This window comes from Streptomyces sp. RB17 (genome assembly GCF_009604455.1).
Lineage (GTDB): Bacteria > Actinomycetota > Actinomycetes > Streptomycetales > Streptomycetaceae > Streptomyces.
Genome location: NZ_WEGL01000005.1, coordinates 619,948 through 734,353, shown reverse-complemented (window position 1 = coordinate 734,353; position 114,406 = coordinate 619,948). Strand labels below are relative to the sequence as shown.

The following is a 114,406-nucleotide window of genomic DNA, read 5'->3' as shown; positions in this document are numbered from 1 at the left end:
GCGGGCGTAGGTGAAGAGGTCGGTGACGAGGTGGTCGAGCGTGTCGGCGCTGCGGCGGCAGACCTGGAGGTAGCGGTCGGTTCGCTCGGGTGTGGTGGCCAGGCCGTCGTGGAGGCCGTCGAGGTAGGAGCGCAGCTTGAAGGCTCCCCTCCCTGAAGGGAGGGGGATTCGTCACCCTCCAGGGCTGAGCGGGGATTTACGGCTCAGGCCGCCACCGGAGCCAGCGGCTCGGGTGGTCTTACGCCCTCGACACCGTCCGGGTTCCAACCTGCCCGGACCAGCATCACGCGGGCGGAGTTCTTGTCCCTGGGGGACACGGCTCCACACGCGGTGCAGGCATACGTTCTCATCGAGAGAGGTAGTGCGTGCTTGGTTCTCGCTCCGCACTTGGCACAGTCCATCGTGGTGTGCGCCGGGTGCACCAGACGGACGTCCCGCCCGTGCTTGCGGCCCATCTCGCACAGGGCACGCTTCGTCGCGGCGATGGCGGCATCGGCCGCCTTGCGGGCCATGGTGGTCTTCGCCAGGAACTTCGGCCTAAAGTCCTCCACCGCAACCCCGTCATGGCCGCGCATCACGGACTTGGCCCACTTACGGCCGGTGTCCTCACGCTGCCTCGCGATCTTCTTGTGCAGCTTCGCCGCCTGCGCCTGCGCGGCCCGGTAGCCGGCGGATGCGGGCTGTCCCTTCGGACGCCGACGCCGGGCCATCATCCGCTGATACCTCGCCAGCCGCTGCGCGGCCCGCTTGCCGTGCTCGCCATGCGGCAGATCGTAGGCGTCGTCGGTGGTCGTGGCGGCCTCCTTCACACCCCAGTCCACCCCGAGCACACGCCCCGTGCGGGCGAGCGGTTCGCTCTGCGCGGCAACGACGAAGGACACATACCAATGTCCGAGCGTGTCCTGATACACGCGCACACTCGACGGATCGGCCGGAAGGGGCCGCGACCACACCACCCTCAGCACGATCTGGCCCGCAAGGTGCAGGCGGCCGTCCTTGAGGCGGAAACCGCGCTTCGTGTAGTTGAGGCTGCACCGCACCTCCCGCTTCTTCTTGAAGCGGGGCATCTGGGCCCGGCGGTGCATCGGCAACCGGTCCTTGATGTCCTTCAGCGCTTTGGCACGGGACTTGGCAAAGTCGCGTATCACCTGCTGCTGCGGCACCGACGCGCCCTCAGCCAGCCATGGCGTCACCCCGCGGGCCTCGGTCAGCATCTTGTCCAACTACGCCGGACCACAGGTCACCTTCTCGCCGGTCGCCCGGCTCTGCACGTGGACCTGCTTGGACTTCGCGACGCACTCATTCCAGAGCCACCGGCAGCGCGCCCACTCCGCTTCAAGTGCGCGCCGCGCAGCAGCCGACAGGCGCACACGGAAGGTGTACCGGGCATGCCCGGTGTCCTTCGTGGTCGCCTCTGTCGTCATGCATCCGAACCTACCCGAGGGGACTGACAGTTGAGAGTTCTTGATCAATTGTGGGCGCGACATCACCGCCGTGCGGGATGGACGCCGGATCACCCTGACGGCGACCCGGCTATCCCTGCCCTGCTCCGCAGGACTCCGATTCCTCCCCGGCCTGAAGGCCAGGGCATCCTCGGAGGAACCCGGTGAACAGGGGGGTGCGCAGGTCGTGGGCGATGGCGCCGATGAACAGACGGCGTTGGTCTTCCAGTTCGGCGCGTTGGGCGCGGGCCTCGTGGAGCTGGCCGGCGGCGGTGTTCAGGGCGGAGGCGACGTCGGCGACCTCGCGGACGCGCGCCGTGGGCAGGGGCGTTGGACCTTCCTGGACGGCGAGGTTACGTGCGGCCTGGCTCATCGCCGCCAGGGGGCGGACGACGTGGCGGCCGAGGAGGATGCCGGTGGCCGACACGGTGAGCACGAGGACCCTCGCTCTGGCAGTGAACGGCAGGATCCAGCCGGTGCGAGTGGTGGGGTGCGGGATGACCCAGCCACTGCCCAGGTCGGCCTGTCTGCCGGGGCCGGGCACGGTGAATCTCTCGGCCGGGGCGATGCGGGCCGGTTGGCTTCCGGCGGCCAGTGTGGTGAACCAGGGGCCGTGGGCGGGGCGCAGTTCGGCGTCGACCTGCTTGGCTGCGAAATAGGTTCGGGCGGCGGTCTGCCAGGCGTGGTCGTTCCACCGGTTCACGCCGTCGATCACGAAGGTACGAGCGGCGGCGAAGACCACCGACGAACCGGCGGAGGTGCCGGCGTTCTACGGCTCCCCCGCCGAGCACCGGGTCCACCTGCGCACCACGAATCCGAGTCGACCTTCAGCTCCGTCAAGTTCCGGGGCCGGGTCACCCACGGCGCGGGCAGCCCGGCCGCCGCGCCGGCGATGGTCTTCAAGCTCGTCGCATCCCCCCAACGCAGGCGCGGCATCACCGGTGCCTCCCTGATGTTCCTGCTCCGCGCCGGAGCCCGGTTCGAGAACGGCGTCCTGGTCGAGCGCTCCGAGGTCGCAGCGGCCTAAGGGCTGTCCCGTAAGCCGTGCTTCAGCTGAGGGTGGCAGGGCGCAGGTGGAGAAGTCGGTGGCAGGCTGACCGCCGATAAGGGACGATCACGACGTGCACGGCCATGCTCCTGCCGGACGCGCCCGAACGCTTTGAGCGGTGTGATGCCATGCTCTGACGTCGGATCGATGCTCGGCCTGGTGCTTTCCACGCCGGGCCGGAGAGGACTCGTGTGTCGCTCGCTCTTGAAGATCGCTTGGCCATCATCGAACTGGTCTCGTTGCACGGTCACCTCGTTGACGACGGAAGCCTTGACCAGTTGGAGGAGTTGTTCACCGCCGATGTGGTCTACGACCTCACCGACTTCGGCCAGGAGCCGCTGTCCGGGGTGGCGGCCATCCGGGAAGCGGCATGGGCGCTGGGAGCGGCCAACCCCGTCGCGCACCACGTCACCAACGTCGTCGTAACCGCATGGGCGGACGGTCGGGTGCAGGTCCGCTCCAAGGGGCTGGGTATCAAAGCGGACGGTTCCTGCGGTTCCGTCTCCTACGACGACACTGTCGTGCGCACCGCTGACGGCTGGCGGATCAGCTATCGCAGACTCTCGCCACGCCGAACTCCCCTGGGTGGGATGACAAAGCCCGGCTGACCAGGCACGTCCCCCCTGGTCCTAACCGGTGAGAACGACTTTGTGCAGGCGGGCGATACCGAGCATGGCGTGGTGGACACCGTCGCCTTTGAGGCGGCAGTCGCGCAGGATTTTCCAGCTCTTCATGCGGGCGAAGACGTGCTCGACGCGGGCTCGGACCTTGCGATGGGAGGCGTTGTGCTCCTCCTTCCAAGGGGGAAGGTCGTCATGTCCGCGCTCGCGGCGGTGCGGGATGACCAGGCCCGTTCCCCGGTATCCACCGTCGGCGATGACAACGGCCCTCCCGACAGCGGTCTTGGCTCCGGACAGTTCCCATGCCTTGCAGTCGTTCCGGTTGCCGGGCAGAGGCCGGCCGACGGCGGCGACGAGCCGAGTGTCGGCGTCGATGACGACCTGATGGTTGGTGGAGTAACGATAGTTCTTCGACTGCTCGGCGACCATGTGGTCGCAGGTGGGGACCAGAGTGCCGTCCACGATCAGCACGGTCTCCTTGCGGAACCGCTTGCGCTGCCGCAGGGCGAGTAGCGGCCCGAGATGACCGATGATCCGTGCGGCAGCCGATTTGGACACGCCGAACAGTGGGCCGAGCTGCCGCAGCGTCAGGTTCGTCCGCCAATACGCGGTGACCAGCAAGACCCGGTCATGCAGCGGCAGACTCCACGGCCGACCCTTGCAGGCCGAGTCCGCGCCTTCGCGCCGATGGGCAGTGACCAGCTTGCCGAACTGCCGCGGGCTCATCCCGGCGAACGGGGCTATCCAGGACGGCTCCGACGCCGTGATCAGACCAGGCATAGACAAGATCATGTCGTAAAGATCAGCCGTTACGGGACAGCCCTTAGTCGTGGCGGCTGATCAGTTGGTGCACTGCGTTCCCGTCCCGCGCCCGTTCACCTGGTCATTTCGGTGAGGATCCGGGTGACGGCGGTCGGATCGTCGGGAGTGATCGTGGGGCGCACACGGCGTCCCAGGTCTATCACGAGTGCGACGTTCTTCTTCGGCCGCCGCGGATCGAGGTTCCACCAGTGGATGAAATCTCCCGAGCCCCAGATTCGCCACTTCCGCACCCTGTTCGGTCCGGTTAGAGGGAGAGTTTCAACGCCACTGATCGAGGTGTAGCGGATCCGCTTCGCCCCCCATGGGTAGCAGCGGCGAATGGTGAGGCCTTGATCGTCGCAGACGATTCCGCCGTCGTCATAGGCGGCCGTGTTCGTGTTCATCTGCATCCCCTGATGTTCAACCTGTCGGCGTGCGGAGCGGCGGTTCAGGGAGTCTCGGGGGCGAGGATGAAGATTCCGGCGACCTTCTCGTCCGCGTCGAACGCGACCCGGGCCTTCATGTCGCCGGCCTCGTAGCGCAGCGGGATGTCGACGACCGTGTGGTCGCCGATGCGTCGGACGAACGGCTCGCCCTCGCCGAAGCCTTCGAACGCGCCGACGAGGCCGGTGACCGTGGCCAGGCCGTTGGCCCGGACCTCGTCGGTAAATGCCTCCAGGACCTGTGCGTTGAAGGACTGCCGGGCTTCGTCCATGCGGCCGTCGAGGACGGCGGTGGCGATCGTGATCGCGCGTTCTGCAGCGTCGGGCATGCGGACGGTCTTGTCCATGGGTTCTCCCGTTCGGGGATCGATGGGTTTGCCGAACCGCTGAAAGGCGGCCTGGCGGGTGACTCCGAGCAGGTCGCCGAGCTCCTGCCAGGTATGGCCGGCGTCCCGGGACTGCTGTACGCACAGCTTGAGCACCTGCTCGGCCAGGTCGTCGACGTGCCGGGCGCGACGGACGACATCGAGGTAGGCGGGTGACGCCAACGGGTTGCCTACCTCTTGAGCCAGGCCGGTGGCCTGCTCGGCCAGCAAGCGGCTCAGGGCGGTGAGGCTCTGGGAGGAATCGACCATGCGTAAAGAATATCTTTACACCTCAGGATGTCAAGGAATCCTTTACGGCTGCCCAGCCAGCCGATGAGCTCGCATCCGGGCTTCAAGCCGGTCGATGCGATCCACACCTCTAGACGAAGGAGACCCGATGCGAGCAAGTACGACGGGCACCAGTACGTCGGCGCCTGAGCCCGAGTTGCACGGTGCGAGTCAGGCCACGGGTGGGTCCCGGGCACGGACGGCATCGCCGTCGGTGGTGCTCTTGGGAATACGGATCCGCGCTTGATCTTTGAATGCGGTGGCACGGTAGGCGTCGGCTCTCTAGCGCGCAGCCGGCCAAGCCTTGTCCGGTATTGGGCTTCACCCACAGGCGGGCCAGCCATGCGCAGTTCGTCGTGGTCGACGACGTGAATCTGGTCTCCCGTCCGGCGGGGTTGGCCTGGGACGTGGCCGGGGCGCTGTACGTGGCCGGCACGACCGCCTACGCCACCGTGTTCGCGGTGGACCCCGGCCCGGACGACACGGTCGTCGTCTCCGGTGCGGCGGGCGGCGTCGGGTCGCTTACCGTGCAGCTCGCACGGCGGCGCGACGCCACGGTGATCGGGCTGGCGAGCGAGCGGAACCACGCCTGGTTGAAGGATCGCGGTGTTCCCCCGGTCGAGTACGGGCCAGGTGTGGCCGAGCGGATCCGTCAGGCGTCCGGCGGCAGGGTCGACGCGTTCATCGACACCTTCGGCGACGGCTACGTGGCCCTGGCAGTGGAGCTGGGCGTGCGGCCCGAGCGAATCAACACGATCCGCGACTGGCAGGCCGCGGCCGAGGTCGGCGCGCGGACCTATGGAGAAGGTGCGGCGGCGTGCGCGGTCGTACTCGGCGAGTTGGCCCGGCTTGCCGCGCGCGGCCAGCTGGAGGTGCCGATCGCCCGCACCTACCCGCTGGAACGGGTGCGGGACGCCTTCCGCGAACTGGAACAGCAACACACCCACGGCAAGATCGTGCTCCGGCCCTAGGGCTGCAGAGCGCCTGCCGAATTCGACATGGGGCCGAGCTGTAAGCAGAGCGTGTCAAGTGACGATGCTCTCCAGACGCTCTTCGATGATCTCGCTCATCTGGCCCCGCTGGTGGGGGGCTGCCGAACAAAGCGGCCACATACCAGTGGTCGTGCATGACCTCGTCCAGAGCCCTCAGGCCCTTCGCCATCGCCTCCTGCTCCTTCTCCCTGAATCGATCCACGTCGAGGGTGCCAAGAAGCTGCATCTCCGCAAGGGCATCGTCTAGTACCAATTGCCACGCACGCAGCGTCGATCGGACGTCAACGAGCCGTCCTATCTCTGCCTGAAAAACGACCGCAGCGGTTACCAGCGACCCTCCAAGCGCCCCGACCAGTCCGTACACGGCATCTGACATGCGCACCAATGTGGCATAGCCATCTGCGGGCCCGTACCTGCGGTGGCCAACTACAGAGCTCAGATTGGCCAACTGAGATGCTCAGTCACAACCTGGCGACTGAAACCGTCGGCTGAGTGGCGTGTCTGAGCAGACACCCCATGGACGGTGTCTTCATCGGCCTGCACCAGCTTCGCGATCACCGGCACCCGGTTCCCGCCGGCCGAGGCAGGCCAGCAGCGTCATCGCCCGCCGATTGCGCACCGAACTCGTGCTGCCCTGGCGCACGATCTGCTACAGCCTCTGCCCTCCTGGTCGGTCAACATCCGCACACGGACAGGCTCAGCCACCACACCCCCAGCCGGACGGAGGTCACCGCACATCCAACCGCCTCGACCAACAACCCGGCCAACCCATGCGGTCAGAGCACTACACACACCCAATCCCGCGCGGCGTGGGACATGGTGGCGAGATTCCCGGTGAGTGTGGGGCCTTTCCGGGGCACGGTGCCACGAGGCTTGGCGCGTGTCACACCCCCCGGGCAAGCCGATCGTCAGCGTTCGGCTTGGGGCTCTCCTGTGGTCCAGTCCCAGTCGGTGATCGTGGTGCGCATCAGCCGGGCGGCGGTGGACAGGTGGTTGTCGGCGGCCCAGTAGAGGGTGACCGTGCGGCGGCAGTCGGGGCTGTCGACGGGGATCCACGCGACGGGGGCGCGTGTGACGCTGCGGCGGGCGAAGGCGGGGGCGAGGCCGATGCCCAGTCCCGCGCTGATCAGGTCGGCGATGGCACTGTGTTCGTCGCTTTCACAGACGATCTTCGGGGTGAGGTCGCGGGCGGCGAAGAGTCGGTCGAGCAGCCGGCGTAGCCAGTGTCCCTCGCGGGCCGTGACGAAGGGCTGGTCGGCGAGTTCGTCGATGGTCACAGACGTGCGGCCCGCCAGCGGATGGTCGAGCGGCGTGCCCACTCCCACCGCCTCCTCGAAGAGCTGCACGGACTCCAGGCCCTCGACATGGATCGGCTGCGAGGCGACGCACAGGTCGACCTCCCGGGCGCGCAAGCGGCGCGCCATGTCCTCGGGCGGCGACCAGTGGAGCTCGATCTCAACGGCGGGATGAGCACGCTTGTAGACAGCCAGCGGACCAGTGAGCGTGAGGAAGGTTTCCGACGCCAGCCTCACGGTGCCCAGGCCCTCGCCGGTGGCCTCGGCGACAGCGCGCCGCCCCGCGTCGAGCTCGCCCAGGGCACGTTCGACGTGGTCCCGGAAGACCCTGCCGCTGTCGTTGAGCCGGAGCCGGCCGCCCCGATCGAACAGCGGCACGCCCAGTTCGCTCTCCAACCGGGCGATGGTCCGGCTCAGCGACGGCTGGGCGACGTGCAGTTCGTCGGCGGCCCGGCTGAGGTGCTCCAGCCGCGCGACCACCAGGAAGTGCCTGAGCGAGCTCAGCTCCATCATGCCTCCGGACACATAACGCCATAGCAATATTCATCTTAGACACGATAACTCCCAAGTCATAGTGTCGAGTTCGCGAGAAGCGAGGAGTTCCACCGAGAAGGAACGGATCGGGGTAGCGATGACCACGCAGCACGAAGCAGATGAGGCCAGGATCCGCCGGCTCGTCCACGAGCTCGTCGAAGGAGTCCAGGGCAAGGACCCCGACGGCCTGCGGCGGCTCTACGCAACGGACATCGTGTCCTTCGACGTCCAACCGCCGCTCCAGCACGTGGGGATCGAGGCCAAGCTCAGGAACTGGGCGCCCGTCTTCACATCCTTCGAGACGGTCACCTACGAGGTTCGCGACCTGACGCTCACCGTGGGCGACGACCTGGCATTCGGCCACGCCTTCGCTCGTCTCGGCGGCACGTTCAAGGACGGGACGGCGACCAGCGGCATGTGGGTCAGGGTCACGTACTGCCTCCGGAAGATCGACGGCACGTGGTTGATCGTGCATGACCAGGTCTCGGTGCCGCTCGACGTCCGGACCGGCACCGGAGCAGTCGACCTCGAGCCCTGACCCACCGAGCCCACCGCCCCCGCCGCGTCGACGCGGCATCACAACCGTGGAGGAAAAACATGAGTTCCGCCCCCGCGACCATCGAGATCCCGGGCTACCGATCCGGCACGTGGAAGGCCGACCCGGTGCACTCCGAGATCGCCTTCTCCGTCCGCCACCTCATGATCAACAAGTTGCGTGGCCGATTCACCGCCTACGACGTCACGATCGTCACCAGCGAGGACCTCCTGGCCTCGTCGGTCGCCGTGACCATCGACCTCGCGTCCATCGACACCGGAAATGAGCTGCGTGACAACCACCTTCGCGCCGCCGACTACCTCAAGGTCGAGAAGTACCCCACGATGAGCTACCGCTCGACCGGCATCCGCCGGACCGGCGACGGCTGGGCCATCGACGGTGAGCTGACGTTGCACGGCGTCACCCGGCAGGTGCCGCTGGCCGTCGAGGTGAACGGGTTCAGCCCGGACCAGTGGGGTGGACAGCGGGCCGGCTTCTCCGCGACCGCGGAGATCAACCGGCGCGACTTCGGCATTGACATCAGCGTCCCGCTCGACGCCGGCGGCGTCGCGGTCGGCGACAAGGTGTCGATCAGCCTCGAGATCCAGGCCGTTCTCCAGAAGTGACCCGGACGGGCAGTTGGCAAGGCCCGAGAAAGGCAACTCATGGTCACCATCGGCAGATTCCGTCGGGCCGCACCGGTCCGATCGGACGCGGCGCACCGGAAGTGGTCCTGCGAGTGGATGCTGCGCGCGGTCGTCAGCGTGCACACGGTTGCGATCTTCGGTCAGCCCGTGTTCGCCGGCGTCTATCTGAGCGGCGACTACGACGCGCTGCGCTGGCACGCGACCGGCGCCGACGTCGTCACCTCCCTCGGCGGTGTGCAGTTGATCGCGGCAGTCGTCGTCTGGGTCCGGCTGCGCCGGGCCTGGCCGTTCGTCGCCACCCTGGCGTTGGTGGCGGCGGAGACGGTGCAGTACTTCGCCGGGATGGACGGAGCGCTGTGGCTGCACCTCCCCCTGGGCGTGCTGACCATCGTCGCGCTCGCCGTGCTGTTCATCGCCGTATGGCGGCAGCCCCTTCGGCGTCCGCAGCCTGGCGGGAAAGCGGGGCGGACCGTGCAGGAGCCGCATCGACTGGAGGCCGACCATGCGTGACGAGGTGAGGGACATGCCGGCCGACGACCGGTCCGGCCGTGCTCGCGGACTGGCCAGGCGCCAGGTCTTGGGCATCGGTGGGGCGCTCGGGCTGATGGCGGCCACCGGGCTGTCGACCGCCGCTGTGCTGTCGCGCCGCCCGGCGGCGACGGGTGCCGAGTTGCGCAGCGCCATGCCGCTGCCACCTGCGTTCCAGGTGCCGCTGCCGCTGCCGTCCGTGCTGAAGCCGGCGGGCACCGGTGGAGGCGCCGACCGCTACGAGATCGTGCAGCGCGAAGCCCAGGTGGAGATCCTTCCCGGCGTCCGGACGCCGATGTGGACGTATGGGGGAACCTTCCCGGGGCCGACGATCGAGTCGCGCCGCGGCCGACCCGTCATGGTGACGCACTGCAACGAGCTGCCCGTGCCGACCGTGGTGCACTTGCACGGCGGCCGGACCCGGCCGGACTCCGACGGATACCCGACCGACCTTGTCCTGCCCGGGAGTTGGCCGACCGACGGCCACGCCATGGGCGGCATGCAGGGCGTGATGGACATGGGGGCCATGCCCGGCATGCCCGCCACGGCCGGTGATGCACGGGCGCTGACCACCCGACTGACGCGGGAGTACACCTACCCCCTGGACCAGCGTCCGACGCTGCTCTGGTACCACGACCACCGCATGGACTTCACCGCTCCCGCGATCTGGCGGGGCCTTGCTGGGCTGCACATCGTCCGCGACGATGCGGAAGAGGCGCTCGGTCTGCCTGCCGGGGACCGCGAACTGCCCCTGATGATCGCGGACCGCGCCTTCGACGCCGACGGCTCACTCGCCTATCCCGCCCTGGACCCCACGCTCCGGGAGAGGCCGGGTGTCCGGGAACCGTACCTGGCCGGGGTCCTCGGCGACGTCATCCTCGTCAACGGTGCTCCCTGGCCGGTCCACGAGGTCGGCGCGGCCCGCTACCGGCTGCGCATCCTCAATGCTTCCAACGCCCGCCACTACGCCCTGGAAGCGATCGGGGAGGACGGGCGCCGGCTCGATCTCGTCCAAGTCGGCGCTGACCAAGGCCTATTGGCGACGCCGGTCACGCACCGGAGACTGCCGATCGCGCCGGCCGAACGCTACGACGTGGTCATCGACTTCGGCGCGGTGCCGGTGGGCGGTCGCGTCAGGATCGTCAACCGGCTGGGCTCCGGACGCAGCCGCGATGTGATGGCCTTTCAGGTCGTTCGCAGGGCGACCGACGACAGCCGTGTCCCCCGTGTCCTGTCCGAGGACCTGCCGGTGTGGCGCCGTCAGGACGCCACCCGGGTCCGCGAGTTCGCCTTCCGCGCGGGCCGCAAGGACGGCCGCCATGTCTGGCTGATCGGCGGACGTCCCTTCGACCCCTCCCGCACGGACGTCACCACAGGCTTCGGGGACATCGAGGTCTGGCGACTGGTCGCCGATGTCCACCACCCCGTCCACCTGCACCTCGTCGGATTCCGCATCCTCTCGCGCGGCGGCCGGGCCCCGCTTCCGCACGACGCGGGCCTCAAGGACACCGTCTCCCTGCGGCCGGGCGAGTCGGCGGAGATCATCACCCGATTCGACGGCTACCGCGGCCGTTACCTCTTCCACTGCCACAACGCCGAACACGAGGACATGGGAATGATGGCCAACCTCGAAATCACCTGACACCCGCCGTATCACGGAACGGCCGTCTACCAAGCCTTGCCGATCTCTCGAAGGAGCAGGCCATGACCACCGACGACTCCCAAATCAGGACGCTTCTGGAGCGTCGCACCGACGCCCAGCGGTCGAAGGACATCGACCGGCTCATGGAGCACTATGCTCCCGACATCGTCTACTACGACGCCGTCGCCCCGCTTCGGTTCACGGGAACCGAAGAAGTCTGCCGCAATTTCGTGCGCTGGTTCGACGGCTACGAGGGCCCCATCAGCCTGGAAACGCATGAGCTGACCATCGTGGCAGATGGGGACGCGGCGTTCGCCAACATGCTTCACCTGGATTCGGGAGAGCGCAGGGGCGGGCTCCAAGCCTCGATATGGGTGCGCGAGACGGTCTGCCTGCGACGGTCGAACGGCAAGTGGTTGATCACCCACGAGCATGTCTCGATTCCCATCGACCCGACAAACCTTCAAGCCTGGCTGGCGACGGACAAGGACCAGCATGCCTGATCCCGGCCTCGACGGCGTCCTCCACGAGTACCCGCAGCACGGCCCGGGGCAGGCCTCTTCGCCGGCCACTCGCCGTCGCCGGACTGACGATCAGTCATGCGCGACCGAGGTCAGCGTAGAAACCCGCCGCCCAGGTCATCGTCACCGGCTACAAGGCCACCCGCGCCCGCAAGCTCACCCCGGGCCAGAAGCAGGCCAACAGCGTCCCGGCCGCCGGACGCGCTCCCGTCGACCACGGCTTCGCCCACCTGAAAAAGAGCAGCGAGCACGGGGCCGTCGCCGAGGGGCGCGGCTCCCCGGCCAGGTTCTTCGTCCTCGGCTCCCCCGCCATCAGCTCCACTTCCAGCGGCCGACTGTTGACCGCGCCAACTGGTGACGAACTTCGTATGCAGTCGGGCCGCAGCGACTCAACGCGCTTCGGTCCGACTGCGCGCCGATGCCTCCTGCCGGGGCAACAGTCGGCCCGATGAACGTCGCGCCCTGGACAGTGGCGGGGCCTGCGGTCGACCGCAGACAACTCGCCCGCCGAACCCGGAGTGCTTCCACCCGATGCGGCGAGGGCGTGGTGGCTCGGCCGGCATGTCCAGGTGTGCCACTGGGCGAGCCGTACGCCTTCACGGCCCGGCACCTCGATGGACTCGCGCACGGCGCTGCACGAGTCCTCCGAGCGGACCGGTGCCTCGCCGAGCAGTACCACGCCGGCTCCCCAACCACGGCACTCCGCGGCATCCTTGGGGCCCGTCACTCCTGATTCCGCGACCGGACCGTGCCTTCGGGGATGCCCATCACGAGGTCGGCGAGCACGGTGCGATCCACGTCCAGCGTTGTCGGATCCCTCGCAGCTGCGTGCCCCTTCGCGCTCCGTCGGCAGGGACTGAGCGCCCAGCAGTCAGAAGCAGAGCGCTGTCAGGCGCTGGAGCGGGTGACCAGACGGGTGGGCAGGATCAGCGGGGTGGGGTCCTGCCCGTTGATGAGCGCGACGAGCATGCGCGCCATCTCCCGCCCCAAAGCCGTTATGGGCTGATGGACGGTGGTGAGCGGCGGATCGGCGATCCGGGCGACGGTCAGGTCGTCGAAGCCGACGACAGCGACGTCGGCGGGGACCGCCCGGCCGGCCTCACGCAAGGCGCGCAGCGCACCCGCCCCCATGTTGTCGTTGGCGGCGAACACCCCGGTCACCTCAGGGTGGTTCGCCAGCAGTGCGGCCATGGCGGCGGCTCCGCCGGGCTCGGTGAAGTCGCCTTCCCGCGGCGGGTACGGGGTCAGGCCGGCTGCCAGCATCGCGTCCTGGTAGCCGCGGTACCGGGCGCGCCCGACCTCGGTGTCCAGCCGCCCGCAGATCGTGGCCACATGGGTCCGGCCACGCGAGAGCAGGTACTCGGTGGCCTCGCGCGCTCCGCCGGCGTTGTCGACGTCCACGTACCACCGGGGAGCCGCACCGACCGGGCGTCCGCCGAACACGACGGGCATCTCCGCCTCCTCGGCCGTACGGACCAGCGGATCGCTCTCACGCAGCGCCATCAGCATGACGCCGTCGGCGCCCTTCGAGCGAAGGAGCTCCTCCACCCGCTTGCGACCCCGGTCGGAGGCGGCCAGACACAGCATCAGATGCAGGTCGGCCTCCTCCAGGGCGGCCGACGCCCCCACGATCACCTGGGCGAAGAAGGGGTCCGCGAAAATCGACGGATCCTCTCCCGCGACGACCAGGGCGGCCGCTCCCGTCTGGCGGGTGGCCAGCGCGCGTGCGGTCGGATTGCGCACGTAACCGAGCTGCTGGACGGCCCGTTCGACCGCCTCGCGTTTGGCGCGGCTGACGTGCGGGGCGTTGTTGAGGACGCGGGAGGCCACCGAACGGGAGACGCCGGCGCGTTCGGCAACCTCGTCGAGCGTCGACTGCCGACGTGGCACATCCTCTGCCATGAACTGTGAGCCTTTCCCTCCCGGCCTCGCCGAAGGCGTCTCGTCCGGCCCCGATCCGGTTCGGCTGGAAGCGCTTCCGGTTTTCAGGGACTGTAGAGCCTTGTTTCCGCCCTGTGAAGTGCGGGGTGCGCAGCAGCTCTTGACAGGTTCATCAGGGCGCCACAGGATACCGGCCACACCCCAAGGATTCTCAGCACCGTTGGGAGCGCTTCCAATTGGGAGCGCTCCCACCTCGCACGTCGTACCACCCCACTTCCTCAGTGCGTCGCACGCTCGGGACGAGAGCGCGCGACGCATCCCCACCAGGAAACCGAGGTACTGTCATGCGCCGCAGACTCCGCGCCCTCGTGGCAGCGTTCTTCGCTCTGCCGCTGGCGCTCGCCGTCGCACCGTCCGCCCACGCCGCCGACCCGACCGGCATGACCAGCGGGTTCTACGTGGACCCCGACTCCAGCGCGAAGCGGTGGGTGGCCGCCAACCCCGGAGACGGCCGGGCGACCGCGATCAACTCCTTCATCGCCAACACCCCGATGGCCCACTGGTTCGGCTCCTGGAGCGGCACCATCGGCACCGCCACAGGTGCCTACGTCGGCGCGGCGGACGGCCAGGACAAGCTGCCCATCCTCGTCGCGTACGACATCTACAACCGCGACTACTGCGGCGGACACTCCGCCGGCGGAGCCGCATCGCCGTCCGCTTACGCGAGCTGGATCGCCCAGTTCGCCGGCGGTATCGCCAACCGCCCGGCCATCGTCCTGCTCGAACCGGACTCCCTCGCGGACTACGGCTGCATGACCCAGGCTCAGATCGACGAACGCAAGAGCATGATCACCGGCGCCCTCACGCAGTTCAACCGTCAGGCGCCCAACACCTGGGTCTACCTCGACGCCGGCAACCCGGGCTGGGCGAGCCCGGCGACCATGGCCCAGCGCCTCCACGAAGCCGGCCTGCGACAGGCCCACGGCTTCTCGCTCAACATCTCGAACTACTACACCACGGCCGAGAACATCGCCTACGGCAACGCCGTCAACAGCGAACTCAACGCCCGCTACGGCTACACCAAGCCGTTCGTCGTGGACACCAGCCGCAATGGCAACGGCTCCAACGGCCAGTGGTGCAACCCCTCGGGCCGCCGCACCGGCACCCCGACCCAGACGGGCGGAGGCGCCGAGATGCTCCTGTGGATCAAGACCCCGGGCGAGTCCGACGGCAACTGCGGCGTAGGAACGGGCTCCTCGGCCGGACAGTTCCTCCCCGAGGTCGCCTACAAGATGATCTACGGCTACTGAACCCGGGTCCCCGTGGCCCGGTACGCCCCTGCCCCGCCACCGGGCCACGAGCACCACCCGCCGCAGCCCCGCCCGGTCCACAGCTCACCGCCTTCCGCACAGGCGGCCGGCGGACCGCCCTGGGGCAGACACCCCCTCACCCATCCACCGTCCAGGAGCAGTCATGAATCCACGCAGCCTCCGGCGCCGCGCGGCCGCCGTCATCGCGGCGCTCACCGTCTGCGGCGCCCTCACCGCGACACAAGCCCAGGCCACGCCCACGCCCGCGCAGGACGTGGTCACCCCCGCCACGAAGTTCTATGTGGACCCGCACAGCAAGGCGGCGAAGCAGGCCCTCGTCGACTTCAGGAACGGCGACATCGAGGACGCCACGAACATGGCCAGACTCGCAAGCTGGCCGCAGGCCGAATGGTTCACCGAGGGCACGCCCGACGAGGTGCACGTCAAGGTGAACAACCTCGTCCGCCGGGCCCGGGCCGTCGACCGGACCCCCGTCCTGGTCGCCTACGACATACCGGGCCGGGACTGCTCCCAGTACTCCAGCGGCGGAGCCGCATCCTCCGCCGCCTACCGCCAGTGGATCGACGCCTTCGCCGCCGGCATCGGCGACGACAAAGCGGTGGTCGTCGTCGAACCCGACGGCCTGGCCAACCTTCCCAGCGACTGCGGGCCCACCACCGACCCGACCGGCGAACTCACCGCCGCCCGCATCGCCGACCTCGAATACGCCGTCAAGACCCTGAAGGCCCAGCCCCGCACCGCGGTCTACCTGGATGCCGGCAACGTACAGTGGCGGGCCGTCGGCGACATCGCACAGCGACTGCAGGACGCCGGGGTCCAGTACGGCGACGGCTTCACCCTGAACGTCTCCAACAACCACCCCACCGACCACAACGCCAGATACGGCACATGGATCGCCAAGTGCCTCTGGTTCGCCACCAAAGGCCCCGAGCAGGCACGCGGCCACACCGACTGGTGCGCCAGCCAGTACTACTCGTCCGCCGCCCCCAACGACGGCGCCCCCGGCGACGCCGTCTCCCCCACGGACCCCGCCACCTGGCGGTGGACCGACGCCTGGTTCGACCAGAACGTGGGCACCCCGCCGGCCGACGAGCTGCGTCACTTCGTGATCGACACCAGCCGCGACGGCCGGGGCGCCTGGACCCCGGCGCCGGGCAAGTACAGCGGGGACCCGGAGAGCTGGTGCAACGCGCCCGGGCGCGGTCTCGGCCCACGCCCCACCACCGACACCGGCGTCCCGCTCGTCGACGCCTACCTGTGGATCAAGACCCCCGGTGAGTCCGACGGCAGCTGCACGCGCAACACCGGCGGCACGATCGACCCCGAGTACGGCATCGTCGACCCACCCGCCGGCGCCTGGTGGCCCGACCAGGCCCACGCACTGGCCCGGAACGCGGTACCGCGCCTGACGTTCAACCGGTCAACTTGACCCGGCCCTGAAGGGACCGGGTTTGGAGGTAGCGTCCAACTGGCTGCTGGGTGGGCTCCTCCGTCCAGACACCCCGTTATGGGGTGGCAGGGACGCGTGACTCACGCCCCGCGGTCCACACGTTCTCGCCCCTGCGGGCGAGGACGTGGGAAGCGTTCCGGTCGGCGTGCGCAACGACGCCGCACGACCGGCATACGAAGGTGGCTTGGGAGGTCCGGTTGAGCCGGTCCACGTGGCCGCAGTGCGCGCACTCCCGTGAGGAGTAGGCGGGATCGACGTACACCACGGGCACACCGGCCCGGCGTGCCTTGTAGACGATGAACTCCCCAAGCTGGGCGAAGGCCCAGGAGTGGAGTGCGACCCGTTGGGGCTTGCGGAGCCGTACCCTCTGCCGGATTCCCTTGAGTTCTTCCAGACAGAGTCCGGCAAAGGTGCGTTCAGCCTCGGTCACGATCGTCTTGGCGATGATGTGGTTGGTGTTCTTCACGTGCCGCTGCTCGCGGCGGGAGCGCTCCTTGAGCCTGCGCTTGGCGCTCTTGGTGCGCTTCTTCTGGAGCTTGGCCCGCAGGGCGAGCTGACGCTTGCGGTACCGGTTCAGCTGCCGTCCGGCGGCCTGGTAGCCGGTGGACGTGGTGGCGATGTTCACGATCCCGAGATCCACGCCGATGAAGTGGTCAGGCTCGTACTGCTCAGCCTCGGGAATCTCGCACGTGGCGATCAGGTAGAAGGCGCCGTCACGCTCGATCAGGTCGGACTCGCCCTTGCGGTATTCCCGGAGCGTCTTGAGGGCGTGAGTGGAGCAGGCGAAGCGGACGTTTTTGATCCGGCCTGCGGTCGTCCAGATGGACACCGTCTGTGCGTCCATCTGCCACGACAGGCACCGGTCGTCATATGGCTGCGCCGATTCGGGCCGGAACATGATCGGCTTGGACTCTGCCCTGAGCCGGCGCTTCGAACCCGACTTCCCCAGATTCCCAGCACGGATGTTCGCGTGCAGCGTGGTGTACGCGTCGCGCACCTTCTTGATCACGTGCTGCGCCGCCTGCGCCCCCAGCCCCTGTTCCTTGAGATGAGCGTAGGTGTGCTTGCGCAGCTCGTACTCACGCGGCACATCGTTGGCGAACGCCACCTCGGAGACCCAGCACGCCAGGTCGTTGACCGTGCGCACAGTCGCCGACAGCGCGGCGGCCTGGTCGGCCTCCGGCATCAGCTTCACCGGCACGACGATCTTCACGGGTGTGATCATATCGTTGATCTGTGTCACCTCGATGAAAAGCCCAAACCCCAATATCCGTAGGGGTCGTACGGTCGTCTACACCCTCCATGCTCACTTGGTCTTCACGCCCAAGTACCGGCCAAGTACCGGCGCGGACCGTTCACCGACGAGCTCCTTCGACGCTGCGAAGAGATCATGCGCGCCGTGTGCGCCAACTTCGAAACCGAGCCGGTGGAGTTCAACGGCGAGCACGATCACGTCCACCTACTGGTGCACCACCCGCCGAAGGTCACCACCTCCAGACTCATCGGCAGCCTCAACGGCGTCTCGGCTCGACGCCTGCGGCAGGAGTTCCCCGGCCACATCGCAAATGCCTGTGGGGCGATCACTTCGTCAACAGTGCAGACCCGTGCGCCTGTGCAGGTCGCCCCTATCTTGAGAAGCGATTGCTCCCGGCCGTGAACGGTCGGGGTTCGTCGCTAGATCATGCTGAACCGGTCGGACACCTCCGTACGCGTCCGGCCACCGAGCCGTTTCATCTCGTTGTCGCCGGTGACCGGGCTGGAGCCCGGGCGACGGTGTCATGGTGGTAGCGATGAACACGCCCGACCATGAGACGTCCAGGGCATGCGGTGCGTGCGTCCTCGTGTGAGCGGCGAACGGCGCCTCCTCACGGTGCTGAGCGGTGAAGGTCCAGAGCAGGTTGGTGCTGCCGTTGCACGACCACCTATTGGTGACCGAGCCGGAGGCGACGCTGCCCCCGCCGTCGAGGACCAGGCCGGTGGCGCGGCCGGCGACCGAGTAGCGGCCGTCGCCCCGGTGGGTGATGGTCCACTGCTGGTTCGTGCCACCGTTCCACGCGGCCTGCCGGGCTGGGGCGCCGTCGGCCGTGGCGCCCCAGCCGTCGGCGGCCGCTCGCTCCCCACCCTCCCCCTGGTGAATGTTGCTGAGCGCGTCAACGAGTCGGTAGGTCCTGCCCTTGCTCGGGATGCGTCGCGGTCGTGAGCATCGGCGGTTCTCCAAGATCCTTGAACGAGGCCAGGCCGGTCTCGATGAGCTTGGCTGCACGGCGGACGTCGGCGGTCACCGCCTCATGCACCTGCTCAGGTGTGCGGACGCCGTCCAGGTGCTTCCCCAGGCTCCGGAACTGGATGGGCCACAGCCCGAGCAGAGCCGTTGCCGCGATCTGCGGCTCCGGGTCCTCCGGGCTCATTCCGGTGCGATGGGCCAGCGCCTCGGCTGCAGCGCCGACGAGCCGGTCGGTCATGTCGCGGTGATAGGCCCGCAGCGAGGGCGTGGACCGGATCAGCTCGCGGAATCGCCGGATCGTGGCGGCAGCTTGGACAGGGTCGTCTTGCGCAGCGATCCACGACGTCATGCCATGCAGTTCGTCGGACAGGATCCGCAACACTGCGTCGACCGGGCAGCGGCCAGGGGCGGCCAGGCCGGCGCGCAGGGCGGTCATCGTCGTCTCGCCGAGGTCCAGGATCAGCGATTCCTTGGTGGGGAAGTAGTTGAAGACCGTCTTCTCCGAGACCCCGCACGCGTGGGCGATCTCTGACACGCGGACGCCGTCGAAGCCGCGCTCCAAGAACATCTCGGTGGCCGTGTCCGACAGGCGTTGCCGCATCAGGCGCTTCTTGCGTTCCCGCAGTCCCTCGGTCTCCGGCTCCCCGACCTGCCTGCGCCATCCCGTCCAGTCCACCGTGCTCACGAAGGCAGCGTACCTCCAGGGACACGATTAGTACTGCTGCTGTAGATTTACAGTCACTGTAATTTGGTGCCTGAGACTTCACTACAGCGTTGGGAGCTCCCATGAGCGTCATCCACATCGTCTGCGACTACCCGCACTCCCCCACGAACGTTTGGCGCGCTGTAACCGACCCGGCGCTCATCCCCCTATGGACCGCAACGGGTGCCGGCGCACGCCCGGAAGGGTTTGCCACCACTGTCGGCACCGAGTTCCAGTTCATCGCGAAGCCGAAGCCCGGATGGAGCGGCATCGTCGACTGCGTCGTGCTGGAGGTGGACGAACCCCGACTGCTCCGCTACTCGTGGACCGACCACGGCGGCGGAGAGACCACCGAGGTCGCCTACCGGATCGAGCCCCATGCCGCAGGAACTCGCTTCACCTACCATCACACGGGCTTCACAGGAACCGGCGGGTTCTTCATGGCCCAGATCCTGGGCCATGTCCGGCGCAAGATGCTACGCGTCGGTTTGCCCGCGGTACTCAACGATCTCGACGAGGCCGGCAGGCTCGGCCCCGGCAGCAGCCTCAAGCGCAAGATCTGACGACTGCCGACTACGGGGCGCACAACTGGCGAGGCACCTGCTGGGGCGTCGCAGGCCAATTGGTCAGCGGGAAGGCTACGCCAGACACCCATCTCACCCATCTCCCTCCTACGACATCCAGCTGTACACAGGCTGCGCCGACTTCTCGTGATGCCGGATCTCGACGCGTGATGACGCGAGGTCGGGTTACTCGCCGACGGCACCGTCGATGGCTTCACGGAGGATGTCCGCGTGGCCGACGTGGCGGGCGTACTCCTCGATCACGTGCTCGAGCACGAACCGGACATCGGTGTCGCCGAATTCCGGGTTCGGCACGAGGCGTGCAGGATCGCCGGTCACCCGTGCGAACACCTGCCGCGACTCCTGGCACGCCTTCAGATAGTCCTCGTACACGTCCCTGGCCGGCGTAGGGTCCGACTCGTCGTACCACTCGTCACCGGCAACGGTGACGTAGGTCTGATAGGGATAGAAGTGAGGGGTTGTGGCCGCCAGCGTCCGCTGGAACCAAGCCCGCTCGACCCCCTGCAGATGGCGCATGAGCCCCAGCAGCGTCAACGCCGATGACTGCACGGGCGGTTGCCGCAGTTGGGCCTCCGACAGGCCCTCACACTTCCACAGGAAGGTCGCACGGTGGTACTCGAGGTTCGAAGCGATCACCCTCAGCCACGGGCCCGACACCACGCGCTCGGGACGAATGATCTTCTGCACCACGATGTCGTCCACGCTGGGGTCTCCTCACTCGTCAACAGGCTTGGGCAAGTGCAGGCGCACGATTCCGGGACTGGGTGGCTGGCGCCCTACTGCCACGCCGAGTGCGTCCGCCCAAAAGGACCCCCGTTCGCATCGAAACTCATCGCCTGGTCGACCGAAATGCTCGTGATCGGGTCTCCGCGAAGCGTCGCCCCTTTGAGGCGGGGCCGGATCACACCTCAGCCGTGGCCATCACGCAACCGCTGGTCAGAACGAATCCCGGTTCCCGGAAGGTCCTATGGACCGGCACGCCTGGACCCTCGCGCACGCGGAAGCCTTCCACTTCATGGGCGGCGTCCCGCGACGCCTGGTGCCGGACAACGTCACGACCGGGGTGGACAAGCCGGACCTCTATGACCCGCAGATCAACAAGTCGTACGCCGAACTCGACGCCCACGACGACATGTTGGTGGATCCAGCTCGCGCTTCGAAGCCGAAGGACAAGCCCAGAGTGGAGCGGCCCGTGCCTATGTCCGTGACTCGTTCTGGAGCGGACGGGCGTTCACCTCGCTTGAGCACATGCAGGCCGAGGCCCGGCTCTGGGGCAGGGAACGTCGCCGGTCAGCGGCAGTGCCGCCCGAGCCGTTCGTGCTGGCCGAATGGTCGAATGGTCGACGGCGATGGTCGGCCCGGATGTCCACGTCAAGATCGGCCACACCCTCTACTCGGAGCAGATCGCCGAGGAAGGTCAGGGTGGCCTTGGACAGCTGCAGACTGGACTGGTAGACAACCGTCTCAGTGCCCCCGGCGGGGTTGCTCTTGTTTCGCATACGACATCAACTGCCGCCGGGGCCAGAGGCGTTACAGCCCGATCCGCATGCCGGGTGGGCGGTAGAACGAGCTCACAGGGTGGTGGTGAATTCCCCGTCGGCCAGCTAGCGGAGCCAGCCCCGGTCGGCCGGCCGGTTCAGCTTCGCGCGCAGCGCCTTCGCCCTGGCTGGCTCGATGGACATTCCCAGCTCACCACAGACCTGCTTGACCATGATTGGCGTATCCGCCCCTCGCATCACATCAATGGTCCGCTGGTAGTCCTCTGCCAGTACCGTCTCGTCGGTGTCGCGCTCGCGCCGCGGCACCAGCAGCACCGCGCGGCCCGCGACCTGGCGGTCACCCCCCGGCGGCGTCGTTTCCTGCTCGGTCACGACGTGCAGTTGTTCGGCCAGCCGGCGCGCGACCCGCTCGGCGACAGTGAGCTCCTCGAGCTCATCGCGCACCTCTTGGAGCTGTCGGATCAACTTCTCTGCCTGCATTTCCAGTTCGGTCCTGCGGGCCGTGGTCGGCTCGCGAAGGTCCGGTTCCGCGTCCATGGCCGCCTGATGCACCTCCTGCCCGGATGTACGGATCAGGCGCCTTGCGCACGCCGGGGAATCCGTGGATCGCTGATCACCGAAGCGGCAGACGATGCGCGAGTTCAGCGCGGCGTTCGCCGGACTTGATCAGCGGTTGGAAGACCGGGTGTACGGGAGGGCCAGAGGTTCCTTCAGGCCGGACGGCGAGTACGACGTCCTGTTGAGACATGGGCGGGCCGGCCCAGAGCGTCTACTCCGGGCCGGCCCGCCCCTGCGAGGTCAGCTTGCGGCGGGCACGGGGTCGCGGGTTGGTGTGGGCGTCTCCTTCGGATCGGGCTCGGCCGGCACCGCAGAAGGGGCGGGAGCAGGGGCGTAGGGAATCTCGCCGCGCAGGACGGCCTTGGCGCGGTCCTCGTCCAGCTCGCCCTCCCAGCGGGCGACGGCCAGGGTGGCGACGCCGTTGCCGACCAGGCTGGTCAGGGCGCGGGCTTCGGACATGAACCGGTCGACGCCGAAGATCAGCGCGAGAGCGGCGACCGGAACGTGTGGGACGGCGCTGAGAGTGGCGGCCAGGGCGATGAAGCCGGAGCCGGTGACGCCTGCGGCGCCCTTGGAGGTGAGCAGCATGACGGCGAGCATGGCCAGCTGCTGGGTGAGGCTGAGGTCGATACCGAGGGCCTGGGCGAGGAAGACCGAGCCCATGGTCAGGTAGATGGCGGTGCCGTCGAGGTTGAAGGAGTACCCGGCGGGCAGCGTGATGCCGACGACCGGTTTCGAGGCGCCCACGTGCTGGAGCTTGGCCATCATGCGCGGCAGTACGGGCTCGGTGGAGGAGGTGCCCAGGACGATCAGCAGCTCTTCCTTGATGTAGCGCAAGAAGGGCAGCAGCCGCAGTCCGTTCAGGCGCATCACGGTCCCGAGGACGACCAGGACGAAAAGGAGGGAGGTCAGCCAGAACGAGCCGACCAGCAGGGCCAGGTGGCGCAGGGTGCCCAGACCGTAGTGGCCGATGGTGAAGGCCATTGAGCCGAACGCGCCGATGGGAGCCAGCCGCATGATCCAGCGGATGAGCGTGAACAGCACCGTGGAGAACTTCTCGACGCCCCGGGCGATGCTCAGGCCGGCCTCTCCGCTGGCGTGCAGGCCGAAGCCGAACAGCACCGACACCAGCAGCACCGGCAGGATCTCGTTGCCGGTCAGGGCGCTGACCAGGGTGGCCGGGATCATGGCGAGGAAGAACTCGGCGAAGCCCGCATGGGCCGTGGTCGACTCCGGCGGCAGGCCCTTGGCGGACAGGGTCGAGACATCAACGTGCAGCCCACTGCCCGGCTTGACGACGTTGACGACGACCAGGCCGATCACCATGGCCACGGTGGTCAGTACCTCGAAGTAGACCAGAGCCTTCAGGCTCACGCGGCCGACCGCGCGGGCGTTGCCCATGGAGGCGATGCCGTGGACGACCGTGCAGAAGATGATCGGCGCGATGAACATCTTCACCAGCGCGATGAAGCCGTCGCCGAGCGGCTTCAGGTCAGCGCCGACGGACGGCCACAGCCCGCCCACGGCGGCGCCGAGAAGGACGGCGATCAGGCACTGGACGTACAGGTGGGACAGCATCCGGCGGATGCGGCCCGGTGGTGCGGTGACGGTACCCGGGGCAGCGTCGTTGCGGCTCATGCGGGGCGTCCTTCCAGGACGGGAACGAGGAGTTCGGCTCGGGCGATACGCCGGGCGGCGCGGTGCAGCAGCACCGTGGGGGACGCGCCGTCCGGTGCGGGGACGGCTTGGGTGGTGATCACGCCGGCGGGGGTGCCCAGGCGCAGCGTGCCGTCGGCGGTCTGCCGGGCGACGCGGTGGGCGAGGGTGCCGGGGGTGGCGGCGGCCGTGGCCAGGGCCACGGCGGAGGTCAGGCCGATCGCCGGGTGCGGGGCGTGCATGGAGACCATGCGCACGGCCAGGTCGTACTCGTCCTGGTTGACGAGTATGCCCTGTGTGGTGCGATAGAGCGCGGGTCGGGCGACGATGCCCACTTTCGGCACCGCGTGGCTGACCGGACCGTCCTCGCGGGCCAGGCCCATGGCCAGCGCTGCCTGGCGGCGCAGCAGTGTCAGCGCGGGCACTGCGGTGGCGAACGCGGTGAGGGATTCCGTGCCGTCGAGGCCGAACGCCTTGGCCTCGAAGAGCGCGGCCGGCGCGCCGGCGTCCACCAGGGATGCCTCGACGGGACCGTCCGGGCCGGTCAGCTCGTCCAGTGCCCGGCCGGTCGGCAGTGCGCGGCCGGTCGTCGAGCCCGCCGGATCCTGGAACCCGAGCAGGACCGGCACGCCCGGCGCCGAGGTACCCGGGACCACGGCCGTGCCCTCCTCCGGGGCCACGCCCGCGGGAGTGGGGATCGTGCCGGTGAGGCGGGCCCCGGTGTTGACGTTGAGCATGCGGACGGTGGTGGTGTCCGATGCGATCGGCACGAGATCGTGGTGGACGGCGTACAGGGCCACGGCGGTGGCGCAGTTGCCGCAGTTGCTGGCCCACTCCACGCGCTCGTCGCCGATTCCGACCTGTGCGAAGGCGTACTCGACATCCACGCCGTGTTCGGCCGACGCCCGTACGACGGCGGCCTTGGAGGTGGTGGAGGAGGCGCCGCCCACGCCGTCGATCTGACGGGGGTCGGCGGCGTTGAAGGCGGCGAGCAGGAGGGCGTCGACGTCCACGCCCGTGGCGGCCACGTCGCGGTGGTCGAAGATCCAGCACTTGCTGGTTCCTCCGCGGATCATCTCGCCCTGCAGACGCAGCACAACTGACTCCTCACAGACATGGAAGGGGAAGCCCACCGACGGTCTCGCCGTGCGTGGTGTCCTCCACGGTGGGTTACGGCAGCGTGAAGTACAATCTCGGAAATCTGCATAGCTATTAAGGTGAAGTGAACGCTGGAGGTGGCGGCATGCTCGACGTCCGGCGCATTTTGCTGTTCACGGAGGTCGCCCGGCGCGGCTCGGTGACCGCGACAGCCCGCGCCCTCAACTACACACCGTCAGCGGTATCGCAGCAGATCAGCCGCCTGGAAACGGAGGCAGGCCAGCCCCTGCTGGAACGCCACGCCCGGGGCGTCACCCTCACCGACGCCGGACGGGCGCTGGCCGAACGAGGGCAACGGATCGAACGCGAACTGCAGGCCGCGGAAAACGAACTCGCCGACTACGCCGGCCTGCGCGCGGGCACACTGCGCATCGGCACCTTCCCCACCGTCGGCGCCTCGCTCCTCCCGCAGGCCGTGATCGCCTTCCGGGACGCCCACCCCGACGTACGGCTGACCGTCCGCAGCGCCCGCATCGCCGGGCTCTGGACGATGCTGGAGAACCGGGAGATCGAAATGTCGCTGATGTGGGACTACGACTGGAGCCGAATCGACCGGGAGGACATCGTCGTCACCCCACTCCTCGATGACCCGCCGGCCCTTCTCGTCAGCGACCACCATCCACTCGCCGGCCGCGACGCCGCCTCACTCGCCGACTTCGCGCACGACCCCTGGATCACCCGCGCCGACCATCACCCGGTGGCCGAAGCCCTCGTCCGCGGCTGCCGCGCCGTCGGCTTCGAGCCCCACATCGCCTACGAGGCCCACGACTACCAGGAAGCCCAGGCCATGGTCGCCGCCGGCATCGGCGTCGCCCTCGCCCCCACCCTGGCCCTGGAAGGCATCCGACCCGGCGTCAACGTCCTGCCCCTCCAGCCGCCGGCCCCCATCCGCCGCATCCTCCTCGTTCGCATGGCCGACCACTCGCTCACCCCCGCCGCCCTGACCTTCGCCGGACTCCTCCGCGATGCCGCTGCGACCCGAACACCCTGACGCTGACACCGAACCATGCCCACCGGTCATGGCACCATCGCACTCACCGCTGAGAATCCATGCCGCGCACTTCGGTGTCGGACGTGGGCAACCGGCGACGGCCAGCAACCCTGGCCATACGTCGGGTTCGTGATCCGGAAGGAGCACCGGGTCCGAGGTGGGCGTGGCGAGCGTCGGCTCCGGCAGTGACAGGCCGAGGGGATGGTCGACGTCTTCCACTGCGGGGTGATGGCAGTGGGCGGTTCGCCTGGTCAGCGGATCCGCGGCAGCGCGCTGTCCGGATGCGCGGCTTGCACGTGCTTGACGGCGATCTCGAGGTGGCCCACCTGAAGAACCGGCGCATCCTCACCAAGCGCCGCCTGCACGTCCGTCACGCCACCACGCTCCTTCGCGCCCTGCGATTTCTGACCGCCATCGAGATCGCGCGCTGACAGACGATCTTGGTGCCGGACAACCGCCCCCGGCCGGCACGCGTGCACAACCCACCGCCCACACCAAACCCGTGACCAGCGAATTCAAGGTGGTGTCTCTTCAATGCACCTGCCCTGCCTTGGGGCGCGCTCCGGCGCGGTTCCAGGCGGGCTGAGCGCGCGGCCGGACGGGCCCATTACGCTTGGGCGTTCCGAGGGCGGTCGCCCGCCGCCCGGCGGAGGGACGGCCCTCGTGCGGCTGCCCCGGACCACCGCACCCAAGGACGGCAACCGAGTGTCTTTCTTCACCATCGGCCACCGCGGTGTCATGGCCGCCGAGCCGGAGAACACCCTGCGCTCCTTCCTGCGGGCCGAACGCGAGGGGCTGGACGGCATCGAACTGGACCTGCACCTGAGCAGGGACGGCGAGCTGGTCGTCATGCACGACGAGACCCTGGACCGCACCACGGACGGCTCCGGGCCCATCGCCGACCAGGAGTTGCGGCAGCTCAAGAAGCTCGACGCCGGCCTCGGCGAGCCCATCCCCACGTTCGGGGAGGTGCTGGACGCCGTCGGGCCGACGCTGCCGATCCAGGCGGAGATCAAGGACGTGGCCGCCGCCCGGTCGCTGGCCAGGGTGCTCACCGACCGCGGCCTGCTGGACCGGGTCTCGGTGCTGTCGTTCCACGACGTCGCACTGATCGAGATCCACAACCTGCTGCCGCAGGCCCGCACCGTGCTGGTGGCAGGCCCCAGCGCGCACCGCGACACCTTCGTCGGCCGCGCCCAGAAGGTCGGTGCCACGCTGGTCAGCGTGGAGTTGCGCCAGCTGAACCGGGCCATCGTGGACAAGTGCGGCGCCGCCGGCATCGACGTGATGGCCTGGACCGTCAACGACGAGCGCGACCTGGCGCTGGCCCGGACCCTCGGCCTGGTGGGCTGCGTGACCGACCAGCCCGGCATGAAGCGACTGGTCGAGGCCACGGCCTGACCCCACGGGTCCGGGACGAACTGTTCGGCGCCATCTGCGCGGCCTCGTACCTGACCGTGAGCGGCGACGTGGTGACAGTCGACTACAAGGAGGCCGGCGACCTGAACGACCCGTCCGTGGCCCCGCGCGACGTGTGAAGACACGGGGCCACGCTCGTCCTGTCAGGAGCTGGGCATGCCACTGGAAACGGTAGAGGCCGCGCGGCCGCGGTGCGCCGGAGAGCTTGAGCGTCTACATCTCCATCAGTGGGCCATCGGGGAACCGGGCAAGGTCGGCCGGTGCACATCGCCGGCTCCTCTGCCTTGCTGGTTCCCCGCAAGCCGGCGCAGCGTTCAGTACTGCTCGGTCTCCATGAAACCCGAGTTCCCGTCGTCGTCCGAGCCGAAGGCGTCCACGGCGGCGGTCGGGTCGAATCCGGGCGGGCTGTCCTTGAGGGCCAGGCCCATGCCGGCCAGCTTCGCCTTGACCTCGTCGATCGACTTCGCACCGAAGTTGCGGATGTCCAGCAGGTCGGCCTCCGAGCGCGCCAAGAGCTCACCGACGGAGTGGACGCCCTCACGCTTGAGGCAGTTGTAGGAGCGGACCGTGAGCTCCAGCTCCTCGATCGGCAGCGCCAGGTCGGCGGCAAGGGCGGCGTCCGTCGGGGACGGGCCCATGTCGATGCCCTCGGCGTCGATGTTCAGCTCGCGGGCGAGACCGAACAGCTCGACCAGGGTCTTGCCGGCGGAGGCCATGGCGTCACGCGGACGCATCGCCTGCTTGGTCTCGACGTCGACGATCAGCTTGTCGAAGTCGGTGCGCTGCTCGACACGCGTGGCCTCGACCTTGTACGTGACCTTCAGAACCGGCGAGTAGATCGAGTCGACCGGGACACGGCCGATCTCCTGGCCCACCTGCTTGTTCTGCACGGCGGAGACGTAACCGCGGCCACGCTCGACCGTCAGCTCCATCTCCAGCTTGCCCTTGCCGTTCAGCGTGGCGAGGACGAGGTCGGGGTTGTGCACCTCGACACCGGCCGGGGGCGCGATGTCGGCGGCGGTGACCAGACCCGGGCCCTGCTTGCGCAGGTACATCACGACCGGCTCGTCCTGCTCCGAGGAGACGACCAGCTGCTTGATGTTGAGGATCAGGTCGGTGACGTCCTCCTTGACGCCCGGCACGGTGGTGAACTCGTGCAGGACACCGTCGATGCGGATGCTGGTGACAGCAGTGCCGGGGATCGACGACAGGAGGGTACGGCGAAGGGAGTTGCCGAGGGTGTAGCCGAAGCCCGGCTCCAGCGGCTCGATCACGAACCGGGAGCGGAACTCGTCGACGACCTCTTCGGTCAACGAAGGACGCTGAGCAATCAGCACGAGGTATTGCCTCCAGGGTTTGGCGCCCGCTATCTGACGCCGTAGACACCTCAAGGGTACGGGCCGTACGACCTCCTGTGACTCCGCCACCCCGTAAACGGGGTGACTTCTCGCTGAACCGGTTGAACTTCGCGACGGACCAGCCCGGCCCGTAGTACGTTGAGAGCACCCACTGTGTCAGCGTGCGCTTGGTGGCCGCGCTCCTGACAGTGGAACTTCTCCTGTGTGGTCCGGTTTTCCTTGGCGTTGAGGATCGCGAGGAACACCCTCCCCATCCGGCATCAGCTGTCGAGCGGTTCAGCCCGGCCCTCGGTGCGGCCCCGTTGGGCAGGAAGCCGCCCGGCTTGTCGGGGTCGGGTCTGGGCTCCGGTGCCCGGCTCATGTTGCGGATCTTGAGACCTTCGTGCGCGATGAAGTCGTGCTGCCGCACGAGGCCGAGCGCGGTCTTGTGCGCGTGGTCCAGCCACTGACGCCGCACCTTGCCGTGGAGCCGGGTAACGGTCTCCACAGCCTGTCGGCGGCGCTTGCTGCCGCGCTTGCACCGGCTCAGAGCCTGTTGTGCGCTTTCCAGCTTCTTTGCGGACTTCAGGCGTGACGCGGGTTCTCGACAATTCCGCCGTTGGAATCGGCGAGGAAATTGGCTATGCCCAGGTCGCTGCCGACCACGCTGCCCGTGGGCGGCAGCGGTTCCGGAGAGGCTGCCCGGCGGTCAGGATCACGTATCAGCGTTTGCCTTCGCGGGATGGAGTCCCAGCGGCACCCGTCACCGTCCTTGGGGAAGCGCACGGTGTCGAACCGGTTCACTCCCCGAAAGCGCCGGTATCCGGGCTTCTCACCGGCCTTGATTCGGCGGAAGAACGCGGCGGAGGCCTTGTCCAGACGGCGAAGCGTGGCCTGCTGGGAGGAGAAGGACCGGCGTCCCTTTCGCTCCGGGCCGAAAGCGCGGACCGCCGTGAGCTGGGCGGACCGCGGCCCGTAGCGGACCGTTGTCCTGGAGACGTGCCGGTAGGCGTCACGTCGTTCCTGCAACGTGCCGTTGTAGAGCGAGCAGTGATCACGCAGCATCTCGCGCAGGGCTTAGCCCACCCCCTCCGGTTCTGCACCGCCGGTTCTGGTCCGGCTCCTACTTCGCGGAGCGCGGGGCCAGTGGTCGGAGCATTCCGAGGCGATGCTTGGCGCTCCGCGCCGCAGGGTTCAGGGATCGGATTCCTTCCCTGCCTGAAGGCGGGGATTCCCCCGAAGAAAGGGGATGGCACTTCGTCAATTTTCGCGCGATTTACTGAGGTTGCGTCATCTCAACGCGTCAGCGCCGACCTGGTGCTATGCCCGGTTCGGTCCTTCGGCTGCGCGTCACCTTGAGATGCGGGCTTCGATGCCGTCGAGCAGGAAGTCGAGGCCGACCCGGAAGGTGTGGTCGGCGTCCAGGTGGGCGGCATCGCGCACCACCGCGCCCAGCGCGGGGAATCGGCCAGTGGCGAAGGTTCGCTCCAGATAGGGCCCGAGTGAGGCCTGCCAACGCTTCTCGTCCATCCCGGTGGCCCGCTCGGCACGCCGCTCGGCGATCTCCCGACGCACCGCGCCGATCACGTACGCGCTGACTGCGGCGACCACCGGCATGACGGCGTCCACGTCGACGTCGCCCAGTGCGGCCACCACTGTCTCCCCAGTGGCCAGCGCGTGCGGCCCGAGCTGGGGTCGGCCACCCAGTAGATCGGCGAGCCATTCGTGCTCGTGAGCGGCGTGCCGGGTGGCTTCGGCAAGAGACCGGAGCACCTCCCGCCAGCCGTCTCCGACCGGCCGGATCTCGGCGTGGGCGGCGTCGACCATCAGGTCGAGCAACTCCTCCTTGCCGGCGATGTAGCCGTACAGCCGCATCGGACGGACGTCCAGCGCGGTGGCGACCTTGCGCAGGGACACCGCATCCAGGCCGTCCGCGTCGGCCAGCTGGATCGCCGCTCGCACGATCCGTTCCCGGCTCAACGGGGCCGGCACGGGTCGATTCGGTGGCTCCGGCCTCTCCCACACCAACATGGTCGCTAACAATACACCGCATCGGGCGATACGGTGTATCGACCTGTACGGCGTATCGGCTCTATCGAAGGAGAGGCAACCATGACCATCGCCATAGTCGGAGCCGGCCTGGGCGGCTTGGTCCTTGCCCGGGTGCTGCACATGAACGGCATCGAGGCCGTCGTGTATGAACGTGAATCGTCGCGCGGTGCGCGCGGTCAGGGCGGCATGCTCGACATCCACTCCGGCCAGCGGGCCCTGCGCGAGGCCGGTCTGATCGACCAGTTCCACACGATTGCCCGTGGCGAAGGCCAGGACATGCGCCTTCTCGAGCCGGATGGCACTCTGCTGCTCCAGGAGGACACGCCCGACGACGCCCCGCTCGAGCGACCCGAGGTCGACCGCGCCGATCTGCGCAACCTGCTGCTGGATTCCCTCCCCGAAGACATGGTGCGCTGGGGGCACGCGTTCACGTCCGCCGACGACGGCCTGCTGCACTTCGCCGACGGCGGAAGTGGGGCCTACGACCTGCTGGTCGGCGCGGACGGCGCGAACTCCCGGGTCCGCGCGCTGCTCACCGACGCACGCCCGACGCACATCGGCCAGAACGTCGTCGAGGTCGGCATTCCCGACATCGACCGCGCGCACCCCGACCTCGCGGCGATGGTGGGGCGCGGCAACTTCTGGGTGCTCGGCAACGGACTGTCCCTGGCGGCGCAGCGCAACGGCGACGGCCGCGTTCGCATCGGGATCAGCTTCTACAACACCCCCGAGGACTGGTTCGCCACCAGCGGGATCCCGTTCGACGACCCGGCCGCCGCCCGGGCGCGGCTGATCGACCTGCTCCCCGGGTGGGACTCACGGTTCACCGCGCTGATCGCGGCCTGCGACGACACGGTCGTGCCGCGGTCGATCACCACTCTCCCGGTCGGTCTGACCTGGCCGTCGAGGCCGGACGTCACGCTGCTCGGCGATGCCGCGCACCTGATGCCGCCGGTGGGAGAGGGCGCCAACATGGCGCTGCTCGACGGCGCCCTGCTCGGTCTCGCGCTGGCCGCGCACCCGGACGACTTTCCCACTGCCGTCAAAGAATACGAACGCGAGATGTTCGAACGCACCGGCGCTGCCGCCCGGATGTCCGCAAACATGCAGGAATTGCTGACCTCGCCGGACGCAGCCCAGAAAATGCTCGCATTCTTCCAACCTCGCTGAAGGTGACCAAATACGACCAGGAAGCCGGTCGTCCAGCCAACTGGCAGCATCCCGTGCGCCGTGACGATCCAGCTCAGCTACGCGCCCGGCCGCCAGGGACTCCGATCTCGGGCACGCTCTGAGGGCATCGCCGCCCGTGTCTTGCTGTCGGCGGGAAGGCGTGGGACAGCATGTTGCGGCAGTTCCCCGCCCTCGCACGATCGCGACTGTTTCGTCAGTCGAGCAGGACGCCGGGGTTGAGGATGTGGTGGGGGTCCAGGGCGCTCTTGGCGGCGCGCAGTGCCAGCGCGAAGGGTTGTGGGCGCTGGAGGTCGTAGCCGGGGCGGTGGTCGCGGCCGACGGCGTGGTGGTGGGTGATGGTGGCGCGGTGGCGGTGCAGGACGTCGGTCGCGGCGGCTTTGATGTCGTCCCAGACCTCGACCTCGCCGCCGGGCCGGCCGGCGAGAGCCACGGTGAAGTAGGGGGCGGCGCCGTCGGGGTAGACGTGGGTGAGGCGGCAGTTGATGGTGGCCGGGTGTCCGGTGGCCTTGGAGGCGGCGGCGCCGACCTCGGTGCGCACGGCGTCGATCAGGGCGGGAATCTTCTCCCAGGTGGCGGCGGTCTCGAAGGTTTCGACGACAGCGCCCATCCGGGCCAGGCCGTCGCGCAGGTAGGGCATGCGCAGGAACGCCGAGCGCCAGGCGCTCACGGCCGCGTCGGCCGGGGCGTCGCTGTCTGCCGCGTGTGTGTGGCCGCGGCCGCCGTGGCTGCGGGCCAGGTCCACGGCGGCCGTGAGGCGGTTGTCGACGGGAGTGGTGGCGGACTCGAAGCCAAGGACCAGGACGCTGGAGCCGTCGTGGGAGGCGCCGGACAGCAAAGCCTCGCCCGGGTCGAGCAGGCGGCAGTTGGCCGGGGCGAGGTCGGACTGGGCGATGGCCCGTACGGCGTCCAGCGCGTGGTGGAAGTCGGCGAAGGCCACCGACGCGGAGGCTTTGTGGCGGGGGCGTTCTTGCAAGCGCATCCATGCCTCGGTGATGACGCCGAGCGTGCCCTCGGAGCCGAGGAAGAGCCGGTCGGGTGACGGTCCGGCGCCGGATGCGGGCAGCCGCCAGGAGGTGTGCGCACCGGCCGGTGTGATCACGCGCAGGGATTGGACGAAGTCGTCGATGTGGGTGTGGACGGTGGCGTAGTGGCCGCCGGCCCGGGTGGCGAGCCAGCCGCCGAGGGTGGAGAACTCGAAGCTCTGGGGGAAGTGGCGCAGGGTCAGGCCGTGGGGCCGCAACTGGTCTTCCAGCACGGGGCCGAGGGCCCCGGCCTGGATGCGGGCAGAGCGACTGGTGGTGTCGATCTCCAGAACGCGGTCCATCGCGGTCAGGTCGAGCGAGAGGACGGCGTGGTGGGTGTCGCCGCGGTACTCCACGCCGCCGACCACCGAGGAGCCGCCACCGAAGGGGATGACGGCCACGCCGTGCTCGCCGGCCCAGTCCAGCAGGTCGGCCACGTCCTGGTCGCCGGCCGGGTGGCCGACGAGGTCGGGGATCCGGCCGGGCCGGCCGCGCAGGGCCCGGATGACGTCGCGGTATGCCTTGCCCATGGCGTGGGCGGCGCGCGCCTGCGGGTCGTCGGTGACCAGGTGGGCCAGAGCGGACGGGGGCGTAGCGGCGGGGCGGCTGATGGACAGGTCGGCGATGCGGGGTATCGGCAGCGGGCGGGCCAGGGTGCCCGGCAGCAGGGCGCCCAGCGCGGCGCATGCGGCGTCGTCGGGGTGGGCGTCGGCGTAGCCCCAGCCCCACCAGGAGCGGGTGCGGGAGGTGCGGGGGTCGGTCGCGGTGGCAGGCATGGGTGCGCTCCAGCGGTCCAAGGAATTTACCCGTCGGTAAATTACCCTAGGGTAAGATCTGGTTGCATGACAACGCTCTCCTCCCGGGCCGGTACCAAGGGCGTGCCGAGGGCCGCGCGCGAACGACAGGTCCTGGCCGCGGCCACCGAGGAGTTCGGCCACCACGGCTACGAGGCCACCACCATGGCCGCCATCGCCACCCGCGTCGGCGTCACCAAACCACTCCTGCACCACTACTTCGGCAGCAAGCAGGATCTCTACCTCGCCTGTCTCAGCCCCGTCGGCGACCGGCTGCTGGCCGCCATCCGCGCGGCGATGGCCGAACAGGGTGCCGACTCGCCGCCCACGCCCCTGCGCGTACTGCACGCCCTGTTCACCGCCCTCGACGGCCGGCGCGAGGCATGGTTCGTCCTCTACGACCCCACGCTGCCGCCCGACAGCGAAGCCGCCCACCGGGCGGCCTTCTACCGCGACGCCATCGACGACCTCGCCGCCACCGGCACCGCCGACCTCCTGCACACCGCCGGATCCACCGACCCGCTCGACGCCGACGCCCTCAAACACGCATGGCGCGGCCTGTGCACGGCCCTGGTCCGCTGGTGGATCAACCACCCCGACCAGTCACCCGACGCCATGACCCGACGCTGCGCACGTCTCGCCGAAGCCAGCCAGATCATCCTCACCGCCGGCAACGACACCACGTGAACCGGACGGACACCCCACAAGCGCCGGCCCGATCCCACCCCCATGCGAATGCGCCGGCAGCAATCCGGCCCAGCACTCCGGCAGGGCCAGGCGGGCCTGCCCGCGTTCCGCCCGGCACTCCCGCGGGGTCACCTCACTGGGAGAGCCTCATCGGCGCCGCAACAAAAGCGGCCCCACGAAAGAGTCTCGACGGGGCCGAGGCCGTCCATCAGACAGTCGTGCGCGAGCCATGGGAGCAATGGTCAACTCCTGTGGACCAGTTGAGGGCGCACGGTCGATTCAGGAACGGGCGCCCGCCACGGCCACAGCCGCGAGGTGCAGCCAAAGAGCGGCCGTACAACCACTACGGCGCGAGAGCCGAACGAGGAGAGGCAGTCCTTGCTCTCGACGATCGCGGGCCCAGATCTCCTGACCGTCGGCCGACCGGAAGAAGCAGTTCAGTCTCTCCACCGTCGCACCACCCCGGCGTAAGCACTCCTCGCGGACGGCAAAGGCGTCCACGCCCCGCGTTCCGAGCCGCCGCGCACGCAATTGTTCCGGCATGAAAAGGCGTGACGTCACACTGGATGGCCTCGCACCCGGCCTCCGCTCGGAGACCGAGCGCTGGACCCGCGGCCTTCCCGACGGCGGTCCACGCAGCCTCCCACGACGGGAGGGCACGGTATGGCTCTACCTCAACCGAGTCCGCACGGCTCTGCTGGAATGGTCGCACCGCTGCGACCATCTGCGGGAAGTGACCCGCGACGACATCCTCACCTACATCAAGACACTGCACGGCCACCATCGGCATGACCAACTCGTCGCCTTGCTTGCACTGTTCACCTGGGCCACGCGGAACGGGCTGATCTTCCGCAACCCCGCCTGCCGAATCAAGATCGGGCAATACGAGTACGCCGTGCTGCAACCGCTCGTCCCCGAGCAGCTCGAACACTCCGTCGCCGCGGCCACCACGCTGGCGACACGGCTCATCCTCGCCCTCGTGGCGGTCCACGCCGCCCGGGTCGCCCAGATCGCCACCCGCATGCTCGACGACGTCGACCTCGGCAACCGCCGGCTGACCATCGCCGGACGTGTCCGCCCGCTGGACGAACCCACCTTGCAGCTGCTGCTGGACTGGCTGGAGCACCGGCACCGACGATGGCCGAACACCGCGAACCTCCACTTGCTGATCAACAACCTGACCGCCAACACCACCAGCCGGGCCGGCAACCACTGGATCAGTGCTGCGATGCGCGGGCAGGACGCGACCCTGGAGAGGCTCCGCGTCGACCGGCAGCTCGAAGAAGCCATGGTCAAAGGCGCCGACCCGCTCCACCTCACGGAGGTGTTCGGGCTCGACGAGAAGACCGCGATGCGCTACGCGGACTCCGCACGGGCCCTCCTGTAACAGCCAGCCGAGCACCCGGCTTACCCCTCAGAAAACAACTTTGCCCGGATTGACAGGACTTGAAGAATGAGGCCATGCAGATTCGACAGGCATGGCCTGATGACGCATCAGCGGTCGCCGGCGTCTACGTTCGCTCCTGGCAGGCGGCCTTTGCCGGTCTTGTTCCCCAGCACTACCTCGACGCCATGGAGCCAAGCCGCGAAGAGTCCGAGTGGAAGACACGCATCGCGGAGACACGATGGCCATCGTCGGGAGTGCTGGTGGCCGAAACCGAGGCGGGGATCGTCGGATTTGCAGGTTTCGGCCCATCTCAGGAGACCCCTGCCGTCGCGGAGATCGGCACGCTTTACGCGATGCCCGAGGCCTGGGGCACTGGGATCGGGAAGCAGTTGATGCTGGCCACATTGACGGCTCTCGGACAGGCCGACTACACGCAAGCCACCTTGTGGGTCCTGGAAGACAATGAACGCGCCCGGCGCTTCTACGAAGCCGCCGGCTGGCACGCTGACGGCACAGCCGTGCAGGACACCACCGGTGGTGCCTCTCTCAACAAGCTGCGCTACCGCCGCCCTGTGGGCTAGGGCCCCTCAGCGTCGGTGGGGTAGTTGGGCGTTGGCGTCCGCCCTTCGGACCAGGGGTGGCCTGCGGGAACGCATTCTTGCCATGATCGCCTGGTGGACGATGACCCGCGCATACACCCCTCGAAGGTGGCCGACGACCGTGCATCGCTCACCTCGTTCCTCGACTACCAGCGGGCCACCCTGGCCATGAAGTGCGCGGGTCTGACCGGCGAACAGCTGAAGCAGAAGGCGATCCCGACCTCAGGACTCACGCTCCTGGGCCTGGTGCGCCACGCGGCCTCCGTCGAGCGGAGCTGGTTCCGCTTCATCGTGAACGCGGAGGACGTCAAGACGCCTTGGCCCGGCGAGGTCGACGGCACGTTCGCCGAGTTCCATGTCGAGGACGCCGACGTTGGCGAGGCGTTCGGAGTCTGGCGCGAGGAGTGCGCCTGTGCCCGCGCCGTCGCTTCTTCCTTCGATTCCCTCGACGACACCGTCAACTTCCGCGGCGAGACCATCTCACTCCGCTACGTCCTCACCCACATGATCGAGGAGTATGCGCGTCACAACGGCCACGCCGACCTACTGCGCGAAGCGATCGACGGAGCCGTCGGCGAGTAGATAGGGGAGCGTTACAGGTCGGCGAGCACCACGAGATGATCACATCATGGTTGCTGTGATCACTGTGTCGGAGCCCTCTTGGATAGCCCCCGTTCACTGGGGTGAGCCCGCGCTGCTTCTCCAAGTTGGTGACTGCACTGCGGCGCGAGGGAGCCGACTCGGTGCGGCGGGGCCGGCCCTGGAGCCTGCCGCTGGAGGACCGGGAGCTGCTGGTCGCGGCGTACTGGCGCACGAACTTGACGCTGCGCCAGCTCGCTCCGCTGTTCGGTATCTCTAAGTCGGCGGCCGACCGGATCATCGACCAGCTTGGGCCCGTGCTTGCGTTCCAGCCGCGTAAGCGGTTCCGCAAGGACACCGTGCTCATCGTGGACGGCACCCTGGTGCCCACCCAGGACCATTCGATCGCTGAACAGTCCAAGAACTACCGCTACTCCACCAACCACCAGGTGGTCATCGACGCCGACACCCGGCTGGTCGTGGTGGTCGGCCGGCCCCTGCCCGGCAACCGTAACGACTGCAAGGCATGGGAACTGTCCGGCGCGAAAGACACCGTCGGACGGACCACGGTGATAGCGGACGGCGGCTACCGGGGCACCGGCCTCGTCATCCCGCACCGACGCGAACCCGGCCAGACCGAACTGCCAGCCTGGAAAGAGGAACACAACACCTACCACCGCAAAGTCCGTGCACGCGTCGAACACGCCTTCGCCCGCATGAAGAGCTGGAAGATCCTCCGCGACTGCCGGCTCAAAGGCGACGGCGTCCACCACGCGATGCTCGGCATCGCCCGCCTGCACAACCTCCGCCTCGCCGATTGAGTGAACACGCCGCGCTGTACGCGGCCATGTCCAGGCCGACTCAGACCATCCACGGACACCTAGGCGGCGTCGAGCTCGGCGAACTCCGCTTCGGTCAGCTTCAGATCGGCCGCTGCAGCCGAGTCACGGATGGTCGTCGGCCGGGACGACCCAGGGATCGGGACGACGACCGGAGACTTGGCCAACTCCCAGGCCAGGCAGATCTGTTGTGGGCTGACCCCATGCTCCTCGGCGATCCGAGCGAACGCGGCGTGCGATGCACCCAGGCCGCCCGCCCTGGAAATACCGCCCAGCGGGCTGTACGGCAGGAAGGCGATCCCCAGCTCGGTGCACAACCGCAACTGCGGCTCACTGTCGCGGACCGCCGGCGAGAAGTTGTTCTGTACGGACACCAGCCGCTCGCCGAGGATCGCATGGGCATCGCGCAGCTGGTCGAGGTTCACATTCGAGATGCCGACCGCACGGATCTTGCCAGCGTCGTACAGGTCGCGCAGCGCGCCCACCGAGTCGGCGTAGGGCACGTTCGGGTCAGGCACGTGTAGCTGGTAGAGGCCGATGGAGTCCCCGCCCAACCGCTTGAGCGAGTCCTCGCACGCCTTCCGCAGGGTCGCGGGATCCCCGTTAAAGGACCACGATCCGTCGGCTCCGCGCGCCGCCCCGCCCTTCGTGCCGACCAGCACCTCGGAGATGTCACCGGCGTACGCTGCGAGTGCACGGGCGATCAGCGACTCGTTGTGGCCGGTCTCGGAGGAGTTCAGGCAGTACGACATGGCCGTGTCGATGAACGAGATCCCGGCGTCGAGCGCGGCATGGATGGTCGCGACCGCACGCTCCTCATCCGGCCGGCCCTCGATGGAGAGCGGCATCCCACCGAGCCCGATGGCGCTGACCGTAGCGCTGCCGATGCGGCGATTATGCATTTTCATACCCCCTGGAGTGACGCGCTGCGACGCCCGCGACTTTACGCCTCAAGGCTCGTGTCCACGGCTGTTCCCCGAATACGCCCGGCGGTGGGCGTGGGGCGCCATGCCGGGACGAGCGCACACAGCGGCTCAGAATGGGCAATCGGCCGATCACTGATCGTTATACGGGACAGCCCTTAGATGGTGTTTCGAAGTGACGGAGTCACTTGCTGTGGGGACGTCAGCTGGCACCACGGCAGGTTCTCGGCGTGTTCGTGGTGAGGACAGCGACGACGTGGTGGGAGCACTGTCGCGCGGAGCGCGTCCATGGGGGGTGGTGGTCGGGCCGGCGGGTGGGAGCGCTGAGGTTCTGCCACCCGCACCGCTACGCACATCACTTTGAGACAGTCCCTAGCGCGTGGGGTGCTGCTGCTCAGCGCCTCGTCTCGTACCTGGTCAGGACCACGCCGCCGGGAAACGTCCGCGTCTCCACCAGGTTCAGGTTCACCCAGCTGTCCAGCGCGGTGAAGAACGGCGTGCCGCCACCCACCAGGACCGGGTGGGTGGCGATCGTGTACTCGTCGACCAGCCCGGCGCGCATGGCCGCCCCGGCGAGCGTTGCGCCGCCGATGTTCATCGGGCCGCCGTCCTCGGCCTTGAGCCGGGTGATCTCGGCGATCGCGTCGCCGGTGACCAGGCGGGTGTTCCAGTCCACCTTGTCGATCGTCGAGGAGAACACCACCTTCGGCGTGTCCCGCCAGTTCCGCGCGAACTCGATCTCCGCCGGGGTGGCGTTGGGCTGCTGGTCGCCGGTCGGCCAGTAGGAGCTCATCGTCTCCCATAGCTTGCGCCCATACAGCGACAGGCCACTCGCCTGCTCGTGGTCGAGCCACCACTGGAACAGCTCGTGGCTCGGCGGTCCGCTCCAGCCGATGTCGTCGCCGGCCGCGGCGATGTAGCCGTCCAGGGTCAGGTTCATGCCGTAGATCAGTTTCCGCATGGTCCAGCCTTCCGTCCGTGGGTGTCCGGCGTACAGACCAGCGCGGCGCGGGAAACTCATCGGTGCGCGATCTGGGCTCGCCGGTAGTCCTCGTGCTCGGGGCTCAGCGTGGTGTACTCGGCTGACACGGGCAAGCCGCCTGATCTCGACCTCGCCCTCGCCCTCGCCCTCTCGAGGAAATGCCACGGATTTGAGACTGATCATGAGTGACAAGGCCGTGAGACAGTCAAGAACGCCCAGGTCACGCAAGATCGGCATGTCGCGAGCAGCGAGACCCCACATCTATCGGGTTGCGGACCCGTGCGGGTTCGGGGCCCGGTAGAACTGTGGGTGTGACGCGTGCGCAACCGACTGATGCTGATTGGGAGTTCATTGCTCCGTTCCTGACGATCGGGGAGTTCTGTCCGTATCCGGAGAATCTTCCGGCCCAGTTCCAAGGTGTGGTGTGGAAGTTCCGGTCGGGTGCCCAGTGGCGGAGATGCCCGGCCGGTTCGGGCCGTGGCAGACGGTGTATGACCGGTTCCGGTACTGGCGGAAGGCCGGCGCGTTCACGACCCTCCTCGATGGTGTGATCGCCGAGGCCGCAAGACAGGGCGGGACGGACTTGTCGCCGGTCAGCGTGGGCTCGACCACGGCCCGCGCGCATCACGATGCAGCCGGACTACCCGTCGACGCCGAAGTCCTGGAGGCACTGGAGAAAGCGGCCGCCGAAAAAAGGGGCGACGCGAAGAACAAGACCGGCAAACCGACCCGTCAGACGAAGAACGCCGGCGGTTAAGGCACTGCCGCAGGGCCCGCTTGGCCGCCGCTGACCTGGGACGTTCTCGCGGCGTCTCACCACGAAGATCCACCTCACCGTCGTTGCCGCCTGCCGCCCACTGGCCATCCTGGTCACGGCCGAGCAGGCCGGCGACAGCCCTCGATTCATTCCTGCCCTGGAACGGATCCGGATCCGCCAGCCGCTCGGCAGGCCCCGCACCCGGCCCGGCGCGGTCGCCGGGGACAAGGCCTACTCATCCCGAAAAGACCGCGCCTACCTGCGCAGACGCGGAATCAAAGCCGTGATCTCCGGGCCGCGGGAACAGGCCGCGAAACGGGAGAAAAGGGCCGGGCAGGCGGTCGACCGGTCACCTGCGATCCCGACCTCTACCGCGAGCGGAACACCGTCGAACGCGGTATCAACAAGATCAAAGCATGGCGGGGCCGCGCCGGCCGCTACGACAAAGACCCCGCCAACTACCAGGCCGGACTCGAACTCCGTGCCGCACTCCCCTGGATCCGCAGCCTCCAACCCGACCACTGATCACAACACCAGACAGGCCCTAGCTGTATTGATCACGAGCGTTGTTAACACGGCCGGTCTTGATCATGGCGAAGGCCCCCGTGTGTGGTGGAGGTGTCGAATCTTCACCGCACGGAGGCCTTCGTGTCCCACCGTAATGCCCGGCTGACCGTTCACGGCAGGCGGCTGCTCGTCGAACGAGTCCGCTCCGGCCGTCCCGTCGCCCACGTCGCCGCGGAGATGGGCATCTCCCGTCCTACAGCCCACAAATGGATCCGGCGCCGGCGGTCCGAGGGCGAGAGCGGACTCATCGACCGCTCCAGCCGTCCCCGCAGGACACCGCACCGGACCACGGCTGCCACCGAGGAGCAGGTCTGCAGGCTGCGGCAGGACCGCAAGCCGGGCCCGGCACGTATCGGACCGATCCTGGGCCTGCCCGCCTCCACCGTGCACCGCATCCTCACCCGGCACGGCCTGAACCGTCTGGCCCACCTGGACCGGCCCACCGGCCGGCCCATCCGCCGCCACGAACGCGACCGGCCCGGCGAACTGGTCCACGTGGACGTCAAGAAGCTCGGCCGGATCCCCGACGGCGGCGGCCACAAAGTCCTGGGCCGACAGGCCGGCCGGGCCCGGCGAAGCAGCGTGGGCTTCGATTACGTCCACTCCGCCGTCGACGACCACAGCCGTCTCGCCTACAGCGAGATCCACCCGGACGAGAAGGCCACCACCTGCGCCGCCTTCCTCCGCCGGGCCGCGGCCTTCTTCGCCACATGTGGGATCGACAGCGTCGAGCGGGTCCTGACCGACAACGCCTGGCCCTACCGCAAAAGCTTCGCCTGGCGGCAGGCCCTGACCGACCTCGGCGCGACCGGCAAGCTCACCCGCATCTACCGGCCGCAGACCAACGGCAAGGTCGAACGCTTCAACCGCACCCTGCTCGACGAATGGGCCTACCTACGGCCCTACACCACCAACCAAGAGCGGACCGACGCCCTGACAGACTTCCTCCACACCTACAACCACCACCGTTGCCACACCGCACTCGGCGGCCACCCACCGATCAGTCGTGTGAACAACGCTTCAGGTCAATACACCTAGCCCACTCGCCGTCATGTCCGATCCAGGGACCCAGGAACGGCATGGCTGCGAGTTGGAGTCGAACTCACGGAACCAGCTCCGTGGAGCACGACGACGAACCCCTGAGTTCCCACCGAGAGCCCTTCTGTTTGCCTGAACTCACGGCACTCGTCGGGCATGAGTAGTTGCGGTACAGAAGGTGCCGCTGAGATTGATCTTGCTGAGGTTCGGCTAGATGATCAATTCCAAGGAATCAGTGATCGTACGAAGTCAGCGAACGGAGGGTGTCTTGTCCGGTGTGATCGTTGTGCCAGATCACGGCGGTCAGCGCGAGTGTGCGCTGCATGACGCGGGCAATGACACCGCGGGGTGTGCGTCCTCGGTGCTGTTCGAGGTCGAGCTGTACCTTGAGGGTCTCGTTGACCGAATTGATGACCTGCCGCAAGGGCTTGAATAGGGATCCGCCGGACCGCTGCCGTTCGTTTTTGTGCGTCGGCCGTAGCAACTGGATTCCCTGCTGGGCGAGTTCTTGTTCGAAGTGGGGGCCGAAGTAATTCTTGTCGCCGATCAGCGTCTGGCCGGGCCGGGCGGTGAGGAGGTGCGGTTCGGCCGCGAGCAGGTCCAGCAGGGTCTCGCGCTCGTCGGCCTTGGCCCCGGTCAGGGCGAAGGCGATCGGCAGGCCGTGGAGGGTGCACACCAGGTGCAGCCGCAGGCCCCAGAAGAAGCGGCTGTGGCTGGCGCAGTAGCCGTATTCGGCCCATCCGGCCAGGTCGGAGCGTTTGACGGTTTCGCGGGAGCGGCCGCATTCCACGGGTGTGGAGTCCACTATCCACACGTCGTCGCTCCAGATCGAGGTGTTGGTAGCGAGGATCCGGGGTGATACGGCGGAGCAGGTCGGCCGCCTTGCGTAGCCGCTTGTTGTAGCCGGGTTGCTGCGGCAGATATCGGAAGAGGTGCCGCAGGTGGGCCCGGGCATGGCGGAGCCACCTGGCCTCGGAGGTGAAACCGAGGATGGCCTGCATCATCGCAAGGGTGACCAGCTCGGCGTCGGTGAGCTGCGGCGCGATTCCCACGGCCGGCCGCCACGGCGCCAGGTCCGGGCGCTCCTTCAGCAGATCGTCTGTTGTCGCATAGAGTGCCGTCGCGAGGGTGTCCAGTTTGTTCGTCACACAACGATCTTGGACACCCTCGTTCTCGTCTCCGCAGACATGTGACCGAGCGCCACACAGTGGGCTGTTTGAGCACCTTCTGGCATCTCCCTTGATCGCGAGGAAGATCCCGCAGGTAGGGTCGGCTTGACGACGGTGCCACCTGGGGGGCTGATGACGGCGGCGGATGCAGTGCCCATAGTCTTCGTTCATGGGACGCGCTTTAGCGCGGGACAGTGGAGCATGCAGCTTGCTGCACTCCGGGACGAATTCCCGGTAGTCGCCGTCGACCTGCCCGGCCACGGGGAGCGCTCGGCTCAGCCCTGGAGCCTGAGCACTGCGACGGAGATCATCGCTTCCGCGGTGGACTCGCTCGGCCGCGGGCCGGCTCTGGTCGTCGGGCACTCGCTCGGCGGATATGCCTCGCTGGAGTTCGCGCGGCGCTGCCCGGAACAACTGCGCGGGCTGATCCTCGCGGGAGCCAGTGCCTCCACCCGCGGCCTCCGGGCAGCGCCCTATCGGTGGGTCGCCAGGCTGGTCCATCGCATGCCGGCGGATCGCCTGGCCCGGTGGAACGACCGGCTGCTACTGCGGCTCTACCCACGGGAAGTGGTGGAGGCGACCATCCGTTCCGGCTACGCCTTCCATACCCTGCCAGCGGCCTGGAACGAGGTACTCGGACGCTTCGACGCGGGCGCGATGCGTTATGTGAAGGCTCCGGTCCTCATCCTGAACGGTGAGAAGGACGCCATCTTCCGGACCAGGGAGGCGGACTTCGCCCGCACGCATCCGCACGCTCGCGTCGAATTGATCCCGCGGGCAGGACACCTCGCGAACTTCGACGAGCCAGATGCCTTCACTGATGCTGTCCGCCGCTTCGCCCGCCAGCTTCCTGCCGTCAACTGAGCGCGCCACAGCCAGGATCCCCCGGCGCCCCTGAACACCTCGGCAGCGACCGGGCACTCAGCCTGGCCAAATGGGGCACTCCCTGAAGACAACCCTTGGAATTGATCATCTAGTTCGCGGGCGCTTCGAGCTGGCCGGGAATGGCGCCGGCGCGCAGTTCGCGCAGGTCCGGGATGTGGTTGTAGAGGGTGCCCGGGGAGACGCCCAGCAGCTTGGCGATCGAGGTGATCGAGCGACCGGGATCGGGCAGGAGGTCGCGGGCGGCGCGGATGACTTCCTCGGTGGCGACGGCGGGGCGTCCGCCGACGCGACCGCGGGCCCGGGCGGCGGCCAGGCCCTCGTTGGTGCCGATGACGATGAGCTCGCGGATGAACTCCGCGAGGGCGGCGAAGACGTGGAAGACGAGCCGGCCGCCCGGGGTGGTGGTGTCGAGGTTCTCGTGGAGCGAGGCGAAGCCGACGCTGCGCTCGCGGAGTTCGGCGACCATGTTGATGAGGTCCTGCAGGCTGCGGCCGTAGCGGTCGAGCGAGGGGACGACGAGGGTGTCCCCGGGGTCGAGGAAGGCGTGGCACGCCTTCAGCTCGGGGCGGAGGGCGTTCTTGCCAGACTTCTCGTCCGCGAAGATCTTCCGGCACCCTGCGGCGGTGAGCACGTCGATCTGCCGTTCGAGCTTCTGGCCGCCGGTGGAGACCCGGGCGTATCCGATTTTGATTTCGGTGCGGACGATCGGCTCGGCGACGAGGAGGTCCGGCCCGTCGGCCGGATCGAAGGCTGTCATGACCCCGGATCATGTCAGAAAACGGTGGTCTCGGGTTGTTGAATGCCCCTGGTTTTTGAAGGGGTTTTGAAGGCTCTGGTGGGTCCGGGCGGTTGTGCGAGGCGATCTTCAGAAAACGAAGGTTTTTGACAGCTCCCCGGATCGGCGGCGGGTGGAGGGCTTTGACGGAAGGTCTCGCGCGCTGGACAGCAGACTCTGGGCGTCCGCGCGAAATCCCCTTGCTTAATGGTCAAGAATCGTTGACCATTGCTCGCATGCCTACCGATGATCTTCCCGAGACGTTTCATGTCACCACTGACGAGCAGCTGCGCGCCGTCTCCAATCTGACGCGTCACCGGATCATGGCCGTGCTCCGCTTCGAGCCGGCGACGATTACGCAGATCGCCGAGCGGGTTGGCCTTGCGAAGGGGAGTTCCAGCTATCACGTGCGGCTGCTGGAGCGGGCCGGCCTGGTGAAGGTGGTGCGGACGCGGAAGGTGCGGGGGGTCACCGAGCGGTATTACGCGATGGCCGCACGGGCGATCGTGTTGCCGGATCCCGGCGAGGGAGGGCCGGATGTGCTGATGCGGCATGCGGTGGCGGATCTGGAGGCGTCGCCGGTGGATGGCGAGCGGCACGTACGGATGGCGCATCTGCGACTCACCGAGGAGCAGTTCGCACAGCTGGGGGCGCGGCTGCAGGCTCTGGCGGACGAGTACCAGGAGCTGTCGGATCCGTCGCTGCCGGACTCGTCGCTCGTCTTCGCACTGTTCCATCCGGCAGTGCGCGAGCAGGCCGGAGGGGGCGCCAAGTGACCTCGGACGTTCGGAAGTTGCCGACCGGGTTCGGACGGCTGTGGACCGCGCAGACAATCTCCTCCCTCGGTGACGGGGTAACGCAGGCCGCGCTGCCGCTGCTCGCGTTGACGTTGACGCGGGATCCGATGGCGCTCGCCGTCGTCACGGCCGCGGGGACGCTGCCGTGGCTACTCTTCGGGGTGCTCGGCGGTGCGCTGGTCGACCGCTGGGACCGCCGGCGCACGATGTGGGTCGCGGATACGGCACGTGCGGTGCTGCTCGGGATACCCGCGGCAGCGGCCGCGCTCGACGTCCTGAGCATTCCGCTGCTCGCGGCTGTCGCCTTTCTGCTCGGCCTCGGCGGACTCTTCTTCGATACGGCCGCCACGGCCTATCTGCCGGATCTGCTCCGCCGCGACCCCGCACTCCTGGAGCGCGCCAACTCCCGCTTGCGCGGAGCCCAGACCGCCATGTCCGGCTTCGCGGGGCCGCCTGCGGGCAGCGCGCTGCTCGCGCTCGGGCGGGCGGTTCCGCTGCTCACCGACGCGGTGTCGTTCATGCTCTCCGCACTGTTCGTACGTACGCTGCCCGCCATGCCCCGGCCCGTGCCGGAGGTCCGCGAGTCGCTGCTTCGGCAGGCGCGGGCCGGGGCCTCGTACGTCTTCCGGGACCGGGTGCTGCTCGGCCTCGCGCTCCGCCCGGCGGTCGGGAACGTCGCCTTCCTCGCCGTGGAGACCGTCCTCGCCCTCTTCGCGCACGACCGCCTCGGCATAGACACCTACGGCTTCGGCCTGCTCCTCACAGCGGAGGCCACCGGCGGCCTGCTCGGTGCAGGCATCGCCTCCTACCTTGGCCGACGACTCGGCACCGGCACCGCACTGACCTGCACAGCCGCCGTCGAAGGGCTTGCCATCCTGGGCCTGGCCGCTGCCCCGAACCCGTACGTGGCCGGGCTGGCGCTCGCCGTCTGCGGGGCCGGCATGGGCGCCACGATGGTGCTCGGGCCTTCCCTCCGGCAGGCGATCGTCCCAGCTCACCTCATGGGCCGGGTCGCCTCCACCTCCCGCATGCTGGCCATGTGCGCCGCCCCCATCGGGGCCTTCCTCGGCGGCTGGCTGGCCACCACCTACGACATCCGCACCCCGCTCTACGCCGCCGCCGTCCTCCTCCTGGCGATGACGGCCGTCACGGCATCCATGACCAGCAATCGCCGGGTCGAAGCGGCGCTGCGTGCCGCCGCCCAGGCCGGCGGTCCAGATCACCCGGCATCCAAGGAGCCCGCTCAGGAGAGTGCACCCGAGTTGTTGTGACGCCTGCCGCGAAGGCGTCCAAGCACGCCAGCCTGCCTGGGCCGCTACAGCTTCGCCGCCCGCCGGCCACGCGAGGGCCTGCGCCCACTGCGTGACCCGGCGACCGTCCACCTCGACGAGGACGACGAGGGCACCGGCGGATGACGCGGCGTCAAGGCGCGTATCGGGTCGTGGTCAATGAGCATCGCAGCTTCCGGGGCGGGTGCCCGCCTGTCTGGGGTACGGGGCCCGGCAGTCTGCGGCTGCGCCGTGTGGGCGCGAGTGACCCATAGCGGTACCGCAGGCAGGTGGCGGGGCCCGAGGGCCTCGGCTGCGTGACCGCCGGGATGGTGTGTCAGATCATGGCGAGGCGGTCCACCAGCAGCTCCACCCTCGGCTCGGCGTCCTGCGGCAGCAGCCGTCCCGCCCGGGTCAGGGTCGCGATCCCGTGCAGGGACGCCCAGAACACCTCGGTGAACAGCCCCGGATGGACGCCGTCCCCGGCGACCTCGGCGAGGGTCTCCAGCAGCGCGGCGAAGGCGTCCTTGAGAGGTTCCGGGGTGTCTTCCTGCGCGTACGCCAGTCCGCCGTCGAGCTGGAAGATGGCGTCGTAGACGGCCGGGTTGCGTGTGGCGAAGTCGAGGTAGGCGCGGGCGAGGGCGGAGACCCGGGCGCGGGGGCCGTGCGCGGCCGAGGTCGCGGCGCGCACGGTCGTGGCCATTTCGGTGGCGCCCTCGAGGGCGACGGCGCCGATGATCTCGCGTTTGCCGCGGAAGTGGCTGTAGAGGACGGGCTGGCTGTATTCGATGCGTTCGGCGAGCCGGCGGGTGGTGACGGCGTCCCAGCCCTGCTGCTCGGCGAGTTCGCGGGCTGTGGCCACGATGAGGCGCTCGCGGTCCGCCCGTTCGCGGGCCTTGCGTTCCTGTACCGACATGATTCGATCCTAGCATCGCTAGACAACCAAGCGGCAGCAGTACTAGCGTTGCCCCATCGGCTAGCAACGCTAGATCCCGGGAGGGGCATCATGCTCAACGCACTCGAGGTCGTCACCACCGTGGTCGTCGGCGTGATGGTGGGAGTGGAGTTCTCCGTCGCCTTCGTCATCAACCCGATCCTCAACGCCCTCCCGGAGGACAGCGGCCAACTCGGCCACGCCCACGGGGGCCGGATGCTCGGTGCCGTGATGCCCATCTGGTACATCGGCTCGCTCATCCTCGTCGCGGTCTGGGCCATCGCCGGATGGCACCACCACGGCACCGGCCTGGTCGTCACCGCCGGCGCACTGCTGATCCTCAGCGTGGTCATGTCGCTCCTGCTGCTCGTCCCGATCAACAACCAGGGCAAGACGTGGACCCCTGACAATCGGCCCGCCGACTGGAAGGAGCAGCTGAACCGCTGGAACCGCTTCCACTACGTCCGCGTCGCCGTCATCATCGCCGCCTTCGCCCTGCTGGTCGCCGCCCTCACCTGACCCGGCGGACCGGCGCCGCACACGCGACGCACAAACCCCACTCCCCGGGCGGCAGCGGGCCACCGATATCCCAACATCCGGGAATGCAGCTGCCGCTCAGATCCCACCACTGCGATCCCGACAAACCATGCCCCTCGATCAGCCGCGTCCGCGCGGCCTGATCAGGCCCCACACGACTCAGCAAGCTCCACGAAGCTCACCAGGCCGGCGAAGACTCGCAAGGAGAAGAACAATGTCATTGAAGAAGATCAACACCGTCCTGGCCGCCGCCTTCATCCTCTTCATCCTCTGGTTCGGGACGGAGTTCATCGTGAGCCCGGAAACGACCGCTCCAAGCTTCGGCCTGCCGAGCTGGCCGTCCGGCGACGGCGACGGCTTCCTGATCATCAAGGGAATCCGCGACGTCGTCATGGCCCTGGTCCTGGGCATCCTGCTGGTGACGGGCCACCGCCGGGCGCTGGGCTGGGCGCTGCTGGTGGAGGCCCTCGCCGCGTACGGCGACATGGCCACGGTGCTGGCCCACCACGGCTCCGTGGCCACCGCGCTCGGCGTCCACGCGCTGACCGCGACAGTGATGGTGGCCAATGGCCTGCTGATAATGCGTGAGACCCGCAAGGTCGCGGCCGCTCCGGCAACACCCGCCCCGCAGCCCGCCTGACGCCACCTTGGCGCGTGTCGGTATCGCCTGCCGGCGCCCGCCGGACAGAACGAGGCGCACGATCTTCTTCCAGTGGGAAGGCGGCCTGGTCCCGTTTCTCCGGATGGCGCTTCCCTGGCCGACCGGTCGGACGCCGACGACGTCGAGCAGGCCGCCTGTCCGAAGCGCACAGCCCGGCTCGCCGTGCCGCTCGCGCGGCGGGCGCGGTCGCCTCCGCCCCCCCACACACACCCGCTGCTTCACCAAGGTGCCCCGGCTGAAGAAGGCCCTGCGGGTTCCCACCCCCGCCGACCGTGCCCCCGGACATCCGGGGCGGCCCGGTACCCCGCCGCCGGCCGCCGTCGACCCGGATCTGCCGAGCGCGGACATCCGCATCGGCTACGCCCGCTGCTCGACGCTCGGGCAGGGACTCGACTCCCGGCTCGACGCGCTCGCCAAGCACGGCATCCCGAGTGACAAGGTCTTCAGCCAGAAGTTCAGCACTCGGGTGCGGGTCCGCCCCGCGTTCGAGGAGGCGCCGAAGACTGCGCGGGAGATCAAGGCCCATGCCCCGCACCGCCAGGCTATTTTCACCGCGTATGAGATGAAGCGCCTCTGCCGGGACGCCGCCGAACTCACCGCGCTCGCGCACCACCTCACCGCGTACGGCCTGGTCCTGGAGATGCTCGCCGGGCCGCTGCCCGGCATCTACGACCCCACCGGGCCGGGCTAGCTGCTGTTCGCGTTCTTCGCGGCGATGGCGGAGACCGAGCGGGAGAACATCCGCGAGTCGACGCTGGAAGGGCTCGACACCGCGGCCCGCAAGGGCAAGCACGGCGGCCGGCCACCGGTCATCACCGACGACATGCTGCACGCCGTGCTGCGGCGCCGCGCGGGCTTCGAGTCCGTCGAGCAGATCCAGCCCGACCTGATCATCCCGACCGGCAAACGCAAGGGTCAGCGCCCCAGCGTGACCGGCGTCCACCGGGCCCTCGCCGAGCACGAGAAGGCGCGAACGTATCCCGAGGCGATCGAGGCGGCTCACGCCGACTTCGTTGTCCTCCAGAACGCTGCCGACGTCCCGCATCCCCGTCCGGCCCGCACCCTCACACCGGCCGCCGAGACCCCTGAAGCGCTCGCACGACCCGTCCGGCATCGTGTTCACCGTGCTCGCGGCCATGTCGGGCATGGAGCGCGAGTACGTGGCCCTCCACCTGCGCGACCAGGAAATGAGCCTGCGCGACATCGCCAAGCGGATCCTCATCACCACCGGCGCGAAGAAGGCCCGCCACCGTCATGCGGATACTCCGCGAACACCACGAGCAAGCCGCCACGGCGGCGAGCACGTGGTCACCCCGCTACTTTGCGGCTGGTGTCTGAGCTAGGACACCGGGGCCTGGGAGGAAGCTCTGGCGCCATTGATCGTGACCGGCTTCGAGCGCAATGCGAGGGTGGCGAAGCCCAGACCAAGCCCACAGGTTCGCGGCCACCTTGACGGGGTCGCGCGGACTGCGGCCCTCATTGACCGTGCCGCGGCGGAGCTTGCCGCGGCACGGTCGAGGATAGGGGTGAAGCGGCGTGGTGTCAGAGACTGAAGACGCGTTCGGCCTCGCCGCGGTGGGTGGTGTGCAGCTCCCAGTAGACCGGGGAGATCTGTTCGGGCTTGGCCGTCGGGAATCCGGGGATGACCGAGATGCCGATCGACACGTCGATGCCGACGTGGGCGGCCTGGACGCCGCTGTCGGCCAGTTCCTTGTGCAGGTTGATCGCCCAGTTGCGCAGCGCCGCGGCGGCGGCGTTGACATTGCCGACCTGTGGCACCGGGTCGATGGATCCGGCGCCGGTGGTGTACAGCAGGGTGCCGACGCCGGACTTGCGCATCGCGGGCAACACCGCCTGCGTGGCAGCGATTGCCCCGTAGAGCTGGAACTCCATCTCGTACTGCACCTGCGCGGGCTCAGTCGCACTCGGGGTGGTCAGGACGGTCGAGTCCAGCCCTCCGACCGGGGAGTACTCCAGGACGTCGATGCCGCCGAAATGTGCGGCAGCGTCCTGCAGCGCCTGGGTGAGCGCGTCGCGGTCGAGGACGTCGGCGGGGAACGCGGCGGCAGTGATGCCGTCGGCGGCCAGCTTGCCGGTCATCTCGTCGAGCTTGGTGCGATTGCGGGCGATCAGGGCGACATTGTGGCCCTGGGAGCCGAAGGTGCGGGCGATGGCGAGGCCCAGCTGGGGGCCGGCGCCGACGATGGCGGTGGTGGGCATGGGAAGCCTTTCGTGGGCAAAATGGAAAGGCATATCCGTTTTTCGATCCGGATAGCCCTTTCCGGTTCGCTGATGAGCGTAACACGGGAATCGGATAGGGCTTTCCGGTTTGCTAGTCTGGCTGGCATGAACCCTGGGGACCAGCACACCGGCGGAACCGACTCCGGCGCCCAGCCGTTGCGTAGCGACGCGGAGCGCAACCGGGCACGGATCATCGCCGCCGCGCGTGCGGTGTTCGGCCGCGACGGGCTCAACGCGTCAATGGCCTCGGTCGCGCGCGAGGCAGGGGTGGGGATCGCCACCATGTTCCGCCGCTTTCCAGGCAAAGAGGAGCTGCTCGCCGCGGTCTTCGCGGACCGGATGGACGCCTACGTGCGAGCCACCGCCGAGGCCCTCGCCGACCCCGACCCGTGGAGCGGCTTCACCGGCTACATCGAGACGGTCTGCGCGATGCAGGCTGCCGACCGCGGTTTCGCCGACATTTTGACCATGAGCTTCCCCGGTGCCGAGGCCCTGGAGGCGTGTCGCGCCGAGGCATATGAGGGTTTTCTGGAACTCATCGCCCGCGCCAAGGACAGCGGACAACTGCGTGAGGACTTCACCAGCCGGGACCTCGTCCTGCTGCTCATGGCCAACGCCGGCGTCCTGACCGCCACCGGCGACGCGGCCCCTGACGCCTGGCGTCGCCTTGTGGCGTGGATGATCCAGTCCTTCCGGGCCCCCGCCCGCGGCCCGCTGCCGGACCCTCCGGAGGACGCCGCGCTGTATCAGGCGATGCTCCGCGCGAGCCGTGACATCACTGCACCCGAGGTTGGAAAGAGCGGGAAGGGGAAGTGAGGTGACCGGGACCCCTCCCGGCCCCGAGATCGCCCGCAAGCACGTCGTTCCGTCTGGCAAGAACAAGGGCGACCGCCCGCACGCACCTGATGAAGGCCTCTGCGTCGCGTGACGCCGTGGCCCTCAGTCGTCCTCGTCCTCGGCGTCTTCGACAGCGTCGGGGTCCCGGAGGGGGCGTTGGCCCCGGCCGGAGCCGCTGGCCTTGATGTTGGACAGGTAGCGGCCCAGGAAGTTGATGTGCCGGTCCTTGAGCGGAGAGAGCCGGGCGACGTCCTCGTCCTTGATGTCGTGGCCCTCGGCGCGGAGCTGAGTGACGGCCGCGTCAAGGTAGCGGGTGTTCCACCGGACGACGGCGCTGGGGACCAGGCCGAGGGCGGCGAGCTGGTTCTTATCCGAACTGGCTCAGCTCAGCGGCAGGTCCGCCTGCGGGCCGAAGTTCGCGACGGAAAGCAGTGGTGAAGAAGGTGGGTGGACGCGCGCCGTCGGGCGTGTCGAGCGCACGTCCACGCGCGATGCTCTTGAGGGGACGACGAAGCGCGGCCCGTCGACGTAGGCGAGCGGCCCGCCACCCCACATGTGTCCTGACCACGGTCAAATCGATGGTGCAGGTCTGCGTCACCAGCAGCGCGACCAGGGAGACGAGCAGGCCCTCCATGCGGGTGCGCCGGTGGCGTTGGGTGAGGAGGGCGGCGCACATCACGGCCGCCAAGCGGTATCCCCGGTGGCGTCGTAGTGCTTCGGTCCGTACCCACGATGAGAGTCCGCCAAAGGCAGGAGCCCCAGCCGACGCACGGCTGGGGCTCCTCAGGGCGGTGAGCATCGGTCAGCAGGTGGAGTCGCCCACGCCGTGAACCGCTCGTTCACGCTTCGGCGGACCGCACCACATCGCGATCACCGTGGATCAGGCGGGTCAGTGCTGCAGGGTGAGGATGCCCGGCCGCCAGGGCAGTTGGTCGTAGGGGCCGCTCGCAGTGGGGGACTTGCCCTGGTAGAGGAACTGCAGGTTGCAGGGGTCGATGGTCATGGTCTGGTCGGGGTTGTTGCGGACCAGGTCACCGTGGCTGATGTCATTGGTCCAGGTGGCACCGCTGTTGGCCTTGCCCGCGAAGGGGTTGCTCTCGCTGCCGGCCTGCGGGGTCCACGAGCCGCTCAGGCTGGAGGCCGTGAACGAGCGGAAGTAGCGCCCGTTCGCACCCTGGGCCTCGACGATCATGAGGTACTGGTTCTGGCCCTGCACCTTGTAGACCTGCGGCGCCTCGAACAGGTTGTTCGTCGTGTCGCTCATGACCGTCGTGTACGACGAGCCGAAGCTGCCCGGGAAGTTCCCGATCGGCATGCTCGCCCGGTAGATCTTGCCGTTGTCACCGGCGAAGAACAGGTACATGTTCTGGCCGTCGGCGATCAGGGTCTGGTCGATCGGGCCGGTGCTGGAGCCGGTGATGCTACCGGTGAACAGCGGCTGCGGCGCGGACCAGCCGTTGGGGTTGGTGGGGTCGCTCGACGTGCGGTAGTTGAAGGTCGACGAACCCCACTGATACGCCAGCACCCAGATGTTCTTGGGCGCGAAGTAGAACAGCGTGGGCGCCACCGCGGCTTGGCCCATCCCGGTCTGGCCGGCCGACGCCATGTCCGACCAGTTCGTGAAGGGACCGAACGCCATCGAGCCGTACGACGATCCCGACACGTTCGACGCGTAGACCAGGTGCTTGCCGTTGTACACGACGTTGGTGAAGTCCTTCAGCGCGACCCACCCGTTCGCTGGCTGCGCCAACGCCCCTGTCGACGACCAGCGGTACGTCGACGGCAGAGCACAGTTGCCGCCCGGCGGGGTCGACGCGGACAGGCCGGTCCACTTCTGGTTGCCGCCACCGTTGCACGTCCAGATATCCACCGCCGTACCGTTGGCCGTACCGGCGCCCGTGACGTCCAGGCACAGCCCGGACTCCACGCCGACGATCGTGCCGTCCGAGTTCACCCGCCACTGCTGGTTCGCACCGCCGCTACAGGTCCAGATCTGCACCCGGGTACCGGCCGTGGTGGCGTGGCCGGGGACGTCCAGGCACTTGTTGCCGTACACGGTCAGCTGGTTGCTGTCCGTCAACGTCCACTGCTGGTTGGTCCCGCCCGAGCAGTCCCAGATCTGCAGGTATGTGCCGTCGGTCTGGCTGGCGTTCGGCACATCGAGACACCGACCGGAACCAACACCGCGCAAGGCGCCGCTGGTGGCCGCCTGAGCCGGGCCGGCGACGAGCATCGCAGCCAACGCGACCAGGGCCGCAACCGCGGCGGCAAGCACCACAGACAGACGTCTGCGACTGAAACTTCCTCTGCGCATGGGGACCTCGTAATCCTTGAGCAAGCGGTTCCGGTCGGCCCCGTCAAAGGCTGTCCGGACTGTCGATGGGGTGCGGTTCGCAGCGGTCCGTGGGCACCGGGCTGACCCCTTGCGACTCCCCGGTCCTGCGAGATCCTCTGAAAGACCGGTGGCGCCCGATGCCTTCGGGCTACTGCGAAATGCACCGGCCTGCGTCGGACGTTGAGCGTCGCGGTGCAAGCCCGCCGTCGGCGTGCGACGACGGGAGAAGATTTGATTTGATGCGTCCATGACATATCCATCGTTCGGCATGCTCCTTGCGGCTCGGCCATTGCGGTGGGTGTGACCTGGGGCGCCCTGCTGTACGAGTACGTGTTCGTGATATCGAACACACGTCGAAGTATCGAGCAACTTGGATGATAGGGAACCAGTGAACGGCGTCAATACCTCTCGCATGATTCGATAGCTACGCCGAAACATTCGCACACACCCGACTTTCCTGCCTGCCCTGCTTGCGCCGTGGCCTCGGGCGGTGTCGTGGGAGATCTCCTGCTCGGCGCGGACGGTCGCCGTGGCGGTGACGGCGGGTTCGCCGTTGCCGGGGTTGGGGACGTAACGCGGATCCGCGCCTGAGCCGACCTGGATGCCGATGATGGTGACCGGCCTCGAACCGGTGGAAGGTCGGCCACAGTGGCACTTCCACCTCGGCCAAGCCGTCTTCGGGGGGCTGTGGGTCGGTGGTGGCCGTGCCGATGCTTCCGATGCGGCGGATGCCGTCGCAGACGGTCATGGAACGGCCCGCGGGGTGCACGTCGCAGATGCGGACGAACACATCGGCGCTGGGAATGGAAGAGCGGACCGGATCCGGGCGACCAGCTCGCGGGCGATGACGACGGCGTCTTCCAGCGGGGTGCTGCGGAAGACGGTGACGTTCGGCGCGGCGTTCGTGCGCGCTGATGTCGACCAGCCCGGAGTCCGGGTTCAGGCTGGAGCCGCCGACAGCGGGCGTGGGATCGTCGGCATCGCAGGTGTGGCGGGTGACACCACCGTCCGATCTGCGCGTCGGGCATCTCCGGCAGGTCCTCGGCGCTGCGCACTGCGGCCAGCAGCGTACGCCGTAGCGGTGAGATGACTCCGGCCGGCCGGGCGGGGTCGAAGTCGCTGAGCGCCCGACGCTCAGCGGGCTCAGTGGGGGCCTTGGCCGCGGTTGCCGCGTACGAGTGCGGTGGTGATGCGGCGGTCGACCTCGTGGCAGGCGGGGCCTGCTCGACCGTCGGTGGGGTGGCCAGGTGCGGCGCCGGTGTTCGCGTGTCCAGGATCGCCTGGGACGCGCCGTTGGATCCGGTCGGATGCATTTCGACGATTGGAGCAGGGATCAGTGGCCCGGTTCCAGTCGGCGGTCTTACCGTCCGCGCGGCTCTGACGTCGCGGCAGCGTGCACTGCAGCCGCCTGCGAGACACCGAGAGCTGCGGCCGCCGGTGGTCGGCGGACAAGCCGCGCGGCTCGCTCCAGATCCGCTGCCCGCAACTGTTGAAGTGGGCCGGCGTGTCGGAAGCCACCGCGGGCTCGGCAGTCCGACTGTCCAGTCCCACCTCCGTCAGTGCGCGCACAGCGTGCGGGAGCAGGTTGATGCCCACTCCCCGTCGCCGCAGGCAGCAACCGTCTCGAACACGGGCGCATCACGGTGTCCGGTCTCATGCAGGCCCAGGGCCGCGGCAAGCCCGCCGGTGCCGGCAGCGACGATCGCGATCGCCATCTGAACCGCTCCCCCTGCGTCGGCCTCGCGGGAGTGGACGGCAACGTGTTGCTTTCCGGTGGCACCAGGGCCCGAGCCGGCACGAACCTGCGAGGGCTCGCAACTGCAGCGGCTGTACTGCTCGTTCACGCCGCCGTCGGCCTCAAGGGACCGCGAGCGCGGACCGCGGCCGGACGGGCGCGGCCGACGGAGGGTGTCGAAATATTTCGGACCCCACGCGGGCATTGGTTCGTAAGTTTCGGCGAACTTTCGTAAAACGAGTCATTGACTGCCGCTCTGCGCCCAGCGCATACTCTCGAGCGATCGAGACCCCCCGTAACGGAGACGACACCGTACGGTCACACCCGTCCACCTGGCACGTCCACACGCTCATGCCCGGAGGAGGGAAGCACGGGTTGCAGTGATCGTCGCGAATCCGCGCACGTGACCGACCCTCACTGTTGCCACGGTCAGCCTGGCGCTTGGACACCCAGATCAGCGCACCTACAAGACCTTTGACAGCCAACAATCCATCACGTTGCGCAAATCATTCGCACCTATTGCGCCTTTGACGACAGATCAGGAAGTCTCCACGATGACGAGGAAAGCACGCAGCGCGACGGCTGTCGCGATCGGCTTGGGCATCGCACTCGCTGCCACCGGGTGTGCCGGCAGCAGCGGCGCCGACAGCGGCGGCGGTTCGGCCGACGGCAAGGTCACGGTGACCCTCTGGGAGAACGCGCAGCCCGGGCCAGGTGCGGAGTACTGGAAGACCGCCGCCAAGGCATACCACTCGCTGCACCCGAACGTCACCATCAAGATCCAGGCAATCCAGAACGAGGACTTCGACGGCAAGCTGCAGACCGCGCTCAACTCGAGCTCCGCGCCGGACATCTTCCTGCAGCGCGGTGGCGGCAAGATGCAGGCCATGGTCGACGCCGGCCAGGTCCAGGCGCTGGACCTCACCGCCGCTGACAAGGCGAATGCGGGTGCGGCAGCTGTTGCGGGCTATTCGATCGACGGCAAGGCCTATGCGATGCCGGTCGACACGCAGCCCGAGGGCATCTACTACAGCAAGGATCTGTTCAAGAAGGCCGGCATCACCTCGACGCCGACGACGATGGACGAGCTCGAGGCCGATGTCGCGAAACTGAAGGCGATCGACGTCGCGCCGATCGCGGTCGGTGCCAAGGACGCCTGGCCGGCTGCGCACTGGTACTACAACTTCGCACTGCGCGAGTGCAGTCAGGACACCATGACGAAGACTGCCAAGTCGCTCAAGTTCACCGATTCCTGCTGGACCAAGGCCGGCGACGACCTGGCTTCGTTCCTGAAGGTCGACCCCTTCCAGAAGGGCTTCCTGACGAACTCGTCGCAGCAGGGTGCCGGGTCGTCGGCCGGCATGCTCGCGAACCACAAGGCGGCCATGGAACTCATGGGCAACTGGGATCCTGGTGTGATCGCCGGCTTGACCCCGGACAAGAAGCCGCTCCCTGACCTGGGCTGGTTCCCCTTCCCTGCCGTGGCCGGTGGCCAGGGCGACCCGACCGCCATCATGGGCGGCCTCGACGGATTCTCGCTGTCCAAGAACGCGCCGAAGGAGGCCCTCGGCTTCCTCCAGTTCCTTCTGACCAAGGACCAGCAGAAGGCCTATGCCAAGGCCTTCTACACGATCCCGGTGAACAAGGACGCCCAGGAGGTCGTCACCGACTCCTACAACGTCTCGGCACTGCGGACCTTCAACAAGGCCGCCTACTCAGTGCAGTTCCTTGACACCGAGTACGGCCAGAACGTCGGCAACGCCATGAACACCGCCGTCGTGAACCTGCTGGCCGGCAAGGGCACCGCCGCCGACATCGCCAAGGACACCAACGCCGCTGCCGCGAAGGGCTGAGTAAGCAGACGATGAGCAACACCCTGGGTACTGACGCGGCCACCGGCCGCCGGTCGCAGGGCACGACCGGAGTCGGGGGCGCGGCCAAGTCCGCGTCCCCGACTTCGCCGCGAGCGGCCGCGCGCCGCCGCGGCCGTGCCAGGATGCGACTCGAGATCGCGGTCCTGTCCGGGCCGGCGATCATCATGTTCCTGACGTTCGTGATCTTCCCGGTTGCGCTCGCTGCGTTCTACGGCTTCTACCGGTGGAAGGGCTACGGGGCGCCCACCGACTGGGTCGGCCTGAACAACTACAAGCTGATCCTCACCGACCCCGCGTTCCAGCAAGTCCTGTGGCACAGCTTCCTGATCCTGGTGCTCTCCGTGGTCATCCAGGGCCCGCTGGCGATCGTCCTCGCGCTTCTGCTCAACCAGAGGATCCGCGGCCGCTCGGTCATCCGCGTCCTGATCTTCGTGCCCTACGTCATCTCAGAGGTCGTCGTCGGCACCGGCTGGAGTCTGATGCTCCAGACGAACGGCGCCGTCAACGATCTCCTGCACCACATCGGCCTGGGCTCTCTGCAGGCTGAATGGCTCTCCAACCCGAAGCTGGCCATCTGGACACTGATGGGCATCATCTCGTGGAAGTACATCGGCTTCGCGGTGATTCTGATGCTCGCCGGACTGCAGTCGATCCCCGAGGAGCTCTTCGAGGCGGCTCAGATCGACGGCGCCTCCTACTGGCAGATCCAGCGCCGCATCACGCTGCCGCTGCTGGGACCGACGATCCGCATCTGGGCGTTCCTGTCGATCATCGGCTCGCTGCAGCTGTTCGATCTCGTCTACATCATCTGGGGTCCGTACGTCTCCGGCACCGCGGGCACCTCGACCATGGCGATCTACATGGTCGCCCAGGGCCGCAACGCGGGCAACTACGGCTACGGCAGCGCCATCGCGGTCGTGATGTTCCTGATCTCGCTCGTCGTCGCGCTGATCTACCAGCGCTTCGTCCTGCGCCGCGACCTCCAGGGCGCCGTCACCGAAGGAGCCGCCCGATGAGCGCGACGACCGCCAACTCCTGGTTGTCCTCCGACTCGGAGCCGAAGACGCCCATCGACCGTCGCGACAGTCGTGACAAGCCGCAGCAGTGGGGAAGTCCCTTCACCTACTTCATCGCGCTGCTCTTCATCGGGGTCTGCATCGCACCGGTGCTCTACATCGTGCTCGGCGGATTCCGCACCAACGCGCAGTTCACCACGAGCCCGGCCGCCCTGCCGCACCCCTGGGTCCTCGGCAACTACGCCGACGTCCTGACGTCCAGGACGTTCTGGGGCGAATTCGCCAACTCCCTCATCGTCGCGCTCGTGAGCACCGTCGGTATCGTCGTCGTCGGCCTGATGGTGAGCTTCGTGATCGCGCGCTACGACTTCAAGCTCAAGGGCGCGATGTATTCCCTGTTCGCCGCCGGCCTGATGTTCCCGATGGTCATCGCGATCACCCCGCTGTACATCGTCATCAAGAACATCGGCCTCGTCGACAACCTGTTCGGCATCATCGTCCCGCAGATCGCCTTCGGCCTGCCGACGACCGTCATCATCCTGGTGCCGTTCCTCAGAGCCATTCCCAACGAGATCGAGGAGGCCGCCGCGATCGACGGTGCAAGCCGACTCGGATTCTTCTTCCGCATGGTGATCCCGCTGTCGCTGCCCGGTGTGGTGACAGTCGGCGTCCTCGCGTTCATCGGCAGCTGGAACAACTACGTCCTGCCCCTGTACATCCTCAACTCGGACGCGAACTTCACCCTGCCGCTCGGCGTCCAGGCGTTCTCCTCGCAGTACTCCTCGGACACCGCGAAGGTCCTCGCGTTCACCTCGCTCGCCATGCTGCCCGCACTGATCTTCTTCTCGATCTTCGAGAAGCGCATCGTCGGCGGTCTCACCGGCGCCGTGAAGGGCTGAACCGGCACCAGGATCTGCACCGGACCGACTCACGCCTGACCCTGCCGTGCCCCCGGCAGGGGCAGGCCGCCGATCGACGGCATCGCCCAGCCTCCGGCACGCCCCGCGCCATCCCACGCAAATAGCCATTGAATTGCCCAGCGCCCACATCGAACCCGACAAGCATGCCGTCTTCGCTCCTGTCCGACGCCGCACCGTCGGCGCGTTCGTCGAGCACCTCGGCCGCTGCGTGCACACCGGGCTCTACGAACCGGAACACTCGAGCGCCAACGATGAAGGGTTCCATATGGACGTCGTCGAACTCGACAGGGAGCCCCGGCAGCACGACCATCCGCTGCCCGGGCGGCAACTACTTCTCCGGCTTCCGCCGGGAGGACTCGGTCGGCCCCCGCGAGAAGCGCCCGGTGCGCCGTGGCCTCGCCTGGCACTGGTTCGAATCGAACCAGGTCGGGCTCGACGGGATCGCCAAGTGGCTCAAGCTCACCGACTCCGAGCCGATGCCGGCGGTCAACGTCGCCACGCGAGGCATCCTGGCCGCCCTGGACCTGCTCGAGTACGCCAACCATCCGTCCGGCACGGCGCTGTCCGCCTTGCACATCGCCAACGGCACGCCGGGCCCGCACAACGTGCTCGTGGCTGTACTCGAGCACCGTGCGCTCCCAGTCGCCGAACGTGGGCATGCCGGATCCGGAGACGATGTCGACGACTTCTCGCGCCTGTGTACTACCAGGTGCACGACGGCGATCTCGGCTGCTTCCTCGCCTCGGCGATCGACGAGACCATCGCAAAGCTGTACGCCTCCCCCATCTCCGGCGCCTGGGAGGTGCCCCAATGCCGGCAGTGCCTCTACTGCTGGCACACCAGCGAACCCACCCGCCGCACCCAGCACGACGCCTGTCCCGACAGCTTCAAGATGCCTGTCGAGGACATCGCCGGCGCCCTTTAAGAGCTGGTCTCATTTGGCTGGCCTGGTAGCGTCTGGTTGTCTGGACTGGCTTTCGACTGTTGTCTTGGCCGGGTGGGAGAAGTGATTCACGCCCGGCGGCGATATCTGAACGCCTGAGAAGGAGGAGAACCCATCAGCGTCGAGCCTCGCGTCAACGACCGGATTCACGTTCCCGAGATACGTTTGGTCGGCCCCAATGGTGAGCAGCTTGGCATTGTCCCGATCCAGGACGCGCTGCGCCTGGCTGCCGAGGCCAATCTCGACCTGGTCGAGTTGGCCCCGACCGCGCGTCCACCGGTCGCCAAGCTCATGGACTATGGGAAGTTCAAGGCGACCCGACAAGAGCGTTAATATTCTCTGTTGGAAAGCCCGAACACCGGCGACACCTGCCGCCACGTACACCCCGACGTGGCCACGAAAATGATCGCCGCCAACACCTCCCGATCGCCATACCGGCGCCGCCCACCACCTTGCGGACGCGACGGCGCCGTCGGCACCACCCGCTCGAACAAGACCCACAACTCGTCCGGCACCAGCCGCTCCACAATCCCCACAACCACACACTACCGAACCATCCAAATGAGACGAGCTCTAAGTCCCCACCATCCCCCGCTCCACGCGCAACCCTGCCCCCTATTCCCCCGCCCACCACGGCGCCGGCTGGGTGCGGCTATCGGCGCAGGCTCAGCAGGGCGAAGACGCCGCCGACCACCGGGCGGGCCTGGAAGCCGTTCTGGGTGTTGGCCGCGGTGTCGTACCAGTCGGTGAACGGTGCCCGTGAGGGAGAGGTGTGCGCGAACTGGTAGAGCGCGGAGATCAGCAGCTCGCACACCGGATGGTCGCGCAGCCACGCGGCCGTCCACATCTCCCAGTCGCCCTTGGTGTAGCTGTGCCGCGGGTCGAGCGGGATGCCGAACTGGTTGGCCTGCGACAGGTACCAGTCGCCCTCCTTGCGGGCCACCTCGCGTGGCACGAGGTTCAGCCCGAGCAGTGAGTCGGGGTAGCCGTTGTACTTCAGGCTCCAGGTGCCGGGCTGGTCGTAGGCGAGCTTGAGGTGGTCCTTGTCCGTGTCCTGTGCCTTGTCCACCCACTGGCCGACGTAGTCACGGGCGGTGCTGCCGTAGTGCGTGCTGTCGGAGGATCTGCCCGCCACGGTCGCGATCTGGGCCATGGCGCCGATGGCCAGGATGCCCTTCAGAGCGAGGTTCGCGCTGTGAGCGATGAAGCCGGTGAAGTCGTCGGTCTGGTTCTGGTAACCCGGATCGAGGGCGTTGTCCACCAGGTAGTCGGCCCACTGCTTGAGAATCGTGTAGTGCGCGGAGGCGAACGCGGCGGCCGTGGCGGAGCTGCTGCGCGCCAGGTAGGCGGCGGTCATCAGCACCATGTTGGCGGACTCCTCGACCGGCATGTCCTCCTCGTTGCCGTCGTTGTGTCCGCTCGCATCGGGGTAGCTGGAGCCGAGGTCGTGTTCGGCGAACTTCTTGGGCCAGCCGCCGTTCTCCGCGTAGTCGAAGAGCGGTTCGAGGATCAGACCGAGGTACTGCGGGTCCAGATAAAGGAACACCGGCATCGCCGGGTACGTCACGTCGATCGTCGAGACGTTGCCGTCGGAGGAGATCTCTTTCAGGAACGCCCACGGCTTGCCGTTCCGGCTGACCAGCTCGGTGCCGGCGTACGCCTGTCGAAGGGAGAGAGCGCACAGCGCAGCGTACTTGGCGCCGCCGGCGGCAGTCGCCTCGGTGCGGACCTTGTGGTCCAGGGCCGCGGTCCGTTTCTGCGCCGCGGTCGCGTCGGAGTGGAAGAAGGCCGCCATGTCCTGCCAGCTCGACCAGTACGACTTCCACAGCGGCGGCAGTTGCTCGCCCAGGTAGCTGACCGCGGGTTCGCGAACATGCCCGATCGACAGCAGCGCGCGGGTCGAGCCTTGGACGCTGCCGAGGTCGAAACGGAAGGCGAAGACCGGCCAGCTGTCATTGATGGGGCGGGGCTGGCGGGTGTCGGCGGAGTCGGCCAGCGCGTGGCCGGCCAGTGCGGTGGCTCGGACGCTGGTGTCCGAGCCGATCTGCCAGCTCAGCCCCGGACGGTTGGTGGCGCTCCACACCACGGTGCCCCATGCGGCCATGTCACCGTTCTCCTTGAGCACTCCCGGGCTGTCCGGAGTGAAGGACAGTGAGGTCGCCGTGGTTCCGCCGGCGCCGGACAGCTGCTGCTGCGACCAGCGGATCTTCGTTCCGACGTCGCCCGAGGCCCACTCGCCGGAGATGTCGAAGTACAGCGAGACGTCGTGCGCCTTGCCGTCGAAACTGCGCACGTCCGCGATGACGTACGACAGCGGCATCGACTGGCGGCGCAGGTCGCCCGGTTCGACGGGGGACAGGAACGTCAGGGTCAGTTGTACGCCGCCGGCCGCGAAGACGAACTCCGAGCGGGTCGCGGTGAGGGTCAGCGAGCGCTGCAGCACGCCGCGGGAGAGCGGGTGGTCGGGGACGTTCGGCGCGCCCAGGAACAGGAAGTTGGTGCCGTCCACCCGGATGACGCCGGTCATGGCGGTCGTGTGGCCCGTCCAGAACACCGGCCAGTGGCCGGCCGGCAGATCGGCGTCCAGCCACGTGCTCAGGTAGGGCGAGCGCACGGCCAATGGGACAGCGGGGGGCCGGATCGGATCGAAGGACGGCGCGACCAGGCCGGCGGACCGGCTGCCGGAGAAGCCGGGAACGGCCGTCTGTGTGGATGTCTCCTGCGGCGGCTGGGAGGCAGCGGCCTGGGCGCTTGGGGCCAAGCCCGGCAGCAGACCGGTGCCGGCCGCGCCGAGGCCGACGCCAGTCCACTGCAGCAGGCCGCGGCGGCTGAGTCTCCCGGCCGAGGCGCCGGGGCGGGCTGGGGAATCGGCGACGTTCGAGCCGTTCGCGGGCAGGTCGGTGTTGTCGTTCCTTGAGGTCATTCGGATCTCCCGGAAGAGCCGCTCGGGGAAGGCGGTGCAGGGCAGGCAGGAGCGCGCGGGGATGGGCGCGTCGATCTGCCGGACGGAGCCAGGGGGACGGCGCGGAGGCGGCCTCGGCATCGACCACACGGCAGATGGTGAAGTTCGCGGAGGGTCGTCACTACAACGATGGAAAGACGAGCAGAACGATGACAGCACAGCCCGGATGTCATGTCCACCCTTCGGCGGCACCGCGTTTCCCGGCCGTCGAGGTCGCGGTGCAGCCGATCTCAAGAGCCTTCTCCATCTTGGCATTTGAGGTTGACCAGGGGGTTCTGTCGGCGTGCCGAAGGCGGCTTCCCAGGGGCCCGGCTCCGCGCCTTGTGTCGGGGTTTGCGGGTCCCGTCATAGACCGCGATCAGCAGCGAACTGACGTCTTGACAGTTTTCTGCGCCGTCCTCCACTGTGCTTCTACATCGTTGTATCAACCTGTCAGGCCCGGTCGCCAAGCCCGCCCGGCCGGTTTCCTCTTCTCTCTTCGGACAGAACTCCGCACGCCCCGACGACCGTTTCGACGAGGATGTGATCGGCGCATGGACTCCTTCGTCCGGGCCAAGGCTGTCTCCGCCGCGGTACTGACCGCCGGCCTGTCCCTGACCGCAACCGCCTGCACCAACTCCGGCAACGACTCGACCGCTTCCGGTGCCGACGCGAGCGCGGGCGACAACTCCGCAGCCGCTCAGCAGTTGGCCTCACCCAGCGCCTCCTCCGGCGGCCCGGGCTGCTCGGACTGCGCGGTCTGCTGCAGGCCGTCACCGACGAGGGCGCGACCACCTATCTGGTGCCCCAGCACTCCGCCTTCCGCTCCCTCGGCGCAGGCACCTGGACACCGGTGCTGATCGTGATCGTGCTCTTCGCCCTGGGCGCGCTGTTGCTGGCCCGCACCGGCTTCGGCGCCACCCTCACCGCGATGGGCGGCAACGAGAACGCGGCACTGCTGCTCGGCCTACCGGTGGCCCGCGCCAAAGTGCTGGTCTGTCTGCTCTCGGGCACCCTGGCCGCGGCGGCCGGCGTGCTCGGCGGCGCGCGCCTGGGATCCGGTGTGACCACCATCGGCGTCGGCTACGAACTGACCGCCATCGCCTCGGTGGTCATCGGCGGCACCCTGCTCACCGGGGGCAGCGGTTCGGTCGGCGGCACCGTCAGCGGCGTGCTGCTGCTCACGGCCATCCACAACCTCATCGATCACTGCGTCTCGCAGTACGGCTCCGCCTTCACCAACACGGTCAACGGTGCCTTTCTGGCTGTGGTAGTTCTGATGCAGGCCCTGCTCAGCCGCAGCCAACAGCTGGAATGAGCACCCGCCGCCGAATCGGGCCCGGCATGGCCGCCCGGCAGACGGCCGGACCACCCCTGTGCCTCTGAGAAAGGATCGCCGTGGGCGTCAGCCTCAAGGATGTCGCGCTGCGCGCCGGCGTGTCGGTGAAGACCGTCTCGAATGTCGTCAACGACTACCCGCACGTGACCCCCCAGACCCGTGAGCGGGTCCAGCGGGCCATCGACGAGCTGGGCTACCGGCCCAACCTGACGGCGCGCCACCTGCGCAAGGGCCGCACCGGCCTGATCACATTGGCCATTCCGGAACTGGGCAACCCCTACTTCGCGGAAGTCGCGGGGGCGGTGATCGACGAGGCCGCCCGGCACGACCTCACGGTGTTGCTCGACCACACCGCGGGGCTGCGCGAGAAGGAGCTTCTGGTCTCGCAGGGCTTCCGTTCGCACGTCATCGACGGGCTGATCCTCAGCCCGATCGGGCTGGAACGCAGGGATCTGCTGGATCGGCCCGAGGCTCCGCCCATGGTGCTGCTGGGCGAGCGGGAGTACGAAGGCCCCTACGACCACATCATGATCGACAATGTGGGTGCGGCCCGGATCGCGGTGCGCCATCTGCTCGACCTCGGCCGGCGCCGGGTGGCCTTCCTGGGCGCGCGCCGCGAAAGTGCCCGCCAGCCCGCCCATCTCCGGCTGCGCGGCTGGCGGGAGGCGATCACCGCGGCCGGCCTGGTCCCCGACGAGTCCCTGGTGGTGGCCACCAAGGGCTACGACCGGGCCGACGGCGCCGCCGCGATGGCCTTGCTGCTCGACCGGGACCAGCGTCCCGACGCCGTCTTCGCCTACAACGACCTGGTCGCGCTCGGCGCCATGCGCACGCTCGTCGAACGCGGCCTGCGCGTGCCCGAGGACGTCGCGGTCGTCGGCTTCGACGACATCGAGGAGGGACGCTATGGAGCGGTCTCGCTGAGCACCGTCGCTCCCGACAAGTCCGGCCTCGCCCGCCTCGCCGTGAACTGTCTGGTGGAACGGATCGCCGCCCGGGGAACGGACGCGCCGCCGCAACCCCGCCGGATCCAGCCCGGCTACCGGCTGATCGTGCGCGAGTCCACCGCCGTCCGAAGGCTCTGAACCGGACACCACCCTCAGCGCCCCGTACACCTCCGACGCCCGAGGACGAGGATGCCGATACCCCACTGCACACTGGCCGGCTCACCGTTCGGCACCGCGCCTGACGGCAGACCGGTGCACCGCCGGCGGCTGGACTCCTGCAGCGGGGTCAGCGCGGACGTGCTCACCCTCGGAGGCATCGTGGCCGGCCTGCGGGTGCCCGACCGGTGCGGGGACGTCGGCGACATCGTGCTCGGCCTGCCCGACATGGCCGCGTACTGCGCCCCCCATCCCTACCTCGGCGCGCTCATCGGCCGCTACGCCAACCGCATCGCCGGCGGCGAGTTCACCCTCGACGGAGAAACCCATCGCGTGCCCGTCACCGACCGCGGCCACGCGCTGCACGGCGGCCCCGACGGTTTCCACCGTCGGGTCTGGAAGGGCGGCCCGGCCTCCGGCAACGGCGACGGGCTGACCGCACTGCACCTCGAACTGCGCAGCGTCGACGGCGACATGGGATTTCCCGGCACCCTGGACGTCGAGGTCACCTACAGCCTCGACCGCAGCGGCACCCTCGCCATCGCATACCGGGCCCGCACCGACCGCGCGACCGTGGTGAACCTCACCAACCACTCCAACTTCAACCTCGCCGGGGCCGGCACCGGCCACGTGCTCGGTCACACCCTGGAGCTGGACGCGGGCGCGTACCTGCCGGTGAGCGCCGAGGCGATCCCGCTCGACCCGCCCGTGCCCACCGCGGGCACCGCCTTCGACTTCCGTACCGCCCACCCGATCGGTGACCGGATCGCCCGGCAGGACACACAGTTGACCGCCGCCGGGGGCTACGACCACTGCTGGGTGCTCGTCCCCGTAAGGACTCCGGGCGAGTTGCGCCGTGCCGCTCGTCTGGCCGACCCCGGCAGCGGCCGGCGGATGGAGGTGTGGACCACCGAGCCGGGCATCCAGGTCTACACCGGCAACACCCTGGACGGATCGCTCTCAGGAGCCGACGCCAAACCCTACGAGCGCCACGGCGCCGTGTGCCTGGAGACCCAGCACTTTCCCGACTCGCCGAACCGGCCGGAGTACCCCAGCACGGTCCTGCGTCCGGGCGAGGAGTACCGCACCCGTACCGAGTTCGGCTTTCCGCACCTGAAGGCCTGATCACCAGCCCGCCGGAGGTGGGAGTGGCCCGTGCCCGCGCGGAGGACGCCACCGGTTGCCCCAACCGACGGCGTCAGTCGACGACCACCCGCCATCCGGCTGACGCAGAAACGGAGTTGACATGACAGTCTCATCGAAGAAACCACGGCGCAGATCCATACGGCAGCACATGGGTGTGGCCGCGGCCCTGGCCCTCGCCGCGACCTTGACGCCGGCGGCCACCGGTCCCGCCTCGGCCGACCAGGCGCCACAAGGCCACCGCATCCCGACCGTCACGTCCGGCGACGCCCGCTTCGAGGTCCTCTCGCCGACGCTGATCCGTACGGAATACGCGGGCGACCACACATTCACCGACAACCCCACGTTCAACGCGATCGGCCGCGACGGCTTCGCCCCGGCCGCCTACACCGCCCAGACCTCGGAGGGCTGGCTGACCATCAGAACGAGCTCGCTGACCCTCCGCTACCGCGTCGGCTCCGGACCGTTCGACGCCCAGAACCTCTCGGTGCACCTGACGGCGGGCGACGCCCCGGTGACCGCCACGCCCTGGCAGCGGCTGACCTGCTCACTGAGCGCTCTGTGTGAGGCGGAAAACCTCCAGCTCGACGGCGTGTCCGTCGCCTCGGACCACGCCGGCCACACAGGCACCGGATTCGCCGCGGGATTCGCGGGCACCGGCAGTTCAGCGTCCGCTGACATCGATGTCAGCAGTGCGGGGACCTACCAGTTCGACCTGCGCTACGCCAACTCCCTCGGCGGGGACGGCAAGAACCAGACCCGGACGCTGACCTTGTCGGTCGACGGCGGCGCGCAGCAGAGGGTGACCCTGCCGACCACGGCGAACTGGGACACCTGGAACGTCGCCACCGCGAGCGTCCCGCTCAGCACGGGCCACCACACGATCGCGCTGACCCGTACCGCCTCGGACACCGGGAACGTCAACGTCGACAGCATCGCGCTGGTGCGCCCCGGCGATCCGTACCCGTCGGTCTCTTCCACAGCGATCACCGGCTGCCTGCTCGGCGCGAGCTGCGAGGCGGAGGCCGGGCGGATCGCCGGCACCGCGACCAGCGCCACCGACCACCAGGGTTACGCGGGCAACGGCTTCGTCGCCGAGCTGAACCAGGGTTCGAGCCTGACCACCCACCTGGTCGGAGTGCCCTCCGACGGCACCTACACCCTGCGGGTGCGCTACGCCAACGGCACCGGCGGCGACGGCCTGCACCAGACCCGCACCGCTTCCGTGTCCGCGGGCACCGCCACCGGGACCCTGACGCTGCCGGCGACCAAGGACTGGGACGACTGGCAGACCGCCTCGGTGCCGGTGACCCTGAAGGCGGGCGAGGACGACGTCACCTTGGGCTGCCCCGACACGGCAAGCTGTCATGTGAACCTGGACACCATCTCCGTCAACCCCACCGGCGCCGCGGTCCCGCAGCCACACCTCGCACTCGGCGGCTACCGCCGCGGTCTGGACGGCGTCACTGGTGACGGCCCCGCCCCCGCGACCACCCCCGGCCTGCTCAACGAGGACGGATGGTACCTGCTTGACGACACTCCGTCGGCGCTGTACGACACCGCGACGCAGAAGGTGACACCGCGCCCCGCGCACGGCGGCGAGCCCTACCAGGACGGCTATGTCTTCGGCTACGGGCACCACTACAAGCAGGGCCTCACCGACCTCGCGTCCCTGACAGGGCCTCCGGCACTCCTGCCCCCCTGGACGTACGGCGTGTGGTACTCGGAGTACATCGACCGCACCGCCGCCGACTACGAGGACACCATCCTCCCGGCCTTCCGGTCCGAAGGCGTCCCGCTGGACGTGCTGGTGACCGACACGGACTTCAAGGCCGTGAACAACTGGAGCGGTTGGGAAATGGATCCCGGCAGGTTCCCGGACCCAAAGGGGTTCTTCGACTGGTCGGCCGCGCAGGGGCTGCACAACACGCTCAACGTCCACCCCAGCATCCTGGCCTCCGACCCCCAGTTCGCCCGCGCGCAGGCCACGGCCAGGGGCAAGCTGACGAAGGGCGGTTGCGCCTCGGGCGCCTCGGTCGAGAACAACTGCTACACCTTCGACTTCGGCGACCCCGACCAGCTCAAGGCGTACCTGGACCTGCACCGCACCATGGACGGGCAGGGCAACGACTTCTGGTGGCTCGACTGGTGCTGCGACTCCTCGCAGTCATCGCTGCCTGGTGTGACACCTGACGCGTGGATCAACCAGCAGTACGCCACCCTCACCGGCAAGACCCTCGGCCGTGGCTTCGTCCTCTCGCGCGCCTACGGCTCCCTCCAGGCCGGCGGATACAGCGGCCAGCAGGCCCTGTCCACCGGACCGTGGGCGGACAAGCGGACCACCGTGCACTTCACCGGCGACACCTCCTCCACCTGGGGCACCCTGAAACTGGAAGTCGGCTACACCCCGGGCGAGTCGGCAGCGACCGGGATGGCAGCCATCACGCATGACATCGGCGGCCACAACGACACGACGGGGCTGACCGGCTCGGAGACCTACACCGAAGGCGGCCGGACCCGCACCACGCACAAGCTGCCCGATGACCTGTACGCCCGCTGGGTACAGTTCGGTGCCTTCCAGCCGATCGACCGCCTGCACAGCAACCACAGCGACCGGCTGCCCTGGCAGTACGGGGCCCAGGCGCGAAAGTCCGCCGACACGTTCCTCAACCTGCGGGAGAACCTGGTGCCTTACACGTACTCAATGGCAGAGGAGGCGCACCGCACCGGCGTGCCGATCGTCCGCCCCACCTACCTGGAGTACCCGGACGAGGCCCAGGCGTACGCCACCTCGGGCAGCGAATACTTCTACGGCCCGGACGTCCTGGTCTCCCCGGTGACCACGGCCGGGACCACCGCGACCACCTCGGTATGGTTCCCGCCCGGCCGGTGGACCGACTACTTCACCGGCAAGACCTACCAGGGCGGCACCACGCAGGACGTCACCACCGGCCTGGACACCATGCCCGTGTTCATCAAGGCCGGCGGCATCCTGCCGACCCGCACCCATGACGTAACCAGCAACGACAAGGCTCCGCTGACCGACGTCACCCTGACCGTCGCCACGGGTGCGCCGGGGTCGTACCGCCTGTACGAGGACGACGGAACCACCACACAGAAGGGACACAGCGCCACGACGACCGTCCGCTACCGGCGCAGCGGCTCACGCCAGACGGTGTCGATCGATCCGGCACGGGGCTCCTTCCAGAGCCAGGTGAAGAACCGCCGATGGACGCTGTCACTGCTGGGCACGACCCACGCACCCACGAAGGTCACCGCCACCGGTGTCCGGCTGACCGCGGCCGACTGCCACTGGAACCGCAACACGAGCACTCTCACGATCACCCTGCCGCCGCACAGCGTGCGCGGGCCGATCACCGTCACCTACCAATAGGCAGACACGCTCCCGGCGGCCGCCTGCTGCCCGGCGCACACCGCGTCCTTCCGCAGGCGGCCGCCGTACGCCCCCCCTTCCGCGGAACGTCGGCCGCGACGAACTCGACCTGGCCACCCTCACCCACCTGGGCACGGACCGTACGGTTTCCGACCGGGGCCAACGTGCCGTCCACAATCCACTTGCACGGCTACCGGCTGCACCCGCTCGGCCAGCGGCAGACACCACAGCCGGACACCGCCGGGACCGTTCCCGCCCCGCTCCCGCACGACGCGTCGCAGCTTCTTGAACCGCCGCATCCGCAAGCCGGTGAACGTCTCCACCCACGCCGGCTCAGCCCGTAACACCCCGCCCATACACGCGAAATGCCCGCCACCCCGAGCCTTCAGCAACACCGGCGTCATCGACTGCGTAGTTGACGCCCCAGGCACCTGGCCCCCGGAGATGGTGCCCACGTGTCCGAAACGGTTCGCAGGCACCACCATTCCGCTTCTCGCGCTGCCACGTCGCCCGGCGCGACCTGGGCTGTCCTGCGGTTGAGATGAACTGGCGCGCAACTACCCTCGGAGTAATACAAGTTGATGTGCGAGACTGCGGTGATCGTTTGAACTCTTCGTCAACTCGCCCAGGAGTCCGTCATGACGTCGGAGATCCATCGCCGCCGGGAGATCGACACCAGCAGGCCGCATCCCGCACGGGTGTACGACTGGCTGCTGGGCGGCAAGGACAACTATCCCATCGACGAAGCGGTGGGCGAGCGGCTGCCGGTTGAGGCCCGCACCGCAGCCCTGCAGAACCGGCAGTTCATGCACCGGGCGGCCGCCTGGCTCGCCGGGCAGGGCATCGACCAGTTCCTGGACGTCGGCACGGGCATACCCACCGAGCCGAACCTGCACCAGATTGTCCAGGAGGTGACGCCGACCGCGAAGATCGTCTACACGGACAACGATCCGATCGTGCTGGCACACGCCGAGGCGCTGCTGATCAGTCACCCGGCCGGGGCCACCGACTACATCGAGGCCGATGTGCGCCGGCCCGAGGAGATCCTCGAGCATGCCCGAAACATACTCGACTTCGAGCGGCCCATCGCGATGTCGCTGATCGCGCTCATGCATTTCATCCCGGACGACCAAGACCCGTACGACATCGTGCGCAACCTGCTCGCGCCTCTCCCCTCGGGCAGTTACCTCGTCCTCTCGCACGCCGCATCCGACCGCTACGAGGAGCTGGCGGCACAGGTGACGGCCGAGTACGCCAAGGGCGGCATCCGCCTCGGCTTCCGGTCCCGCCCCGAGGTCGTCCGCTTCTTCGACGGTCTGGAGCTCGTGGACCCCGGAGTGGTGACGGCTCCAGAGTGGGTCCAGTCCACGGCCGGGCCTGCCACGCCCGAGGGTAGTGGTATCTACGCGGGCGTGGCCCGTGTGCCGTGAGGACGGCGCCGGCCACGGTGCAGGAGAAGAGGATGGGGGCCATGGCGGTGCGGTCGACATGCTGCAGCGCTCGTTGACGCCGCACTTGACCTGTGGTCCGGCGAACCGGCCCGGCTCTTCGTCTCGGCCGTGCATCGTGGACGGCGACTTGTGGGCGCTGATCAAGCCGTTACTGCCTCCCAGGCCCGAACGGTCGCCGGGGCACACAGGCTCTGCCTGCAAGGCATCCTCTTCACCCTCTACGACGACATAGCCTGGCTATTCCTACCGCTGGAGCTGAGGTTCGGCTCCGGACAGACCTGTTGGCGCCGCCCGGAGCGGTGGCCGCAGGCCGGCGTCTCCGACCAGCTGCACCACCTCCTGCTTGCCGAAAACCAAACACCACCCCGGCATCCCAACCGTCGCCGGCCGGCCCGGCGGCCCCCGCCGACGTCCCGACGCCGTGCTCGGCGACAAGGGCTACGACTCCAACCCCGGCCGCACCGAACTCCACGACGCCTTCGTCTCCTTGGCCCGCAGCCTCAACTGCTGATGTCGCCTCAAAAAGACCCGCTCACGCCGAGCTGGGCTGCGAGTTCGAACGGGCTGGCCCCCGACGTGGACCCGCGGCCCATCGGGTACATGCTGCGGGATCTGTATCTCGGCGCGCTCAATCGGTGTTTGTGAAGCGTCAGTAGGATCACGGCATGCCTTCTCCGATACCCCGCCGCTACCTGCTGTCGACACTGCTGGCCGTAGCACTGGTCGCGTTCGGTTACTACGCTCTGCAGCCGGTCCGAGCGACTTGCGCGCTCAGTTCTGGACCCTATGGCTCCACTTTCAACCCGAACGGTGCCCACTCGTCCAGCTATGGTCAGTGCGGTAAAGAACGCACGCGTTTCCTGACTTGGCTGGGGCGATAGGCGCACCCGACCGGTCGAGGTCGACGAGTTCGGGTTGCCACTGCTCGGCCCGGCGCCCCGCCACTGCACCCAGTCCGCACTCATCACATCCTCGGGCTCCACGGGATCGGTGCCCTCTGCAAACGTGACCCGCCGGCGCTCCCCGCCGCCTCGTTGCCCGACGGGTAGAGCCGAGCGTGATCCGAGCGGGGCCGTGAAACACCGCACGTGATATAGAAGGAGCCATGGGAACCGAAATACCTGGCCTTGCTCATCTGTGGCGCAGTTTCGAGAACTGGCTGGCTGAGCACGCTCCAGGAGACTATGAGTCCTTGCTGCCGGGAGCTTCGGAGGGCGATATCAATCGTCTGGAAGACGGGCTTGGCTTCTCCGTCCACGAGGACGTGAGAACAACCCTAGGACTCCATAACGGCGTGACCATGCGTAGAGCCAGTACCGAGCCGGGAGCCTTCCTCCTCGGTTACAGCCTATTGGACGTAGACGGCATTCTGGCAGCCCATCACGACCTCGTCTCGATGGTGGACGATGCCCGCGAGGAAGGCGAAGAGGACCTGGTCGCGGGCCGAATTGCCGACAGCCAATGGGTTCCTTTCGCTCAGAACATGTCCGGCGATCTGCTGTTCGTGGACCATCGGTATCACCATGCGAGAGAAATAGGAGAAATCTCGTTCGGTGATCCGGAGTACCAGTTGCTGTGGCCGCGCATGGACCTCATGATGGCAGATCTGTACAACTCGGTTATGGCCCGGACGCCGGTAACGACTGTCCCCCGAGTTCCTTCTGTGCATGCTGGGAGAATGCTGGAGTGGCATGTCCGAACGGCTCAGGGGTAACCCGTAGCGGCATGGGGCGGCCCGCTGGATGTTGAAGCATCCAGCGGGCCGTTTGTGTGAGTTGACACTCAGGTCAGCTGATGTCGCAGACCTGGCTGAGATCGCAGGATTCGTAACCAGTGTTGACGTAGTACGCGTCGCGGTCCAACAGTCTCACGGATGTGGTGAACCGGCCGAGCTTACCGCCGGCCGCCGTGTTCTGGGAGGTCGTGATTGCGGCCCGTCCGCAGATCTCGTTCCATGTCGGGTAGGCGTAGTTCTCGTCGAGCTTGAGCGTGTAGGTGCCGTCGGCGTTCTTCACCGCGTACATCTGTACGCACGACTTGCCCGAGGCCAGCGTCATGCCGCCGCTCTCACGTGACTTGGCAAAGGGGTACTCGTCGCAGCTTCTGCCGATTGCGTTCGGGTTCGGGTTCCACTCGGCCACCGCGAGCATGCACATCTTGTCGCGGTTGTCCTTTGCGGCCGCGTCATCCGCGAGGCGGTGAAGCGGCTTGTTGTACTTCTTGCTTCCCGGGTGGGATGCCAGCTTCTCCTCCAAGATCCAGTAGTAGGCCGCAGCGGCCGGGTACTTGTCGCGCTCCAGATACATGGTCGGGGCGACCTTGGGGAAGACGCATCCGGTGTTTCCGCCGACCTTGTTGTCACAACGGATGGAGAAGGCATTGTCTTTCCACTCGTTGTTCGCTGTGGCGGAGGCTCCGGGAGCGCTCCAGCTGGTGTTCCAGTCCAGACCCAGCGTTGCCTCGCCTCCGGCGACTTTGTTCCAGCTGTAGGTGTCGGTCCGGGAGGCTGTGTGCGTGTCCCCTTGTGTCCAGGTCGTGCTGCCGCTCCAGGGGCCGGGCGGGGATGCGGTGCAGTCGCTCATGGCCCAGCAGTCTTCGAAGTACGTGTCCAGTGTCGCGGAGGGCACGCCGACCAGGTCCGGCAGGGAGAACTCCGTCCAGGTGGTGAACTGCTGTGAGGTCGGGTCGAGCAAGATCTCCTGGACGACCTTGACGTTTCCGCCGCCGATGACCTCGCCGTCAGTGTTCGTGGCCTTGAGGGCGTAGCCGCCTCGCAGACAGCCCTGGGTGCGTGTGTACTGGAAGTCGGATCCGGGAGCGGTCTTGCACCAAGGAACCGGCTCGGAGCTTGCCGTGAGGCTGTGGGTGGATTTCGGTGAGGCCTTCTTGACCGGGCTCTTCGGTAGTTTGCTCCACGGCTCGTAGGGGCCTACGCAGAGCTTGACTCCGTGACTGCTCTTGGAGCACGTGCTGGTGTCACCACCTGCGCTGGTGGCCCGTTGGGCGTTGTTGACGGTGGCGGCGGCAAAGCCTACCGGTGTGGGCGCCGGGGCATCTTCGGGCTTTTGAGCGGCGACGTCGTCGACGTCCGGAGCGTCCGGGTTCTCCGCCGGGAAGTTGACCTTGGGCATTCCGCTGAAGTCGCCAGGCACGAAGGCGACCGCTCCCCAGGCCACGTCCTTGTCGGCGGTGCCGTCCGCCGTGGAGTTGGACAGCTGCACCTCCGGTGCCTGGTCCTTGAAGTTGTAGGCGCCCAGGGACACCCACTGGTTCGACTCGTGGGCGCCCTGGTCGATGGTCTTGGTGACCGTGCCGAACGGTGTGATGATCTTGTAGGAGGCGTTGGAGACCTGCGCCCCCGTGTCCGGGATGTGTGCGTAGACCATGGCCCCGCCGCCGGAGATTGCCGAATTCAGCTTCCAGTCACCGAGGATGGTCATGCTTCCGCCATCGCCGCCGAGATGGTTCTCGTCGCGCGCGTGGGCGTACCAGAAGTGACCGCCGTACCCGCCGCCGATCTGATGCAGGTCCGCCTTCGCATTGAAGTGCGTGCCCATGGTGTCCGCGTAGAACGTGAACTCGAAGCTGCCCGAGGAAGTGGCCTGCCCGCAGTCGCTCCACGTCTCCGTGCCGTTGGGCACGGATGCGACCACCTGGGACCCGGCGGGTGCTCCGGAGCAGACCGGAGTGCCGTTCTTCAGCCGGTAGCCACGCCCCGGTTCCGGGACGAGTGTCTGGTACTTGATCAGCTCGTGTCCGCACTCGGTGGCGCAGTTGGTCTTCCACGTCGCGTTGGGCTTGTTGAACCAGAACTGCGCGTAGCACTCAGGCGTGCCGCAGTTCGGCGGCGTGTTCGGGTCACAGTTGTTGTCGCTGTTGCAGAAGGTGCTCAGCGGCGGTGAGACCTCGCTGCGCACGGCTGTGGTGTTCCACCAGGCCGGTCGGAAGCCGGCCGAGGAGAAGCCGGACTCGCCGGGCCAGTCCTGGCGGCCATTGGTGGCGTAGGAGTAGCCGGTGTCGATGGACCAGGCGGCCCAGCCCATCACCTTCTCCTCGTACGGCCAGTCCTGCGGGTGCGCGGCGTCGTGGTTGGCTTCGGTGCCGTCCACGTCCGTGTCCATGAACGGGTGGCCCCAGCTCTTCTTGTAGATGGGGTTGGCCGGATTGTTGTACCAGCCAAGCCCCCAGTGCCCGTCGTGCTGCGAGGCGTCGGAGGGCGGGTTGAAGCCGAGGTTGTAGTTCCAGACGGCCGTGAACCAGTTCTCCACGTACGACGGGTCGTCGTTGTTGACGGTGATCGTCTGCCCGGCCTTGTGGACCTCGTTCCACTTGTCGGCGAGGATCTTCAGCGAGGCGGCGATGTTGGTCGCGTAGTCGATGGCGACGGCCTTTTGCAGGCTCGGCGACAGGCTCGTCTCACCCGGCTTCTCGTGCCCGGCCAGGCGCATGCCGTCGGTGACCTGTCCGACGCCGTAGCCGCAGTCGGACTTGTCCCAGTTGATGTTCCAGTAGGAGTCGGGGTCGCCCGGGTCGATCTGGTGGCCGTAGTAGCCGTCCACGGCCGCCAGGGGACTGCCCATCTGACCGGGGATGGCGCCGGATTCGGCCTGCCACAGGTTGGACTCCTGGGCCATGATGCCGAGCATGACGTTGGCCGGGATACGCGCGTCTTTGGCGCCGTTCAGGGTGGGCGGCGGGAACAGGCCCTGCGGGTCGATGGTGCCGAGGCCGGTCTGGTTGCGGTAGCCGCCCTGCTTGAGGTAGCCGGCGTGCAGATCACCGCGTACGGCCATGTCGACGGCCCACTCGACCTGGTTCGGCGTCGGTTGCAGCGCCTGCGCGTTGACGTCGTTGCGGGAGACGGAGCACCAGCGGTCGGGGTCCGTAGGGTCGTGCGACACGATCGACGTCACTGCGGCGGTCCGAGCCGACTGCGGGTGCCTGCCCGAGCCGGCGCCGGCTGCGGCAAGCGCCTTGTGGACCGAGGTGAGCGCAGGCGACAGCTGGTTGCCGGCCGTGTGCGGCGTGGGGGTGACCTGCTGGCTGAGCCTGGTGCCGGTGCCCGTGGCGGTAGAGGTCACCGTCATGGCGCGGGCGGTTTTCTGCATGCCCGGTACGGGCGTTGCGTGCTCTGATGCGAGCTCGGTTTTTGTGAAGCCCTCTCCGGCATTCTTGATCCGGTCGACGCCCGCGCGCAGCCCCGAGGTCAGGACCGGGTTGACGGCGAGCCGGCCCAGGCTGGAGATGTCCGTGTCCACCGGGGCGTTGATCCGGGCGATGCCGCTGCCTCGCGTGTGCGCGGCGCCGGACGGGTGCCCCACGAGGAACACGTTGGAGGAGCCGCCCCGTGCCAGGTCGAGGTCACCGAGCTTGCCGCTTGCGACGACAGCGGCCTTGCCCTTCGCGCTCCACAGCCGGGCACGGGCGCGCTTGCTGCCGTTGCGCTCGACGAAGGCGACTTTCCCACCGGTGACCGGGTGGATGTCGAACGGTACGCCACCAGCCGTGAGCAGGCTCTCGACCCTGCCCTTGCGGTCGAGGCGGATCAGATGACGGCCCAGGGCGCCGATCGCACCGTCCTTGACGGGCACGGCGCTGGTGACTTCGCCCTTGGTGGCCGACTTGCTCAGTATCCTGCCGGCGGTGTTCACGGTCACGACGCGGGTCCGGGTGGCAGCCGGGTCGTTCATGTCCCGGAAGGCGGTGAACGCGGCCGTGTGAGTCTCTGGGTTGCAGGACGGATCGAAGTACGCCAGCGACGCTGTGAACGGCAGCTTCGTCACTTGGCCGGAGCCGAGGTCCACGATCGCCGCGAACGCACCTCCCTGCATCAGGTCCGGCTTGTTGGTGAAGGTACGCGGCGCGTAGACGACGGCGGCGTGGTCGTGGTCGATCACGCACTGGTTGCCGATCCACGAGTCCGCGGGCATGCCCGGCTCGCTGAGGCTTGCGACCGTCTTCCAGGCGTACGCCTTGGAACTGTCGGCGACGAGGATGCGCAGCCCGTCGCTGTCCGCGGCCGCTGTCACCGCGCGGTCCTTGCTGGTCCGCCAGCCCTTGCCGAGCTTCTTGTCCGGGTCCGCGACCCGTCCGGACGGTGCCGGTTTGCCGTGGCCCTGGGCGGGCTCGGCGGGCGGAGCCGCGAGGGCTGTGGTGGATTGTATGAGGGTGCCGGTCAGCGCTGCGCAGGTCACCAGGGCGGCCCAGCGCGCGCGTGTTCGTGCTGTGGGTCTCAAGAGAGATTCTTCCCGTTTCTCGATGAGGTTCCCGCGCCCTTTTGGGCACGACTCGGCCCGCCTGCGGCCCTCGCGACGCGAGGTTCCGAGGGCCGGGCGGAAGCTTTCTTCGGGGAGGATCAGCCGGTGGCGTCGAGGACCGCCCGGACGACGGCCTTGGCGGTCTCCGGCTGGTGTGACGTCTCAGGAGCGGTGACAGCGACGGCCAGGTCGCCGCTGTAGGCGGTGAACCAGCCCATGATGGGTTGGTCACTGTCGGCGAACTGGTCGGCGACTCCTCCGAACGCGACGCCCTCGACCCCGGAGGCACTGGCGTAGGCACGCATCAGCGTCCGCAGCCCGTCCGCGACACGGCTGGGCAGGGCGCGGTGGGTTCGGGCCGGTGCCTTTCCGCTGATCTTCGGATCGACGAACAGGGGCTGTCTGAAGGATCCGCTCTGGATGGTGGCGGTGAGGGAGGCGAGGTTCAGCGTGTTGAGGCGGACCTCGCCCCTGCCGATGGCAGCCGAGGCTTTGTCGGCCCCGTCCAGTTCGGGTACGGCGCCGTCGGCGGTGGTGAGACCGGTGTGCCAGTCAAGGCCCAGGCCGAACACGTCGCGTGCCTCAGAGGCGAGGTCCTGGCCTGTGAGATGGCCGGCAAGCCGGATGTAACCGGTGTCGCAGGCGTGGGTGAACACATCGGCGAACCGGGCGTCCTGGGCGCTGAAGTTGTCGGCATTGGTGAAGGTCTGACCGCCGTAGGAGGCACTTGTGGGGCAACCGACCGGGGTGCTGGGGGTGACGGTGCTGTGGTCCAGGAGGGCCGCGGTGGTGACGAGTTCGAAGACCTGCCCCGGTGCCTGTACGCCCTCCAGTGTGGGGTCGGCGTCCGTGCCGGTGGTACGGGCGGCCAGCACGTCGCCGGTGCTGGGGCGGATGACCACCACGGATGCACCCGGATACTTGAAGGCCGCCGTGTCCACGGCCTGCTGCACCGCTGCGTCCAGCCGCGTGGGGACCTGCGCTCTCTTTCCCCCGTTCAGGGTGGCGATGATGCGTCCGCCGCCGCCGTCGCCCGCGGAGGAGAGCCGTATGCCCAGGGCCCCTTGGCCTGTGTCGGCGTAGCGCTTTTGAAGCTGCGTCAGAATCTGCCTCAGGCCTGGGTGGTCGTGGGTGGTCAGCCGTCTGCCGCGGCGGTCGGTGGTGACGGCGGCGTCTGTACCGGAGAACGGTTGCAGGGTGTAGCCGCCGCCATCGGGCACGGCGGGGTTGATCACGTCACTGTGCCAGGAAACGCGCGGGTGGCCGGTGGCGTCGTCCCTCACCACGGACAGCTTGGAGGTGTACTTCCAGGTTGCGTGGCTGCCGAGATACGACAGACGGGCCGTGGCCTTGAAGGGCACGGTGTCACCGCTGGTGCTCTCGGGGGTGAGTGCAAGGGAGGTGACACCGGTCGTGTCCCGGTAGGCAGCCAGCTCGGTCCGGGCCTGGCCGGGGTTCGTGGTCAGCCGGGCGGCTTTGTCCAGGTCACCGCTCTGCCACGCGGACAGGAACGCGTGAGCGGTGGCGGCCACCTCATCCGATGCGGGTGTGTCCTTGTGCACGTCGCAGGCGGCGGTGCCGGCCAAGAGGGCGGCCGAAAGTATCAAGGCAGTGGTGGGGCGGCGATGGATGCGCATCGGCTTCCTTGAGTGGGGGGGAGGGCGCGGGTCAGCGGCGGAGAGCTTCTACAGGCTGGATGCGGGCGGGTCGCCAGGCCGGATACAGCCCGGCCAGCAGTCCGGTGGCCAGACCGATCATCTCCGCCCGCGGGTTCAGCGCCTTGCGCCCGGTCAGCACGGCGATCCCCGCAGGAGACGGCTTCGGGGGCTGCGGATGCTCCGTGGGGTCCGGCGGCAGCTCGTACCCGTACTTGGCGGACGTCGCGGGATCGCTGATGCCGTACCGGCGCGGCATGTTCGAGTCGTCCGCGTTCGGCGGCGGGTTCACGCCTACCGGCGGAAACGTGACCGTGAACCCGTAACGGGCCATGCACTGCGTCTCCAGGCTCCGGGCCGCATGCTCGATCACGACGGAGTCCTGGTACGTCTGCATGTACTGCTGCAGTGGCAGCGTCATCCCTTTGAGGGGCCCCGTGTCCACGACTGCCTTGGGCCACTTCGAGGTGTCGACCCCGGCCGCGGGCGGTCCGCTGGGCGTGGCGCTCGGCGACGAGGACGCAGACGACGAGGAACTGGAAGTCAGCACGACGGCCTCCGTGCCGGAAGCGGCCAGGGCCGCGAGCCGCATCCGTGCACGCTTACGCGAAGTGGGAAGACGCATTGTTGTTCTTCAGTGTGGAGTCGAGGTTGGTGCTGGAACCGCAGCCGTAGTAGTGCGGGATGGACTGCGAGTGCCCGAGGTAACCGGTTTTGTAGTAGACGCGGTAGCCGTCCACGTCGGAGCAGTTGTTCGCCGAGGCCGCACCTTTCTTCACCGGCCGCCCCGATGCATCGCCCTCGCCCGAGGCGAAGACGTACCGGTAGAAGACGTCCGTGCCCCTGGCCGACCCGTCCTCGTAGCCGTGGCTGTGGACGTTCCCGTGGAACGAGGCGAAGCTGCCCGACGGTACAGAACGGCCGAGGTCGCCAGAGCGGCAGCGGCGACACCGAAGTTTCTGACCCGCATGAGCCCCCCTCACGTCAGTACATGGAGTGCTGAGGGCGACGTGGTCAGATGTGCCAAAGCGTTTCCCCCGCTTGTACGCGCGTCACGGCGGAAAATTGGAATTGGTCTGATCCATTCCGGCAGAGCGCTTGATCATTAGACACGGCGAGCACAGCTCCCACAAGGCTTCTTCACAGCCGCGTGGAGCTCGAACCTCCGCTTCCTCGGCGGCCGAAGTCCAGATGCCGAGGCATCAACTCCCTTTCAATGCAAGGTTGTTGAGGGGTCTGCCACGAGGCAATCCTCGACTGCCGGGTCGATCCGACTTGGCAGAGTCTTGACCGTGTCGGTGGCGTTGATCGTGAACCTGGGAGGGTGACCTCGCCGGGACGGTGCTCGGGCTCCTGACCGGTCTGTCCCCGACTGTCCATATGCTGCCGCCGTCCTGCGCCTGGTAGAGCTAAAGGGAGCGTCGGTACACGGCACCGCACCACATGTGGATAGGGGGCAAGGTGGGCGGCGCTCCGGAACGAGCTGCCGTCGCCTGCGTTGGTCAGGAGGACTGCGGCATTCCTGACGCCGATGCCGGGGATCGAGACATCCGATGCGCAAGAACTGGCAAGCGGCCTGCGTGCGTTGCGTGTCTGCTGGGCGGGAAAGGCGATTGCTTCGCTGCAGTGGACGTGGTTGGCGAGGGCAGTGGTGGAGTCAGCCGAGCATGCGGTTGCACCAATGCCACGAAGTTGGCGCCGCAGCCGTGGAGTCAAGGGCGGGTCGAGCCAGGCAGCCAGTTGCACCATGACGCGCACTACGACCGTTGCCGCGGGCGGTTGGTCACCTCGGTGGGCTGACTGAGTACATGCCATTCGAGCTCGTCGATGATGTGCTCGAAGTGACCAGGACCGTTCAGGCCCGTGTGCGTACGCTGCCCACCCGGGTCGGCATATACTTCGTCCTGGCCCTGGGACTGTTCCCGGCTCTGGGACACCGGCGTGTCTGGGACAAGCTCGTGGCCGGCCTGTCGGGTATCGACCTGCGCACTCCCTCAGCAGCCGCCCCACGACAGCTGTGCCGACGTCTGGGGCCGAAGCCGCTGAAAGTACTGTTCGACGTTCTGTCGGCGCCTCCGGCTGAGCTCGGGCGAGGGCGGCGATGGTCTGGGCGAGCTCGGAGTCGGCCGGCAGCTTGCGGTGGGCGGCCAGGACGCTGACGGGCGGCAGGCGGGCCGAGCTCTCCGCGATCGAGCTGCCGGGTCGCAGCGGGAGACCGGCGTGCACAGCCCCTGCCACGACCAGGTCGCCGCGGCGCAGTCCGGCGCCGTAGTGTTCGGCCGGCGGGCCAACCACACCACGGAGTCGAGCGTGTTACCCACGACGGCCGAGCAGGGGGGCCACGGCCTCGCGGCCCACGCGCACGGTGATCTCCTCGCAGGCGAGGTCCAGATCGGGGTGCAGCGGGATCTCCCGCCCCGGCACGGACCGGGCTGCTGCCGCGTTGTCCGCCACGCTGCCCTGAAGCGGTAACCGCCAGTCTCCGTATGGCGTGTCGATCACTTCCAGTTCGACGAGCACTTCACTGACCGCCGCCCGCACGGTGTGGCCGTCCACCTCGGGGCCGCGCAGGTCCTCACCGAGACGGAAGGCAACTGGTTCTCCAAAGAATGCCTGGAGTTCTGGGCGGGGAACCGGCTGCGCTCCAGGCCCACCATACGAGTGATGCACGTTTTGCCGTGCTCCTCGGACGACGGCGGCGTGCGGCCGGTCGGGTGAGACGAGATCGCTTGCGAGCCGCGGGACCGGGCGCTGCCCTGGCTGTGGCCCGTTCGAAGAATGGTCCTGGCCGTCGGCGTCCGCGGTATCCATCGCCACCGCGGACACCGCGGCGCCTGGCCGCACCCCGCGGTCCCAGAGGCCTCGACTGTACTCCCGACGGCTGTCCGGGGCGCGCCGGATGTCCTGCTCGGACCGCCCATGGCCATCGACCTGGGAGGCGTGCTCCTGCTGGCGACCCCGCTGCCGCTCCCCCGCCGCGCGGCGGCGCCTGTCTTTGAGCCGGAGCCGACATCGCGCGGCGTCTGACGGGCCGCCACGCCCGTCAAGGGCCCGGCGACAAGGTCCTCGATGGCGGCCTCGACGCACTCGGCGGGCCTTGTCCCGCCGGACGGATCACTCCTGCGCGCGCCAACGCTCGCGGCGCTTTGACGAAATCATTGTTCGACCTTGCAGGTGTGGCGGAGGCTGGCGACTGGCTTTACACATGACCCATTTTGAATCCCGTCGGTGTGTGCGGGCGGCGGTTGCCCCTTCGCGGGTTGAAACTGAAGGGCGTGAGCATCAGTAGCGAGCGTCCGGTAACTGCTGAACAGGTCAATGCCGCGTTGGTCGCTCTCGGGGTAGAGCCAGCCGCTGGCCCAGAGGCACGACCCGAAGGGCCGCACGAAGAGCACCGGCTGCATCTGCTGGGTTGTCTGCTGGCGAAGACCGAGCTGGAAATCGCCGCCGCGACGCGCTTGACCGAGGAAGAGGAGATCGAGGACGTCCTCGAAACGATGCTCGGCTGGTCGGAGCAGATCGGGCCTGACCCAGGCCTTTCGGTCAACGTCTTGACGAACAGGCTCCACCGCACCGCGATGCAGGTCGCACCCGACGCGGAGGAGCTCCCACCGGGTCGGGAAGCCTCCTTCGCCGCCGCCATGACGGCGGTGTATGCGCTCAGCGCCCAGGTGCATGCGGATCGCGGTGATGTCGAGGGAACGCGACGGGCTCTGGGCGGGGCGGAGGAGGCCCTCATCGACATCCTGCAGGGCATGCACGACCTACGCGCCGCCATTGGAGACGTGGCCGGTCTGGAGGACGAAGAGGGCTGAGGCCCCACGCCGGCGGCCTCGACCGCGGTGAGTACCTGGCCGGTGCCGCTGCGGAGGTTCGGGTAGGTCGAGGAGGGTGACCTCCGTCGCCCCGGGCGCGGAGACTCCGCTTGCTTTCATTACGGGTCCTTTCGTCGGATCGGGTCGCCGGGTGGGGGCAGTGCAGTGCATGCGGCCGCGTCAGGGAACGAAACCGGGGCCGCCAGGTGGCTGTGGTCTACGGCGTCTCCTGATCGTGCCGGTAGGCGGCGAGCAGGAAGAGCCAGATCTCGCTGACGGTGGGGAAGGGGGCGATCGCGTGGCGGAGCCGTTTGAGCGGGACCTCACCCGCGACCGCGATGGTTGCCGAGTGCAGGAGCTCGCTGACGCCGGGGCCGACGAAGGTCACTCCGAGGAGGACCTCCCGGTCGAGGTCGACGACCAGCCGGGCGTGGCCCCGGTAGCCGTCGGCGTGGAGGTTGGCGCCCTGGGCGGCGTTGAAGTCGAGGTCGACGGTCTTGACGCGGTACCCGGCGCGCTCCGCCTGCTCGGCGCTCAGGCCCACCGCGGCCGCCTCGGGGACGCTGAAGAAGACCTGGGGTACGGCGTGCTGGTCGGCGGTGGTGGCGTGGTCGCCCCAGGGCGTGTCGTCCAGCGGGCGGCCGGCGGCGCGGGCGCCGATGGCGTCGCCTGCGGTCCGGGCTTGGTATTTGCCCTGGTGGGTGAGCAGGGCACGATGGTTGACGTCGCCGAGGGCGTACAGCCAGTCGCCGTCGACCCCCTGCACCAGGCAGGTGGTGTCCACATCAAGCCACGAGCCGGGCGTGAGGCCGACCGTGTCCAGGCCGATATCGTCGGTAGCGGGGGTGCGGCCGGTGGCGAACAGGACCTCGTCGGCCTCCAGCTCGCCCCCGTCGTCGAGGGTGAGGGTGACCGGTCCCTCCGGGTCCGGGCGGCGCAGGGCGGTCACCTGCACGCCGATCCGCACATCCGCGCCCGCCTCGCTCAATCCCTGGGCGACCAGTTCGCCGGCGAAGGGTTCCATGCGGGGGATCAGGCGGCGCCGGGCGAGCAGGGTGACCTGGGAGCCGAGGCCCTGCCAGAGAGTAGCCATCTCGATGCCGACTCCGCCGCCGCCGATGATGGCGAGGCGGGTGGGCACGGTGCTGGAGTCGGTGCCGTGCCGGTTCGTCCAGGGACGGGCCTCCTGGATGCCGGGGATGTCGGGCAACGCCGGTCGGCTGCCGGTGGCGATGGCCACCGCGTGCCGGGCCGTGAGGGTCTGCCGGGCGCCGTCGTCACGGGTGACGCTGACGCGTCGGGGCCCGTCGAGACGGCCGTGGCCACGGAAGAGGTCGGCTCCGATGGACTTGAGGAACAGGGCCTGTCCGGTGTCGTCCCAGTCGGTGACATAGCGGTTGCGGCGGGCGAAGACGCCATCGGTGTCGAGCCGACCGGTGACGGCCTGCCGGGCACCGTCCACGCGCCGCGCGTCGGCGAGCGCGATGACCGGCCGCAGCAGCGCCTTACTGGGCACGCACGCCCAGTACGAGCATTCGCCGCCGACCAGTTCCCGTTCCACGACCGCTACGGAGAGGCCGGCGGCACGGGCGCGGTCGGCGACGTTCTGCCCGACCGGGCCCGCACCCAGCACGACCACGTCGTAAGGAACGCCTTCCTGGGTTTCGCGCGGTCCGCTCATGTTCTTCCTCGCATTCCTGGGAGTGCCTGACGACGGTCGAGACGGTGGTGATGCTGCCCGTGGGGCCTCGTCTGGACTGCCGGAGGCTCGCCGACCGGGCCAGGGCGCGTCGGTCAGCCGTGGGCGTACGGGGTGACGACCGGCCATTCGTTGTCGGTATCGGCGAGGACATTGAAGTAGTTCGTAAGGATGTTCAACGCCAGATCGCCCACGACCTCGGCGATCTCGGCGTCGGTGACGCCCGCGGCGCGGGCAGTCTTGAGCTGCTGCTCGTCGATAGGACCGGAGCCGCGGTCGATGGCATCGGCCAGGGCCGGCAGTGCGTCGACGTACGGGTCGGTGGACTCGACGGGGCGGGCACGCTCCAGTACCTCGGCGTCGGCCTTGGCGACGTGCGCCCCTATGGAGGTGTGGGCGGAGAGGCCGTAGGTGCAATTGTTGTACTCCGCGGTGGCGACCGCCAGCCGTTCCCGGACCGGGGCCGGGAGCACCCCCCGCTCAGCGCGCCGGACAGGGCGAGCCATCCCTTGACCAGGGCCGAGCTGTTGACCATGACCTTTGCCATGCTCGGGACAGCGCCAAGGGCGGTGCGCACTTCGGCGAGCGCCTCGGCGGCGGTCGCCGCGGCGGGCTGGATATGAGGAAGCCGTGGTATGGGGCACTCCGTGGGATGAGGTGTCCGGGCAGACTCCAGGGCCCGGACGGCTCACTGGGTGACGGCCGGAAGCCGTGCCGCCCGCAACGAGCCGGAAGCGCATCCGCGCGCTCTCCGGGTGATCTAACGGCGAGGTGTCCCCTGTTCATCGCACTCTGGCCATACGGCTCACGAAGAGCGGTCATAAGGACAGCCTTGGAGCCCTGGACACGTGACTGGCCGGCTTACGGGCGGCGCCGCGACCTGTCGCAGGCCTGGACCGCACGGCGGGGTTCCGCCGCTTATAGGGGGCCTCGTATCCGCCTATGGCCGAGACGGAATCGCCGGAACGGCCAGGCGCGTTCCGCTCCCGTCACCTCATGGACGAGGCGACGGGACAACGGACGCGGCACACCCGCACGTCTGATTCGCTCCCCCATTTCGATGTACAAGGATGGCTCTGATGGCTTCTCTTGATCTGGCTGGACGCGTGGCCCTGGTGACCGGAGCGACCAGCGGTATCGGCGCCGCCACCGCGGCGCTGCTCGCCGAGCGAGGCGCGCACGTGCTGGTCACGGGGCGTGATGTGTCCCGCGGCGAGGGCATGGTCGGCGCCATCCGTGAGCGGGGCGGCAAGGCCGATTTCGTCGCCGCCGATCTGCGCGAGGCGGAGTCGGTGCGGCGCTTGACGCGGGAAGCCGCCCGCCTGGGCGGCGGCAGGGTCGACATCCTCGTCAACAACGCCGGTATCTTCCCGTTCGGTCCGACGGAGCAGGCGTCGCCCGGCGATGTGGACGCCGTCTACGACCTGAACGTGAAGGCGCCCTTCTACCTGGTGGCGGAGCTTGCACCGGCGATGGCCGAACGCGGCCACGGCACGATCGTGAACGTCAGCACCATGGTCGCCGAGTACGGCGTCGCGGGGATGGCGCTGTACGGCTCCAGCAAGGCGGCGCTGAACCTGCTGACCAAGGCGTGGGCAGCCGAGTTCGGCCCGCGCGGGGTGCGGGTCAACGCCGTGGAGCCCGGCCCGACCCGCACGGAGGGCGCCGCCGGCATGGGCGACGGCCTCGACGCCCTCGCCGCCCAGGCGCCCGCGGGGCGGCCGGCCGCACCGGAGGAGATCGCCGAGGCGATCGCCTACCTGGCGAGCGACGCGGCGGGCTTCGTCCACGGAGCGGTCCTGCCGGTCGACGGCGGCCGCACGGCCGTCTGACGCGCACCGACTGCCCTACGGGGGCGCCGGCCTCTACTGCCCGGCGCCCCCGTAGCGCATACCGTGCTCGGGCCCGGTACTCAATCGCTCACCGACCGGTCGAGCGCGGCGATGAAACGGCCGAGGTCACGGCGGCGCGAGTCGGCCGGCCACACCGCCCAGGTGCGCCGCACCACCGGATGCCCGACCAGCGGCGACCAGGTCACGCGGTCCGGCAGCGGCTGCTGCCAGCCAGGCGGAGCCAGCGCGAAGGCCCGCCCGGAGGCAACCGCTGCCAGCTTCACGTCGGCGATCAGCGCCTGCCCCTTGGGGGCCTCCGGGCCGAGGTCGAGGCCGTGACCGCGCAGGATCGCGATCAGCTCGTCGTACCAGGCGGGGCTACCGGAGCGCGGGAATCCGACCCACTGCAGTCCGTCGAGCGCATCGAGCGCGATGCCGTCAGGTCCAGCGAGATCGGTGGCCTGCTCCGCGGCCAACAGCACCCCCAGCCTCTCCCGCACCACGAGCAGCGCGTCGAACTCCGGACCCGAAGGCCGCTCCCGCAGAAGGCCGACATCGAGCTCACCGGACTGCAGCGCCGCCAGCTGCTCGGCCGTGGACAGATGCCGGGCCTGCACCCGCGTGTCCGGATACGCCTCGGCCAACTCGGCCAGCGCCGGATCCAGCAGCCCGGCGGGCAGCTCCAGCGGTATCCCGATCCACAGCGCTCCGCCACCCGGGCCGGTGTACTGGGCCATCGCCCGCAGCGCCTGATCATGCCGGGCCAGCACCGCACGCGCCTCCCTCGCCAGGGCCGTCCCCGCCTCGGTGGCCCGCACCCCGGCGCTGCCGCGCACCAGCAGCTTCACCCCCAGCGGTCGTTCAAGACCGCTGACCGTCTGAGACAGGGCCGGCTGACTCACGTGCAGCCGCCGCGCCGCCGCCGACAGTCCGCCCTCCTCCACCACCGCCACGAACGCCCGCAACTCCCGCAACTCCATTCCCCCATGCCACCACGCTGTCTGCGGTGTGTCACACCCCGCATGCTCGGCGGGTTCCTCCTCGGGCACCTCAGACGGCTCTACCTTCTTGATCGGATTGCTCGAGTCATTCGTAGGGTCGGGTCGCCCAGGGGCGCTGGGTGTGGCCATCAGGAGTTCGTGAGGTTCGCCCGGGTCACCGGTGGGGGGGACGGCACCCGGTGTGCATGCCGGGGCCTCAAGGGGCTCGCTCTTCTCGTACCGGAAATGGCAGCTGCCCGCAGGCGGCTGCCGCTGCGACGCGCCAGCCGCCGACGCTTCACCCTTCCCCGAGGTATCCGGCCCGGACCGCGAACCGGATGAACAGCGCGGCAACAGCAAGCAGCAGAGCAGTACCGGCGGAACGGCACGGCGGATGGGACCCATGACAACCCCTCACGAGCGGGCGAGAACTGGGCACATGCTCCCCCGACCCGCGCTCTTGTATCGCCCGCCCCCCAGGCGCGCAGGCACGCGTAAGACCGTGCCCCATGTGGTGAGGCGGTCGTTGGTCTCGGCATGGGGCGGGAGCGTCCGGAACGATGACGCGACGAGACTGCCCAGCGTCGCGAGCCCGGAGGAGTACGAACCCGCAGCAGGCAAGCACCCGGGCGACCGAGCAATGGCGGCGCGTTAAGCCGCGGATGGAGCGGCTGAACGGTTGCCTACCGGCACTCCCCTCACTCGACCGGCCGTTCATCATCCAGCGCCCCGATGAACTCCGAGACCGCGTCATCGCACTCGCCGATCGTCTTTGGTCCTACGCCCGCCACACCTTGCCGGTCATCTTGGAGGCGGGGAGGCGCCCGACCCTGGAAGTCCATGCGAGTGTGCCGCCGTCGTATGTCATGTCGAAGGTCAGGTTCAGCCACGTGGGCTTGGTGATGGCCTGCTTCCAGGAGAGTCGGTCGCTCTCGAGGATCCAGCGCGGCCACGGGCTGCGGACGGCAGGCAGGTACGGCTCGGCGAGAGCCAGCATCACGGACCGTCTGCGGTGCAGGTCGACACTGACGTACTGGTGCCCGTCGTACTCGCTCACCCGGGGGCTCCTTGGCCGTCACACAGTGGGTGACAGGGCTACCCAGGGCACCCACGGAGAGCGGGGACTTCGCCCCTTCATCGCATCAAGACCTGTGGATCGGAGTCGCACCGACCCAGCGGTGATAGGTGTCTACGTCGACGTTGCTGCCGCACACTATGGTGACAACGTGTCGGCCGGCGAAGCGGTCACGGTCTTCGAGAATCGCCGCGATGCCGAGCGCGGCCGACGGTTCGACGACAAGGCCTGCGTGGTCGAGGAGCAGTCGCATGCCGGCGATGATCGACGCCTCCTGGACCAGGACGGCGTCGTCAGCGACCAGGAGGAGGTCGTCCAGGACGGCAGGGATGGGACGCCGGCCAGCGACGCCGTCGGCGATGGTGTTGGTCGAGTCGGTGGTGACGACGCGCCGTTGGCGCCATGAGTGAGTCATCGCCGGTGCGCCCAACGGCTGGATGCAGATCACCTCGGCTTCGGGCGCCAAGGCCTTCACCACATGCCCCACACCGGTGGCCAGCGCCCCGCCGCCGAGAGCAATCAGGACGGCGTCGAACGACGGCGCGGCGTCCACCAGTTCCAGGCCGATGGTCGCCGCGCCCTCGCAGGTCTCGATGTCCAGGCTGTCTTCGAGCAGGCGGATGCCGTCGTAGCGCGCGATGGCCGCCGCCCGCTCGCGTGCCATCTCGTGGTCGCCGTCCACCAGTTCCAGCCTGGCGTCCAGTGCACGGATGCGATCAAGCTTGGTCGCGGTCGCGAAGCGGGATGCCACGACGGTGACGTCGAGCCCCCGGCCGCGACCGGACCAGGCGAGGGCTTGGCCAAGGTTGCCCGCGCTGGCGCACACCACGGCTTGCGAGCCATGGTCGGCGAGCAGGCTCGCGACTACCTCGGTGCCGCGGGCCTTGAAGCTGCGGACCGGGTTCGCCGTTTCGAGCTTGATGCTCACCGTGCACCCGAGGTCGGGCTCCAGCGCCTCGCAGCGGTACAGCGGAGTGTCGAGAAAAATCGGGTCGATGACCCGGCGAGCCGCCCGGATCCGAGCAGTGTCGAGGCGCGTCTCCTGCATGACACAGCAGCGTAGCGCCGTCGGCAGTGGTCCCCATGTGGAGTAGTCGTCACATTCCGTAGATCCGCGCGTGCTGTTTGTCCTCGGCGTTGCAGATGTCCTGGATGGCCTTCTTCGCGCCCGGCTGCGCGGAGTTCGGCAGGGCGTCCAGCACATGTGCGGTTTTGTGAACCCAGCGCACTTTTGGTCGCGGGGTGCGGGAAACACCTCGGCCAGGGCCTTCCAGAAGCCCAGGGCCCCGCCGCCGACAGCCAGGACCGGCGCGCGCACGCCCCGGCGGCGCAGTCGCGCAGCAGGTCCGCTCCGGACTCGCCTGATTCCCGGTAGCCGCCCTTCAGCGCGACGAGTTTCGCGACTGGTCGCTCTGGTGGGACTGAGGATCTTCGACTTGGTGAGGCGGCTGTGGCAGATGGGCGTGGCGGCGATGCTCGCCAAGGCGAGGAAGTGCTCGGTCTACTTGAATTCGTGATCTTCCCGATGCTGCATGTGGCTTCGCCGACGTTCTACTCCCAGGTCCGCATCAGGCTCAGGGAATGCGACCTCATAGTGATGGAGGGAATCCGAGGGAATTCGGTCGGAGTGAGCGCCCTCACGCTTGCTTACCGGTTCACCCCACGGCGTCGGCGCAACGGCTTGCAGGAGCAGCGCGATGAGCTGCTGCTTCCGGAGTCCGTGCCGGTCATCAACCCGGATGTGACAGCGGCGGAGGCGATCGCGGACCTGAAGACGCTGCCGCGGTGGACGTACCTGCTCCTCATGGTCGCGGCTCCCGTGATGGGCCTGGTATTCGCGCTGCGCGGTCCGCGCGCTTTCCTCGATGAGGACCTGGCAGTCGACGATCTGCCGTCGACGCTGCGGGCGGAGATGATGGCCGACGGTCCTGTGGAGCAAGCGATGACCGGTCGGCGCGACAAGCGGTTGCTCGACGCGCTCGGCGAGATTCATGCGGAGCACGCCGACGAGCCGATCCGGGTGGCCATCGTCTACGGAGCCGGCCACGTCCCGGCGATTGTTTCGGGTCTGATGGATCATTACGGGTACCGGCCACGTGAAGCGGAATGGCTTACCGTCCTTGTCCCGGCGTAGATCGGCCGGGTGAAACCGGTTTCTGCGCGGCCCGGCAGGCGGCAGGGTTACAGCTGGTTTGATCACGTGATGCCGAGGGTGGTCAGCGGCCGGGTGGTGTCGCGGGAGTGCCGGCGCGTACGCGAAAGGCGTCCTCAGCGTACGTGGTTCCCCGACGTGGTGGATCTTGTCCTCGATGCCGCAGTGGTAGCGGACGCGGCGGGCGATCTCTGTCGCGTCGGCCTGCTCCGCCGTCAAGTCGGCCACTCCGTAAACGCGTTCCAGGGTGACCTTGCTGGTGGTGACGACCTGTCGGCGGCGCACGATCTGGAGAGCCTGCACCGCGTGCGGGAACGCGATCCCGGTGACGGCGGCGGCATTGGTCCTGCGGGTCTCGTCGCGGCCGTGGTCTTCCTCGACGAGGAAGCGTGCGTGCCCGGTCTGCGAGTGGAGGGCGTCGAACGTGACCACCGCGCCCTCCAGGGCGAGCTGAGCGAGCAGGGGCTCCAAGGCGGTGATCTCATTGGTCTTGCCGTCCACCTCGCGCTGGGCGGTGACCAGGCCGGTTCTGGTCACCGCGGCGAGCAGGTGGACTTGGGTGCCATCGGTACGACGGGCAGGATCTTGCCGCCCACAGCCAGGCAGGGCAGGGGCCAGTCGCTGTCTTGCGCCTCCTTGGCGGCGGCATGCTCGCGCCGGGCGAGCCGGCTGCCGATGGCCGTATCCAGCATGTCGCCGTCGATGCGTTGGAGAGCGCGGCGCACGGTGGACTCGGCTGAGTGGCCGACGTGGCACAGGGCCATGGACAGGTCGAAGGCGAGCGGGTGGCGCTGGCCTTGGTCCCGGCGAGGGTCGGGCACCTGAGCCAGGCAGGTCAGCAGGCTGGGGACGTCATCGGGTGAAGTCAGTGCCGCGTCGGTGAGTCGGCCCGGAGGGCCTAGTACTCCAGCTGTAGATCACGATCATGCTTGGGTCGCGGCTTGACGTCTGTAGTGGCTGGCCTGGGAACGGGCTTGATGACGACGCCTCCAGTGGGACCAGTGAAGCCAGTGACCGGCCTCGTGAACGGGTCGGGCGACGAGGGCTATGAAGAGTCGTTGGATTTCGTTGCAGGTCAGCGGTATCAGGTCGTCGAGTCCGGGGCGGAGACGGTGTTCGTCTGCGCGAACGACGGCCAGGAAGGCGTGGGCGAGCATGGCGAGGGTGACCCAGCGGGACCATGACGTGTAGCGGCGGAACTGGTGCTCGTCCAGGCCGGCCAGGCCCTTTCCGGACTGGAACGTCTCCTCGACCCTCCACCTGGAACCCGCGACCCGCACCAGGGCTGTCAGGGGTACTGGTTGGGGTGAGTAGCAGCGGTAGTAGGCGAGTTCATCGGTGGTTCGGTTGCGGCGGATCAGCAGGTGGCGGTGGCCGGGCGCGGTGCTGGGAAGGTCGATGTGGGCCCAGTCGTAGAAACGGTGTCCCTTGGCTCCGGCTCCGGCGGACAGCTTCTGCCAGGCCGCGCTTGGGAAGCTTCTTGGCCAAGGTGTCCGCGCGGAACTTCCCGGCCCCGGTGGTGACCTCGTGGGTGCGGGCGACCGCGAGAACGTATCCGGTGGCGCCTTCCTCCAGGGCGGCACGCAGTGTGGGGTTGCCGCCGTAGACCTCGTCTGCGGCCACGCGGTGTCCGGGGCGAGTCCGGCGGCGCGGCAGCGGTCCGGCTGGTCGGTCCAGGAGCGCGGGAGGTACAGCTCCCGGTCCAGTGCGGCGTGTCCGCGCAGGCCGGCGTAGGCGAGGTAGACGGCGACTTGGGAGTTCTCGATCCTGCCCGCGGTGCCGGTGTATTGGCGCTGGACGCCGACGGTGTGACGGCCCTTCTTCACATCGCCGGTCTCGTCGATCACGAGGACCGCCTGGTCGTCGCGCAGGTGCTCGACCACGTAGGCGCGCAGGTCGTCACGGACGGCATCGGCGTCCCACTTGGCACGGCTCAGCAGGTGCTGCATGGCGTCGGGAGTCGCCTCCCCGGCCCATTCGGCGATGGTCCAGCAGTTCTTCCGCGGCAGGTCTGCGAGCAGGCCCAGCACCAGGTGCCGTATTCGGCGTCGGGGTTCGACGCGGGCGAACCGGCCCGCGATGCGGTCCATCAGTGCCTCGAACGCTTCCTGCCAGTGGGCAGCGTCTACGCTGTGACCTGCGGCGACCGAATGATCGTTTGTCTTCACATACCGATGATCAACGGTGGCCGCATCCACGGATACCAGCGGGATGGCAAGGCTCGTCGAAGGAGACGCAGTGCTGGGATTGCTGGGTTTCTACGACGAACTGGACAACCGCTCCGGGCAGCCGAACGGATCTATACGCGATGCCGTCCAGCCCGTTGGCGAGCCGGACGAGACGGACCTGGTGGCTTACCTGGACGCGGGCCATGTCCTCATCGATGTCATGGAAGCCTGACACGACATCATCACCGGTAGCGCCCACCGGCACTCTTCAGGATGCTCTTCTCTGGTGACCGACGGGGTGTGGCTGTGGCGCCAGGACTTCCCGCACTACGTGGAAACGCACCACGTCTTGCTGCCCGAGGCGTTCGTCGAACACGTCCGCAGCCTGAACTATCAGATGCCCACCATTCTCGTCGCGCAGTTCGCTCCGCACTACGACGAGACCATGCCCCTGGTCGGCTGGGCCACGGCTGTTCCATGGCGATCGACGGCGACCACGCTCGTACCCGAACCACGAGCAGTGACCAGCAAAGCCCAGTGCGATGCAGCGATGCTGGCCCAGGGCCGGAACCGGCCGCACGGCAACTGGAGCAGGCCGCGCAAGCCCCGGAAAGCGTAGGCATCACCCGCACAAGTGATCTACAGCTGGAGTACTAGGAGGAGCGAGGATCCTCCGCGCCGGCCCCAGGCGGTCACCCGCAGTCCTGTCCCAACCCTTGAGCCCCGTCGACCCGGACACACCGCCTGAACGGCGCCGCCCTGGATGCGGTGGACCGAACCCGTCGTGTGGAACGAATCGCACTCGGGCAGCGCAACCGCCTGTAACGCATTGGTGCCCGTGCAGCAATAGCTTTGCTTTACTGCTCCCCCGCGTTGGCTCGGCGCGCTGTGCTGAAGCGGCGCTGGTAGGCCGCGGGGCTGAGCGACAGTTTTCTCACGAAAACTCTTCGCATACTCTCGTAATTCGGGAATCCGGCAAGGGATGCCGTATGCGTTGCGGTATGCCCTTGGTCGAGCAGAGCTTTTGCCATGTCGAACCGGATCATCTCCACGTACCGGGCCGGCGTGGTGGACAGCTCGTCGTGAAAGAGTCGCGTGAGATGCCGGGGGCTCACATTGAGGTGCTTGGCGAGTTCGCCGAGTGAGTGGTTCCCCCCGGGATTCGCCGTGATCAAGTCGGTGATTCTGCGGAGGGCCGGAGATCGGGGCGGCGGTCCTTGCAACGGGGCGGAAAACTGTGACTGGTCGCCCGAACGCTGCAAATAGACCACCAGGGCACGGGCGACGTCGCGGGTGAGATCAGGGCCGTGATCCTCCTCGACGAGTGCCAGTGCCAGGTCGATGCCGGCGGTCACGCCCGCCGAGGTGTAGGTGGTTCCGTCACGCACGTAGATCGCGTCGGGTTCGACGCGGCTGGCCCGGCAGCGGGCGGCGAGCTCGTGCGCGACCTTCCAGTGCGTGGTCGCGCGCTTGCCGTCCAGGAGGCCGGCGGCGCCGAGGATGAATGCACCGGTGCAGATGGACGCGACGCGGTCGGCCCGGACGGCCAGCGTTCGCGCGGCCTCGATCAGATCACGGGGGACAGGGGTGCGCGGGTAGAGGTCTGCGCCGGCCACCAGGAACGTGTCGGGAGCGGGCTGCGTGGCGGCCGCGTCGTCGACCGCGATCCGGATCCCGATGGACGAGGTGACATCGGCACCGGCCGGCGACACCAGCACGATCTTGTAGTCGGCACCGAGCCGATTCGCTTCCGCGAATACCTCCGCGGGTCCGGCGACGTCCAGGAGTTTGACCCCGTCATAGACGAGGATCGCGACCCGGTGCGCGGCGGAGCCCACACCCCCGCCACCCGCCTGTCCGGATTCGTGTGACTCATGGCCGGACGGAGGGAGCGCCGGACGCCGGGTGGTTGGCAGTGTGGAAGACGGACGCACCGTCCATTCGTAACACACTGATATCGGAAGGCGCATATGAGCGAGATCATCGCGGGGGTAGAGATTCCTGAGACGGCGGCGGTCGCCGAAGCCACCCGCCTCATGCAGAAGATGACCAGCCCCCTCATCTACCATCACTCCCGGCGCGTTTTCGTCTTCGGCGCCATTCATGCTCGCAGGCTCGGCTTGGAGCCCGACCCGGAGCTTCTCTACCTGGCCTCCATCTTTCATGACACCGGCCTCTTGACGCCGTTTTCCGACGTAGAGCAGCGCTTCGAGCTCGATGGAGCCGACCACGCACGTAAGTTCATGCTCGACCACGGTTTCCCCACCGCGGCCGCAGACGTGGTGTGGACGGCGATCGCGCTGCACACGACCCCGGGAATTCCGGGGCGGATGGGCCCGGAGATCGCCATCACGAATTTCGGGGTTCTGACCGACGTGCTCGGCTTGGGTCTGGACGAGCTGGATCGCGGCCAGGTGGACGAGATCATCGCCGTCCATCCGCGGGGTGACTTCAAGAACGAGTTTTTGCAGGCCTTCGTCGACGGACTCAAGTACCGCCCGGAGACCACGAACGGAACCGTGAATTCGGATGTGCTCGAACACTTCGTTCCCGGCTTCCGTCGCACAACCACGGTCGAGCGCATCATGGGCGCTCCCTGGCCGAGCTGATCAGGACGCCATACGAGACAACGTGATGAAACGTGTGAGTCGCCCTCGCGACGGGCGTCGCCTCGGGCGAGGTGCGGCCTTCGCCGTGCTGGTGTGCGCCAATGTGGTGATGATGGCCACGGCAAGCGCACCGTCACCGATCTACCCGCTGTACCGGGAGCGTTGGGGCCTGTCGGTCACGATGCTGACGGTGATCTTCGCGGTGTATGTCGTGGGTCTGCTCGGCGCGCTGCTGACGGTCGGATCCCTGAGCGACCACCTGGGTCGCCGCCCGGTGCTGGTCGCCGCCCTTTTGGCGGCGGCGGCCAGCACGGCGATCTTCTGGACGGCCGGCGGTGTCGTCTCCCTCGTGATCGCCCGGGTGGTGCAGGGCATCGCCACGGGGACGGCCACGGGCGGTCTTGCCGCCGGACTGGTCGAGCTCTCACCCACGCGACGTCCACAACTCGGGCCTACGATGACGGTGGTCGGCACGAGTATCGGCATGGCCACCGGTGCGGGAGTGGTGGGGTTGCTGGTTCAGTCGACTTCACGCCCCGATGCGTATGTCTTTCCCGTCCTTACGCTGACCCTCGTCGTTCTGGCCGCGGTCGTCCTCACGATCCCTGAGACGCGCGCCCCGCGAGCGGTTGGACTGGCGTCGTTGCGACCGAGAGTCCGGGTTCCTCGGGACGTCCGGCCGGAGTTCCTCGCCTCCGTTCCTGCCCTCGTCGCGGGGTGGTCCGTCACTGGTCTGTTCCTCGCGCTCACTCCGTCCCTGGTGAGCAATGTCCTGCAGGTGCGGTCCGGCGCTGCGGGCGGGCTCAGCATCGCGGCACTGTTTCTGGCCAACAGCGTGGGCGGGTTGTGGTCCGTTCGGCGTACGGCACGACTCGCCACCCTGCTGGGGACGGTTCTCCTGACTCTGGGTGCGGCCGGACTGGCGGCGGCCATCGCTGTTGCGTCGCCGGCCGTGTATGCGGGCGGATCGGTCGTCGCAGGGCTGGGCGTCGGCCTGACGTTCAACGGCAGCCTCCGCGCCATCAGCGCGGTCACCACCGCGAAGTCGCGGTCAGAGGTCTTCTCGGCCGTCTACGTGGTCAGCTATGCGGCGTTGAGTCTTCCGTCCCTCGCGGCCGGGCTCGCGGCGCCGGCATGTGGGCTGGAGACCACGGGCTACCTGTACGTCGGCTTCGTCGGGGCGCTGTCCTTGGGGGCAGCCCTCCACGCCGGACGATCACGCGCTCACAGGCCCACCGGCGCTCCGATCCGCACGGGCCGGGAAAGCGGGCCTCCCAGCGAACGGATCCGCTGCTGAGCGCGGCGCAGCGCGTGGGGCATGATCGCCGCAGACGGACCGCAGGGCGGTCGGCTGTTTCACCAGCGGCCACCTAGGAAACACCGCCCTACGCCGACACCGTCCCAAAGCACCCTGATCACGAGATACGGCTGCCGTGTCAGAACGGGCTTGATCGCTTCCCCGGAGCTGTCTTCGAAGATCCCGAGTTCGAATGGCTACGCTGGATCCGCGGGCTGGAGGAGGTTTCGATCTGTATGGGTGACGGGCACGGGCCCGGACGGTCTGAGCAGGCCGACCCCCTCGGAGTCGAATGGGAAAGGCACCGCCCCGCGGTCTTCGGTGTGGCCTACCGGCTGCTGGGGAGTGTGGCCGATGCCGAGGATGTGACCCAGGACGTGTGGCTGCGTGCGGCCGGAGCGGATCTGCAGGACATCGGTGATCTGCGGGCCTGGCTGGTGACGGTGGCCGCGCGACGCTCGTACGACATCCTCAAGAGTGCCCGTTTCCGCCGGGAGACCTATGTCGGGCCGTGGCTGCCGGAGCCGCTGCTGACAGGGCCGGACGCGTCGCAGCCGGTACTCGTCGACGAGTCCGTCAGTTCGGCGATGCTCCTGATCATGGAAGAGCTGAGCCCGCCGGAGCGGGTGGCCTTCGTCCTGCACGATGTCTTCGGTCTTGAGTTCGGCCGGATCGCCGAAGTACTGGACGTCTCCGTGCCGGGTGCCCGGCAGCTCGCCTCGCGGGCACGACGGCGGGTGGCCAAAGCGAAGCAGTCCACGCCACAGGCGCCGCAGGCGGAGCGCGAACGCGTCCTCAGGGTGTTCCGCGCCGCCTACGAGGCCGGGGACCTGGCCGGCCTGGTCAGGCTCCTGCACCCGGACGCCGTCTACGTCACCGACGGCGGCGGCCAGGTCTCCGCAGCACGACAACTCATCCACGGCGGCGAGCGCGTCGCCGAGGTCATGGTGCGTACGGGGCGCCGGTGGCAGCCGGACCGCATCGACTTCGCCCAGGTCGGCGGCGAGCTCGCCCTCGTGTTCCACCGGGAAGGCCGGGTCTACTCCGTCGACACGGTCCAGATCACAAACGGTCTGATCACCGCGTACCGCAGGGTCCTCAATCCCGACAAACTCGTGCGCGTCTGAGCTGTCACATCCGGAGGGGCTCCCTCGTCTCCCTGATGAGAACGCACAACGGGCGACGAAGGAACACGCGAGACCAGGTGAGATCGATCGCGCAGAACGGCATACATCCACTTGCAGTCGCTATGAGCCCTGCGCGCGAGCGCGGTGCGCTCGGGTCGCCCCTCCTCAGTAAGGACCTGTATGCAAGCCATCACTGTGCGGGACCGTGACGCCGGTCTTGCCGGGATGTCCCTGACGGACATGCCCTACCCCCATGCGGCCGAGAACGACGTCATCGTGCGGGTGCACGCCGCCGGCTTCACCCCTGGCGAGCTGGACTGGCCCGCCACATGGACCGATCGCGCCGGCCGCGACCGGACGCCGACCGTGCCCGGGCACGAGCTGTCCGGTGTCGTCGTAGAGCTGGGGTACGGCACCACCGGCCTGAGCGTGGGACAGCGGGTGTTCGGCCTGTCCGACTGGGCCCGCGACGGCGCGCTCGCCGAGTACACCGCGGTGGAGGCCCGCAACCTCGCCCCGCTGCCGGCGGACATCGACCACGCCGTGGCCGCCGCGCTGCCGATCTCCGGCCTGACCGCCTGGCAGGGCCTGTTCGACCACGGCCGCCTGACCACAGGCCAGACCGTCCTGATCCATGGTGCCGCGGGCGGCGTCGGCTCGATCGCCGTACAGCTCGCCCGCGAGGCCGGCGCCCGCGTCATCGGCACCGGCCGGGCCTCCGGCCGTGACACGGCACTCGCACTCGGCGTCGACACCTTCATCGACCTGCAGACCGAGAAGCTGGAGGACGCCGGCGAGGCCGACGTCGTGTTCGACGTGATCGGCGGCGACGTCCTCGACCGCTCGGCCCCCCTGGTCCGGGCCGGTGGCACGCTGGTCAGCATCGTCATGCCCCCCAAGGTCCAGCCCAAGGACGGGCGGGCGGTCTTCTTCGTCGTAGAACCCGACCGCACCCGGCTCGCCGATCTCGCCACACGGCTGAGGGACGGCCGGCTCAAGCCGGTCGTCGGTGCGGTGCGGCCGCTCGCCGAGGCACCCGCCGCGTTCGCCCCCGGCCAGCGCACTCCAGGCAAGACGATCATCCGCGTAACCGAAGACTGAATCAGGAGACCCATCGTGATCGGAATGCGAACCGCCGCCGGCCTTCTGGCTGTCGCCACGCTGACCGCGGCCACGGCCTGCTCGACCTCCCACCCGGCCGCCCACGCCAAGGTGGTGGCGGCCGCGGCATCGACGCGCCCCTCGGAAACCTTCACACCGCTGCTCCAGCAGGCCCTTCCGAACGTGAAGGGCAAGACGTTCACCTCAGCGGTCGTCGCCTTCCCGCCCAACGCAAAGGCGCTGCCGCACCGGCACGGCCAGGCGTTCGTCTACGCCTACGTCCTCGAAGGCACCGTACGCAGCAAGCTCGACGACAAGCCGGTGGCCACCTATCACCAGGGCGAGAACTGGGTCGAGCAGCCGGGCGCCCACCACGTCCTCACCGAGAACACCAGCCGGACCAAGCCGGCCAGGCTCCTGGTCGTGTTCGTCTCCAACACCGGAGACAAGCTCAAGGTCGACGACCCGAAGTCATAGCCCGGGGCACGCAGCGGCCGGCAACACCCTGCACGAACTCCGCCCCTGCCGGAACACACACCACGCGCCACCAAGACGTGCCCGAAGAGGGCCGCGCAGACCACACGAACGGATCGAAGGAACCATGACCAACCCCCAGCGCGTCAACATCGGCGAGCAGCACCCGGCCGCATACAAGACCCTCATCGCCCTGTCGTCGCAGGTGGAAGAAGCCACCACCGCAGCGGGCCTCGACCCGCTCCTGGTCGAGCTGCTGAGGATCCGCACCTCCCAGATCAACGGCTGCGCGTTCTGCCTGCGCATGCACACCCGCGACGCCCTCAAGAAGGGCGAAAACCCCGACCGGATCGCCGTGCTGCCCGCCTGGGCGGAGACCGGCTACTTCTCCGAGACCGACCGCGCCGCCCTCCGCCTGACCGAGGCGATCACACGCGTGCCGGACGGACACGTCAGCGACGAGGACTTCAACGCCGCCGCGGCCGTACTCACCGCAGAGCAGGTCTCGGCCATTGCCTGGCTGGCAACCGTGATGAACGCCTTCAACCGCGTCGCGATCACCAGCCGGTACCCCGTCGGCAGCTGACCTCGACGGCGATGCCGGCGGTGACAGGGCTACCGAAGTCTGCACCGTCGTGAAGGTGATGGCGCAATCAGTCGGGCAGCTTGTGCGAGCTGCCCGGCTCACACAAGCGCGGAGGCGTCCGACGGTGTACGGCCAGAAAAGCCAGGTCGAGGCGCTTGTCCATGCCGGACCCGACTGCACTTGCGGCGCATCCCGTGGCTGCGGAGGTGACCTGCGTATCCGCGGGGTTGGCGCCGTCCGGAGCCGGCACCGTGTCGCCCCGCCTGCGGGCGATCGCCCACTCCTGTCCTTCCGGCGCGGCCACGGCCGGCTCGGCGTGGACACGGTCGGCCTCCTTCACGCGGCTCGTCGGCTCGACGGCGAGCGGTGAGCTCCTGCTGTTCCGGCAGTCCCATGACCGATGGCATCCGCGACCTCCTGGAGAGCCATGACACGACAAGCCACCAAAGGAACGTCAGCCGACCGAGACAGGCGCACTGATCGACCGCGCCGCCGCCGTCCAGGACCAGCATGGGTGTCCGATGCCCCAGGACAACGCCCGTCACTCAGTGCGTCACTCTGGTGACCGGATGCCGCCGCCTTGCTCAGTTGGATCTCCTCGCCCTCCCGGTGACCCGTTCGAACGCGTCGCTCTTGCACTGAATCCGCCGGAATATCCCTATAGTTCGCCCGGTTGATGTCATCAACAACGTGGATCGCGGATCCTGGAGACGGAGACAGCGACCCAGTTGCTGGAGCGCGGTGACCACCCAGTGAGCCGTCACCAGCAGTCTGGCAGCGCTGTCACGCTCGCAGGCGTTCACCCTGGCAGCACGGGGGCCGCCGGCCGGATGGCTGACGCGGGCTGTGCACGCACGGCGCCAGGTGATCCCAGGACCATGCACCGGAGCAAGAAGTGAGCGTTGCGACCACCACGAAGGCGAACAGGACCCTGCAGGCCTGGTGGCGGGCAGCACCGCGGCCGCTCTGGGTGATCACCCCGCTGCTTCTGATCATCTGCATCCCGGTAGCCGACGCGTTCCTTCCCCCGCACATCCACCTCGCCCACTTGCTGGTCGTCGCCACCGCGGTGACCGCCATCGGCACCGGTCCGCGACCCACGGCACTGATCGGTGCTCTCTCCGTACTGGCGCTGATCGCGGCTGGGGCGGAGCGGCGGGCCCTGAGCACCGAGAGCGTCCTGGTCGAACTCGTCTCACTCGCCGCGCTCTGCATCCTCCTGGTCGCCTTCACCCATCTGCGGGACCGGCACCAGCGGGAACTCGTCCGGGCGCGGACCGTCTCCGACACGGCCCAGCGCGTCGTCCTGCGCCCGCTCCCGGAACAGGCCGGAGCGGTGTCGCTCGCAGCGGAGTACCACAGCGCCGAGGCCGACACCTACATCGGCGGCGACCTCTACGCCGCGGCCCGTACCTCCGACTCCACCCGACTGATCATCGGAGACGTCCGTGGCAAGGGCCTCGCCTCGATCAGCGACACGGCGATCGTGCTGGGGGCCTTCCGCGCCGCGGCCCACCGGCAGCTCCCGCTGGCGGAACTGGTCGCCCACGTCGAGGACGCGGTCTCCTGGGGCCTCGCAGAGTTCTCGGAATCCGACCCCGAAGCCGCCGAACGCTTCGTGACCGCCGTGGTGCTCGACATCCCGGACGACGAACCGGTGATCCACATGATCAGCTGCGGACACCCGCCGCCCCTGCTGCTGCGCCGGGCGGCCGAGACCGTCACTGCCCTCCATGTGACCCGACCCGCCCCACCGCTGGGCCTCGGCGCCATGTCCGAGACCGCATATACGGCGGCGACCTTCCCCTTCCACGACGGGGACAGGATCCTGCTGTACACCGACGGCGTCACCGAGACACGCGACAGCGAGGGCACCTTCTACCCGCTCGCCGAACGCGTACTGAAGTGGTCCGAACACGCCCCCGGGCCGCTCCTGCGGGAGATCACCGCCGACGTCCGCGCGTACGCGGGCGGCCTCCTCAACGACGACATGGCCATGATGGTCGTACAACGGGGCCGGGTACCGGCGCCCGCCTGAGCGGAGCCGAGAAGCTCCGCCCAGGCGGCCGGAGCTTCGTCACAGCAGATCCTCGGTCCCGATCGGTGACTGTCGCACCCGGTGGCCGGTCCCGCGACGGGGCCTTCGCGATCGCGGCCGCGGCATCGACCTGCCCGACCTCCCCAGGCACACTCTCCATCCGCGGGACGCCTCGGCATCCGGCTGGAAGTTGCGCTGACCGACGTTACGAACCGGACGCGGTCCCGGCCGTCCTCACCCGGTCCCGCGCAACGATGTCGCGCGGGCCGGCGCCGTGCAAGGGGAGCCGGCATCCACGACGGCGGGAGGTATCAGTTGGTTGCGCAGAGCGAACGGAGCGAATCGCGGCACCGTACACGACGGCGCCGATCATGCCCGCTCCGGCCGCGGCGTACCGGTGGAGCGCCGCCGATTCGAGAACGGCCGCGAACCTGCTGCCATGCCCGATCGAGGTGGACGCTATTCGGAATCCCGCGGGACTGCGAAGGGACGGTGCCGCAGCCGACGCCCTGGACCGCCCGGACGGGCTTGGAGCGAATGGTGGCCGCCTCCAGTTCGCACTCCGGTGAGCCGATCACGTTCCCAGCCGTCCAGTGTGGGGCCGGTGTGCCGTTCGAACTGTCAAACCGCCCCGAGAGTCCGATGCTGGTGACGTACTCGAACCGGCCCCGTTCGGAGCCGAGGTCCACCGCCGCGTCGTTGACCCAGGCATGTGGGCGGTCATGCCGTAGGATCGATCTATCGGAGTAGAAACGTGCTCTGGGGCCGAGCAGACAGCCGGACAGGGAGTACGCGCACACGCGGTATCGGACGATCCGCCACTCCTTCTGCGGAAGGAGTGCGTCATGAGGGCAGCACAGTTCAGCCGGTTCGGCGGCCCGGAGGTTCTCGAGATCGTTGACCTCCCCGATCCCCATCCCGGTGCCGGAGAGATACGGATCAAGGTCCGCGCCGCGGGGATCAACGCCAGCGACTGGAAAAAGCGTCAGGGCCTGATGGACCAGGAACTGCCACAGACTCTGGGCTACGAGGCTGCGGGCATCGTTGACCAGATCGGCGACGATGTCTCGGGCGCCACCATTGGCGACCGGGTCTTCGGAGCCTCACCATACGGAGCCGCCCAAGCGGAGCTGGCCGTGCTGTCCTCTTGGGCCCCGATCCCGAACTCGCTCGACTATGCGAGGTCTGCAGCGATCCCCGCGGCAGCCGAGACCGCGGCGCGCTCGCTCGACCAGCTTGGCGTCACAGCGGGCAGCACTGTGCTCATCAACGGGGCATCTGGCAGCGTCGGGAGTGCCGCTGTCCAACTCGCCATGGAGCGCGGCGCGCGGGTCATCGGCACGGGTAGTCCAAGCACGCACGGTGTCCTCCGCTCGCTCGGGGCCGAGCCGGTGGCATACGGCGACGGGATGCCGGAACGAGTCCGGGCAATCATGCCGTCGGGTGTCGATTTCGCACTGGACGTCGCCGGCAGCGGCGTCCTCCCCGAACTCGTGGAACTCGTGGCCGCGCCCGAGCACGTGATCACGGTCGCCGACTTCCGCGGCGCGCAGCAGACGGGCATCCGCTTCAGCCGCGGCGACACTGGCCGGGCCACCTACGCGCTGGCCCAGGTCGCCCAAATGGCCGAAAATGGACGATTCTCCGTCCGGGTCGGCCAGACCTTCCCCTTGACCGAGGTGGCCCACGCGCACCGCGTCGGCGAAGCCGGGACTGTGCGCGGCAAACTCGTGCTACTCGTGGACTGACCGGTCGTCAAAGGGCGCCCGCAGGTCCGGTCGGGCTCGCGGTAGGCGGCAATCATCCGTTGGTAGATGCCCCCGGTGTCCCCGACCTCGACATGCTCATCAGCAGCGAACAGGGTGGCCGGCCGGTCCCTCTGCTTGTCCGTGAGCAGGACGCGCCACGTGTGCGGAGTCCGGCGCGCCTTGTGGAGCGGATCGTTCTTCATGCCTCGGTGCCCGTGCAGGGTCTGCTGGACACGGCGTCGGCACCGGTCCAGGGCCTCGCCGGCCAGGCGCACGACGTGGAAGGGCTCCATCCCCGCGACCGCGTCGGGGAGTTGTTCAGCAGCGTCGGCCTTGAACCCGGTTACACCCGTCCATCGCGACGACATCCACCTTCTCGCACCAAGGCTCCTCGCGTTCGGCCAGCCAGGTCTTGAACGCCTGGTTGGCTTGGCGGTCGCCGCCCCGGTTGAGCCGGTGCGTCCGGAGCTCGCGCAGACGGGCCGCGCACAAGTAGGCAAAAGTCGCCTCTGATCGAAGCCGGTCGGGGTCGCCTGCCGTAATCAGGAATTGGGCAGCAGTCTCGGTGCCCACACCCGGCTGCGTGACCAGGCTGGGAGCCGCCTGGGTGACCCGGAGTGCGAGATCGGCATCAGCGTCGGCGATCTCCTCGTTCACGTACTGGTCTCGGCGGGCGAGTCGTCGCAAGGCGGTGCGGACGGCAGTTGCCGGGTCGGAGACGTCGGCTCACGGCCGCGACCGAGCGAGCGTCCCGATCCGTTCGCCGGCGGGCAGGCGCCGAGCGGCGTACCACCCGCAGGGAGCAGCATGGCCTCGACGATGCCGTCGCCGGTCTTCGGTGTTCCGGCCTGCCCGGCCGGAGGGCATGGCGGTCGCGGCGGCGTAGGCGTCGACCGGGTCGGATTTGCCCTGGAGGTGGACCGGCCCGGTCGCCCGGCCGGTCCACCTCAAGTGCCCGTCGGATCAGGCCACGGGTCCAGGACGAGCAGCCCGGCTGTATGGCAGCCCAGGGCCCGGCACAGCATCCGAAGACTCCGGGCAGACCCACGACGAACCACCTAAACCGGAGCCGAACACTCAACTCCTCAGCCAAAAACAGTAAACGGCGTAAATTCGCTCATTACGCTTTCCGGGTATGTGCGTTGACCACTCCAGACCCGTACGGCTGAACCACCAGGTTTGCCAAGCGATGCCACGGAAACAGTCAAGAATCAGCTAATCCGGCTCGACCGGGCAGTCGATTCGCCTCAACCCACTTCCACGCTTCCAGCTACCAACGACCTTTGCCGACAAGTGAGTTGAGTCAAGTCTTGGCCATCGCCCACCGGGGCATGCGCCTGCGATTCGATCGCCAGGAGCCGTGAAGAAAGCTTGTGGTGCCTGTGCTTGCAGTGTCTAATGATCAAGCGCTTCGTGGGTGGATTAGACCAGTCGTGAATTCTGCCCGTGGATCCGCGTAATGTGAGCGGGGGGATCACCTTTGGCGTCTTTGGTGCGTTTACCCTCCGCTTTCCATGTGTTGACATGAGGGGGGCTTATGCGTCTCAGAAAGCGAGCCCCTTGGTGCTGCCGTCCAGGGCACGTCTTCGCGTCACGTGTTGCCGATTCGCGGGGTGTTGTCGCGCACATGGGCCGTCGGTCGTCTGAGGGTTCGCCGGGTGTCGTGGGGCCGGGTCTCGGGTTCTGGGCCAGGCCGTGGCGGGCCGGTCGGCGGCGTCGGTTACGCGCGTAGCCAGGTACCGGGTGGTGGACTGCATCGGCTGACGACCCGTCGAGTTTCAGTAAGCCACTCAGGGGGCCTGAGGCAGCAGCGAAGCCATGGGCGAACGGATGCACCCCAGTGCGGGGGCACTCGGGAGCCGACTTTGCAACGGCTCTGAGTGCGTGCCCGGCACCGGCCTCGTCCGAGTCCGTTTCGCGGAGGACTCCAGGGTTCAAACGCGACAGATCAAGCACTGTGGCTGCGAACTCGACGCCCTGTGCATTCACCGCATCACCACTACCTGGCCCGAATCGCCGTAGCCACCGTGCCCCTTGCCGCAGCTGTCGACAAGGCCTCATCCACCGGTCCGGCCTCCAGCCGACCCACCCAACCCGGCACCCGCCCTCGGACCACCTCTGGGCCGGTGCAAGGACCTAGAAGAAGGAGAACGCAGTGCGAAGACCACGCAAGAGAGGAGTGGCGACGGGCGCGATAGCCGCAGCGGCGGCAGCGTCCATCGCTCTCCTCTCTCTGCCCCACGGCCTTGACGGGCCCGGGTCACCCGGAGCGGATGCCCGGCAGGGTTCGAGTTCCTCAGGCGCGGGGGTAGGCGCCGGCGCCCACGGCCGTGCCAAGGCCGCGAGCAATGTCGCCCGTTCCCAGCTCGCCGCAGACGTCACGTCGCATGGCGCCGTCCCTGCCGCCCGGCGCGACAAGATTCTCGGCCCCGGCTGGCGCACTTCGAAGGACGAGGTGGTCACCGCAACCGGCGACGACGCCGGCTTCCACGTCTTCGCTGCCAAAGAGAACACCGGCTACAAGTGGCACACGGCCGTCACGCTGAACGAGCCGGGTCTCGATGCGGGCGAATGGGTCGGCAACACCTGCACCACGTCCGACGGCAAGTACGAGGCTGCGGTATACGCCCCCCAGCGTTGGACGAACCAGCAAGACACCCTTGAGCGGGGCGGATTCGCTGCGGTCGTCGACCTGGCCACGGGAAAGGTGACCAAGCTCGGCTTCACCACGTCGCTGGCCTACTTCGACCCCGGTTGCGGATACGGTGACGACGCCGTGTTCACCGGGTTCAGCACGGCCGGTACCACGCGGTTGGTGAAGGTTGACGCAGCCACCGGCAAGACCGAGGCCACGGTCACCCTGCCGGCCGAGGTCACCTCCGCCGTGCCCGCCCCGGGCGGGATTCTCGCCGCGCAGGGCGAGCACGTCATCGAGATCGGGCCCAAGGGCCGCACTCGTACGCTCGCGACCACCCCTGGCGGATCACCGCTGCGCATCCATCCCGCTGAAGGCGGCGCCGTGTTCCTGGCCACCACACAGGCCGGGAAACGGGAGGAGGTGAAGGTCGCCCGCGGGCGGCACACAACCGTTCTCGCCGAAGGTCTGAACGGACAGTTCGGACTGTCAACCGGCCGGAACGGGCGAGTGTACGTCACCGGGTCACCGCACCTGGTCACGCACATCGCTGACATCACCGCGTCCACCGCGCCCGCCGGCGCAGCGCTCTCTTCCCTCGGCGACCTTGCTGTCACCGCGACTGCGCCGCAGCCACTGATGGACGCCGACCCGGTGACGAAGGGCCACAGCCACGCCGACCCGGCAACGTTGGCAGCGGCGCTTCCCCCCGGCGCGGCGCTCCCCGTCGCGGTCAAGGCCACAGCCATGCACTCGCATACGGCGGTGGAGTTCTACGCCGATCCGACGGACAAGAAGAGCAAGAACGCAGGGTCCGGCTCCGCCCCCTCTCCCTCCGGCAAGCACACCACGGTCGGACACCGGACCGGCCCGACCGTTCCGGCCACAGTCCAGCAGGCCTCGTACGTCGTCCAGGCGGACGACTCCACCGACACCGTGGACGAGGGGCATTACTGCGCGGTCGCCCGGAACAACCCGAACATCATGGTCTACCAGCCCACTCCGAACCAGGTCGAGTGGGCCGTGGACCGCGCGGTGATGGGCCAACTCACTTCCGACCGGATCCAGCGGCCGAGCAACTGGAACGACTCCGGCCTGTCCGCCTGGTCACCGCAGGGCATGTTCCCGCTGCCGGCCCTCAGCACCGGCGGACACATCCCCCCACAGATCCTTCTCGGCGTCCTGTCGCAGGAGTCGAACCTGTGGCAGGCCACCTCCCACTCCGAGCCGGGCGAGTACGGGAACCCGCTGATCGGCAACTACTACGGCGCGAACATCTACCCCGGCACCACCGGGTACACGGCTGACGGCATCTGGAACATCAACTGGGACAAAGCCGACTGCGGATATGGCATCGGCCAGGTCACGGACGGCATGCGACTGCCCTCCCACCCGAAGCCCGGGGAGACCGAACTGCCCGAGAGCGAGCAGAAGGCGGTGGCGGTGGACTACGCCACCAACATCGCCTACGCCGCCCGCATTCTCGCCGAGAAGTGGAACGAGCTCCATACCAGCGGCCAGACCATCACGATCAACAACGACGACCCGTCGAAGATCGAGAACTGGTTCGCCGCCGTCTGGAACTACAACTCGGGCTTCAATCCGCCGAGTTCCGGCAGCAACTGGGGCCTGGGATGGCTGAACAATCCGGCCAACCCCATCTACCCGGCCGACCGGGGTCCCTTCATGGACCAGAACATCTCCTGCACCGTCGGCACGGACAAGACCCCCGCCACCGGCTGGACGGCCTGCTCCCAGTCCGGGGCGAGCAACGTCACCGACGGGTACTCGGCGCACGACGCAGCTCAGCCGCAATACTGGCCGTACGAAGAGAAGGTCATGGGGTGGGCAGCCGAGTCCATCGACACCGGCCGCTCCTACACCCAGTCCGGCGTGAAGCAGTCCCCGGGCGACGCGGGCTTCTCCACCATGGGCTTCGCTCCTTCCTGGTGGACCACCGAGCAGGCCCGCATCCAGGTCAAGCCCCCGCTGTCGGCCTTCTGCGACACATCCAACTCCTGCGACCCGGCCAATCCGCCGCAGTGCGAGGTCGACCATGAGGGCCCGTCCTGCGATCCGCCCCACTGGTTCCACGAAGCGAACGCAACCTGGAAGAGTGACTGCAGCACGACCTGCGGCCACCAGGTCTACACCTTCGTCAACTCCTACCCCAATGAGCTGAGCAACGCCCACCCGGTCACCCCACCGTGCGGACCTCCGGGCGGAATCGTCGTGAACGACCTCCCCGTGTCCGTCGCTGAGCCGGCCTGTCCCGGCGGGCAGTCGTGGTCCGACGGTGGCACCTTCTCCTTCACCTTCAACCCCGCCAACACGGGCTCGGAGGACCAGCGCTACGAAGGAAAGGAGGACCTGCAACAAGACTCGTCCGGCTTGGGCGGCCACTACTGGTTCGGACACACCCGCGACCCGTGGAACGCATGGGACGGTGAACAGCTCGGCCTGATGGGCACCTGGGCGCCGAAGCTGTCGACCGGAGCCTACGAGGTTCAGGCGTACATTCCGTACCTGGGCGACATGACCCCGGACGCGGAGTACACCGTCAACGATGGCGCCGGCAACTCCTACACCGTCACGGTCGATCAGTCCCAGACCATGAACGACTGGGTCACCATCGGGTACTTCAACCTCGCGGCCGGCGCCACCGTCGAACTGACGAACCAGAGTCACGACAGCGACACCGGCGACCACTCCATCGCCTTCGACGCGATGCGGTTCAACCATGTGGACTCCATCCCGGACACCAACGCCTGGCAGACCTACGCGTCGGAGGTGCTCGCGAAGCACCATGCCGACGAGGACGGCCTGAAGAACGCGAAGGCGCACGGCACGGATGCGATGACCGAGTACGACGGGGACGACGTCGCGGTCAAGAACAACGGCTACGTGGGCATCCCGGACGAGTTCATCGGGATACGGGTCAACTCGCCCACCGTCAGCACCGTCGGGGACTGCAACGGAGACATCACCTGCACCCAGGAATTCCAACTCCTGTACTTCGTGCAGGTCGACACGTTCTACTGCGACGAGCCAGGTGCCGCAGCCGACATCGGCAGCAACTGCCCGGCAGCAGACGTGTACTGGACCGGAGAGAAGTCAACGGCGCAGACCCAGACGTTCACCCGCAGTTACGACCGGCTCACCACTGGCTTCGAAGACCTCATCCACCAGTTCCTCGGCGATGCCCCGAACATCTTCTGGGACTGCGTCGTCAAGGGCCAGGACACATATCAACCGGTCCAAAGCGCGTACCGGTCCCCCGAGGCTGAGACGAGCCGCTCATCGGGAGCCGTATTCGCCTCGTACGCCGTCCCCGCTGACGCCACCGACGAGTGCTCCGACACCGTTCAGGCGGGGATGCAGATCGGGGCGCTGGCCGGCGTCTCCGAACTCGGCGACGAGGCCACGATCGCAGACGACCCGGATGCTTCCCTCGACTACACCAGCGCCCAGACCGACGCCGCCGAGACGGCTCTGGAAAAGCTCAAGGCGGCGGAGTCCGGCGATGAGGTCGACGGGGCGCTCAGCGATGTCATCGACGCTGCCGTGGCCGCCGGGTCAGACGCCTCGGGCAGCCTTCGCTTCGCCCTGAGCAAGGTGGCGGACTTCCAGCAGACCGTCGCCGACATGCGCAGCGAGCCGCAGGCCCTGATGAAGGGGTACCGGCCGTTCGGCGACCTTTCCATCGAGAAGTGGTTCGCCAAGTACTGGAACGTCAAGCAGAACTGGTTCACGTACCCGCCGGACGACGGGTTCGAGAACGGTGTCTCGTCGGCGTATGCCCCCAAGGCGGGAGAGGAGATGGACCGCTTCGGGGGTCCGTCGGGAGGCTTCCTCGCCCCCCGGGACGGCACCCCGTACACCGAGCGGGCTCTGCCCCCGTCCAACGTCAGCGCCGACACCGCAGACGAAGGTGCCGGCTACCACGTGTACAAGTGGATCAAGGACTGGGATCCCTCGATAGGCGCGATCAAGGCCGGGAAGATCGCCCCGTGGTTTGACCAACCCGGCGGCGGCACCCAGTACTTCCTCCCGACCGGCGTCAACATCAAATACCTTCTCGACAACGGTTACATCGAAGACATCACGCCGACGAGCTGACTCGACACCAGCTCGACACCAGAAACAAGGGCCCCGCACGCGCCGTGTGCGGGGCCCTGCGCTGCTGTGTGCGTCAGGAAGAAAGAATGGGATGGGCGTCAACCCTGTCCACAGTCACTCCCGGGTATTTCTGAGGAATGCTTGCCCGAAGTTCCTCCGCCCAGCGCAGATCGATGCGACGCATGACGTCGATTTCCTTGGCCACGCGCGTCACGCGGGTTTCGCCCCGGTATTCCGGGAATCGGTCGCGGTTGAGCCTCTCCCACGACAGGGCAAGTCCCCAGACTGCGTGCAGTGTTGCCTGGTGGACCAGGTCGTCGAGATCGCGGGTGCTGTAATTGATTGTATTCATGCCGCGCTCGTGCGCCACGAGCATGAGCTCCCCGTCGTCGCCGATTTCAATCGTGACAATCCCGTCCAACGGAGGTCCCCCGATTTTCGGCATACGAGACGTCAGATCGGGCACCTTGGCCGTGACCCGGTCGAGAGCGGACTGCACTTCTTTCCTCGAGATCGTCATGGATGTCACCCTATATTGCCGAGATTGAGTACGCGTTGCAGGGAGCCTTTACATGGCGCTGACTCCAGCAGACTCTTCGGTCAGGCCCTGGATGCGGCGATCCGTCCGGAAGCAGGGGCGGTTTGCGCAAGGCGGCGAGCAGGTCATGAGCGAGGCCGGTTTCGCCGGTGGTGCCCGGGCCGGGGACGCAGGGTGGCCCGGTCGGACAGTGCCCGGGGCGGGAGAAGGGCGGGCAGGTACGCTCCGCACCCATCGCCGACACCGGCGTCAGCAGCCAGATACATCCTGACTGGAAGCCGTACCGCCGCCCGACTCCAGGAGCGTGCGCAGCGGCGTGAACCATGACCTTGGCCGGCTGTTCCTGCTCCTGGCCTGCGTGTGCCTCGTCATCGGTGCAGTCGGCATCACCAACACCACTCTCGTGGCCGTCATGGAACGCACCGGCGAGATCGGACCGCGCCGCGCTCTCGGGGCAGGCACCCGGCACATCCTCACCCAATTCCTCACCGAATCCACGGTGTTGGGCACGCTTGTCGACGGCGCCGACAAAGCCGCCGCTGCCATCGGCCGGGGCGAGATTCGCCTCAACACACTGAACCTCGCCTCCCCCACGGCCACCATCCGGAGCGGATCCTTCAGACAGCCCCCGTTCGTCGAGCCGAAGACAAGAAGATCAACGGAAAGGCACCGGCCTGAACCAACCGGGCAACACGCTCAGTCGGCCGCCGCGACTGCGTCGCTGATGAGTCGGCGAGCGGCCGCGTCGGTACGGGCGACGTCATGGGTCACCAAGCGGTCCTGGCACAGACCGCGCAGGCCGGAGACGAGGAGCGTGGCCCCTGCTCGCGCCTGCTCCGGCGGGTGACCGAGCCGGACATAGGCCGCGGCGATGGGGCCCACCATGACCTCGACGGTCTCGGCCGCGATGTCGCCGTACTGCTCGGGGTCGGTGGCGGCCAGGCTGAGCAGCTGCAGCAGCATGCGGATCGGTCCGGACTGGTCCCCGACGGTCATCGCCTCCCACAGGGCAAGGGCCGCCCTGTGCAGTCCCGCGGTGTCGCGGACGCCGTCGAACATGGCGTGGGCGTCGGGACGGCTGGTGGCCAGCGCCTGGGCCAACAGGTTCTCGCGGCTGCCGAAGTAGTAGAGAAGCATGCGCTTGGTGGTGCCGATCGACTGGGCGAGCGGGCTCAGCGACATCTGCGCGACGCCGTGGTGCTGGAGGTGGTGCACCACCTGCTTGAGCAGCTCGGCGCGCTTTTCGGCATTGACGGGGCGAGGCATGGTTTTGACCGTACCGCCCGGTACACGTAAGGTCCAACAGACGTAGATGTGCCGATCGGTACATTAATGGGATGGCGCATGGCGATGTCAGGCGCCGGCAGCCGAGAGGGGCGCCGTGAAAGTCGTTGGACCCCGAACAGTGCAGGACCACCGGCACCGGAGAGGCGGCCGTCGGATCACTGGGCATCCGGCCGGCCGCGTGCTCCGCGAGCTCGGTGACATGGCTCGCCGTGGCGCCCGGGGGGTGGTTCGGTGAAACACCGGATCGAGCGTCCCCGCGGCGTCTCCTTGGCCAAAGTCCTGGCCGAGACCCTGACGATCCCGGCCCTGCTCTTCCTTGGCCTGCTGTTCTGCTTCGCCACGGCCTTCCACCAGCCTCAGCCCGACCACGCGAAGCTCGTGATCGCCGGTGGCCCGGTGGAACGCAAGGTCGACACCGCTCTGCAGCTGCAAAATCCCGGCGGGTTCGACGTCACCGCCGTGGCAGGCGCCCGGGAAGCCCGCCAGGCGGTGCTGGACCGGGACGCCGTGGCCGGCTACGCCGCGAAGGGCAAACGCGCCGTGCTGTACGTGGCCGGCGCCAACGGGGTGAGCCTCGATCAGGCGCTGACCAAGGGCTTCACCCGGCTTGCCGCGCACAACCACCAGAAGCTCACGGTCACGGACGTGGCGCCCACCGTGAAAAAGGACGGGCTCGGCACGACCCTGGTGTACTTCGCGGTCGCCTGGAACATGCCCGGCTACATCCTCGCGACGTCCCTGCTACGGGCGGTGACCCTCAACCGGCGCAAGAAACTGCTGACGGTCGCGTCCTTCGCCGCCGTCTTCAGCGCCGTGGGCTTCTTCGTCGGCGTGGGCCTCGGCTTCTTGCCCAACGCCCCCGCCGCCCTGGCGATCGCCTTCTTGCTCACCACGGCGGTGGGCACCTTCTCCCTCGGCATGGCGCCTTTCGTCAAGCACTTCTTCCCGCTGGCGGGTCTGGGCCTGTACATCGTGCTGAGCGTTCCCTCCGGCGGCCTGGTCCCCGT

General features: G+C 68.3%; 93 protein-coding genes and 21 pseudogenes (1 of these 114 cut by a window edge). 60 read left to right on the top strand and 54 right to left on the bottom strand.

Going from position 1 to position 114,406, the window contains the following annotated elements; genetic code table 11:
- Positions 1–203 precede the first annotated feature (203 nt).
- A pseudogene (locus SRB17_RS25105) lies at positions 204–1,424 on the bottom strand (RNA-guided endonuclease InsQ/TnpB family protein).
- Positions 1,425–1,533: 109 nt separating this feature from the next.
- Positions 1,534–1,869: a HAMP domain-containing protein gene (locus SRB17_RS48560; RefSeq protein WP_416237085.1), complete on the bottom strand. Its 336-nt coding sequence runs from the start codon at positions 1,867–1,869 to the stop codon at positions 1,534–1,536.
- Between the two features lie 295 nt (positions 1,870–2,164).
- Between SRB17_RS48560 and SRB17_RS48555 the strand changes: the two are divergent.
- Positions 2,165–2,469: pseudogene (locus SRB17_RS48555) on the top strand (IS256 family transposase); the annotation flags it as partial.
- 212 nt (positions 2,470–2,681) lie between these two features.
- Positions 2,682–3,098 carry a nuclear transport factor 2 family protein gene (locus SRB17_RS25090; protein ID WP_323376198.1) on the top strand — a complete coding sequence of 139 codons (417 nt, stop codon included), beginning with the start codon at positions 2,682–2,684 and terminating at the stop codon, positions 3,096–3,098.
- Positions 3,099–3,119: 21 nt separating this feature from the next.
- Here SRB17_RS25090 and SRB17_RS25085 read toward each other — a convergent pair whose 3' ends face one another.
- The 3 genes from SRB17_RS25085 to SRB17_RS25075 form a co-directional block, all read right to left on the bottom strand.
- Positions 3,120–3,890 carry a transposase gene (locus tag SRB17_RS25085; RefSeq protein WP_153542308.1) on the bottom strand — a complete coding sequence of 257 codons (771 nt, stop codon included), beginning with the start codon at positions 3,888–3,890 and terminating at the stop codon, positions 3,120–3,122.
- A 95-nt stretch (positions 3,891–3,985) separates the two neighbouring features.
- Complete coding sequence (locus SRB17_RS25080; protein ID WP_228396238.1) at positions 3,986–4,321, bottom strand: hypothetical protein; 336 nt, start codon at positions 4,319–4,321, stop codon at positions 3,986–3,988.
- Between the two features lie 38 nt (positions 4,322–4,359).
- Positions 4,360–4,989, bottom strand: a complete 630-nt coding sequence (locus SRB17_RS25075) for a DUF3887 domain-containing protein (protein ID WP_153542307.1) — start codon at positions 4,987–4,989, stop codon at positions 4,360–4,362.
- 374 nt (positions 4,990–5,363) lie between these two features.
- On the opposite strand from SRB17_RS25075, the gene SRB17_RS25070 reads away from it, so the two are divergent.
- Positions 5,364–5,978: a zinc-binding dehydrogenase gene (locus SRB17_RS25070; RefSeq protein ID WP_323376197.1), complete on the top strand. Its 615-nt coding sequence runs from the start codon at positions 5,364–5,366 to the stop codon at positions 5,976–5,978.
- A 531-nt stretch (positions 5,979–6,509) separates the two neighbouring features.
- Here SRB17_RS25070 and SRB17_RS46600 read toward each other — a convergent pair.
- Both SRB17_RS46600 and SRB17_RS25060 read right to left on the bottom strand, forming a co-directional pair.
- A pseudogene (locus SRB17_RS46600) lies at positions 6,510–6,704 on the bottom strand (IS630 family transposase); the annotation flags it as partial.
- A gap of 203 nt (positions 6,705–6,907) precedes the next feature.
- Positions 6,908–7,807, bottom strand: coding sequence for a LysR family transcriptional regulator (locus SRB17_RS25060; RefSeq protein WP_228396236.1), 900 nt, complete (start codon positions 7,805–7,807; stop codon positions 6,908–6,910).
- A gap of 118 nt (positions 7,808–7,925) precedes the next feature.
- On the opposite strand from SRB17_RS25060, the gene SRB17_RS25055 reads away from it, so the two are divergent.
- The 5 genes from SRB17_RS25055 (at position 7,926) to SRB17_RS25035 (ending at position 11,683) form a co-directional block, all read left to right on the top strand.
- Positions 7,926–8,366, top strand: a complete 441-nt coding sequence (locus tag SRB17_RS25055; protein ID WP_153542306.1) for a YybH family protein — start codon at positions 7,926–7,928, stop codon at positions 8,364–8,366.
- Between the two features lie 59 nt (positions 8,367–8,425).
- Complete coding sequence (locus SRB17_RS25050; protein ID WP_153542305.1) at positions 8,426–8,989, top strand: YceI family protein; 564 nt, start codon at positions 8,426–8,428, stop codon at positions 8,987–8,989.
- Between the two features lie 39 nt (positions 8,990–9,028).
- A complete protein-coding gene (locus SRB17_RS25045) occupies positions 9,029–9,520 on the top strand; it encodes a hypothetical protein (RefSeq protein WP_228396235.1) in 492 nt (163 codons plus the stop codon).
- Positions 9,513–11,180: a multicopper oxidase family protein gene (locus SRB17_RS25040; RefSeq protein ID WP_228396234.1), complete on the top strand. Its 1,668-nt coding sequence runs from the start codon at positions 9,513–9,515 to the stop codon at positions 11,178–11,180. Before SRB17_RS25045 ends, SRB17_RS25040 begins: the two co-directional genes overlap by 8 nt.
- A gap of 62 nt (positions 11,181–11,242) precedes the next feature.
- On the top strand, positions 11,243–11,683 hold the full coding sequence (locus SRB17_RS25035) for a YybH family protein (RefSeq protein ID WP_153542304.1): 441 nt from the start codon (positions 11,243–11,245) through the stop codon (positions 11,681–11,683).
- A 906-nt stretch (positions 11,684–12,589) separates the two neighbouring features.
- Here SRB17_RS25035 and SRB17_RS25030 read toward each other — a convergent pair.
- On the bottom strand, positions 12,590–13,603 hold the full coding sequence (locus SRB17_RS25030; protein WP_153542303.1) for a LacI family DNA-binding transcriptional regulator: 1,014 nt from the start codon (positions 13,601–13,603) through the stop codon (positions 12,590–12,592).
- Between the two features lie 323 nt (positions 13,604–13,926).
- On the opposite strand from SRB17_RS25030, the gene SRB17_RS25025 reads away from it, so the two are divergent.
- Together SRB17_RS25025 and SRB17_RS25020 are read left to right on the top strand one after the other, a co-directional pair.
- Positions 13,927–14,892, top strand: a complete 966-nt coding sequence (locus tag SRB17_RS25025; RefSeq protein WP_153542301.1) for a glycoside hydrolase family 6 protein — start codon at positions 13,927–13,929, stop codon at positions 14,890–14,892.
- Between the two features lie 163 nt (positions 14,893–15,055).
- Positions 15,056–16,342, top strand: a complete 1,287-nt coding sequence (locus SRB17_RS25020; RefSeq protein ID WP_153542299.1) for a glycoside hydrolase family 6 protein — start codon at positions 15,056–15,058, stop codon at positions 16,340–16,342.
- Positions 16,343–16,418: 76 nt separating this feature from the next.
- On the opposite strand, the gene SRB17_RS25015 is transcribed toward SRB17_RS25020, so the two are convergent.
- Complete coding sequence (locus tag SRB17_RS25015; protein ID WP_153542297.1) at positions 16,419–17,588, bottom strand: RNA-guided endonuclease InsQ/TnpB family protein; 1,170 nt, start codon at positions 17,586–17,588, stop codon at positions 16,419–16,421.
- 22 nt (positions 17,589–17,610) lie between these two features.
- Between SRB17_RS25015 and tnpA the strand changes: the two are divergent.
- Positions 17,611–17,924 (top strand): annotated as a pseudogene (gene tnpA / locus SRB17_RS25010) (IS200/IS605 family transposase); the annotation flags it as partial.
- Positions 17,925–18,239: 315 nt separating this feature from the next.
- Here tnpA and SRB17_RS25005 read toward each other — a convergent pair.
- Together SRB17_RS25005 and SRB17_RS25000 are read right to left on the bottom strand one after the other, a co-directional pair.
- A pseudogene (locus SRB17_RS25005) lies at positions 18,240–18,527 on the bottom strand (RICIN domain-containing protein); the annotation flags it as partial.
- Positions 18,514–19,272: a TetR family transcriptional regulator gene (locus SRB17_RS25000; RefSeq protein ID WP_323376196.1), complete on the bottom strand. Its 759-nt coding sequence runs from the start codon at positions 19,270–19,272 to the stop codon at positions 18,514–18,516. The gene SRB17_RS25000 and the pseudogene SRB17_RS25005, both read right to left, overlap by 14 nt.
- Before the next feature lie 101 nt (positions 19,273–19,373).
- Between SRB17_RS25000 and SRB17_RS24995 the strand changes: the two genes are divergently transcribed.
- Positions 19,374–19,853, top strand: a complete 480-nt coding sequence (locus tag SRB17_RS24995; RefSeq protein WP_153542295.1) for an SRPBCC family protein — start codon at positions 19,374–19,376, stop codon at positions 19,851–19,853.
- A gap of 186 nt (positions 19,854–20,039) precedes the next feature.
- Here the strand turns inward: SRB17_RS24995 and SRB17_RS24990 are convergent, their stop codons facing one another.
- Positions 20,040–20,576, bottom strand: coding sequence for a DinB family protein (locus tag SRB17_RS24990; RefSeq protein ID WP_323376195.1), 537 nt, complete (start codon positions 20,574–20,576; stop codon positions 20,040–20,042).
- Between the two features lie 265 nt (positions 20,577–20,841).
- Between SRB17_RS24990 and SRB17_RS46595 the strand changes: the two are divergent.
- Positions 20,842–21,271: pseudogene (locus SRB17_RS46595) on the top strand (IS21 family transposase); the annotation flags it as partial.
- A gap of 207 nt (positions 21,272–21,478) precedes the next feature.
- Here the strand turns inward: SRB17_RS46595 and SRB17_RS24985 are convergent.
- From SRB17_RS24985 to SRB17_RS24975, 3 genes are all read right to left on the bottom strand, one after another.
- Positions 21,479–21,910: a hypothetical protein gene (locus SRB17_RS24985; protein WP_153542293.1), complete on the bottom strand. Its 432-nt coding sequence runs from the start codon at positions 21,908–21,910 to the stop codon at positions 21,479–21,481.
- Between the two features lie 261 nt (positions 21,911–22,171).
- The gene (dctA, locus tag SRB17_RS24980; protein ID WP_153542291.1) at positions 22,172–23,569 is read right to left on the bottom strand and encodes a C4-dicarboxylate transporter DctA; all 1,398 of its coding nucleotides are present in this window, start codon (positions 23,567–23,569) and stop codon (positions 22,172–22,174) included.
- Positions 23,566–24,684 (bottom strand): PrpF domain-containing protein, encoded by a 1,119-nt coding sequence (locus SRB17_RS24975; RefSeq protein WP_323376194.1) that lies wholly within the window; start codon positions 24,682–24,684, stop codon positions 23,566–23,568. Before SRB17_RS24975 ends, dctA begins: the two co-directional genes overlap by 4 nt.
- 146 nt (positions 24,685–24,830) lie before the next feature.
- Between SRB17_RS24975 and SRB17_RS24970 the strand changes: the two genes are divergently transcribed.
- Positions 24,831–25,736, top strand: a complete 906-nt coding sequence (locus SRB17_RS24970; RefSeq protein WP_153542289.1) for a LysR family transcriptional regulator — start codon at positions 24,831–24,833, stop codon at positions 25,734–25,736.
- 251 nt (positions 25,737–25,987) lie between these two features.
- Here the strand turns inward: SRB17_RS24970 and SRB17_RS47650 are convergent, their stop codons facing one another.
- Positions 25,988–26,110: a hypothetical protein gene (locus SRB17_RS47650; protein WP_267133446.1), complete on the bottom strand. Its 123-nt coding sequence runs from the start codon at positions 26,108–26,110 to the stop codon at positions 25,988–25,990.
- 331 nt (positions 26,111–26,441) lie between these two features.
- On the opposite strand from SRB17_RS47650, the gene SRB17_RS24965 reads away from it, so the two are divergent.
- Positions 26,442–27,137, top strand: a complete 696-nt coding sequence (locus tag SRB17_RS24965; protein WP_323376193.1) for a glycerophosphodiester phosphodiesterase — start codon at positions 26,442–26,444, stop codon at positions 27,135–27,137.
- A gap of 332 nt (positions 27,138–27,469) precedes the next feature.
- On the opposite strand, the gene SRB17_RS24960 is transcribed toward SRB17_RS24965, so the two are convergent.
- The 3 genes and pseudogenes from SRB17_RS24960 to SRB17_RS24950 all read right to left on the bottom strand — a co-directional run bounded on the left by SRB17_RS24960 (position 27,470) and on the right by SRB17_RS24950 (position 30,523).
- A complete protein-coding gene (locus tag SRB17_RS24960; RefSeq protein WP_323376192.1) occupies positions 27,470–28,492 on the bottom strand; it encodes a DNA-directed RNA polymerase subunit alpha in 1,023 nt (340 codons plus the stop codon).
- A gap of 50 nt (positions 28,493–28,542) precedes the next feature.
- Positions 28,543–29,566, bottom strand: a pseudogene (locus SRB17_RS24955) (RNA-guided endonuclease InsQ/TnpB family protein).
- 276 nt (positions 29,567–29,842) lie between these two features.
- Positions 29,843–30,523 (bottom strand): TetR/AcrR family transcriptional regulator, encoded by a 681-nt coding sequence (locus SRB17_RS24950; RefSeq protein WP_153542287.1) that lies wholly within the window; start codon positions 30,521–30,523, stop codon positions 29,843–29,845.
- 81 nt (positions 30,524–30,604) lie between these two features.
- On the opposite strand from SRB17_RS24950, the gene SRB17_RS24945 reads away from it, so the two are divergent.
- Positions 30,605–31,714 carry an FAD-dependent oxidoreductase gene (locus SRB17_RS24945; protein ID WP_153542285.1) on the top strand — a complete coding sequence of 370 codons (1,110 nt, stop codon included), beginning with the start codon at positions 30,605–30,607 and terminating at the stop codon, positions 31,712–31,714.
- Between the two features lie 214 nt (positions 31,715–31,928).
- On the opposite strand, the gene SRB17_RS24940 is transcribed toward SRB17_RS24945, so the two are convergent.
- Positions 31,929–33,533 carry an FAD-binding oxidoreductase gene (locus SRB17_RS24940; protein ID WP_153542283.1) on the bottom strand — a complete coding sequence of 535 codons (1,605 nt, stop codon included), beginning with the start codon at positions 33,531–33,533 and terminating at the stop codon, positions 31,929–31,931.
- A gap of 66 nt (positions 33,534–33,599) precedes the next feature.
- On the opposite strand from SRB17_RS24940, the gene SRB17_RS24935 reads away from it, so the two are divergent.
- The 5 genes and pseudogenes from SRB17_RS24935 (at position 33,600) to SRB17_RS24915 (ending at position 37,624) form a co-directional block, all read left to right on the top strand.
- Positions 33,600–34,238, top strand: a complete 639-nt coding sequence (locus SRB17_RS24935; RefSeq protein WP_153542281.1) for a TetR/AcrR family transcriptional regulator — start codon at positions 33,600–33,602, stop codon at positions 34,236–34,238.
- 541 nt (positions 34,239–34,779) lie between these two features.
- Positions 34,780–35,625 carry a hypothetical protein gene (locus tag SRB17_RS24930; RefSeq protein WP_228396233.1) on the top strand — a complete coding sequence of 282 codons (846 nt, stop codon included), beginning with the start codon at positions 34,780–34,782 and terminating at the stop codon, positions 35,623–35,625.
- A gap of 74 nt (positions 35,626–35,699) precedes the next feature.
- Positions 35,700–36,206: a GNAT family N-acetyltransferase gene (locus tag SRB17_RS24925; protein ID WP_153542279.1), complete on the top strand. Its 507-nt coding sequence runs from the start codon at positions 35,700–35,702 to the stop codon at positions 36,204–36,206.
- 93 nt (positions 36,207–36,299) lie between these two features.
- Entirely contained in the window at positions 36,300–36,806 is a 507-nt protein-coding gene (locus tag SRB17_RS24920; protein WP_323376191.1) for a DinB family protein, read from the top strand.
- A gap of 46 nt (positions 36,807–36,852) precedes the next feature.
- Positions 36,853–37,624: pseudogene (locus tag SRB17_RS24915) on the top strand (transposase).
- A gap of 59 nt (positions 37,625–37,683) precedes the next feature.
- Here the strand turns inward: SRB17_RS24915 and SRB17_RS24910 are convergent.
- Both SRB17_RS24910 and SRB17_RS24905 read right to left on the bottom strand, forming a co-directional pair.
- Positions 37,684–38,544 carry an aldo/keto reductase gene (locus SRB17_RS24910; RefSeq protein WP_153542277.1) on the bottom strand — a complete coding sequence of 287 codons (861 nt, stop codon included), beginning with the start codon at positions 38,542–38,544 and terminating at the stop codon, positions 37,684–37,686.
- 415 nt (positions 38,545–38,959) lie between these two features.
- Positions 38,960–39,526, bottom strand: a complete 567-nt coding sequence (locus SRB17_RS24905) for a dihydrofolate reductase family protein (RefSeq protein WP_153542275.1) — start codon at positions 39,524–39,526, stop codon at positions 38,960–38,962.
- 332 nt (positions 39,527–39,858) lie between these two features.
- On the opposite strand from SRB17_RS24905, the pseudogene SRB17_RS24900 reads away from it, so the two are divergent.
- Together SRB17_RS24900 and SRB17_RS24895 are read left to right on the top strand one after the other, a co-directional pair.
- Positions 39,859–40,829: pseudogene (locus tag SRB17_RS24900) on the top strand (IS5 family transposase).
- Between the two features lie 123 nt (positions 40,830–40,952).
- Entirely contained in the window at positions 40,953–41,909 is a 957-nt protein-coding gene (locus tag SRB17_RS24895) for an IS481 family transposase (RefSeq protein ID WP_323376190.1), read from the top strand.
- A gap of 232 nt (positions 41,910–42,141) precedes the next feature.
- Here the strand turns inward: SRB17_RS24895 and SRB17_RS24890 are convergent.
- Positions 42,142–43,057 (bottom strand): annotated as a pseudogene (locus SRB17_RS24890) (IS982 family transposase).
- A 153-nt stretch (positions 43,058–43,210) separates the two neighbouring features.
- Between SRB17_RS24890 and SRB17_RS24885 the strand changes: the two are divergent.
- Positions 43,211–43,942, top strand: coding sequence for an alpha/beta fold hydrolase (locus SRB17_RS24885; RefSeq protein WP_153542273.1), 732 nt, complete (start codon positions 43,211–43,213; stop codon positions 43,940–43,942).
- 109 nt (positions 43,943–44,051) lie between these two features.
- Here the strand turns inward: SRB17_RS24885 and SRB17_RS24880 are convergent, their stop codons facing one another.
- Positions 44,052–44,720 (bottom strand): recombinase family protein, encoded by a 669-nt coding sequence (locus SRB17_RS24880; protein ID WP_153542271.1) that lies wholly within the window; start codon positions 44,718–44,720, stop codon positions 44,052–44,054.
- 254 nt (positions 44,721–44,974) lie between these two features.
- Between SRB17_RS24880 and SRB17_RS24875 the strand changes: the two genes are divergently transcribed.
- The gene (locus SRB17_RS24875; RefSeq protein WP_153542269.1) at positions 44,975–45,514 is read left to right on the top strand and encodes an ArsR/SmtB family transcription factor; all 540 of its coding nucleotides are present in this window, start codon (positions 44,975–44,977) and stop codon (positions 45,512–45,514) included.
- On the top strand, positions 45,511–46,806 hold the full coding sequence (locus tag SRB17_RS24870) for an MFS transporter (protein WP_323376189.1): 1,296 nt from the start codon (positions 45,511–45,513) through the stop codon (positions 46,804–46,806). Before SRB17_RS24875 ends, SRB17_RS24870 begins: the two co-directional genes overlap by 4 nt.
- 334 nt (positions 46,807–47,140) lie before the next feature.
- Here the strand turns inward: SRB17_RS24870 and SRB17_RS24865 are convergent, their stop codons facing one another.
- Complete coding sequence (locus SRB17_RS24865; RefSeq protein WP_153542267.1) at positions 47,141–47,719, bottom strand: TetR/AcrR family transcriptional regulator; 579 nt, start codon at positions 47,717–47,719, stop codon at positions 47,141–47,143.
- 90 nt (positions 47,720–47,809) lie between these two features.
- On the opposite strand from SRB17_RS24865, the gene SRB17_RS24860 reads away from it, so the two are divergent.
- The 4 genes from SRB17_RS24860 to SRB17_RS24845 all read left to right on the top strand — a co-directional run bounded on the left by SRB17_RS24860 (position 47,810) and on the right by SRB17_RS24845 (position 50,278).
- Positions 47,810–48,256, top strand: coding sequence for a DUF1772 domain-containing protein (locus SRB17_RS24860; protein WP_153542265.1), 447 nt, complete (start codon positions 47,810–47,812; stop codon positions 48,254–48,256).
- Between the two features lie 232 nt (positions 48,257–48,488).
- Complete coding sequence (locus SRB17_RS24855; RefSeq protein ID WP_153542263.1) at positions 48,489–48,914, top strand: DUF4267 domain-containing protein; 426 nt, start codon at positions 48,489–48,491, stop codon at positions 48,912–48,914.
- A gap of 247 nt (positions 48,915–49,161) precedes the next feature.
- Positions 49,162–49,626: a recombinase family protein gene (locus SRB17_RS46590; protein WP_323376188.1), complete on the top strand. Its 465-nt coding sequence runs from the start codon at positions 49,162–49,164 to the stop codon at positions 49,624–49,626.
- Positions 49,627–50,050: 424 nt separating this feature from the next.
- The gene (locus tag SRB17_RS24845; RefSeq protein ID WP_228396232.1) at positions 50,051–50,278 is read left to right on the top strand and encodes a hypothetical protein; all 228 of its coding nucleotides are present in this window, start codon (positions 50,051–50,053) and stop codon (positions 50,276–50,278) included.
- A 199-nt stretch (positions 50,279–50,477) separates the two neighbouring features.
- Here SRB17_RS24845 and SRB17_RS24840 read toward each other — a convergent pair whose 3' ends face one another.
- The gene (locus SRB17_RS24840; RefSeq protein WP_153542261.1) at positions 50,478–51,155 is read right to left on the bottom strand and encodes an SDR family NAD(P)-dependent oxidoreductase; all 678 of its coding nucleotides are present in this window, start codon (positions 51,153–51,155) and stop codon (positions 50,478–50,480) included.
- Between the two features lie 126 nt (positions 51,156–51,281).
- Here SRB17_RS24840 and SRB17_RS24835 point away from each other — a divergent pair, with 126 nt between their 5' ends.
- Positions 51,282–51,992: a TetR/AcrR family transcriptional regulator gene (locus tag SRB17_RS24835; protein ID WP_153542445.1), complete on the top strand. Its 711-nt coding sequence runs from the start codon at positions 51,282–51,284 to the stop codon at positions 51,990–51,992.
- 123 nt (positions 51,993–52,115) lie between these two features.
- Here the strand turns inward: SRB17_RS24835 and SRB17_RS48550 are convergent.
- The 5 genes and pseudogenes from SRB17_RS48550 to SRB17_RS24810 all read right to left on the bottom strand — a co-directional run.
- Positions 52,116–52,370: pseudogene (locus SRB17_RS48550) on the bottom strand (Tn3 family transposase); the annotation flags it as partial.
- 10 nt (positions 52,371–52,380) lie between these two features.
- Positions 52,381–52,701 carry a hypothetical protein gene (locus SRB17_RS24825; RefSeq protein ID WP_153542259.1) on the bottom strand — a complete coding sequence of 107 codons (321 nt, stop codon included), beginning with the start codon at positions 52,699–52,701 and terminating at the stop codon, positions 52,381–52,383.
- Between the two features lie 201 nt (positions 52,702–52,902).
- Positions 52,903–54,327, bottom strand: a complete 1,425-nt coding sequence (locus SRB17_RS24820) for a non-reducing end alpha-L-arabinofuranosidase family hydrolase (protein WP_153542257.1) — start codon at positions 54,325–54,327, stop codon at positions 52,903–52,905.
- A 445-nt stretch (positions 54,328–54,772) separates the two neighbouring features.
- On the bottom strand, positions 54,773–55,153 hold the full coding sequence (locus SRB17_RS48545; protein WP_416237084.1) for a CocE/NonD family hydrolase C-terminal non-catalytic domain-containing protein: 381 nt from the start codon (positions 55,151–55,153) through the stop codon (positions 54,773–54,775).
- A gap of 751 nt (positions 55,154–55,904) precedes the next feature.
- Positions 55,905–56,063 (bottom strand): hypothetical protein, encoded by a 159-nt coding sequence (locus SRB17_RS24810; RefSeq protein WP_153542255.1) that lies wholly within the window; start codon positions 56,061–56,063, stop codon positions 55,905–55,907.
- 517 nt (positions 56,064–56,580) lie between these two features.
- Here SRB17_RS24810 and SRB17_RS24805 point away from each other — a divergent pair.
- The 5 genes from SRB17_RS24805 to infC all read left to right on the top strand — a co-directional run bounded on the left by SRB17_RS24805 (position 56,581) and on the right by infC (position 61,169).
- On the top strand, positions 56,581–57,936 hold the full coding sequence (locus SRB17_RS24805; RefSeq protein ID WP_228396231.1) for an ABC transporter substrate-binding protein: 1,356 nt from the start codon (positions 56,581–56,583) through the stop codon (positions 57,934–57,936).
- Positions 57,937–58,079: 143 nt separating this feature from the next.
- Positions 58,080–58,973, top strand: coding sequence for a carbohydrate ABC transporter permease (locus tag SRB17_RS24800; RefSeq protein ID WP_228396230.1), 894 nt, complete (start codon positions 58,080–58,082; stop codon positions 58,971–58,973).
- The gene (locus SRB17_RS24795; RefSeq protein WP_153542250.1) at positions 58,970–59,872 is read left to right on the top strand and encodes a carbohydrate ABC transporter permease; all 903 of its coding nucleotides are present in this window, start codon (positions 58,970–58,972) and stop codon (positions 59,870–59,872) included. The genes SRB17_RS24800 and SRB17_RS24795 overlap by 4 nt, the downstream gene beginning before the upstream one ends.
- Positions 59,873–60,590: 718 nt before the next feature.
- Positions 60,591–60,818: a non-oxidative hydroxyarylic acid decarboxylases subunit D gene (locus SRB17_RS48115; RefSeq protein ID WP_153542248.1), complete on the top strand. Its 228-nt coding sequence runs from the start codon at positions 60,591–60,593 to the stop codon at positions 60,816–60,818.
- Between the two features lie 132 nt (positions 60,819–60,950).
- On the top strand, positions 60,951–61,169 hold the full coding sequence (gene infC / locus SRB17_RS24785; protein ID WP_323376211.1) for a translation initiation factor IF-3: 219 nt from the start codon (positions 60,951–60,953) through the stop codon (positions 61,167–61,169).
- An 11-nt stretch (positions 61,170–61,180) separates the two neighbouring features.
- Here the strand turns inward: infC and SRB17_RS24780 are convergent.
- A pseudogene (locus SRB17_RS24780) lies at positions 61,181–61,378 on the bottom strand (transposase); the annotation flags it as partial.
- A gap of 110 nt (positions 61,379–61,488) precedes the next feature.
- Entirely contained in the window at positions 61,489–63,759 is a 2,271-nt protein-coding gene (locus tag SRB17_RS24775; RefSeq protein ID WP_153542246.1) for a glutaminase family protein, read from the bottom strand.
- 820 nt (positions 63,760–64,579) lie between these two features.
- On the opposite strand from SRB17_RS24775, the gene SRB17_RS24770 reads away from it, so the two are divergent.
- The 4 genes from SRB17_RS24770 to SRB17_RS24755 all read left to right on the top strand — a co-directional run bounded on the left by SRB17_RS24770 (position 64,580) and on the right by SRB17_RS24755 (position 70,756).
- Positions 64,580–65,095 carry an ABC transporter permease subunit gene (locus SRB17_RS24770; protein WP_323376187.1) on the top strand — a complete coding sequence of 172 codons (516 nt, stop codon included), beginning with the start codon at positions 64,580–64,582 and terminating at the stop codon, positions 65,093–65,095.
- An 80-nt stretch (positions 65,096–65,175) separates the two neighbouring features.
- Positions 65,176–66,201, top strand: coding sequence for a LacI family DNA-binding transcriptional regulator (locus SRB17_RS24765; RefSeq protein ID WP_323376186.1), 1,026 nt, complete (start codon positions 65,176–65,178; stop codon positions 66,199–66,201).
- A 51-nt stretch (positions 66,202–66,252) separates the two neighbouring features.
- On the top strand, positions 66,253–67,344 hold the full coding sequence (locus SRB17_RS24760) for an aldose epimerase family protein (RefSeq protein ID WP_153542244.1): 1,092 nt from the start codon (positions 66,253–66,255) through the stop codon (positions 67,342–67,344).
- Positions 67,345–67,513: 169 nt separating this feature from the next.
- Positions 67,514–70,756: a TIM-barrel domain-containing protein gene (locus SRB17_RS24755; protein WP_153542441.1), complete on the top strand. Its 3,243-nt coding sequence runs from the start codon at positions 67,514–67,516 to the stop codon at positions 70,754–70,756.
- Positions 70,757–70,941: 185 nt separating this feature from the next.
- Here the strand turns inward: SRB17_RS24755 and SRB17_RS46585 are convergent.
- Positions 70,942–71,112: pseudogene (locus SRB17_RS46585) on the bottom strand (IS5/IS1182 family transposase); the annotation flags it as partial.
- A gap of 282 nt (positions 71,113–71,394) precedes the next feature.
- Here SRB17_RS46585 and SRB17_RS24750 point away from each other — a divergent pair.
- The 4 genes and pseudogenes from SRB17_RS24750 to SRB17_RS24740 all read left to right on the top strand — a co-directional run bounded on the left by SRB17_RS24750 (position 71,395) and on the right by SRB17_RS24740 (position 73,921).
- Positions 71,395–72,186, top strand: a complete 792-nt coding sequence (locus SRB17_RS24750; protein WP_153542242.1) for an SAM-dependent methyltransferase — start codon at positions 71,395–71,397, stop codon at positions 72,184–72,186.
- A 129-nt stretch (positions 72,187–72,315) separates the two neighbouring features.
- A pseudogene (locus SRB17_RS48540) lies at positions 72,316–72,528 on the top strand (transposase); the annotation flags it as partial.
- Positions 72,529–72,550: 22 nt separating this feature from the next.
- Positions 72,551–72,718, top strand: a complete 168-nt coding sequence (locus SRB17_RS46580; RefSeq protein WP_228396229.1) for a hypothetical protein — start codon at positions 72,551–72,553, stop codon at positions 72,716–72,718.
- 594 nt (positions 72,719–73,312) lie between these two features.
- On the top strand, positions 73,313–73,921 hold the full coding sequence (locus SRB17_RS24740; protein ID WP_153542240.1) for an SMI1/KNR4 family protein: 609 nt from the start codon (positions 73,313–73,315) through the stop codon (positions 73,919–73,921).
- Positions 73,922–73,994: 73 nt separating this feature from the next.
- Here SRB17_RS24740 and SRB17_RS24735 read toward each other — a convergent pair whose 3' ends face one another.
- The 5 genes and pseudogenes from SRB17_RS24735 to SRB17_RS24715 form a co-directional block, all read right to left on the bottom strand.
- Positions 73,995–78,443 (bottom strand): Tat pathway signal protein, encoded by a 4,449-nt coding sequence (locus SRB17_RS24735; RefSeq protein ID WP_228396228.1) that lies wholly within the window; start codon positions 78,441–78,443, stop codon positions 73,995–73,997.
- A gap of 119 nt (positions 78,444–78,562) precedes the next feature.
- The gene (locus SRB17_RS24730; protein WP_153542238.1) at positions 78,563–80,101 is read right to left on the bottom strand and encodes a penicillin-binding transpeptidase domain-containing protein; all 1,539 of its coding nucleotides are present in this window, start codon (positions 80,099–80,101) and stop codon (positions 78,563–78,565) included.
- 31 nt (positions 80,102–80,132) lie between these two features.
- Positions 80,133–80,540 (bottom strand): hypothetical protein, encoded by a 408-nt coding sequence (locus SRB17_RS24725; protein WP_153542236.1) that lies wholly within the window; start codon positions 80,538–80,540, stop codon positions 80,133–80,135.
- A gap of 181 nt (positions 80,541–80,721) precedes the next feature.
- Positions 80,722–80,898 (bottom strand): hypothetical protein, encoded by a 177-nt coding sequence (locus tag SRB17_RS24720; protein ID WP_153542234.1) that lies wholly within the window; start codon positions 80,896–80,898, stop codon positions 80,722–80,724.
- Positions 80,899–81,568: 670 nt separating this feature from the next.
- Positions 81,569–81,664: pseudogene (locus SRB17_RS24715) on the bottom strand (transposase); the annotation flags it as partial.
- A 230-nt stretch (positions 81,665–81,894) separates the two neighbouring features.
- Between SRB17_RS24715 and SRB17_RS24710 the strand changes: the two are divergent.
- Positions 81,895–82,203, top strand: a pseudogene (locus SRB17_RS24710) (transposase domain-containing protein); the annotation flags it as partial.
- A gap of 229 nt (positions 82,204–82,432) precedes the next feature.
- Here the strand turns inward: SRB17_RS24710 and SRB17_RS24705 are convergent.
- Positions 82,433–82,789: a hypothetical protein gene (locus tag SRB17_RS24705; protein WP_153542230.1), complete on the bottom strand. Its 357-nt coding sequence runs from the start codon at positions 82,787–82,789 to the stop codon at positions 82,433–82,435.
- A gap of 605 nt (positions 82,790–83,394) precedes the next feature.
- Here SRB17_RS24705 and SRB17_RS24695 point away from each other — a divergent pair.
- Complete coding sequence (locus SRB17_RS24695) at positions 83,395–83,934, top strand: hypothetical protein (RefSeq protein ID WP_153542226.1); 540 nt, start codon at positions 83,395–83,397, stop codon at positions 83,932–83,934.
- 217 nt (positions 83,935–84,151) lie between these two features.
- On the opposite strand, the gene SRB17_RS24690 is transcribed toward SRB17_RS24695, so the two are convergent.
- Both SRB17_RS24690 and SRB17_RS24685 read right to left on the bottom strand, forming a co-directional pair.
- Positions 84,152–85,615 carry a dihydrolipoyl dehydrogenase family protein gene (locus SRB17_RS24690; RefSeq protein ID WP_153542224.1) on the bottom strand — a complete coding sequence of 488 codons (1,464 nt, stop codon included), beginning with the start codon at positions 85,613–85,615 and terminating at the stop codon, positions 84,152–84,154.
- A gap of 113 nt (positions 85,616–85,728) precedes the next feature.
- On the bottom strand, positions 85,729–86,139 hold the full coding sequence (locus SRB17_RS24685) for a carboxymuconolactone decarboxylase family protein (RefSeq protein WP_228396226.1): 411 nt from the start codon (positions 86,137–86,139) through the stop codon (positions 85,729–85,731).
- A 573-nt stretch (positions 86,140–86,712) separates the two neighbouring features.
- On the opposite strand from SRB17_RS24685, the gene SRB17_RS24680 reads away from it, so the two are divergent.
- A complete protein-coding gene (locus SRB17_RS24680; protein ID WP_153542222.1) occupies positions 86,713–87,465 on the top strand; it encodes an SDR family NAD(P)-dependent oxidoreductase in 753 nt (250 codons plus the stop codon).
- An 80-nt stretch (positions 87,466–87,545) separates the two neighbouring features.
- On the opposite strand, the gene SRB17_RS24675 is transcribed toward SRB17_RS24680, so the two are convergent.
- The 7 genes and pseudogenes from SRB17_RS24675 to SRB17_RS24650 all read right to left on the bottom strand — a co-directional run bounded on the left by SRB17_RS24675 (position 87,546) and on the right by SRB17_RS24650 (position 93,762).
- A complete protein-coding gene (locus SRB17_RS24675; protein WP_153542220.1) occupies positions 87,546–88,445 on the bottom strand; it encodes a LysR family transcriptional regulator in 900 nt (299 codons plus the stop codon).
- 778 nt (positions 88,446–89,223) lie between these two features.
- Positions 89,224–89,502, bottom strand: coding sequence for a hypothetical protein (locus SRB17_RS24670; protein ID WP_153542218.1), 279 nt, complete (start codon positions 89,500–89,502; stop codon positions 89,224–89,226).
- An 85-nt stretch (positions 89,503–89,587) separates the two neighbouring features.
- A complete protein-coding gene (locus tag SRB17_RS24665; RefSeq protein WP_153542216.1) occupies positions 89,588–90,568 on the bottom strand; it encodes a threonine ammonia-lyase in 981 nt (326 codons plus the stop codon).
- 61 nt (positions 90,569–90,629) lie between these two features.
- Positions 90,630–90,918: pseudogene (locus SRB17_RS24660) on the bottom strand (transposase); the annotation flags it as partial.
- Positions 90,919–91,021: 103 nt separating this feature from the next.
- On the bottom strand, positions 91,022–92,209 hold the full coding sequence (locus SRB17_RS24655; RefSeq protein WP_323376185.1) for a transposase: 1,188 nt from the start codon (positions 92,207–92,209) through the stop codon (positions 91,022–91,024).
- Complete coding sequence (locus SRB17_RS46570; protein ID WP_228396294.1) at positions 92,206–92,493, bottom strand: transposase family protein; 288 nt, start codon at positions 92,491–92,493, stop codon at positions 92,206–92,208. The genes SRB17_RS24655 and SRB17_RS46570 overlap by 4 nt, the downstream gene beginning before the upstream one ends.
- A 102-nt stretch (positions 92,494–92,595) precedes the next feature.
- Positions 92,596–93,762, bottom strand: a pseudogene (locus tag SRB17_RS24650) (IS701 family transposase).
- 148 nt (positions 93,763–93,910) lie between these two features.
- Between SRB17_RS24650 and SRB17_RS46565 the strand changes: the two are divergent.
- On the top strand, positions 93,911–94,072 hold the full coding sequence (locus SRB17_RS46565) for a hypothetical protein (RefSeq protein WP_228396225.1): 162 nt from the start codon (positions 93,911–93,913) through the stop codon (positions 94,070–94,072).
- A 54-nt stretch (positions 94,073–94,126) separates the two neighbouring features.
- Positions 94,127–94,459: a hypothetical protein gene (locus tag SRB17_RS46560; RefSeq protein WP_228396224.1), complete on the top strand. Its 333-nt coding sequence runs from the start codon at positions 94,127–94,129 to the stop codon at positions 94,457–94,459.
- Between the two features lie 238 nt (positions 94,460–94,697).
- On the opposite strand, the gene SRB17_RS24640 is transcribed toward SRB17_RS46560, so the two are convergent.
- Positions 94,698–95,678 carry a GlxA family transcriptional regulator gene (locus tag SRB17_RS24640; protein WP_323376184.1) on the bottom strand — a complete coding sequence of 327 codons (981 nt, stop codon included), beginning with the start codon at positions 95,676–95,678 and terminating at the stop codon, positions 94,698–94,700.
- Positions 95,679–95,810: 132 nt separating this feature from the next.
- Between SRB17_RS24640 and SRB17_RS24635 the strand changes: the two genes are divergently transcribed.
- The 8 genes from SRB17_RS24635 (at position 95,811) to SRB17_RS24600 (ending at position 104,820) form a co-directional block, all read left to right on the top strand.
- Positions 95,811–96,449 (top strand): HD domain-containing protein, encoded by a 639-nt coding sequence (locus SRB17_RS24635; RefSeq protein ID WP_153542210.1) that lies wholly within the window; start codon positions 95,811–95,813, stop codon positions 96,447–96,449.
- Positions 96,450–96,534: 85 nt separating this feature from the next.
- On the top strand, positions 96,535–97,746 hold the full coding sequence (locus tag SRB17_RS24630) for an MFS transporter (RefSeq protein WP_194294120.1): 1,212 nt from the start codon (positions 96,535–96,537) through the stop codon (positions 97,744–97,746).
- Between the two features lie 236 nt (positions 97,747–97,982).
- The gene (sigJ, locus tag SRB17_RS24625) at positions 97,983–98,873 is read left to right on the top strand and encodes an RNA polymerase sigma factor SigJ (protein WP_153542206.1); all 891 of its coding nucleotides are present in this window, start codon (positions 97,983–97,985) and stop codon (positions 98,871–98,873) included.
- A 180-nt stretch (positions 98,874–99,053) separates the two neighbouring features.
- A complete protein-coding gene (locus tag SRB17_RS24620) occupies positions 99,054–99,974 on the top strand; it encodes an NADP-dependent oxidoreductase (RefSeq protein WP_194294119.1) in 921 nt (306 codons plus the stop codon).
- A 24-nt stretch (positions 99,975–99,998) separates the two neighbouring features.
- Entirely contained in the window at positions 99,999–100,451 is a 453-nt protein-coding gene (locus SRB17_RS24615) for a cupin domain-containing protein (protein WP_153542437.1), read from the top strand.
- A gap of 124 nt (positions 100,452–100,575) precedes the next feature.
- Positions 100,576–101,034 (top strand): carboxymuconolactone decarboxylase family protein, encoded by a 459-nt coding sequence (locus SRB17_RS24610; RefSeq protein WP_153542205.1) that lies wholly within the window; start codon positions 100,576–100,578, stop codon positions 101,032–101,034.
- A gap of 895 nt (positions 101,035–101,929) precedes the next feature.
- Positions 101,930–103,072 (top strand): PP2C family protein-serine/threonine phosphatase, encoded by a 1,143-nt coding sequence (locus SRB17_RS24605; protein ID WP_323376183.1) that lies wholly within the window; start codon positions 101,930–101,932, stop codon positions 103,070–103,072.
- 845 nt (positions 103,073–103,917) lie between these two features.
- The gene (locus SRB17_RS24600; protein WP_153542203.1) at positions 103,918–104,820 is read left to right on the top strand and encodes an NADP-dependent oxidoreductase; all 903 of its coding nucleotides are present in this window, start codon (positions 103,918–103,920) and stop codon (positions 104,818–104,820) included.
- 14 nt (positions 104,821–104,834) lie between these two features.
- Here SRB17_RS24600 and SRB17_RS47640 read toward each other — a convergent pair.
- Both SRB17_RS47640 and SRB17_RS48110 read right to left on the bottom strand, forming a co-directional pair.
- Positions 104,835–105,252, bottom strand: a pseudogene (locus SRB17_RS47640) (transposase); the annotation flags it as partial.
- A 42-nt stretch (positions 105,253–105,294) separates the two neighbouring features.
- Positions 105,295–105,393 (bottom strand): annotated as a pseudogene (locus tag SRB17_RS48110) (hypothetical protein); the annotation flags it as partial.
- 1,882 nt (positions 105,394–107,275) lie between these two features.
- Here SRB17_RS48110 and SRB17_RS24590 point away from each other — a divergent pair.
- Positions 107,276–111,574, top strand: a complete 4,299-nt coding sequence (locus SRB17_RS24590; RefSeq protein ID WP_153542201.1) for a glycohydrolase toxin TNT-related protein — start codon at positions 107,276–107,278, stop codon at positions 111,572–111,574.
- A 73-nt stretch (positions 111,575–111,647) separates the two neighbouring features.
- On the opposite strand, the gene SRB17_RS24585 is transcribed toward SRB17_RS24590, so the two are convergent.
- The gene (locus SRB17_RS24585) at positions 111,648–112,094 is read right to left on the bottom strand and encodes an Imm63 family immunity protein (protein ID WP_153542199.1); all 447 of its coding nucleotides are present in this window, start codon (positions 112,092–112,094) and stop codon (positions 111,648–111,650) included.
- Between the two features lie 289 nt (positions 112,095–112,383).
- Here SRB17_RS24585 and SRB17_RS46550 point away from each other — a divergent pair.
- A pseudogene (locus tag SRB17_RS46550) lies at positions 112,384–112,626 on the top strand (ABC transporter permease); the annotation flags it as partial.
- Between the two features lie 182 nt (positions 112,627–112,808).
- Here the strand turns inward: SRB17_RS46550 and SRB17_RS24575 are convergent.
- The gene (locus SRB17_RS24575) at positions 112,809–113,378 is read right to left on the bottom strand and encodes a TetR/AcrR family transcriptional regulator (protein ID WP_153542197.1); all 570 of its coding nucleotides are present in this window, start codon (positions 113,376–113,378) and stop codon (positions 112,809–112,811) included.
- A gap of 252 nt (positions 113,379–113,630) precedes the next feature.
- Here SRB17_RS24575 and SRB17_RS24570 point away from each other — a divergent pair, with 252 nt between their 5' ends.
- Positions 113,631–114,406 carry the 5' portion of a carboxypeptidase regulatory-like domain-containing protein gene (locus SRB17_RS24570; protein ID WP_323376182.1) on the top strand. The gene runs 628 nt beyond the window's last position, so 776 of the gene's 1,404 nt are visible here — the first part of the coding sequence; the start codon lies at positions 113,631–113,633; its stop codon lies beyond the right edge, outside the window.

What these genes read in the sequence shown, in the direction of transcription:
- SRB17_RS25085 (WP_153542308.1), bottom strand. Translation starts at nt 3,890, where the DNA reads ATGCCTGGTCTGATCACGGCGTCGGAGCCGTCCTGGATAGCCCCGTTC.
- SRB17_RS25080 (WP_228396238.1), bottom strand. Translation starts at nt 4,321, where the DNA reads ATGCAGATGAACACGAACACGGCCGCCTATGACGACGGCGGAATCGTC.
- SRB17_RS25075 (WP_153542307.1), bottom strand. Translation starts at nt 4,989, where the DNA reads ATGGTCGATTCCTCCCAGAGCCTCACCGCCCTGAGCCGCTTGCTGGCC.
- SRB17_RS25060 (WP_228396236.1), bottom strand. Translation starts at nt 7,807, where the DNA reads ATGATGGAGCTGAGCTCGCTCAGGCACTTCCTGGTGGTCGCGCGGCTG.
- SRB17_RS25055 (WP_153542306.1), top strand. Translation starts at nt 7,926, where the DNA reads ATGACCACGCAGCACGAAGCAGATGAGGCCAGGATCCGCCGGCTCGTC.
- SRB17_RS25050 (WP_153542305.1), top strand. Translation starts at nt 8,426, where the DNA reads ATGAGTTCCGCCCCCGCGACCATCGAGATCCCGGGCTACCGATCCGGC.
- SRB17_RS25045 (WP_228396235.1), top strand. Translation starts at nt 9,029, where the DNA reads ATGGTCACCATCGGCAGATTCCGTCGGGCCGCACCGGTCCGATCGGAC.
- SRB17_RS25040 (WP_228396234.1), top strand. Translation starts at nt 9,513, where the DNA reads ATGCGTGACGAGGTGAGGGACATGCCGGCCGACGACCGGTCCGGCCGT.
- SRB17_RS25035 (WP_153542304.1), top strand. Translation starts at nt 11,243, where the DNA reads ATGACCACCGACGACTCCCAAATCAGGACGCTTCTGGAGCGTCGCACC.
- SRB17_RS25030 (WP_153542303.1), bottom strand. Translation starts at nt 13,603, where the DNA reads ATGGCAGAGGATGTGCCACGTCGGCAGTCGACGCTCGACGAGGTTGCC.
- SRB17_RS25025 (WP_153542301.1), top strand. Translation starts at nt 13,927, where the DNA reads ATGCGCCGCAGACTCCGCGCCCTCGTGGCAGCGTTCTTCGCTCTGCCG.
- SRB17_RS25020 (WP_153542299.1), top strand. Translation starts at nt 15,056, where the DNA reads ATGAATCCACGCAGCCTCCGGCGCCGCGCGGCCGCCGTCATCGCGGCG.
- SRB17_RS25015 (WP_153542297.1), bottom strand. Translation starts at nt 17,588, where the DNA reads ATGATCACACCCGTGAAGATCGTCGTGCCGGTGAAGCTGATGCCGGAG.
- SRB17_RS24995 (WP_153542295.1), top strand. Translation starts at nt 19,374, where the DNA reads ATGAGCGTCATCCACATCGTCTGCGACTACCCGCACTCCCCCACGAAC.
- SRB17_RS24985 (WP_153542293.1), bottom strand. Translation starts at nt 21,910, where the DNA reads ATGGACGCGGAACCGGACCTTCGCGAGCCGACCACGGCCCGCAGGACC.
- dctA (WP_153542291.1), bottom strand. Translation starts at nt 23,569, where the DNA reads ATGAGCCGCAACGACGCTGCCCCGGGTACCGTCACCGCACCACCGGGC.
- SRB17_RS24970 (WP_153542289.1), top strand. Translation starts at nt 24,831, where the DNA reads ATGCTCGACGTCCGGCGCATTTTGCTGTTCACGGAGGTCGCCCGGCGC.
- SRB17_RS24950 (WP_153542287.1), bottom strand. Translation starts at nt 30,523, where the DNA reads ATGTTGGTGTGGGAGAGGCCGGAGCCACCGAATCGACCCGTGCCGGCC.
- SRB17_RS24945 (WP_153542285.1), top strand. Translation starts at nt 30,605, where the DNA reads ATGACCATCGCCATAGTCGGAGCCGGCCTGGGCGGCTTGGTCCTTGCC.
- SRB17_RS24940 (WP_153542283.1), bottom strand. Translation starts at nt 33,533, where the DNA reads ATGCCTGCCACCGCGACCGACCCCCGCACCTCCCGCACCCGCTCCTGG.
- SRB17_RS24935 (WP_153542281.1), top strand. Translation starts at nt 33,600, where the DNA reads ATGACAACGCTCTCCTCCCGGGCCGGTACCAAGGGCGTGCCGAGGGCC.
- SRB17_RS24930 (WP_228396233.1), top strand. Translation starts at nt 34,780, where the DNA reads ATGAAAAGGCGTGACGTCACACTGGATGGCCTCGCACCCGGCCTCCGC.
- SRB17_RS24925 (WP_153542279.1), top strand. Translation starts at nt 35,700, where the DNA reads ATGCAGATTCGACAGGCATGGCCTGATGACGCATCAGCGGTCGCCGGC.
- SRB17_RS24910 (WP_153542277.1), bottom strand. Translation starts at nt 38,544, where the DNA reads ATGCATAATCGCCGCATCGGCAGCGCTACGGTCAGCGCCATCGGGCTC.
- SRB17_RS24905 (WP_153542275.1), bottom strand. Translation starts at nt 39,526, where the DNA reads ATGCGGAAACTGATCTACGGCATGAACCTGACCCTGGACGGCTACATC.
- SRB17_RS24885 (WP_153542273.1), top strand. Translation starts at nt 43,211, where the DNA reads ATGACGGCGGCGGATGCAGTGCCCATAGTCTTCGTTCATGGGACGCGC.
- SRB17_RS24880 (WP_153542271.1), bottom strand. Translation starts at nt 44,720, where the DNA reads ATGACAGCCTTCGATCCGGCCGACGGGCCGGACCTCCTCGTCGCCGAG.
- SRB17_RS24875 (WP_153542269.1), top strand. Translation starts at nt 44,975, where the DNA reads ATGCCTACCGATGATCTTCCCGAGACGTTTCATGTCACCACTGACGAG.
- SRB17_RS24865 (WP_153542267.1), bottom strand. Translation starts at nt 47,719, where the DNA reads ATGTCGGTACAGGAACGCAAGGCCCGCGAACGGGCGGACCGCGAGCGC.
- SRB17_RS24860 (WP_153542265.1), top strand. Translation starts at nt 47,810, where the DNA reads ATGCTCAACGCACTCGAGGTCGTCACCACCGTGGTCGTCGGCGTGATG.
- SRB17_RS24855 (WP_153542263.1), top strand. Translation starts at nt 48,489, where the DNA reads ATGTCATTGAAGAAGATCAACACCGTCCTGGCCGCCGCCTTCATCCTC.
- SRB17_RS24840 (WP_153542261.1), bottom strand. Translation starts at nt 51,155, where the DNA reads ATGCCCACCACCGCCATCGTCGGCGCCGGCCCCCAGCTGGGCCTCGCC.
- SRB17_RS24835 (WP_153542445.1), top strand. Translation starts at nt 51,282, where the DNA reads ATGAACCCTGGGGACCAGCACACCGGCGGAACCGACTCCGGCGCCCAG.
- SRB17_RS24820 (WP_153542257.1), bottom strand. Translation starts at nt 54,327, where the DNA reads ATGCGCAGAGGAAGTTTCAGTCGCAGACGTCTGTCTGTGGTGCTTGCC.
- SRB17_RS24810 (WP_153542255.1), bottom strand. Translation starts at nt 56,063, where the DNA reads ATGGCGATCGCGATCGTCGCTGCCGGCACCGGCGGGCTTGCCGCGGCC.
- SRB17_RS24800 (WP_228396230.1), top strand. Translation starts at nt 58,080, where the DNA reads ATGCGACTCGAGATCGCGGTCCTGTCCGGGCCGGCGATCATCATGTTC.
- SRB17_RS24795 (WP_153542250.1), top strand. Translation starts at nt 58,970, where the DNA reads ATGAGCGCGACGACCGCCAACTCCTGGTTGTCCTCCGACTCGGAGCCG.
- SRB17_RS24775 (WP_153542246.1), bottom strand. Translation starts at nt 63,759, where the DNA reads ATGACCTCAAGGAACGACAACACCGACCTGCCCGCGAACGGCTCGAAC.
- SRB17_RS24760 (WP_153542244.1), top strand. Translation starts at nt 66,253, where the DNA reads ATGCCGATACCCCACTGCACACTGGCCGGCTCACCGTTCGGCACCGCG.
- SRB17_RS24755 (WP_153542441.1), top strand. Translation starts at nt 67,514, where the DNA reads ATGGGTGTGGCCGCGGCCCTGGCCCTCGCCGCGACCTTGACGCCGGCG.
- SRB17_RS24750 (WP_153542242.1), top strand. Translation starts at nt 71,395, where the DNA reads ATGACGTCGGAGATCCATCGCCGCCGGGAGATCGACACCAGCAGGCCG.
- SRB17_RS24740 (WP_153542240.1), top strand. Translation starts at nt 73,313, where the DNA reads ATGGGAACCGAAATACCTGGCCTTGCTCATCTGTGGCGCAGTTTCGAG.
- SRB17_RS24730 (WP_153542238.1), bottom strand. Translation starts at nt 80,101, where the DNA reads ATGCGCATCCATCGCCGCCCCACCACTGCCTTGATACTTTCGGCCGCC.
- SRB17_RS24725 (WP_153542236.1), bottom strand. Translation starts at nt 80,540, where the DNA reads ATGACGCTGCCACTGCAGCAGTACATGCAGACGTACCAGGACTCCGTC.
- SRB17_RS24690 (WP_153542224.1), bottom strand. Translation starts at nt 85,615, where the DNA reads ATGAGCGGACCGCGCGAAACCCAGGAAGGCGTTCCTTACGACGTGGTC.
- SRB17_RS24685 (WP_228396226.1), bottom strand. Translation starts at nt 86,139, where the DNA reads ATGGCTCGCCCTGTCCGGCGCGCTGAGCGGGGGGTGCTCCCGGCCCCG.
- SRB17_RS24680 (WP_153542222.1), top strand. Translation starts at nt 86,713, where the DNA reads ATGGCTTCTCTTGATCTGGCTGGACGCGTGGCCCTGGTGACCGGAGCG.
- SRB17_RS24675 (WP_153542220.1), bottom strand. Translation starts at nt 88,445, where the DNA reads ATGGAGTTGCGGGAGTTGCGGGCGTTCGTGGCGGTGGTGGAGGAGGGC.
- SRB17_RS24665 (WP_153542216.1), bottom strand. Translation starts at nt 90,568, where the DNA reads ATGCAGGAGACGCGCCTCGACACTGCTCGGATCCGGGCGGCTCGCCGG.
- SRB17_RS24635 (WP_153542210.1), top strand. Translation starts at nt 95,811, where the DNA reads ATGAGCGAGATCATCGCGGGGGTAGAGATTCCTGAGACGGCGGCGGTC.
- sigJ (WP_153542206.1), top strand. Translation starts at nt 97,983, where the DNA reads ATGGGTGACGGGCACGGGCCCGGACGGTCTGAGCAGGCCGACCCCCTC.
- SRB17_RS24620 (WP_194294119.1), top strand. Translation starts at nt 99,054, where the DNA reads ATGCAAGCCATCACTGTGCGGGACCGTGACGCCGGTCTTGCCGGGATG.
- SRB17_RS24615 (WP_153542437.1), top strand. Translation starts at nt 99,999, where the DNA reads ATGCGAACCGCCGCCGGCCTTCTGGCTGTCGCCACGCTGACCGCGGCC.
- SRB17_RS24610 (WP_153542205.1), top strand. Translation starts at nt 100,576, where the DNA reads ATGACCAACCCCCAGCGCGTCAACATCGGCGAGCAGCACCCGGCCGCA.
- SRB17_RS24600 (WP_153542203.1), top strand. Translation starts at nt 103,918, where the DNA reads ATGAGGGCAGCACAGTTCAGCCGGTTCGGCGGCCCGGAGGTTCTCGAG.
- SRB17_RS24585 (WP_153542199.1), bottom strand. Translation starts at nt 112,094, where the DNA reads ATGACGATCTCGAGGAAAGAAGTGCAGTCCGCTCTCGACCGGGTCACG.
- SRB17_RS24575 (WP_153542197.1), bottom strand. Translation starts at nt 113,378, where the DNA reads ATGCCTCGCCCCGTCAATGCCGAAAAGCGCGCCGAGCTGCTCAAGCAG.